We start from the raw sequence: 112,218 nt of genomic DNA, 5'->3' as shown, positions 1-112,218 counted from the left end.
GCGAGTTGCGGGGAAAGTGCGGCACGGTACGGTCCACGTGGTGCCAGGACGGGGCCGACTCGGTCCAGAGGGTGGCGCGGGCGCGGAAGGCTTCCGGATCGTCCAGCGAACCGGCCCGCACGATGTCATAGCCCATGCCCGCCGAATTGCCGAACAGCGGAGTGCCGCAGTCCGCACAGAAGCTACGCATCACGGTATGGCCGGATTCGCCGCGGTAGCGGTGCTCTTTGGGGCTGCCGCGCAACAGCGTGATGGAGCCGGTCGGGAAGATCAGGGCATGGGCGGGGGCGCCGCCGCTGGAGTATTGGCAGTCCCGGCAATGACAGGTTGCCGCCATGATCGGTTCATCGGTGATGGCGTAGCGGACAGCGCCGCATTGGCAACCGCCGGTCAGGTGCACCTGCGCGTCGGCGTGGGCGCTGCGTTTTAGGGAAGCATCCTGCATACGGCTTTGTCTCCGGCTTGGGGTCAGCGCCGTGACGCGAGAGGCGGCCGGCGCGCATCATAGGGGAGGCAAGAGCCTAACCCGGCCGCCGGGCGGCGTCGAGGGGAGGGCCGGCAAAACCTGCCCATTTGCAGTAACCTATGCGCTTCGCAGGACCCGCGCGCGCCGCGCCGGCCTTGCCCGCAGTTCCCGGATTCCGTTCTACTTCCCGCCCTGGCGCTTGCCCGAGGCGGGAATCTTCATTATTGCCATAGGCCATTCCCGTGACTTCTGCTTTGCATCAATCCAGCATCAAGTCCTTGCCGCTGCTGGGCCGCGGTAAGGTGCGCGACATGTACGCGGTGGGCGACGACAAGTTGCTGATCGTCGCATCGGATCGCATCTCCGCGTTTGACGTGATTCTTGACGACCCCATCCCCGGCAAGGGACAGGTGCTGACCGAACTGACCGAGTTCTGGCTGCAGAAGCTGGCCCACATCCTGCCGAACCACTCCACCGGCATCAAGCCCGAAGACGTGGTCGCGCCGGACGAAGTCGACCAGGTGCGCGGCCGCGCCGTGGTGGTCAAGCGCTTGAAGCCCATCCTGGTGGAAGCGGTCGCCCGCGGCTACCTGATCGGCTCGGGCTGGAAGGACTACCAGGCCACCGGCGCCGTCTGCGGCATCAAGCTGCCCGCCGGCCTGCAACAGGCAAGCCAGCTGCCCGAACCGATCTTCACGCCCGCCGCCAAGGCCGAGTTCGGCATGCACGACGAGAACGTGGACTTTGCCCACGTGGTCAAGGAAGTCGGCCAGGAAATGGCCGAGCGCATCCGCGACGTGACCCTCAAACTGTATGCCGAAGCCGCCAAGTTCGCGGCCACCAAGGGCATCATCATCGCCGACACCAAGTTCGAATTCGGGCTGGACGACGACGGCACGCTGTATCTGATGGACGAAGTGCTGACGCCGGATTCCTCGCGCTTCTGGCCTGCCGACGGCTACCGCGTGGGCATCAGCCCCCCGTCGTTCGACAAGCAATTCGTGCGTGACTGGCTGGAAACCCAGACCTGGGACAAGACCCCGCCCGCGCCGCGCCTGCCGCAGGACGTGCTGGAAAAGACCGCCGCCAAGTACCGCGAAGCCTTGGACCGCCTGGTCGCCTGAACGCTGCCGGGTAAGGAAAGCCCGCTCCCAAGGCGTCTGGATGAAGAAAATCCGGATCGCACTTCGGTTTTGTGGGGCGGGGTTCTTGAGTCGCCAGCGTCCGGACTGCGGGATTCCGATGCTCGCCCCGGTGGGGCTGCGCTTCGGATCCCTCCGCCCGGCCGCCGGCTCACGGCATCTGCCCCTGAACGGGGTCCAAAACCAACGCATTAGGCGACTGTAGCCGAGGCGGCCCGGAGCCATCCGAAGCGCAGCCCCATTGGGGCGAGCATCGGAATGGCGCAGGGCAGCCTCGGCGGCTAAAGAACTCCGACATCCGCAAGCTCGAGGCCCTGCCGCTTCGGTGTTGTGAGGCGGGGTTCTTGAGTCGCCGGCGTCCGGACTGCGGGATTCCGATGCTCGCCCCGGTGGGGCTGCGCTTCGGATCCCTCCGCCCGGCCGCCGGCTTACAGCATCTACCCATGAACGGGTCTGAAGCCAGCGCATTAGGCGACTGCCAGCCGAGGACCCCGGAGCCATCCGAAGCGCAGCCCCACCGGGGCGAGCATCGGAATGGCGCAGGGCAGCCTCGGCGGCTAAAGAACTCCGACATCCGCAAGCGCGAAGCCCTGCCGCTTCGGTGTTGTGAGGCGGGGTTCTTGAGTCGCCGGCGTCCGGACTGCGGGATTCCGATGCTCGCCCCAGTGGGGCTGCGCTTCGGATCCCTCCGCCCGGACACCGGCTTACAGCATCTACCTATGAACGGGGTCTGAGGCCAACGCATTAGGCGACTGCCAGCCGAGGACCCCGAAGCCATCCGAAGCGCAGCCCCACCGGGGCGAGCATCGGAATGGCGCAGGGCAGCCTCGGCGGCTAAAGAACTCCAACATCCGCAAGCGCGAAGCCCTGCCGCTTCGGTGTTGTGAGGCGGGGTTCTTGAGTCGCCGGCGTCCGGACTGCGGGATTCCGATGCTCGCCCCGGTGGGGCTGCGCTTCGGATCCCTCCACCCGGACACCGGCTTACAGCATCTACCTATGAACGGGGTCTGAGGCCAACGCATTAGGCGATTGCCAGCCGAGGACCCCGAAGCCATCCGAAGCGCAGCCCCACCGGGGCGAGCATCGGAATGGCGCAGGGCAGCCTCGGCGGCTAAAGAACCCTGACGCCCGCAAGCTCGAAGCCCTACCGCTTCGCCCCCAGCAAGTTGGATTTACGTCCAACTTACCGCGGCCGGTCCAGATGGAGCGGTTTTTTTCGACCCGAAAAGCGCTTGCCCTGCAAGTGTTATCAGGGCTTTCGATAGGATTTATTGCGAATTGTGACGTTATAATTCCCGGCTGCTTGCATGGGGACGTTCCCCAGAAAGGAGCTCCCAGCATGGTAATGATGTTGCCTTTCCTGACTGGCCTGATCGCGGTGTGGTTCGGCATGCTAGGCAGGCGCCGCCCCTGCGTGACCTTCTGGCTGCTGACGCTGGCGCTGTTCGCCGCCTGGTGCCAGTACCACATGACCAGCCCTCTGGCCTTGTCGTTCTGAGGGCGGGGCAATGATCTTCTCCCGCAATCCCGCGCGCGGCTCGCGCGTCCTCAATGGCCTGGCGCTGCTGGGCGTCACCAGCGTCCTGGGCATGGCCTTCTTCTGGCAGATCGCCTACGACGAGCTGCCTTGTCCGCTGTGCCTGTTGCAGCGCGTGGCGCTGCTGCTTGCGGGCGTGGGCTTCTTGCTGAACATGCGGTTGGGGCCTTCGCCCATGCACTATGCGATGAGCATCGCGGCCGCATTGGGCGGCATGCTGGCCGCCGGCCGGCAAGTGCTGCTGCACATCGCGCCGGGCGATCCGGGCTACGGCTCGCCCTTCCTGGGCCTGCACTTCTACACCTGGGCGTTCATCGCCTTTGCCGCCATCATCGTGTTCTGCGCCGTGATGCTGGCCGTCGACCGCAAATGGGGCGACAACATGCTGCGCAAGCCGGTGTCGGTGCTGGGCGTGCTGGTCATGGCCCTGTTTTTCCTGGCGGCGCTGGCCAATGTGGGCAGCACCACGCTGGAGTGCGGTTTCGGGCCTTGTCCGGACAACCCCGCCAGCTACCAATGGCTGGATTCCGCCTCCGCGACATAGCCCTTGCCGGCGCCGGGTAAAATACCGGGTTTCGCGGCATCCGTCCGCGGTCCTTTGACTTTCCGCGGCCCTGCGCCGCGGTCTCAACTCTACGACACCGGTTATGACAGCCAAGACTTCCGCAGCGGCAGAGGCCACCCCCGTGGTGGGCGTGATTATGGGTTCTTCCAGCGATTGGGAGGTCATGAAGCACGCGGTCACGATGCTGGAGGATTTTGGCGTTCCCCATGAGGCGCGCGTGATCTCCGCGCACCGCATGCCGCAGGACATGGCCGAGTACGGCGCGGCGGCGCATGCCCGCGGCCTGCGCGGCATCATCGCCGGCGCCGGCGGCGCGGCGCACCTGCCGGGCATGATGGCCGCCCTGACCGAAGTGCCGGTGTTCGGCGTGCCGGTGCCGTCCAAGTACCTGCGCGGCGAGGATTCGCTGCTGTCCATCGTGCAAATGCCCAAGGGCGTGCCGGTGGCCACTTTCGCGATCGGCGAAGCCGGCGCGGCCAATGCCGCGCTGCACCTGATCGCTACCCTGGCCGGCACGGACGCGGGCTTGCACAAGAAGCTGGTGGCGTTCCGCGCCCGCCAGACGCAAGCCGCGCGCGACATGAAGGTTCCGCCCGAGGCCTGATCAGAATGACTCAATCGACTGCTTTCATGATTGCTCCTGGCGGCTGGCTGGGATTGCTGGGCGGCGGCCAACTGGGCCGCATGTTCTGCCACGCGGCCCAGAGCCTGGGCTACAAGGTCGCGGTGCTGGATCCGGCCGCCGAATGCCCGGCGGGCATGGTGGCCGACCTGCACATCCAGGCCGCCTATGACGACGAGGCCGGCCTCGAGCGCCTGGCCCAGACCTGTCAGGCCGTCACCACCGAGTTCGAGAACGTGCCCGCGGACAGCCTGCGCACGCTGGCCACGCGCTGCCGCGTCAGCCCGGCCGGAGACGCCGTGGCCATCGTGCAGGACCGCATCGCCGAAAAGACGTTCATTGCCTCGCAAGGCATTGCTGTCGCGCCGCACGCCGCGATCCGCAGCGATGCCGACCTGCGCGCAGCGCCCCAAGGGCTGTTTCCGGGCATCCTGAAAGTCGCGCGCCTGGGTTACGACGGCAAGGGCCAGGCCCGCATCAACACGCGCGAGGAAGCGCTGGCGGCCTTCGCCGAATTCGGCGGCGTGGCCTGCGTGCTGGAAGCGCTGATGCCGCTGGACTACGAAATTTCCGTGGTGCTGGCGCGCGGCTTCGATGGCGCGAGCGTGGTGTTCCCGGTGGCGCGCAACGTGCACCGCGACGGCATCCTGGCGGTGTCGACCGCGGCGCCGGTGCAGCAGGACGCAGCCCATGCCGAAAGGCAGGCCCGCGCCACGCAGGCCGCGCAAGCCATCGCGCAGGGGTTGGGCTACCACGGCGTGCTGTGCGTGGAATTCTTCGTGCTCAAGGACGGCAGCCTGATCGTCAACGAGATCGCGCCGCGCCCGCACAACAGCGGCCACTACACCATGGATGCCTGCCTCAGCAGCCAGTTCGAGCAGCAGGCGCGCGCCATGGCCGGCCTGCCGCTGGGCGGCTCCGACCTGCTGGCGCCCGCCGTCATGCTGAACATCCTGGGCGACATCTGGTATCCGTCGGCCACCGCCACGGCGCAGCGCGAACCCGATTGGGCCGCCGCGCTGGCCGTGCCAACCGCCAAGCTGCACCTGTACGGCAAGCGCGAAGCGCGCCGTGGCCGCAAGATGGGCCACATCACGATCGTGGCGCCCACCCTGCAGCAGGCTCGCGACGACGCCGCCCGCGTGGCGGCGGCGCTGGGCATGCAGGCTCCCGAGTAAAGCGCGGATTCCATGACTTCCTTGTCCCCGTCAGCGTCCGCCACCGCCGCGGAGATCGCCCACGCCGCCCAGCGCATGCTGGACGGCGAGCTGGCCGCATTTCCCACCGAGACCGTCTACGGCCTGGGCGCGGACGCGGAAAACCCGCAAGCGGTCGCCAAGATCTACGCCGCCAAGGGTCGGCCTTCCAACCATCCCGTCATTGTGCACATCGCGCCGCAAGGCGATCTGTCGTACTGGGCGGCGGAAGTGCCGCAAGAGGCGCGCCTGCTGATCGACGCCTTCTGGCCCGGTCCGCTCACGTTGATTCTCAAGCGCGCGCCGCACATCGTCGACACGGTCAGCGGCGGCCAGGACAGCATCGGCATCCGCTGCCCCTCGCATCCGGTGGCGCAGGCGCTGCTGGCGGCTTTTGCCGCGGGCAAGCCCAACGGGCAGGGCGGCGTCGCGGCGCCATCTGCCAACAAGTTCGGCCAGGTGTCGCCGACGCGCGCCGAGCACGTGCGCAGCGAGTTCCCCGAGGAAGTCGCGGCCGGCATGCCGGTGCTGGAAGGGGGCGCCTCGGAAGTGGGCATCGAGTCCACCATCCTTGACCTGTCGCGTCTGGACCGCGGCGCCGGCCCCGTGCTGCTGCGTCCCGGCCACATCAGCGCCGCGCAGATCGAGGCCGTGCTGGGCGTGCAGGTCTTCGCGCCCGACGCCGCCGCGCCCAGGGCATCGGGCACGCTGAAGGCGCACTACGCGCCGCGCACGGCGCTGGAGCTGGCTTCCGACGCACGCCTGCGGGACGTGGTGCAGGGGCAGGGCCTGCCCGAAGGCAAGGTCGTGGTGGTCGCCTACGGCGATCGCCCCGATGCGCTTGACGGGCGGGTGCAGTGGCAGGGCGTGCCAGCCGATCCGGCGCGCTATGCGCAGGCGCTTTATGGCCTGCTGCGCGACCTGGACAAGCAGGGCTACGCCCGCATCATCGTGCAGGCGCCGCCTGCCACCGATGACTGGCACGCGGTCAACGACCGCATCGGCCGCGCCGCCGCTGCCTTCACGCTGGATACGACGGACCTGTAGGCCTTGCGCCTCAGGCCGCCAGGAACTCCCCGATCCGCTCCACCGCCTGCCGCAACGGCGGCAGGAACTCCTCCGTCAGCCGGTTCAGCGGCACCCGCGCCGCCTTGACACTGACGTTGACCGCGCCGCAGGCCTTGCCGCTGGCCGAGCGCACCGCCACGGAGATGGCGCGCACGTTCAGTTCCAGTTCCTGGTCGACGACGGCGTAGTCCTGCTCGCGGATGCGCGCGAGTTCGGCGCGCAGCTTGTCCTCGGTGACCAGCGTGAATTCCGTGTACGGCTGAAGCTCGGTCGCGGCGAAGTAGCGGGCCAGCGCGGGTTCAGGCAATTGCGCCAGCAGCACCCGGCCGATCGAGGTGCAGTACGCCGGCAGCCTGCTGCCCAGCCCCATCGAGGTCGCCAGCAGGCGGGTCACCTCGGAACGCGCCAGGTACAGCATCTCGTGGCCTTCCATGATGGCCAGCGCGCAGGTCTCGTTGATCGTGGCGCTGAGTTCTTCCAGCACCGGCTGCGCCAGCGACACAAAGGGCGTGGACGAGAAATAGGCGTAGCCCAGGCCCAGGATGCGCGGGGTCAGTACATAGAGCCTGCCGTGCTGTTCGGCGATGCCCAACAGGATCAGCGTGTGCAGGCAGCGCTGTACCACGGCGCGCGGCAAGCCGGCGCGGCGGCTCAGTTCGGCCGCGGTCTGCGGATGGCGGCGGGTGCCGAAGGCGCGGATCACATGCAGCCCGCGCGCCAGCGTCAGCATGTAATCCGGATCGCCGCGCAGCTGGTCGGGATGGTCTTCCGCTGCGAGCGGCGCGGCGTAGCCGGGCGGCGGAAGATTGGGCCGCATCAGGCTGCGCGCAATGGCGCGCCGGTGCGCGCCTGGAGGGCTGAGAGGGTCATGCCGTCGATCATATCCCGAACCAGCAGCCCGTCCGGCGTGACCTCGATGACGGCCAGGTCGGTATAGATGCGGTCCACTACGCCGGCGCCCGTCAGCGGATATGTGCAGCGTTCGACGATCTTGGGCTCGCCGCTTTTGCTGTTGTGTTCCATCATGATGTAGACGCTGCGCGCGCCCACCGCCAGGTCCATCGCGCCGCCCACGGCCGGCGCTTCCCCCGGCTTGGCCAGCGACCAGTTGGCCAGGTCGCCGTTGGCGGCGACCTGCATGCCGCCCATGACGCAGATGTCCAGGTGGCCGCCGCGCATCATCGCGAACGAATCGGCGTGATGGAAATACGCGCCGCCTTCCAGCAGGGTCACGGGCTGCTTGCCGGCGTTGATCAGGTCCAGGTTGATGTCGGCTTCGGCGGGCGGCGGACCCATGCCCAGGATGCCGTTTTCGCTGTGCAGCACGATCTCGCGGCCGGCCGGCAGATGCGCGGCCACCAGCACAGGCATGCCGATGCCCAGATTGACATAGCTGCCGTCGGGTATGTCCTGGGCCAGGCGGCGCGCCATGGCCTCTCGGGTCAAGGGTTGGAACATGCGGACTCCTTGGGATTCGGCCAGCCCTAGCTGGAAAAGGCGGCGTTGGCCACCTGGGTGACGCGCGTGACGAAGATGCCCGGCGTCACCACGGCTTCGGGCGAGAGTTCGCCCAAGGCGACCTTGGCGCGCACCTGCACGATGGCGGTCCTGGCCGCCATGCACATGACGGGACCGAAGTTGCGCGCGCTTTTGTTGTAGGTGAGGTTGCCCCAGCGATCAGCCAGGTCGGCCTTCACCAGCGCGAAGTCGCCATGCAAGGGATGTTCGAAGACGTGGCCGCGGCCGTTGATCATGCGGGTTTCCTTCCCGCGCGCCAGTTCGGTGCCATAGGCCGTGGGCGTGTAGAACCCGCCGAGGCCCGCGCCGGCCGCCCGCAGGCGTTCGGCGATGGTGCCTTGCGGCACGCATTCCAGTTCGATGCGGCCCTGGCGGTAGAACTCGTCGAAGACCCAGGAGTGCGACGCCTTGGGAAACGAGCAGATCACCTTGCGCACGCGCCCGGCCTTGATCAACGCCGCCAGGCCGGTTTCGTGGTTGCCGGCGTTGTTGCTGACCACGGTGAGCTCGCGCGCGCCCTGCGCGATCAGCGCGTGGATCAGCTCGGTGGGCATGCCGGCGCCGCCGAAACCGCTGATCAGCACGGTGGCGCCGTCGTGCACGTCCGCAACGGCGGTCTCGGGAGTGTCGTAGAACTTGTCGATCATGCGGGGCTCCTGCGCTTTCAGTCCACGGTGATACGCGCCTGCTTGATGATCCCGGCGTAGCGCGTCGAGTCCGTCTTCATCAGGTCGGCGAATTGCGCGGTGGTGCCGCTGACCGGCAGGAAGCCCGCGTCCAGGAATTTCTGCCTGACGTCGGGCTCCTTGACGATCTCGCTGATCTCGCGCGCCATGCGGTCGATGACCGGCGTGGGCGTGCCGGCCGGCGCCATCAGGCCCGCCCACGAACCGGTGACGAAGCCGGGCAGGCCGGCTTCTTCCATGGTCGGGATCGAGGGCTCGGTCGGCCAGCGCTGCTTGCCGGTGAACGCCAGCGCCTTCAGCCGGTTCTGCCTGACGTACTGCATGGGCACGAGGATCGGATCGAAGACCATGGACACGCGGCCGCCCAGCAGGTCCGCCAGGATGGGGGCGCTGCCTTTGTAGGCCACGTGCGTCATGGTGATCTTGCTTTGCAGCGCGAAGTCCGCGCCGGTCAGGTGCGCGCTGGAACCGTTGCCGCTGGAGGCATAGGTGAGCTTGTCCGGATTCTTGCGGGCATAGTCGACCAGTTCGGCCACCGTCTTCACGGGAATGTCTTCGGCCACGAACAGGAACAGGGGCAGGTCCGCCATCTGCACCACGGGCGTCAGGTCGGCGGGCTTGTAGCCCAGTTTGTATAGATGGAAATTGATGATGTAGGCGGGCAGGATGGAAAGAAAGGTGTAGCCGTCCGGCTCCGCCTTCGCGGCGATGGCGGCCCCCACGCTGCTGTTGGCGCCGGGGCGGTTCTCGATGATGATGGTCTGCTTCAGGCGCGGGCCGAGCTTGTCCATCACGATGCGCGTGACGATGTCGGTCGAGCCACCCGGCGTGTACGGCACGATGACTTTGATCGGCTTGCTGGGCCAGTCGTCTGCGGCGTGAACGCCAGCGCCGGCGGCCAGGCCGGCGGCCGCCAGGGCCGTGCCCAGCAGGGATTTGAGGGTGCTGCGGCGGGACTGCAAGTGGCTTGCATGGGTCATGGGTTGGGTCTCCTCCATGAATCGGCCGCTCGCGTAGTCGCGGCCGTTATTTTTTGAGAGATCGCGGCGCCGGCAGCGGCGGGCCCGGGACGCGAAAAAAGTATGGCACCAAGGCAAGCGGCCATCGCGGTCTGGCGGGCGGATAAAGTTCGTTCACCGGACAGGTCTGCAACCTTCAGGAATCGCGCCCCGTCCTCCGGGTTTCCACTAGGCGCCTTCGCGTTGTTCACGCCGTGGACATGGCTTAATCTGGCGGCCGGCCCAGTAAGGCAGGGCTCGGTTTCAACCGCAGTCGGCTTACAAGCCGGCGCGGCATCCATACTCAGGAGAAGTGATCATGAAGCGGTCCATCTTGTTTGCAGCCGGCGCCTTGGCCCTGGCTTGCGCATCCCAGGCGGCGGTGGCGGGGCCCACCCTCGATGCCGTGAAGAAAAAAGGATTCGTGCAGTGCGGCCTGACCGACGGCGTATCCGGCTTTTCGGCGACCAACAGCAAGGGCGAATGGGAAGGCATGGACGTGGACATCTGCCGCGCGGTCGCGGCGGCGGTGTTCGGTGATCCGACCAAATTCAAGGGCACGCCGCTGTCCACCCAGCAACGCTTCACGGCGCTGCAATCGGGCGAGGTGGACGTGCTGCTGCGCACCGTCACGCTGACGCAGACCCGCGACACGTCGCTGGGCCTGGCGGCCGTGGCGGCCAGCTTCTACGACGGCCAGGGCATCCTGGTGAGCAAGAAGCTGGGCGTCAAGAGCGCCAAGGAACTCAACGGCGCCACGGTCTGCGTGCAGCCCGGCACCACCACCGAGCTCAACCTGGCCGACTGGTTCCGCACCAACAACATCGAATTCAAGCCGGTGGTGATCGACAAGGTGACCGAGGTCGTGCGCGCCTTCGAATCGGGCCGCTGCGACGCCTTCACCGACGACGCCTCGCAACTGGCCGCGGTGCGCGCCACCCAGGTCGCCAAGCCGGACGACTACGAGATCCTGCCGGAACGCTTCTCCAAGGAGCCGCTGGGTCCCATGGTGCGCCAGGGCGACGAGAACTGGCTGGGCATCGTGCGTTGGACGCTGTTCGCGCTGATGGAGGCCGAGGAATACGGCATCACCCAGAAGAACGTCGACGAAATGTTGAAGAGCAACAACCCCAACATCGCCCGCATCCTGGGCGTGACGCCGGGGGCGGGCAAGAACATGGGGCTGGATGAGAAGTGGGCCTACAACGCCATCAAGGCAGTGGGCAACTACAGCGAAGTGTTCGAGCGCAACGTGGGCAAGGACAGCAAGCTCGGCCTGCAACGCGGCACCAATGCGTTGTGGAACAAGGGCGGCGCCATGTATCCCTGGCCGATCCGCTAAGGTTCGCGCCAGCCAGGACGGCCCGGATTTCCGGGCCTTTTTTTTATGGCATCGCCACGCGATACGTCTGCACCGTATTGCGGTACGCTATGCGCTTTCCACTGGACGGCCCACGCGCCATGACGCAGACCCGAAACGCCGAGGATTCCCCACTGTTCATCGCCGCGCTGGCGCGCGGCGTCTCCGTCCTGCGGGCCTTCAGCGAGGGGCAGCCCGCCATGACCTTGCCCGAGCTGGCCGAAGCGACCGGACTGAGCAAGAGTTCGGTGCAGCGCTTCACCCACACGCTGTGGACGCTGGGCTATCTGCGCAAGGACCCCTTGAGCAAGAAGTTCTCGCTGGGGCCCTGGTCGCTGGAGCTGGGCATGAAGTACGTGCAGACCAGCCCGCTGGTGCTGGGCGGCAATCCTTTCCTGCACACGCTCAACCGCAACAGCCAGGAAACCTGCAGCCTGGCCGAGCCCGACGGTCTGGACATGGTGTACGTGGCGCGCTTTGCCACCCACAAGGAAATGTTCGTGAACATGCCGGTGGGCATGCGCCTGCCGCTGTACTGCACGGCGGCGGGCCGGGCGGTGCTGGCCAGGCTGGATCCCGCGGTCGCGCGTGGTCTCCTGGAACGGTGCGACCGCAAGGCCTACACGGCCGCCACCATCACAAGCATGGACGAGCTCCTGGCCGAGCTGGAGTTTGCCCGCAGGCACGGCTATGCGCGCTCCAACGGCGAGTTCTATCCGGGCGACATCACGGTCAGCGCCGCGGTGCTGGATGCCGGTGGCACGCCGGTAGGCGCGGTCAACGTATCGGTGCCGTCCAGCCGCTGGTCGTTCGAGCAGGCGCAGGCGGTGTTCGGTCCGCAAGTGGTGGAAACGGCGCACGCCATCAGCGCGTCGCGCACGCTGGGGCGGTCGCGCCCCTTCTATGAAATGGAGCCGCCGGGCGGCGCCCTGCGCGACGCGATGCCGTTCGCGGGCGACGAGGCCTGATTCCAGGAGGCCCGGGTCCCGGACGCGCCGACCACGTGCGTTCGTTATTCATACTAATTTAGTCGGATATAAAACTGCTGATTAGGGGAAACTCCCTAATTGGCCGGATGCTTGTACGCACGCTACTCTTATTTCGACACGGTCATATCGCACAGCGATTTGATTGAATCTAAATAGTGATCCCAGCCTTATCCAGGGCAGCGGTCGTCACCCAGGAGCCGAGTTGTGCAGCAGCCAGCCGAAGTCTGTTTTCATCCCGTCGCCGGGTTCATGGGCCTGCCTGCCGTCCGCGCCGCGGGCACGGGCGCGGCGCGCGCCTGCGTGGTCGGCATTCCCTTCGATTGCGGCACGCATCCGTTCCGGGTCGGATCGCGCCAGGGGCCGGACGCGATCCGTGAGCAGTCCAGGCTGCTGCGGCCGGTGGACATCTTCCGGCGCCACGGCATCGACAACCCGCCGGAATTCCTGCGCGCCATCGACGTGGGCAATGTGGCCTGCCATCCGGGCGATCCGGACGCCTCCTATCCGCTGATCGAGGCCGGCATAGGCGCCATCCTGGATTCGGGCGCCATTCCGATTTCCATGGGAGGCGATGGCGCGGTCACCTTGCCGCAGCTGCGCGCCGTGGCGCGCCGCCATCCGGATTTCGTGGTGCTGCATTTCGATTCGCACACCGACACCTATCCCATACCCGGCTACAACACCGCCACCACCTTCACGCGTGCCGCCGAAGAAGGGCTGCTGGACGTGGCCTCCAGCTTTCACGTGGGCACGCGCGGCAGTTCCTTCATGCCGGGCGTGCTGGAATTCGGCCGCGAGGTCGGCTACACGATCCTGCCCTATGACGACTTCGACCAGGACCAGAAGGGCGCGCTGGCCAACATCAAGCAGCGCATCGGCCAGCGGCCCGTGTACCTGTGCTTCGACATGGACATCTTCGATCCTTCCTGCGCGCCGGGCGTGTGCACGCCGGAGTGGGGCGGACTTACGGCCAAGGAAGGGCTGGCGCTGCTGCGCCAGCTCGCGGGCCTGAACTTCGTGGCGTTCGACGTGAACACCGTGTCGCCGCCGCAAGACGTGCAGGGGGCCACGGCCTTCCTGGCAGCCACCGTCATGCAGGAATTCTGCGCGCTGGCGGCGGTAGCGGTGCAGCAGTATCCGCAGGGGCGTCCGGCCTGAGCCGGCAGCGCCACGCCAACCAATTCATCCAAGGGGAAAACGATGAAACTCAAATCCATTCTGCTGGGCCTGGCTGTAGCCGGCCTGCTGGCCCAGGGCGGCGCGCAGGCGCGCACGCTGGACGAGATCCGCGCGGACCAGAGCCTGAACGTCGTCACCACGGCGTCCGCGCCGCCGCACGGCTTCAAGAATCCGAAGTCGAACCAGCTGGAGGGCATCATGGTGGACGTGGCCGCGGCCGTGGCCAAGCACCTGAAGGTGTCGGACAAGCTGTCCGACGTGCCGTTCTCCGGCCTGATTCCCACGCTGACCTCGGGCCGCGCCGACGTGATGTCCGCGCCGCTCTTCATCACCGAGGAACGCGCCCGCGCCATCGATTTCTCGGCGCCGGTCTATGAATGGGGCGAGGGCATCGTGGTCAGCGACAAGGCCGACAAGAAGTACGCCAAGTTCGAAGACATGAAGGGCCAGCGCGTCGGCGTGCTGGTGGACTCGGTGCAGTTCAACATGATCAAGGACATGCCCGGCACCAAGGTTTCGACGTACCAGGACTATTCCACGCTGCTGGCCGACGTGCGCGCCGGCCGCATCGACCTCGGCATCGTGGATCCGCCCAGCATCATCTACCAGATCAAGACCAAGAACATCCCCGGCGTGAAGCTGGACACGGGCTATCAGCCGCAGCGCAAGTGGCAGGTGGGCATGGCGGTGCAGAAAGGCAACGCCGCGCTGCTGGAGGCGGTCAACGGCGCGCTGGCACAGATGAAACAGAACGGCGAGCTCGCCGCCATCGGGCAAAAGTGGGGCGTGGCCGACCTGATGAGCAAGTGACGCCGTACCGGCACGGATAAGGAGTACGACTTGGATCTCGCGACCCTGCGCATGTACCTGACCCCCCTCGCCGAGGGCACGGTCTGGACCCTGGCGCTGTTTTTCTCTTCGGCATTCCTGGCGGTGGCCCTGGGCCTGGTCGTCTGTCTGTGCCGCCTGTCGCCGTCGCGGCTGCTCAGCCGCGGCGCGCGTTTCTACATCGACGTGATACGCGGCACGCCGCTGCTGCTGCAGCTGTTCTACATCTACTACGGCCTGCCTGAGATGGGCGTGGTCATCAACGGCTTCGTTGCCGGCGTGTTGGGCCTGACGCTGAACTTCGGCGCCTATCTGGCCGAACTCTTCCGCAGCGGCATCCAGTCGGTGGACAGCGGCCAGTACGAGGCGGCGCGCGCGCTGGGCCTGGGCAAGGTGCAGCGGCTGCGCCGCATCGTGCTGCCGCAGGCCTTGCGCACGGTGTTCCCGGCGCTGGGCAACTACGCGCTGGTACTGATCAAGGAAACCTCGCTGGTGGCCGTCATCAGCGTTTACGAATTGATGCGCGCGGGCGAAATGCTGGCGGGCGCCACCTTCCAGGCGCTGACCGTCTACACCATGGTGGGCGTCATCTACTTCGCCATGTGCAGCGTGCTGTCCTACGTGTTCCGCCGTTCCGAAAAGCGCCTGACCGTGCCGGGCTACTGGAGCGGCGCGGGCGAAAACCATGACATTTCCAAGGCCTGATGCGATGGATGGATTGAACTACGCCGCCCCTATCATCACGATGCAGGGCGTATGCAAATGGTATGGCGACTTCAAGGTGCTGGACGAGCTGGCGCTGGAGGTGTTGCCAGGCGAAAAGCTGATCCTGTGCGGGCCGTCCGGCTCCGGCAAGTCCACCACCATCCGGCTCTTGAACCGGCTCGAGGAACACCAGCAAGGCCGCATCGTCGTCGACGGCATCGAGCTGAACGACGACCTGAAGAACATCGAGCGCATCCGCGCCGAGGTCGGCATGGTGTTCCAGCACTTCAACCTGTTTCCGCACCTGACCGTGCTGGACAATTGCACGCTGGCGCCGATGCTGGTGAAGGGCGTGCCGCGCGAGGAAGCCGAGGCCCGCGCCATGGAATACCTGGAGCGCGTCAAGATTCCGCAGCACGCCTCCAAGTACCCGGGCCAGCTGTCCGGCGGCCAGAAGCAGCGCGTGGCGATTGCGCGGGCGCTGTGCATGCGGCCCAAGATCATGCTGTTCGACGAGCCCACATCCGCGCTGGACCCCGAGATGGTCAAGGAAGTGCTGGACACCATGGTGGCGTTGGCGCGCGACGGCATGACCATGGTGTGCGTGACGCATGAAATGGGTTTCGCGCGCGAGGTCGGCGACCGCGTGGTCTTCATGGACCAGGGCGCCATCGTCGAGGCCGACACGCCGGACAATTTCTTCCGCGCGCCGCGCACCGAACGCGCGCAGGCCTTCCTGGGGCAGATACTGGGCTGATCGGGCCTTTCAAATTCCGTTTGGCGGAACCTGTGGAATGGTTCCATGACGGCGGCCTGAAATGGCTCTAGCCGGTTTCGGCTACGCTACCTATCATGCATGTCACGCGGGCGCGCATGCGCCCATGCACCGCCAATGGAAAATGATCAGGGAAAAACGATGAACGGCGCTGATAGTCTTTGCGATACCTTGCTGGCCAACGACGTGGATGTTTGCTTCGCGAACCCCGGCACATCCGAAATGCACTTTGTCGCGGCATTGGATCGCAAGCCGAAGATGCGCTGCGTGCTGGGCCTGTTCGAAGGCGTGGTGACCGGCGCGGCCGACGGCTACGCGCGCATGGCCGACAAGCCTGCCGCGACGCTGCTGCACCTGGGCCCGGGCCTGGGCAACGGCCTGGCCAACCTGCACAACGCCAAGCGCGCCCGCACGCCTATGGTCAACATCGTGGGCGACCACGCCACCTATCACGTCCAGTACGACGCGCCGCTGACCAGCGACGTCGAAGGCGTCGCGCGCCCGATGTCGCATTGGGTCAAGCGCACCACCAAGGCCGCCGACCTGTCCGCCGACGCCGCTGAGGCCGTGGGCGTGGCGCGCCGCTCGCCGGGCAACATCGCCACGCTGATCCTGCCCGCCGACGCGGCCTGGACGGACTTGCCGGAAAACACCGCGCCGGTGCTGGCCAAGAGCGAGGCCTTGGCCCAGACCTCGGCCGACGCGGTGCGCGCGGCGGTTGCCGCGATCCGCTCGGGCGAAGTCACGACGCTGATGCTGGGCGGTTCCGCGCTGCGTGAACGCGCGCTGAACGCCGCCGGCCGTATCGCGCGCGCCACCGGCGTGCGGCTGGTGTCGGAAACCTCCAACCGCCGCATCGAGCGCGGCGGCTCGCGCACGCCGGTGGACCGCCTGCCGTATCCGATCGACCTGGCGGTGGCCAAGCTGAAGGACGTGCGCCATCTGGTGCTGGTGGGCGCGAAAGCGCCGGTCGGCTTCTTTGCCTATCCCGGCAAGCCCAGCCTGCTGGCGCCGCCCGACTGCAAGCAGGTGGTGCTGGGCACGCCCGAGCAGGACCTGGCGCATGCGCTGGAGTGGCTGGCCGATGAGCTAGGCATCGCCCAGGACGCGCCGCGCCTGGCCGCTGCCCCCGCCAACTACGAGGTGCCGCAGTCCGGCAAGTTGACTGGCGCCGCCGTCAACATCCTGGTCGCGCACCATCTGCCGGAGCAGGCCATCGTCTGCGACGAGTCCATCACCCAGGGCCGCGAATTCCCGCTCTACAGCGTCAACAGCGCGCCGCACGATTGGCTCATGCTGACGGGCGGCGCCATCGGCATCGGCCTGCCGCTGGCGACCGGCGCTGCCGTCGCCTGCCCGGACCGCAAGGTCGTCACCCTGCAGGCAGACGGCAGCGGCATGTACACCTTGCAGGCGCTATGGACGCAGGCGCGCGAGAACCTGGATTGCCTGACCGTGATCCTGGCCAACCGTTCCTACGCCACCCTGCACGGCGAGATGAAGAACGTGGGCGTGCAGGAACCCGGGCGCAACGCCCGCCGCATGCTGGATCTGGAAGAACCGTACCTGGACTGGACGCATCTGGCGCGCGGCATGGGCGTGGAAGCGGTCAGCGTGGATACGGTGGAAGGCTTCGCGCGCGCGCTGCAGGAAGGCCTGAAGCGCCGCGGCCCGTTCCTGATTGAAGCGGTGATCTAAACCCCCAGATAGCGCGTCAACTGCTCGGGCTGCCGGGCCAGCGACGCGCTGTCGCCGTCCTGCACGATCTGGCCTTTTTCCATCACCAGGCAGCGGTCGGTGTGTTCCAGCACCGCCCGGTAATTGCGGTCCACGATCAGCGTGGACATGCCGCTGGAGCGGATCTGGCGGATGATTTTCCAGATCTCGGCCACGATCAGCGGGGCCAGGCCCTCGGTGGCTTCGTCCAGGATCAGCAGTTCGGGATTGGTCATCAGGGCCCGGCCGATGGCCAGCATCTGCTGCTCGCCCCCCGATAGCTGCTGGCCGCCATGGCCCAGACGCTCCTGCAGGCGCGGAAACACCTCCAGCACGCGCGCGTAGGTCCAGTCCTGGCGGCCGTCGCGGCCGGCGCGCGCTGCCACCAGCAGGTTCTCGCGCACGTTCAGGTTGGGAAAGATGCCGCGCCCTTCGGGTACATAGGCCACGCCCATGCGGGCGATGGCGTGGGGCTGCGCACGGGTGCAGTCGCGCCCGTCCACGCGCACGCTGCCCTGGGCGCTTCTGACATGGCCCATCAGGCTGCGGATCAGCGTGGTCTTGCCCATGCCGTTGCGCCCCACCAGGCCTACGGATTCTCCGGGCGCGATATGCATGTCGATGCCGCGCAGCACATGGCTGGCGCCGTAGTAAACGTGCAGGCCGCCTGCTTCGATCAAAGCGGTCATACGCTGGCTCCATGGCTGTCTTCGCCCAGGTAGGCGGTGCGCACGTCGGGGTTGGCGCGGATCGCGTCTGGCGTGCCGCTGGCGATGGCGGCGCCGTTGACCATGACGGTAATGGTTTCGGCGACGCGGAAGACCGCGTCCATGTCGTGTTCCACCAGCAGGATTGCGTGGCCGGGCTTGAGCGCTTCCAGCAGCTCCAGAATGCGGTCGGTTTCCTCGGGGCCCATGCCGGCCAGGGGTTCGTCCAACAGCAGCACCTGCGGTTCGCCAGCCAGGCACATGGCGATCTCAAGCTGGCGCTTGCGGCCATGCGGCAGCAGCCCGGCGTCGCGCGCGGCGTCGTCCGCCAGGCCGGTGCGCTCCAGCGCGTGACGCGCAAGCTCCGCGCTGTGGCGGCATTCGGCGGCGGACCGCCACCAGTGCCAGAAGCGCTGGCGGCGAGCCTGGGCGGCCAGCCTGCAGTTTTCGAACACGCTCAGTTCGGGAAAGATGGTGGACCGCTGGTAGCTGCGGCCCAGGCCCGCGCGCGCGCGGTCGGGCTGACGCCAGGCCGTGATGTCGCGGCCGCCCAGCATGACTTGGCCGCTGCTGGGCGCGAGTTCGCCCGACAGGATGTTGATCAGCGTGGACTTGCCTGCGCCGTTGGTGCCGATGACGGCGTGGACCTGGCCGCGCTGCAATTCCAGCGACACGCCGTTCACCGCCGTCAGGCCGCCGAAGCGGCGCGTGACCGCGCTTGCGGCCAGCAGGACATCAGACATGGGGCTCTCCCTGGATGGGCAGGCGGGCGGGGGCCTGCTGACGGCTGGAATGCGCGGCATCCGGTTTGGGCGCGGCGCGGGCGGTGTCGGCGTCCGGGCCGGGGGCGGCAACGTGCGCCGCGCGGCGCTGGCGCAGCTGAGCCGGCAGCCCGGCCAGGCCGTTGGGCAGCAAGGCCACCAGCGCGATGATGGCCACGCCCAGCGGCAGGTGCCAGTGGCGCGCGTATTCGCCAAAAATCTCCTGCGACTGGAACAGTTCCTGCATCAGCACCAGCGCCACAGTGCCCAGCACCGCGCCGCCCAGGCTGCCCATGCCGCCCAGGAGCACCATCAGCAGCACCAGGCCCGATTGTTCCCAGGCCAGCAGCTCGGGCGTGACGAAGCCGTCCTTCAGCGCGAACAGAAAGCCCGCCAGGCTGGCCAGCGTGGCGCCGATGACATAGGCGGCCAGCTTGTAGGGATAGGTCGAGTAGCCGGCCGCGCGCATGCGCTGTTCGTTGATGCGGATGCCGGCGAGCGCGGCGCCGAAAGGCGAGCGCCGCAGCAGCGCCAGGAAGCCCCAGGTCAGCGCCAGGCAGGCGAGCACGAAGAAGTAGAAGGTCCGGGCATCGCCCAGGTCGAACGGCAGCCAGCCGCCCAGGGACAGTTCGGGCCGGAAGTACAGGTAGATGCCGTCGCTGCCGCCGCCGATCTTGGTGTCGTGGAACACGTAGTAGGCCATCTGCGAGAAGGCCAGCGTGACCATGATGAAGTACACGCCGCGGGTGCGCAGCGCCAGCGCGCCGGTCGCCAACGCATAGGCCGCGGCGGCGAGCAGGGCGGCCGGCAGCAGCCACCACAGGCCGGCGGCTTCGGATTCCGGCGACAGCAGCGCCGCGACGTAGGCGCCGATGCCGAAGAAGGCGGCGTGGCCCAGGCTGACCAGTCCCGCGCCGCCCACCAGCAGCTGCAGGCTGAGCGCGAAGATTCCATAGATCATGATCTTGATCGCCAGGCCGGTGTAGTAGTCGCTGCCGCTCCAGGAGAAAACGGCCAGCGCCAGCAGCGCCGCAATGGGCAAGAGTCGGTTCAACATGGTCAGCCCTGCTTGAACAGCCCTTCGGGCTTGCAAAGAAGTATGAAGGCCATCAGCAGGTACACCAGCACGCCCGCCGCGGACGGGAACAGCACCTGGCCGAAGGTTTCCACCACGCCCACCAGCATCGCGGCCAGGAAGGCGCCACGGATCGAGCCGATGCCGCCGATCACCACCACCACGAAGCAGATGATGAGTACGCCGTTGCCCATGCCGGGATAGACCGAGGACACCGGCGCGGCGATGCTGCCTGCCAGCGCCGCCAGCGCCACGCCCGCCGCGAACACCAGGCGGTAGAGCTTGTTGATGTCTATGCCCAGCGATCCGATCATCTCGCGGTTGCTGGCGCCGGCCCTCAGCATCATGCCCAGCCGCGTGCGCGTGATGACCCAGTACAGCAACAGCGCCACCGCGATGCCGACGGCGGAAATGAACAGCCGGTAGACCGGATAGGTCATGACGTCGCCCAGCGCGATGCTGCCCTGCAGCCAGGCTGGCAGGGGCACGCCGTGCACGTCGTTGCCCACCAGGATGCTGCGCAGTTCTTCGAAGACCAGGATCAGGCCGTAGGTCATCAGCACCTGCTGCAAGTGGTTGCGCTTGTACAGGTAGCTGAAAAAAGCGGCCTCCAGCAGATAGCCCAGGGCGCCGGCGGCCAGCACGCAGACCGCCAGCGTGGCCAGGAAGCCGCCGCCCAGCCAGCGGTCGACGGCCGGTCCCAGCGCGAACGCCATGTAGGCGCCGATCATGTAGAAACTGCCGTGGGCAAGATTGATGATGCCCATGATGCCGAAGATCAGCGTGAGTCCGCTGGCCACCAGGAACAGCAGCAAGCCGTACTGGAAAGCGTTCAGGCTCTGGATGAGCAGGATGCTGATGTCCATGGGGCCTCCCTGTGGCGGATTGCGGTCAGAGCTTGCAGCCGCGGGCCGGGTCGGCCAGCTTCTTCACGGCGATATCCACGACCTTGTTCTCCAGCCCGTCGACGCGGCGCAGGTAGATGTCCTGCACCGGGTTGCCCGCGCTGGACAGCGTGAAGGGGCCGCGCGGGCTGTCCACCGTGGCGCCGCGCATGGCCTTGCGGAAGTCTTCCTTCTTGGCGAAGTCGCCCTTCACCGCGGCCAGGCCCGACTGCATCAGCTGCGCCGCGTCATAGCCCTGCACCGCGTAGACGTCGGGCTGCGCCTTGTAGGCTTTGCTGTAGTCGGCGCGGAAGGCGTTGTCGCGAGGCGTGTTCAGGCCGTCGGCATAGTGCAGGGTGGTCAGCAGGCCTTGCGCCGAAGCGCCCTGGGCCTCCAGCGTGCCGTCGGTCAGGAAGCCCGAGCCGTACAGCGGGATGGTCTTGCCCAGGCCTGCGGCGTAATAATCCTGCACGAATTTCACGGCGCCGCCGCCCGCGAAGAACGTGAACACCATGTCGGGCTTGAGCGCCGCGATCTCGGTCAGCAGCGGCTGGAATTCCACGTTGGGAAACGGCAGGCTCAGTTCCTTCACGACCTTGCCGCCGGCCTTCTCGAAGCCTTCCTTGAAGCCGCCAATGGCTTCGTCGCCGGCCGCATACTTCCAGGTGATGGTGACGGCCGTCTTGTGGCCCTTGGCAAAGGCCACCGGACCCATGGCGTACGCCGGCTGCCAATTGGTGAACGAGGTGCGGAAGATGCCCGGGCCGCACAGCGGGCCGGTGATGGCGTTGGCGCCCGCGTTGGTCACGATCAGCGTGGTGTCGGCGTCCTTGGCGGCCTTGGCCAGCGCCATCGCCACGCCCGAGTGCACGGTGCCGATCAACACGTCCACCTGGTCGCGCTTGATCAGGCGGTTGGCGTTTTCGGCGGCCTTGGCGGGGTTGGACTCATCGTCCACCTTGAAGTATTCGATCTCGCGTCCGCCCAGCTTGCCGCCTTGTTCGGCGACGTACAGCTTGAAGCCGTTCTCGATGGCGTTGCCCAGCGCGGCGTAGGTGCCGCTGTAGGGCAGCATGAAGCCGACCTTGATCTTGTCGGCGGCCTGGGCGCCGGTGGCGGCGAGCGTCAGAGCCGCGGCGAGCGCAGCCCGGGTCAGGGCGTGGTTCATGGTTAGTCTCCGTGCTTGTTATGGGCCGACGTGAGGTCAGCGGGGTTGTGCCAGGCCGCCGACGAAAGCGGCGACGGCCTGGATGACTAGCGCCGGCTGATCCTTGTGCGCAGAGTGGCCGCAGTCGGGCAGTTCCAGCAGTTCGGTCTGGGGCGCGAGCCGGCGTATGCCGCGTATCTGCGCCAAGCTGCCGTATTCGTCGTCCGCGCCCTGGATGGCAAGCACGGGGCAGGCGATGCGGGGCAGGTATTCGTCCAGGTTCCAGCGGCGGAAAGCCGGGTCCAGCCAGATGTCGTTCCAGCCCCAGAACGCCGAATCCGGGTCCGCGTGATAGCGCCCCAGCCGGGCGCGCAGGTCCGTGTCCAGATAGGCCTGGCGCGCCTGCGCGATGCTGGCGACCGACATGTCTTCGACCAGGATATGGGGCGCGGCGGCGACCACGCCGGCCACCGCGTCGGGATGCATGGCCGCATAAAGCAGGGCGATGGAGCCGCCGTCGCTGTGGCCGAACAGCACCGGCTTGTCGCGCCGGGCGTCCACGCCCAGCGCGATCAACAGCGCGGGCAGCACCTCGCGCGCCTCGATGTGCATGAAATCCACCGGCCGCTTTTCTGCTGGCGGCCGGGGCGTCGATTGCCCGTAGCCGTAGCGCGAATACACCAGTCCGCGGCACCCGGCTGCTGCACAGACGCGCTCGGGCCAGTCCTTCCACATGGATACGGACCCCAGTCCTTCGTGCAGGAAGACCAGCAACGGGGCGCCGGGGCTGTCGGACCCTATCCACTGGTATTCCAGGCGCAGATCCCGGCCGCCGGCATGAAACTCGGCAAACACGGTCTCGGCCACGGCGCAGGCGCTCATAGCGTGGCCTCTTCCAATTGGCGCAGGCGGAAGCGCTGTATCTTCCCGGTGGCCGTCTTGGGCAGTTCCTCCGTGAAATTGATCTGGCGCGGATACTTGAACGGCGCCAGATGCTGCTTCACGTAATTCTGCAGCGCAGCCCCGGTCTGCGCGTCGGGCTCGAAGCCGGGACGCAGCACCACGTAGGCCTTGGTCTTGACCAGCCCGTCGTGGTCCGGCACGCCGATCACGGCTGCTTCCAGCACAGCCTCGTGCTGCACCAGGATGTTCTCGACCTCCACTGGCGACACGTACTGGCCGCTGACCTTGATCATGTCGTCGCTGCGCCCGGCATAGGTGTAGTAGCCGTCCGCGTCGCAGGTGTACTTGTCGCCGCTCTTGAGCCAGTCGCCCAGGAAGCACTGGCGCGTCTTGTCGCGGTTGTTCCAGTACATCAGGGCTGCGCTGGGGCCTTTGATGTAGAGGTCGCCGATGGCGCCGGGTGGCACCGGGGCGCCGTTCTCGTCGCGCAACTGCACCTCATAGCCCGGCACGGGCTTGCCGGTGGTGCCGTAGCGCAGCTGCCCGGTCTGGTTGGAGATGAAGATGTGCAGCATCTCGGTGGAGCCGATGCCGTCCAGGATCTCGCAGCCGAAGTGGCGCGTGTAGCGTTCGCCGATGTCGCGCGGCAACGCTTCGCCGGCGGACGTGCAGATGCGCATGGCGACCTGTTCGCGCGCCGGCAGGTCGGGCGAGGCCAGCATGCTGGCGTACAGCGTGGGCACGCCGTAGAACACGGTGGGCCGATGCTGCGTCAGGCGTTTGAAGACCGCTTGCGGCGTGGGGCGTTCGCCCATCAGGATGACGGTCGCGCCCACGGACAGGGGGAAGGTCAGGCCATTGCCCAGGCCGTAGGCGAAGAACAGCTTGGCGGCCGAGAACACCACGTCGTCCTCGCGGATGCCGAGCACGGGCTTGGCATAGAGTTCGGCCGTGTGCCACAGGTTGCCATGGGTGTGGACCACGCCCTTGGGTTTGCCGGTGGAGCCGGACGAATACAGCCAGAAAGCGATCTCGTCGGACAGGGTGCGCGCCGCTGGCGCGAGCGGGGCGGCGGCCAGCAGCGATTCGAATTCGCGCCCGCCTTCGGGTAAGGCGCCGGCTGGCTGGGAAACCACCAGGTGTTCGACATCGGCGGCGGCCTGCCCCAGCGCGGTCTGCACCACCGGCAGCAAGGCGCCCGATACGAACACGGCGCGCACGCGGCTGTGGCCAATGATGTAAGCGTAGTCATCGGCGGTAAGCAGGGTGTTCACGGCCACCGGCACCACGCCCGCATGCAGCGCGCCCAGGAATACCACCGGCCAGTCGACAGTGTCCTGCATCAGCAGCAGGATGCGCTCCTCGCGCCGCAGGCCCAGCTGGCGCAGCGCGCCGGCCATGCGCGCCACCCGCTCCGCCAGTTCGCCGTAGCTGATCTGGCGGGTGTCGTCGATGTAGGCCGGCTTGGCGGCGCGCGGCGCATTGAGCGCCGCCAGGTGGCTGGCGAAGTTGAGTTCGTCGGGACAGGCGTTCACGGTTGTCTCCTGATGTCCTGTGGGGGGAGCCGCGCTGTGTGTGTTTTTCTGGCGGCGGGTGGGCGGGGCCTCTCAGGTGCGCGTGAATTCGATGGCGCCGCCCGGCAGCAGATACAGCACCAGCGCGCGGCCGCCGCTCACGGTCGGGCTGTGCGCGCTCCCGGGGCCGTAGACCAGCCAGCCGGCGCCGTGGCCGTCGAAGCGGGCGCCCTCGGTCAGCGGCATGATCATGTCGATCTCGCCATTGGGGTGCGCGTGGTGGGGGCCGGCAAGATCGTTCATGTCCACTACGTCCACCGAGCAGTCCGCCAGGTCTGGCGCGGGCTTGATGACGCGGCCGTAGCGGATGCCGCCGCCTTCCCGGCTGCACATCCAGCCCTCGGCCACGCCCTGCCTACAGGTGGCGTAGATCTCCTGGAACAGAGCGCTTTGCGGGCCGGCCTCGCGGTTCAGGCTTTCCTGCAGCGCCGCGTCCAGCGGCTGGCCTTGCGTCAGGCGCGTGACCTCGCGCATCAGGGCATGGAATTGATCAGGCGTACTCACCGGGCTCCTCCTTTACACTGTCGGCGCTTCAGAATCGACATGAAATCGACTGCTGCTTTTTTGCACATGAGGCGCTTTGGACTGATTGAATGGAAAAATAGTGCTTCCATTGATTATGGTCAAGCACTATAGTGCATAAAACGTGGTAATCAGGGTTTTTGCGGAGTCACGTAAACATGAATCAAGCGCTAGATGCGGCGCCATCCGAACCCAGGCGGGAAGCGTTCCTGGTGGCCTTGGGCGAGCGGGTGCGCCGCCTGCGGGCCATACGCGGCATGACCCGCAAGAGCCTGTCGCAGGTGACTGGCGTATCGGAGCGCCATCTGGCCAATCTGGAACATGGGGTGGGCAATGCCTCCATCCTGGTGTTGCTGCAGATCGCACGCGCCTTCAACTGCGCGCTGGCCGAATTGGTGGGCGACGTCACCACCGAATCGCCCGACTGGCTGCTGATCCGCGAGCTGCTCAGCGGCCGCACGGAATCCGACCTGCAGCGCGCGCGCGAGGCCCTGACCCAGCTGTTCGGCGTAGGGGCGGGGGCGCAGCGCCCCAACCGCACCCAGCGCGTGGCGCTGATCGGCCTGCGCGGCGCGGGCAAGTCCACGCTGGGCCAGATGCTGGCTGATGACCTGGGTTATCCGTTCGTGGAGTTGAACCGCGAGATCGAGCGCGTGGCCGGCTGCAGCATCCTGGAAATCCACAATCTGTACGGCCCCAATGCCTACCGCCGCTACGAACGGCGGGCGCTGGAAGAGGCCGTGCAGATCTACCCGGAAATGGTGCTGGCCACGCCGGGCGGGCTGGTGTCCGAGCCCGCCACCCTCAATCTGCTGCTGGCGCACTGCTACACGGTATGGCTGCGCGCCACGCCCGAGGAGCACATGGGCCGGGTCATGGCGCAGGGGGATTTCCGTCCCATGTCGGGCAACAACGAGGCCATGGCGGACCTCAAGCGCATCCTGGCCGGACGCGAAGCCTTCTACGCCAAGGCCGACCTTACCTGGGTCACCAGCAACCTGGACGTGCAGGAAAGCTTTGCCGGCCTGCGCACCCAGGTGCGCAAGGCTTGCGGCCTGCCGCTATAGCTGGATTCGATGCCGGCAGCGCCGGCAATATGCATTTTTGTGCATGCCCCGCTTGACGGGGCTTTTTTTGTCCTCTAATCTGCACAATAATTCATGTAGTGCAGTATTTTTCCTGTTTTGGCAGGCGTACGAGGAGACACACTATGAGCAGCACCCTCAACCGGGTTGATTTCCGGACCGACCCCGAGCAGTACCGCCACTGGCGCTTGAGCTTCGACGGCCCGGTCGCCACGCTGGCCATGGATGTTGCCGAGGACGGTGGCCTGCGTCCGGGCTACAAGCTCAAGCTGAATTCCTACGACCTGGGGGTGGACATCGAACTGCATGACGCCTTGCAGCGCATCCGCTTCGAACACCCGGAAGTACGCACCGTGGTCGTGACCAGCATGAAGGACCGCATCTTCTGTTCCGGCGCCAATATCTTCATGCTGGGTCTGTCCTCGCACGCCTGGAAGGTGAACTTCTGCAAGTTCACCAACGAAACCCGCAACGGCATTGAAGATTCCAGCCGCCACAGCGGCCTGAAGTTCATCGCCGCGCTCAACGGCGCCTGCGCCGGGGGCGGCTACGAGCTGGCGCTGGCCTGCGACGAGATCATGCTGATCGACGACCGCTCGTCCGCGGTCGCACTGCCCGAGGTGCCGCTGCTGGGCGTGCTGCCCGGCACCGGCGGCCTGACCCGCGTGACCGACAAGCGCCGGGTGCGCCACGACCATGCCGACATTTTCTGCACCCTGGTCGAGGGCGTGCGCGGCCAGCGCGCCAAGGATTGGCGCCTGGTGGACGAAGTGGTCAAGCCGGCCCGCTTCGAGGAGGCCGTGCGTGAGCGCGCGCAGGCGCTGGCGCAGGGCAGCGACCGCCCGGCAGGCGAGCAAGGCATCGCGTTGACGCCGGTGCAGCGCACGGAAAGCGCCGATGGCCTGTCCTACCGCTATGTGGACATCAAGTTGGACCGCGAGAAGCGCCAGGCCACCTGGACGGTGCGCGCGCCCGAGGGCGCGGTGCAAACCGAGCTGCAGGACATCGTCGCGGCCGGCGCGGCCTGGTGGCCGCTGCAGATGGCGCGCGAACTGGACGATGCCATCCTGTCGATGCGCACCAACGAACTGGACATCGGCACCTGGATCATCAAGACCGAAGGCGACGCCGCGCTGGTGTTGGCCGCGGATGCCGCGCTCCAACAGCATGCGGACCACTGGTTCGTGCGCGAAACCGCCGGCATGCTGCGCCGCACCTTGGCGCGCCTGGACGTGACCTCGCGCAGCCTGTTCGCGCTGATCGAACCCGGCTCCTGCTTTGCAGGCACCTTGCTCGAACTGGCGCTGGCTGCCGACCGCAGCTACATGCTGGACAACGAAGACGAATCCGCGCCCGCGCAGATCGTGGTGGGCGAGCGCAATTTCGGCGCCTATCCGCTGGTCAACGGCCAGAGCCGCCTGCAGCGCCGCTTCTATGAAGAGGAAGCGCCCCTGGAAGCGGTGCGCGCGCGCGCCGGCCAGCCGCTGTCGGCCACCGACGCGCTGGAGCTGGGCCTGGTCACCTATGCGCCCGACAACATCGATTGGGACGACGAGGTGCGCATGATGCTGGAAGAGCGCCGCGCGCTGTCGCCCGACGCCCTGACCGGACTGGAAGCCAACCTGCGCTTCGGCGGCCAGGAAACGATGGAGACCCGCATCTTCGGCCGCCTCACGGCCTGGCAGAACTGGATCTTCAACCGCCCCAACGCTGCCGGCGACAAGGGCGCGCTCAAGCTCTACGGCAAGGGCGAGCAAGCCGCATTCGACTGGAACCGGGTCTGACGGCCCCGCGTCACCGCGCCGCGTGAACGCGGCCACCCCAAAGGAACAGGAGCGAGACATGTCTGGAATCAACTACACCGATAAGATCCCCAACAACGTCAATCTGTCCGGCGACCGCACCTTGCAGCGCGCGCTGGAACATTGGCAGCCCAACTACCTGCAGTGGTGGCAGGACATGGGGCCTGACGGCTCCCACGGCTTCGACGTCTACCTGCGCACGGCGGTCAGCGTGCAGCCGGACGGCTGGGCGCACTTCGACCACGTCAAGATGCCGGACTACCGCTGGGGCATCTTCCTGGCGCCGCAGGACGGGCAGCGCAAGATCCATTTCGGAGAGAACATGGGCCGCGACGTCTGGCAGGATGTGCCCGGCGAGCACCGCGCCAACCTGCGCCGCATCATCGTCACGCAGGGCGACACCGAACCGGCCTCGATCGAGCAGCAGCGCCACCTGGGCCTGACCGCGCCCTCGCAGTACGACTTGCGCAACCTGTTCCAGATCAACGTCGAGGAAGGCCGCCACCTGTGGGCCATGGTCTACCTGCTGCACCGCTACTTCGGCCGCGATGGCCGCGAAGAGGCGGACGCGCTCCTGCAGCGCAGCTCGGGGGATTCCGACAATCCGCGCATCCTGGGCGCGTTCAACGAGAAGACGCCCGATTGGCTGGCCTTCTACATGTTCACCTATTTCACCGACCGCGACGGCAAGTTCCAGCTGTGCGCGCTGGCGGAGTCCAGCTTCGATCCGCTGGCGCGCACCACGAAGTTCATGCTGACCGAGGAAGCGCACCACATGTTCGTGGGCGAATCCGGCATCTCGCGCGTCATCCAGCGCACCTGCGAGGTCATGAACCAGCTCAAGACCGATGACCCGCAAGCGGTGCGCGCGGCCGGCGTGATCGACCTGCCCACCATCCAGCGCTACCTCAACTTCCACTACAGCGTCACCATCGACCTGTTCGGCGCGGATCAGTCCTCCAATGCGGCCATTTTCTACGGCTCGGGCCTGAAGGGCCGCTACGAGGAAAGCAAGCGCACCGACGACCACCAGCTGAAGAACGACACCTACCGCGTGCTGACCGTGGAAAACGGCAGGCTGCGCGAGATCGAGGTGCCGATGCTGAACGCCCTGAACGAAGTGCTGCGCGACGACTTCATCCGCGATTCGGTCGCTGGCATCGGGCGCTGGAACAAGGTCATCGAAAAGAGCGGCCTGCCGTTCCGGCTGCAAGTGCCGCACAAGGCCTTCAACCGCCAGATCGGCACGCTGGCAGGCATCCGCATGTCGCCCGAAGGCGAGATCCTGTCCGAATCGCAATGGCAGGCCAACAGTCACAAATGGCTGCCGACGCCCGAGGACCGCGCCTTCGTTGCATCGCTGATGGGCCGCGTCACCGAGCCGGGCAAGTTCGCCAACTGGATCGCGCCGCCCGTCATGGGCGTCAACCGCCAGCCGGTGAATTTCGAGTACGTCCGTTTCAACTAAAGCGGGGCGGCGGCTGTTTCCACGGCCGCCTACCGGAGCATGGGGAAGACCGAGATGAACGCTCCCTTACCAGCAGAAGTCCTGAAGCAGCACCTGATCGATCCCGAGATCTGCATCCGCTGCAATACCTGCGAAGAAACCTGTCCGATCAAGGCGATCACCCACGACTCGAACAACTACGTGGTGGATCCCGAGATCTGCAACGGCTGCATGGCCTGCGTGCCGCCTTGCCCCACGGGGGCGATCGACAACTGGCGGCTGATGGTACGCGCCGAAGCCTATGGCGTGCAGGAACAACTGGGCTGGGAAGAACTGCCGGGCGAGAAGGCGCTGCCGGAAACGGCTGCCGCCGCGCCGGCCTGCGATGAGCCGGATACGCCGCAGCCTGCCGCGCCCGCGACTTCCACCGCGCCCGGCGCAACGGTCCCGCCCTGGTCCGCCGCCCACCCATACGTCAACCTGTACACGCACAAGACGCCGATGACGGCCACCGTGGTCGGCAACTACCGCGTGACCGGCGCCGACACGGAAAGCGACATCCACCATATCGTGCTCGACTTCGGCGAGCTGCCGTTTCCCGTGCTGGAAGGGCAGTCCATCGGCATCCTGCCGCCCGGCGTGGACGCGCAGGGCCGGGCGCACCACGCGCGCCAGTACTCGCTGGCCAGTCCGCGCGACGGCGAGCGGGCCGGCTACAACAATCTTTCGCTGACCGTAAAGCGCGTCACCGAGGACCATGCGGGCGCGGCCGCGCATGGCGTGTGCTCGAACTACCTGTGCGACCTGGCCAAGAACGACAAGGTGCAGGTGATCGGGCCGTTCGGCCACACCTTCCTGATGCCCAATCACCCCCGCGCCAATCTCATCATGATCTGCACCGGCACGGGTTCGGCGCCCATGCGCGCGATGACGGAGCGCTACCGCCGCCGCATCGAGACCGGCGAAAACGGCAAGCTGCTGCTGTTCTTCGGCGCGCGCACCGAGCGTGAACTGCCGTACTTCGGGCCGCTGATGAAGCTGCCGCGAGATTTCATCGACATCAACCTGGCGCTGTCGCGCGAAGCCGGGCAACCCAAGCGCTACGTGCAGGACCTGATCCGCGACCGCGCAGGCGCGGTGCGGGAACTGCTGGCGGACCGCAATACCTGCATCTACGTGTGCGGGCTGAAGGGCATGGAAGTAGGCGTGCTGGACGCCCTGCGCGATGTGACGGTGCAAGCGGGCCAGGATTGGTCTATCCTGCATGATGCATTGCGCCGCGAAGGGCGCCTGCATTTCGAAACGTACTGAATCCACAAACATGCGTGGCAATCGGCGCGCGCTGGCGCGCCGATTGCATTTGCGGGGGGAATCCACAAAATGAAGTTCGCCGAGTTCAAGGACGGCATGGTCATTAAGGGCGGTCCGGTCACCCTGACGGAAGCCGAGATCCTGGAGTTCGCACGCAAGTTCGATCCCCAGTGGTTCCACACCGATCCCAAGCGTGCCTCGGAAGGGCGCTGGGGCGGCCTGATTGCCAGCGGCTGGCATACCTGCGCGCTGGCGATGCGCATGGCCGTGGACGCGGCGCTGCACGATTCCGAATCCTTCGGCTCGCCCGGCCTGGGCGAGGTGCGCTGGCGCACGCCGGTGCGTCCGGGCGACACCCTGCGCCTCGAAGCGCGCGTGCAGGGCGTGCGCACCTCGTCGTCGCGTCCCGACCTGGGCATCATTACCTGGGCCTGGACGGTCCTGAACCAGCACGACGAAGGCGTGCTGGAGCTGGACGCGACCAGCCTGTTCGATCTGTCCGGCGAAAACTGAGGCTGGCCGTCTAGCGCTTGCCTGTCTGCTTCAGGATGGCGGCGGCTTCAGGACCGGCCGCTGCCTTCCAGTTCTTGACCGAGTCCGCCGCGGCATCCTTCAGCGCGCGCTGCACGGGCAGCGGCACCGACGTATTGATCGCCACGCCGTTCTTGCGCATGTTGGCGTAGTTCTGCTGCAGGCGGCCGTCGATGCGCTTCCATTGTTCGGTTTCGGTCTGCGCCGCCGCCTGGTCGATGGCGCGGCGCGTGCGCGCATCCAGCGCCTGATACGCCTGCAGGTTCATCGTCGCCACCGAGATCGGCATCGCGTAGTTGATTTCCGCGAAGTTGGGCAGGTGCTCCCAGAGCTTGCGGCCCGCGCCGCCGTCGCCTGACGACAGTACCGCGTTCACCTCGCCCGAGGCGATCAGCGGCATCGCATCCGCGAAGGAAATGTTCTGCGCGCGGGCGCCGGCTTTCTGCATGACGTCCTGCGACGTGGCGTCGTAGGTGCGGATGCTCAGCTTCTTCAAGGCGGCGACGCTGTCCAGCTTCTGCTTGGACCAGATGCCGGACGCCGGCCACGGCGTGGTGTACAGCAGCTTCTGCCCATGCGCCGCCAGCAGCTTCTCGTAGGCGGGGCGGGCGGCCTTGTTCAGGTTGCGGGCCTTGGACAACGAGTCCGCCAGGAACGGCAGGGACGACACGCCGAACAAGGGATACTTGGCCGCCAGTGCGCCGGCGAAGGCATCGCCCGCATCCACCTTGCGCGCTTGCACCGCATCGATCATGTCGGCCGACTTGATCCCCTTGGACGCGTCATAGCTGGCGTCGATGACCACGTTGCCCGCGGTCTTGGCGCGGACCAGTTCGGCAAACGTGGATACGCCTTGTCCGGGCATGGAGGTGGCCGGATACTCGGTGGCCATCGTGAGGGTGGTGACGGCGTAGGCGCCATGGGCCATGAACGCCATGGCAATGCCTATCATCAGGCGGAGGGTGGGACAGCCTTGCATGCGCGGCTCCTGGGCTCGGGGGGAAACCTGGTCGGGACACGCGGCAGGGCGCGGGAGCGCCCGGCCCTGTGCCTGGCCGATGCTGCAAAGCGTACGGCGAGTGCAAGGGCTCGCCTATACGGGCTTTCGGCAATGCGCGGGTTGTTGCGGGGACGAGAGCGGCCTGGCGGCAATTACTGGATGGGCAGGCCGTGCATCTTCAAGAAGGACAGCTTGTCCCAGTAACCCCGCTGGAACACGATCCTGCCGCCGCGCACCGTAAAGAATCCGCAGCCGCGCAGCCCGAGGGGATCGCGCCATTCCAGGGCAGCAACCTCGCCGGCTTCATGGATCGTCTCCACGATGCAGGTCATGTCGGCCTGGGCGAACTCCCGTTCAAACATCGCGCGTATGGCCTCGCGTCCGACGATGGGCTCCTGGGTGACCTGATGGTTCACCGCCGCTTCATCGTAAAGCTCCGCCAGACCGGCAGCATCGGCGGCATTGAACCGTAGGACCCATTCTTCGACCAGTTGCCGCGGAGTCATGTGTGCTTCCTTTTTTTGGGGGGACTTACGTTGTAAACGAAATTTGGGTGGCGCGGCCACAGCCGTCTCGGCCTAGCAAAAACTGCGCATTAATGCATGGATATTGCTACGTAATATGCTGTAATTACTAGAAGAATTGCCAGTTATAAAGTACAGTGACCTTATGGAATTCAATGCTCCGTCGGAGGTAAAGTATGAAGCTGGAAGACCGCATGAGTCGCTCGATCAAGCAGCGCGCAGGGGTTGTCGTTTTGCGCTCGGACTTTGCTGATATGGCGAGCGACTCACAGGTCGGGCGAGTTTTGGCCCGCTTCGTCGATGACGGGATGCTTGTACGCATCAGCAAAGGGGCTTTTGCCAAGACCCGCGTCAACCAGTTCACGGGCAAGCCGACCGCTGCAGGAACGCTGGAAATGATTGCTGCGGAGCTTTTTCGCAAGCTCAAGATCTCTGTGAAACCTAGCGCGTTCGTAGCCGAATACAACTGCGGCAAATCGACCCAGATTCCCATGGGGGCGACTGTCAGTACGGGACGCCGGCGCATCACTCGAAAAGTGACTGTAGGGAGCAGCACGCTGACGTATGAAAAGGATCTCAGACGAACAGAAGTCTGATATTGAAGACGCCGCCACGGCAGGCCTGCTGGGCGCCTTGCCGCCTGCCGTCGTTGAGAAAGACCTGCACATCACTGATGTGCTACGAATTCTGGCCCAGATCGAGGTCACGCACATTGCGCATCAGAAAGGCCGCAAGAAGGGGGATCCCAGGCCGGCGTCCATCCCCGTGGCTACGCGCTTGGTCTTCGCCGGCGGGACCTGCCTTTCGAAAGCGCATGGTCTGGTTGAGCGGATGTCCGAGGACATAGACATCAAGGTTGTGCTGGACAATGTGCCGGAAGGCTATGTGCTGCAAGACGGTCACACAGACCGGGCTCGGCTAGGCAATCTGCATCGGCAGGTGGAGCGGCTTCTCACGGATATCGGCTTCCAACTTGTGACCCGTGACGATGAGGATAACCCCGTTGCGCGGGACAGCCGTCGTTACTACTGTCTTTCGATTTCATATGCGGCGCATTTTCAGGACGTATCTGGTGCGCTGCGTCCCGAGCTCAAGCTTGAGCTGATACATCGTTCTACCGCGTTGGCGGCTGAAATGCGCGACATGGGCTACATGTTCGACGGCCTTGTTCCGCGCGTAGCGCCCCTGCGTTTTTCGATGGCATGCATCACGGTCGCGGAGACGCTCGCGGAGAAGGTGTTGTCACTGCTGCGGCGCTGCGCTTGGAATTGGGATGGGCATCAGCGCGGGGAGTACGACGCCGCCTTGGTGCGCCATGTCTATGACGTCTGGCGTATTGCAGAAATCCGGCCCGATGCCTTGGCGGCAGCCCGTCAGATCTTTGCGGAACTGGTCCGAAAAGAGGTAGAGGAATTCCGCGGCCAGCATCCTGGGTTTGATCAAGACGCATACTCGGTGCTGAGGCGCACATTGGCGTCTGCTGCCGTTCATGAAGGATTGAAGACGAACTTCGAGCAACGTCTGAAGCCACTGCTCTACGCTGCGCGGAAGCCGGAATTCGAGACCTGCTATGCGGTCTTTGCGCGTGCTGCAGAACAGTTGCTGAATCCCCCGTCTGACTAACGACTTTTCAACGGCACCGGTATCTGGAAGGCGGGCGCGGCGCTCGCTGTCCAGGGGCAGCAGGCGCCGCCCTGTGTTGAGTCGCGCGAAAAAAAACCGCCCCGTAGGGCGGTTTCGTCGGAACCGAACAAGCGATCAATAGAACGCCTGGATGCCGGTCTGCGCGCGGCCCAGGATCAGGGCGTGCACGTCGTGGGTGCCTTCGTAGGTGTTGACTACTTCCAGGTTCACCAGGTGGCGGGCCACGCCGAACTCGTCGGAGATGCCGTTGCCGCCGAGCATGTCGCGCGCCAGGCGGGCGATGTCCAGTGCCTTGCCGCAGGAGTTGCGCTTCATGATGGAGGTGATTTCGACGGCGGCGGTGCCTTCGTCCTTCATGCGGCCCAGGCGCAGGCAGCCTTGCAGGGCCAGCGTGATTTCGGTCTGCATGTCGGCCAGCTTCTTCTGGATCAGTTGGTTGGCGGCCAGGGGGCGGCCGAATTGCTTGCGGTCCAGCGTGTACTGGCGGGCGGTGTGCCAGCAGGCTTCAGCGGCGCCGACGGCGCCCCAGGCGATGCCGTAGCGGGCGGAGTTCAGGCAGGTGAACGGACCCTTCAGGCCGGACACGCCGGGCATCATCTGGTCGGCGGACACTTCCACTTCGTCCATGACGATTTCGCCGGTGATCGAGGCGCGCAGGCCGACCTTGCCGTGGATGGCCGGGGCCGACAGGCCCTTCATGCCCTTTTCCAGGATGAAGCCGCGGATCTTGCCGTCGAAGTCGCCGCCGACGCACTTGGCCCACACCACGAAGACATCGGCGATGGGGGAGTTGGTGATCCACATCTTGTTGCCGGAAATCTTGTAGCCGTCGGACGTCTTGACGGCGCGGGTTTCCATGCCGCCGGGATCGGAGCCGTGGTTGGGTTCGGTCAGGCCGAAGCAGCCGATCCATTCGCCGCGAGCCAGCTTGGGCAGGTACTTCTGCTTTTGCGCTTCGCTGCCGAATTCGTTGATGGGCACCATCACCAGGGACGACTGCACGCTCATCATGGAGCGGTAGCCGGAGTCGATGCGTTCGACTTCGCGGGCGATCAGGCCGTAGCTGACGTAGTTCAGGCCGGCGCCGCCGTATTCGACGGGGATGGTGGCGCCCAGCAGGCCCAGTTCGCCCATTTCGGAGAAGATGGCCGGGTCGGTCTGTTCGTTGCGGAACGCGTTCAGAACGCGCGGGGCGAGCTTGTCCTGCGCATAGGCGTAGGCTGCGTCACGCACCATGCGTTCTTCTTCGGTCAGTTGCTGGTCCAGCAACAGGGGGTCTTGCCAGTGAAAGGAAGGATTCGAGGACATGCTGGGTCTCCGCTATGGATTTCGGAATGCTAGAAAGTTTAAACCTAAAATAATTCAGGCGGCAAGCGGCGAATGGAACGGCGGGCGCGCGGCGGCGCCGTTCCGTCCCGCCTTCAGTGCTGCGCCTTGAGCGCTGCGTCGCGGATTTTTTCCAGGGTCGTGCCCGGGGTGATGGTTTCCGGATCGATGAAGCAGTGCAGGATGGCCGGCTTGCCGCTGGCCAGGGCGCGTTCGAAGGCCGGGCCGAACTGCTCGGTGGTTTCGACGCGTTCGCCGTGGCCGCCAAAGGCGCGCGCGTAGTCGGCGAAATCCGGATTCTTCAGCTCGGTCGCGGAAATGCGGCCGGGGTAGTGCTTTTCCTGGTGCATGCGGATCGTGCCGTACATGCCGTTGTCCACCAGCACCACGACGATGGGCAGGTCGTACTGCACCGCGGTCGCGAATTCCTGGCCGTGCATCAGGAAGCAGCCGTCGCCGGCGAAGCAGACCACGGTCTTGTCCGGCGACACGCGCTTGGCGCCCACGGCCGCGGGCAGGCCGTAGCCCATGGAGCCCGACGTCGGCGCCAGCTGCGTGCCGTAGCGGGTGAAACGATGGAAGCGGTGCAGCCAGGTGGCGTAGTTGCCGGCGCCGTTGGTCATGATGGCGTCTGCCGGCAACGTCTTTTCCAGGTAGGCCATGACCTGGCCCATCTGCAGCGCGCCAGGCGTCGTGATGGCGCTGGGGTCGCTCCATTTCAGGTACGACTCGCGCATGGCCTGCGTGCCGGCGGCCCAGGCGGGCTGAGCCGGCGCCTTCAGGCCGGCCAGCGCCTGCGCGAAGGCGGCGGGCGAGGTATTGATGGCCAGGGTGGGGCGGTAGACGCGGCCCAGCTCGGCGGTATCGGGATGCACGTGCACCAGCTTCTGCTTGGGTACCGGTATGTCCAGCAGCGTGTAGGCCTGGCTGGGGTTTTCCGACATGCGGCCGCCCACCAGCAGGATCAGGTCCGCGTCGGCGACGCGCTTGAGCAGCGCGGGATTGATGCCCAGGCCCACGTCGCCGATGAAGCTGGGGTGGTCGGCCGGGAACAGCATCTGGCGGCGGAAAGACACGGCCGTGGGCAGCGCATGGCGCTGCGCAAAATCGGCGAACTGCTGCACCGCGCGGGCGTCCCAGCGCGTGCCGCCCAGGATGGCGACCGGATTCTTGGCTTCGGCCAGCAGCTTTTCCAGGTCGGCCAGTTGGCCGACCGTGGGGGCGGAATCAATGATTTCGTAACGCGGCGCGTCGGCGACCTTGGCGGCTTCGACCAGCATGTCCTCGGGCAGCGCGATCACGACCGGGCCGGGACGGCCCGAGGTGGCAATGTGGAAGGCGCGCGACACCAGTTCGGGAATGCGTTCGACCTGGTCGATCTCGGTGACCCACTTGGCTTGCGTGCCGAACACGGCGCGGTAATCCATTTCCTGGAAGGCTTCACGTTCGCGCATGCCGCGCTCGATCTGGCCGACGAACAGGATCAGGGGGGTGGAGTCCTGCTTGGCGATGTGCACGCCGGCCAGCGCGTTGGACGCGCCCGGGCCACGGGTCACCATGCAGATGCCGGGTTCGCCGGTCAGCTTGCCGTGGGCGTCGGCCATCATGGCCGCGCCGCCTTCCTGGCGGCACACCGTGACCTTGATGTCCGCATCGTGCAGGCCGTCCAGCACTGCCAGATAGCTTTCGCCGGGGACGCAGAAAACATGTTTGACGCCCTGCGCAACCAGCTGGTCGACCAGGATGTGACCGCCAAGGCGGGATTCTTGCTGGGACATGGGGGTGGTAGTCATGATGAGCCGAGGTTAGGACATCCGAGCATAATGTTCCTTGATCGCACAATGCAATTGATAAAATTGCACAATCTATTGACCCACCGGCACGACCTGCCATGCTGCGCCGCGGCAAGATCCGCGCGGCCGAGCGGCGGGGACGCCCGCCGGCACCTGGCGGTTCCCTCGATATGAGAAACGGCATTCCCAACCTGAGCGCCCTGCAGGCGTTTGAAGCGTCAGCCCGTCTGGGCAGCTTTTCCCGCGCGGCCGAGGAACTGTCCCTGACGCACAGCGCCGTCTATCGCCAGGTGGCCAGCCTGGAGGCGCGCCTGGGCGTGCAGCTGTTCACCCGGGTACGCCGGCGCATCGTGCTGACCGACCATGGGGCCGAGTACGCCGGCCGCATCCGCCACCATCTGGATCAGATCGAAAAAGACACCTTCGGCCTGGTCAGCCGCACCGGCATGGGCCGCAGCATCCATATCGCCGTGGTGCCCACCCTGGCGACGACCTGGCTGATCCCGCGCCTGGCGGATTTCCAGCGCGAGCATGGCGACATCACGGTCAGCCTGTCCGTGCGCACGTTGCCATTCCAGTTCAAGGACCAGCCCTTCGACGGAGCGCTGTATCACGGGGACGGATTGTGGCCAGGCACCCAGGGCGTGCTGCTGTTCCCCGAGCGCGAACTCGTGCCCGTGTGCGCGCCGGAGCTGGCGGCGCGCACGCCGGAGCCGGGCGTCAGCGCCTTGTCCGGCATGACCCATTTGCACCTGGCGTCACGGCCCGACGCCTGGCGCCAGTGGTACGCGGCCAATAGCCATCTTTATGGTCCGCACGCCGCCGGCGGCCCGCGCTACGAACTCTTCACCATGGTGATGGCGGCGGTGCAGGCCGGCCTGGGCGTCGGGCTGATGCCGCGCTTCCTGGCCCAGCCCGCGCTGGACCAGGGCACGCTGGCGATGCCCGTGCCGCAATCGCTGTCGGTCAGCCAGGGCTACTACTTCGGCTATCCGCAGCGCAGCGAACGCTCCGAGGCGCTCAAGCTCTTCGAGAGCTGGCTGAAGTCCGCCGCCGCGGGCGTGGGCGGACGCTGAGCCGTAGAATCCTGGCATGCCCGCGACCCGCCCCCCGCTTGAATCCCAGGCCGATATCGACGCCTTCATCGACGCCGTCTGGCTGGAAGACGGCCTGTCGGCCAACACCCTGGCTGCCTACCGGCGCGACCTGACGGGCTTTGCCCGTTGGCTGGAAGACCCCGAAGCCTATGCGCGCGAAATGGCCGACCGCCATGGCGATGCGGCACAGGCCCACGCGCTGCCTGCTGGACCCGCCAAGCCCTTGCGCGATGCCGGCAAGGCTGACATCGAAGCCTGGTTCGCCTTCCGCCACGAGGAAACCCGCGCCACCACCGCCAACCGCAGGCTGGCCGCGCTGCGCCGCTTCTACGCCTGGGCCTTGCGCGAGCACCGCGCCGAACGCGATCCCTGCCTGACGCTGATCGCGGCCAAGCAGCCGCCGCGCATGCCCAAGACGCTGTCCGAGCAGCAGGTGGATGCCTTGCTGCGCGCGCCCGACCTGGAGCAGGCCCGTGGCCTGCGCGACCGCGCGATGCTGGAAACGCTGTATGCCACGGGCTTGCGCGTGTCCGAGCTGGTGGGCATGCGCACGCTGGACGTGAGCCTGAACGAAGGCGTGGTGCGGGTGGTGCTGGGCAAGGGCGGCAAGGACCGACTGGTGCCGTTGGGCGCCGAGGCTGCGCATTGGATCGACCGCTACCTGAAGTCCGCGCGGCCAGAGCTGGCGGCCGGGCGCGTGAGCGATGCGCTCTTCATCACCGGCCGGGCCGAAGCGATGTCGCGCCAGGCGTTCTGGCAACTGGTGAAGAAGTACGCCTTGCTGGCGGACGTGCGCGCGCCGCTGTCGCCCCACGTGCTGCGGCACGCCTTCGCCACGCACCTGCTGAACCACGGCGCCGACCTGCGCGTGGTGCAGATGCTGCTGGGGCATGCCGACATTTCCACTACGCAGATCTACACGCACGTCGCGCGCGAACGCCTGAAGGCGCTGCACGCGACCCACCATCCCCGCGGCTAGCCGGCGCGCGCCGCTTCGAAATTCTTCTTTCACGCATAACCATGAGCAAAGCCCGCCACGTTTCCGAAACGCCCGCCACCCAGTTCCTCAAGCAGAACAAGGTGACGTACACGGAACATACCTATGACTACATCGACCATGGCGGCGCGGGCGAAGCCGCGCGCCAGTTGGGCCTGGATCCGCATGCGGTGGTGAAGACCCTGGTGATGGAGGACGAATCCGCCAAACCCCTCATCGTGGTCATGCACGGCGACCGCGAAGTTTCCACCAAGAACCTGGCGCGCCAGGCCGGGCTCAAGCGCGTCGAGCCCTGCAAACCCGAGGTCGCGCAGCGCCATTCGGGCTATCAGGTGGGTGGCACCTCGCCCTTCGGCACGCGCAAGAAGATGCCGGTGTGGGTCGAGGCCGAAGTGCTGGACTACCCGGTGGTCTACATCAACGGCGGGCGGCGCGGGTATCTGATCGGCATAGACCCCAAGGTACTGGTCACGCTGCTGGGCGCCAAGGGCGTAACCGTCGCGCTGGAATAGGGCGGGCTGGCGTGGGCGTGGTATTCCCATACCACCACCCAAGCCGATGGCGGCGTCACAATAGGGGCGTAGATCAAGAACCGGAGCCCGGCCACGGGCGCTGAACCGGCTTTCCGCCATCCCTAGGAGACAAACATGAGCAAGCGACTGTTGATGCTGGTCGGCGACTACGCCGAGGACTACGAGACCATGGTGCCGTACCAGACCCTGCTGACGGTGGGGCACACGGTGCATGCGGTATGCCCGGACAAGAAGGCGGGCGACACCATCGCGACTGCGATCCATGACTTCGAAGGCGCACAGACCTACACCGAAAAGCGCGGCCACAATTTCGCGCTGAACTATGACTTCGATCGCGTCGAGCCGTCGTCCTACGACGGCCTGGTGATTCCGGGCGGCCGCGCGCCGGAGTATCTGCGCCTGAACGAAAAGGTGCTGGACATCGTGCGCGCCTTCGACAAGGCGGGCAAGCCCATCGCGGCGGTCTGCCACGGCGCGCAACTGCTGGCCGCGGCCGGCATCCTGAAGGGCCGCACCTGCTCCGCCTATCCGGCGTGCGCACCGGAAGTGCGCCTGGCAGGCGGCACCTATGCCGAGATCGGCATCGACCAGGCCTACACCGACGGCAATCTGGTGACGGCGCCGGCCTGGCCCGCGCATCCGGCCTGGATGTCGCAATTCCTGGCGGTGTTGGGCACGAAGATCACGCCCTGATCTTCAACGCCACAAAGCGCCAGGGCCGCACACATGCGGCCCTGGCGCTTTTCCTTTACGGCTTGGAAATCAGGCGAAATCGAGCACGATGCGGCCTTCGATCTGGCCGCGCCGCATGCGGTCGAACACGTCGTTGATGTTCTCCAGGCTTTCGGTGGCGACAGTGGCGTGCACCTTCCCCTCTTCGGCGAACTGCAGCGATTCCTGCAGGTCCAGGCGCGAACCCACGATGGAGCCGCGCACGGTGACGCCGTTGAGCACCATGTCGAAGATCGACAGCGGGAAGTCGCCCGGCGGCAGGCCGTTGAGCGCCACGGTCCCGCCGCGGCGCACCATGCCCAGCGCCTGCTCGAAGGCCTTGGGCGATACCGCCGTGATCAGCGCGCCGTGCGCGCCGCCGATCTCGCGCTTGAGGTAGGCGGCCGGGTCGGTAGTCTTGGCGTTGACCGTGACCTCGGCGCCCAGGCGGCGGGCGAAGTCCAGCTTGGCGTCGTCGATGTCCACCGCGGCCACGTTCAGGCCCATGGCCTTGGCGTACTGCACCGCCATGTGGCCCAATCCGCCAATGCCCGAGATCACCACCCAGTTGCCCGGACGGGTGTCCGTCATCTTCAGGCCCTTGTAGACGGTCACGCCGGCGCACAGCACGGGCGCGACCTCGACGAAACCGACGTTCTTGGGCAGCAGGCCCACGTAGTTGGCGTCAGCCAGCGCGTATTCGGCGAAGCCGCCGTTCACGGAGTAACCGGCGTTCTTCTGTGTTTCGCACAGCGTTTCCCAGCCGCCCAGGCAATGCTCGCAATGCCCGCAGGCGGAATACAGCCAGGGTATGCCGACGCGGTCGCCTTCCTTCACATGGGTCACGCCCGCGCCCACCGCGACCACATGGCCGACGCCCTCGTGACCGGGAATGAAGGGCGGGTTGGGCTTGACGGGCCAGTCGCCTTCGACCGCGTGCAGGTCGGTGTGGCAGACCCCGCAGGCTTCAATCTTTACCAGCAATTCGCCCGGACCCGGGCGCGGCACCGCGACTTCTTCGATTGCCAGGGGCTTGCCGAATGCTCGTGCAACCGCTGCTTTCATGGTTTTATCCATCACTGCCTCCGAAGTCTGATCAAGATTCCTTATGCTCGAACGTGGACGCTTTCCCGACCATGATTTATATCAACCGAGCGGGCTGCCCGCCGATGCCGGAAACGTGTGGTTGCAGAAAGAGGCCGGCCGCCGCACCCTTGCCCGGGCCGCGGCAAACGGCGTACAGTCAGCCGTAGGCCTCCCGGCCCAGGCCTCGCGCCCAGTCCCGAGTTCCAGGAGCTCCCATGTGTGAAATCTTCATCCGCGCCAGCGAACAGTCCTACGCGCCCGAAACCCGTTCGCTGCGGCTGCATGGCGTGGCTACCAGCCTGAGGCTGGAACAGTTGTTCTGGCAGGTATTGGAAGAAATCGCCGGCCGGGACGGCATGCGCGTGACGCAGCTGATCGAACGTTTGTACGACGAACTGATCGAGTATCGCGGCGAGGCCGCCAATTTCACGTCGTTCCTGCGCGTATGCTGCCTGCGCTACCAACTGTTGCAGGCGGAGGGCCGCATTCCGTTGGATGCGGCCGTGCCGATCCGTTCGCTCAACCCGCAGGCCGTGCTGGAAGGCTTGCCGCCCACGCTGTACGACGCCCAGCCTCTGCGCCCGAAACGCAAGGCCGCTTAATCCGCCAACACTGGCGCCGCCGCCACGGCAAAAAGCGAAGGGCCCGAATTTTCGGGCCCTTTGTTCATGTGGCGGTAGCGCAGCAGGCGGTCAGCCGCCAGACTGGATCGACGCCATCGCCACTTCATTCTGCACGATGCGGCGGATGCGCACCGCATCGCCGATGCGGGAGAGTTTGCCTTGTGAATCCAGCAGCACGATGGCCAGATCGCGGCCGTTGATGCGGGCCAGCATGACCAGGCATTCGCCGGCTTCGTTGATGTAGCCGGTCTTGGACACCTTGATGTCCCAGTCGGGCTTGCGCACCAGCAGGTTGGTGTTGCGGAAGGTCTGCGTGCGGTTGTTGACCTCGACGTCGTACTCGGTATCGGTGGAGTAGCGGTGGATCAGCGGGCGCTGGGAGGCCGCGCGCAGCAGTCGGGCCAGATCGTGCGGCGACGAGACGTTGTCGCTGGACAGGCCGGTGGGTTCGATGAAGCGGGTGCTGGTCATGCCCAGCGCCTGCGCCTTGGCGTTCATGGCGGCCACGAAAGCCGGCAGGCCGCCCGGATAGTGGCGGCCCAGCGCGTTGGCGGCGCGGTTCTCGGACGACATCAGAGCCAGGTGCAGCATGTCGCCGCGCGACAGCTTGGTGCCCACGCGCAGACGGGAGGTGGTGTGCTTGAGGCCGTCGACGTCTTCGTCGGTGATCTCCAGCATTTCGTCCATGGGCAGGTTGGCGTCGACCACGACGACGGCCGTCATCAGCTTCGAGATCGAAGCGATGGGGCGCACTACGTTTTCGTTCTTGGCGAAGATGACCGTGGACGTTTCCAGATCCTGCACGTAGGCGGTGCTGGAACGCAGGGCGGCGGCTTCGGCGCGCACCGAGGAGGCGGGCGGCGGCATGGCGGCCGAACCGACTGCGGCGGCAGCGGCGGCCCGTTGCGCGCGCGACGGCTTGTTTGGCTTGCCGTTCTTGCCGGCGGCCGCGCCCTTCTTGGGCGGCGTGCCCTTGGCTGCGACCTGCTTGCCGCCTTTGGGGGCGGCGGCTTTCTTGCCGGAGGAGGATTTGGGGGGAGCTTTCTTGGCGGAGGAGGCGGCTTGTTTGCCGGAGGCGCTCTTGCCGGAGCTGGCTTTGGGGGCCGGAGCCTTCTTTGCTTGTTGCGCCTTGCAGGCCGACGACTTGGCGTTGGTCTTGCAAGGGTCCGTATTCTTCGCGGCTTGGGCGGCGGGGGGCAGGAGCGCGCACACCGCCAGCGCCACAGGCGCTATCGCGTTCGCAATCGCACGTTTCCAGGGAAATGCCATGGTTTGAGCTGGCTTGTCAGTCTGTCAGTAAATGTTTCTTAAGCCGGCGTTTCGTCGGGCCAGAAAAAGTCCAGATGAATTAGAGGCTTACGCGTCGAATTTAAACAGCAATTTCAAGTTGCGCGCAAGGCGATTCGCTATCATCGTCCAAAAAAATAATAGTGACGTATTGACGCAGCTTCAATTCGTCACAAGACAAGTGCGAGAAGCTAACGGCAGGCCGCGCGTGAGCGTAGCCCGGATTAACCCTCATCCGGCTGAACGCGCGAGGTTTTTGTCCATGCCGGAGCAGGCAAACCGCGCTCACAAAAGCGCAGGGCTTCGGGCGCGTAGGGGGATGCAGGGAAGGGGGGCGTCGGAACCGACGCCAGAGATGGCCTCGCCGGGTGGAATCGAACCACCAATTGACCCTTAGGAGGGGCCGGTTATATCCATTTAACTACGGCGAGACTATTGCTGATCAGGCGGCAGCGTCGGTCGAGTGATCGCGCTTGCTTGCTAAGGCCTTGATATCGCTACGATTCTGTCGGCCCTGAGTTTATCACTGGGGGCACGGGTTTCGGCGCAGGACGCAAGTCTATCAGCAGGCGGCGCAAGCCCCAAATCCGTTGCCCTGCAACCCGGCTCGCTGGACCCGACGCCCAACGTGGCTATTGCCGGAGCGCGGAGGCTATTTGTATATGATGACCGGGTCCCGCGCTGCGCGCCGGACCGTCCCGTGGAGGGGGCGACGAACAAAACAACGAAAAACGGGTTTCATGTCTAACCAAACCGATACGAATTTCATCCGTACCCTGATCGTGGGTACGCTGGTGGTGCTGCTCGCGATGGGGGTGCGCGCCACCTTCGGGCTCTTCATGCAGCCGATGGGGCTGGCGCAAGGCTGGGGACGCGAAGTGTTCTCCATGGCCTTCGCTTTGCAGAACCTGGTGTGGGGCGTGGCCTGTATCTTCATGGGCATCATGGCCGACCGCTACGGTTCGGGCCGCACCATCGCGCTGGGCGCGCTGCTGTACATGCTGGGCATGATAGGCACGCGCTTCGCCACGGATGAAGCCACGCTCTATCTGACGGCCGGCGTGCTGGTCGGATTGGGCCAGGCCGGCACGACCTTTCCGGTGATCCTGCCCGTGGTGGCCCGCGCGGTTCCGCCCGCCTACCGCAGCACGGCGATGGGCATCGCCAGCGCTGGCGGCTCGCTCGGTCAGTTTGCCGTGGTGCCCACGGGACAGGTGCTGATCAGCGGCCTGGACTGGACGGGCGCATTGTGGGTGCTGTCGCTGTTCGTCGCTTGCGGCGCCCCCCTGGCGTATTTCCTGCGCGGACGTCCGCAGGCCCACACCGGGCCGCAGCAATCGCTGGCCTCGGCGGTCAAGCAGGCGGTACGCCACCCCTCGTTCCATTTCCTGTTCTGGAGCTACTTCGTCTGCGGCTTCCACACCGCCTTCATCACGCTGCACTTGCCCGCCTATGTCACGGACGGCGGCCTGAGCGCGGGGCAGGGCGCGACCGCCATTGCGCTGATCGGCCTGTTCAACGTGCTGGGCTCGTTCTATGCCGGCAAGCTGGGCGGCAAGTACAGCAAGAAACGGCTCCTCGCCGTGGTGTACGGCATGCGCGCCTTCGGCATTCTGCTGTTGCTCTGGATGCCGTTGTCGCCATGGGTGCTGTACGCCTTCGCCGCGTGGATGGGTTTGTTCTGGCTGGGGACCGTGCCGCTCACGCAAGGCCTGATCGGCCAGATCTACGGCCTGCGCTATGCGGCCACGCTGTCGGGCATCGTCTTCCTGGGGCACCAGCTGGGCAGTTTCATCGGCGTGTGGCTGGGCGGATATGCCTATGCCAAGACCGGCAATTACGACGCCGTCTGGTGGCTGGGCGTGGCCCTGGCCGTCATCGCGGCGCTGTTGTGCCTGCCGGTGCGCGAACAGCCGGTTGCCCAGCCGGCCGCGGCCTGAGACGTTCATGAACCCTGCCAATCGTTCCGCGCCCGCCGCCCGCCGCCATCGCGGCTGGCGCGCGATTGGCGCGCTGGCCCTGGTTGCCGTCCTGGGCCTGGCTTTCTGGGGCTACACCACGCCGGAAATGCAGATCCACTGGGAAAACCTGGCCGCGCTCTGCGGCTTCTAGGCGCTTTTTCCGCTCGGCCTCGCGGTATCCTACGGCGGTATTTCTCCCCTCATCGCGCGCCGCCTGCGGGCGGGCGCTACGGATGCCCATGCAGGACTCATCGCCCTCCTATCCCGATCTATCGCTGCCGGACATCGGCGGCATGCCTGCCGCCGACACGCTGGTGCTGACGGTGAACAACCGCCTGTCGCGCCGGCTTACGCTGGAGCTGGCGGGCCTGCTGCGCCAGGAGCGCCAGGTCAGCGAGTTGCCGCGCATATTGCCGCTGTCCGCCTGGCTGGCCGATGCCGCCAATGAACTCGCGTTCGAGACGGATGGCGATGTGCCTGCCTATCGGCTGGACAGTTTCGCCACGCAACTGGTGTGGACCGAGGCGATCCGCGCTGAAGAAGCCGAGCGCGTGCTGTTGGATGCGAGCCAGGCCGCGCGCTTGTCGATGGATGCAGACCTGCTGATGGACGAATGGCAACTGCACGTGCCTTCGGGCGCGGATACCGACGAATACCGCGGCTTCGCGAAATGGCGGGTTCGCTACCGCCAGGCGCTGGCCGGCATCGATGCCGAGGATGCCAACCAGGGCTATGCGCGCGTACTGCGGGCGCTGGAGGACGGACGCCTGCCCGTGCCGCGCCAACTTGTGCTGGCCGGATTCACGGACATGTCGCCGCGCTTTCGCCGGCTGCTGCAGGCGTTTGAAGAGCAGGGCGCGGCCGTTGCGCAGTGGCGCGACGCGCAGCGCATTGAAACGCCGGCGCGCAGGTTCGAGGCCGCCGATCAAGGCGCGGAATGGCGCGCTGCCGCGGCCTGGGCGGCCGAGCGCTTGAAAATGCATCCCCATGGCCGCTACGCCATCGTCTCGCCCCAACTGGAGGCGGAATCGCCGTTCGCGCGGCGGGTGCTGAGCCAGGCCCTGGCCGGGCGTGGCGGCGAAGCCGCGTACGCCTTCAACGTGGCGGTGGGGCGGCCGTTGAACGAATGGCCGATGGCGCGCGCCGCGCTCGCTTGGTTGCGCGCCCTGGCCGAATGCGCGCCGGGCAAGGGCTGTGGCGTGGAGGTGCTGGGCGCGGCCCTGTTGGGCGGGCATTGCGCGGGCGACGTGCGCGACCGCGCGCGGCTGGCCTCGATCGACGCGCGCTGGCGGCGCCAGGCGCAACTGCATGTCGGCCCGCAGGATTGGCGCAAGCTGCTGGAGGACTTGCCAGTGTTGGCGCAGGCCTGGAATCAGGCCATGGAAATCTGGACGCAGGGCGGCCGCCAGGCCACTTGCGACGTGTGGATGTTGCGCATGAAGGCCGCGCTGATGGCGCTGGGCTTTCCCGGCGAAGGCGTGCTGGACAGCGTCGGCTATCAGGTGATGGGCGCCTTGGGCGATGCGCTGGGCAGTTTTTCGGCGCTGGCGCCGGCCGCCGGGCGCCTGGGCGGCGTGGCCGCCGTGAACCTGCTGGAAAGCGTGGCGCGTTCCGCCTCGTTCCAGCCGCAACGCGATCCGCAGGCGCGCCTGGACGTGCTGGGTTTGCTGGAAGCCGAGGGCGGCTATTGGGACGGCGTCTGGGTGTTGGGCCTGACCGATGACGTGTTGCCGGCCTCGCCCAAGCCCAATCCGCTGTTGCCGCTGGCAGTGTTGCGCCAGGCCAAGGCGCCGCGCGCCACGCCCGAGCGCGAACGCGAATGGGCCGAAGGCATGTACGCGGCATTGTGTCGCTGCGCGCCCGAGATCATCGTCAGCCACGCGCACATGGACGGCGAACGCGAGCTGCGTCCGTCGCCGCTGATCGCGGCGGCAGCGCTGACGGACTGGACGCCCGCGGCGGCGCAAGCGTTGCCGGTCTTGCCGCAGGAATCGCTGGACGACGCGCAAGGACCCGCTCTGGCGGCCGGCAATCGTGGCGGCGGCGGCCTGGACGTGCTGGACACGCAGGCGCGCAATCCGCTGTGGGCCTTCGTGCGGCATCGCCTGGGCGGCCGCGAAATGGCGCCCTATGCGGATGCGGCCACGGTCAACGTGCGCGGCCAGTTTTTGCACAAGGCGCTGGAACTGGTGTGGGGCATGATGCCCGACCAGGACGCGCTACACGAAGTCATGGCCACGGGCCGCCTGCCTGCCTTGCTGGAGCAGGCGGTGGCGCAAGCCGCGGACGAGGAACTGAAAGACTACGCGCCCGCCTTGCGCACGCTGGAATGCCAGCGCGCCCAGGCCGTGCTGGCGTCCTGGCTGGATATGGAAGCGCAGCGCCTGCCCTTCGCGGTGGCGCAGGTGGAAAAGAACCATCAATGGCAGCGCGGCGCGCTCAACCTGAAGCTGCGGCTGGACCGCATCGATACCCTCGGCGATGGCCGCAATGTCATCGTCGATTACAAGACCGGCGTGGCGGCGGCCAAGCCCGAACCCGACTGGTCGCGCAGTCGCCCCGTGAACGTGCAGTTGCCGTTCTATGCCTCGGTGCTGGCGGACGCCGCGGGCGGCGAAGTGGCGGGCCTGGTGCTGGCGCAGATCCATGCGCGGCAGGTCGCCGCACAAGGCCTGGCCGACGAGGACCTGGGCGTGCCCGGCGTTACGCTGGCCAGCGACAGCAAGTACTTCGACGGGCTGTCCTGGCCGGAGATCCGGCAGCGCTGGCGCAGTGCCATCGAAGCGCTGGCCGACGAGTACGCCGCGGGCTACGCGGCCAACGTCGCGTATCGCCGCGACGACCTGAAATACTGCGATGCATTGCCGTTCCTGCGTTTGCATCTAGACGACGAGGACGCATGAGCCATGGCTGAACAAGAACGCTTGCCGCATGACCATATGGCGCGCGCCGACGCGCTGGATCCGACCCGTTCGTTTCTGGTGCAGGCGCCCGCCGGCTCGGGCAAGACCGAGCTGCTGACGGATCGCATCCTGGCGCTGCTGGCCACTGTGAACCGTCCGGAAGAAATCGTCGCCATCACCTTCACGCGCAAGGCCGCGTCGGAGATGCACGCGCGCGTGCTGAGCAAGCTGCGCCGCGGACTGGATGCGCCGCCCGAAGCCATGCACGAGCGCCGCAGCTGGGAACTCGCGCGCGCCGCATTGGCGCGCAACGACGAGCAGGGCTGGCATCTGCTGGACCATCCCGCGCGCCTGGCCATCCGCACCATCGACTCCTTCTGCGCGGGCCTGGTGCGCAGCATGCCTTGGTTGTCGGAGCTGGGCGGCATGCCCGAGATCACGGATGATGCGCGCACCCACTACGAGGCGGCGGCGCGCGCCACCCTGGACCTTGCCGACGACTACGAGGCCGTGCGCATCCTCCTCAAGCATCTGGACGTGGACGTGCAGGCCGCCAAGGAGGCCATCGCCGACATGCTGGGTCAACGTGACCAGTGGCTGCCACTGCTGCGCCACGGCTCCGACCGCGAGGGCATGGAAGCCATGCTGGCCGAGGCCATCGGCGAAGACCTGGACGCGCTCAGCGAGGCCATGCCCTATGGCTGGGCCGAAGCGCTATGCGGCCCGGCGCGGCTGGCTGCCGCCAATCTGCAGGATGGAGAGACCGAAAACAAGCTGCTGGCCTTGCTGGACTGGACAGAAGAGCCTCCGCCTGACGCCGAAGCGCTGGAGCTCTGGCAAGCCGTGGCGCATCTGCTGCTGACGGGCACCGGCACCTTGCGCAAGACCGTCAACAAGAACCTGGGCTTTCCTGCCAAGTGCGCGCACAAGGACCCGTTCGTGGCGTGGCTGGAAGCCGCCGACCCGGACGCAGTCTGGGTGCGCCGCCTGCATGCGGTGCGCGACGTGCCCGCGCCACATTTCACCGATGCGCAATGGGAAGTGCTGGGCGCGCAGCTGATGACGCTGGCGCTGGCGGTGGCGCAGTTGCGGCTGCGCTTCGCCGACACGGGCGAGGTGGATTTCATCGAAATCTCGCAGCGCGCCGCGGCCGCGCTGGGCAGCGCCGACGATCCGGGCGAACTGCTGCTGAAGCTGGACGCCTCGATCCGCCATCTGCTCATCGACGAATTCCAGGACACCAGCCAGACCCAGCTGGACCTGCTGCGCACGCTGACCTCGGGCTGGCAGCAGGGCGACGGCCGCAGTCTGTTCCTGGTGGGCGACCCGATGCAGTCCATCTACCGTTTCCGCAAGGCGGAAGTGGGCCTGTTCCTGGAAGTCGCCGACATCGGCGTAGGCGAACTGCAGCCGGATTTCCTCAACCTTACCGACAACTTCCGCTCGCAGGCGGGCATCGTCGAATGGGTCAACCAGTCGTTTGCGCAGTTGCTGCCCCGGCGCAGCGATGCGGCGGCGGGAGCCATCGCCTACAGCCCGTCCACCGCTTTCCATGAAGCGCTGCCGGAACCCGCTGTGCGCTTTCACCCGGCCTGGTCGCGCGAGGGCGCGGCCCCCGCGGAAGCGCAGGCTGAAGACATTGCGGTGGACCTGGTACGCCAGGCGCTGATCGACCACAAGGGGGCCAAGCATCCCGTCGCCGTGCTGGTGCGGGCACGCAGCCATCTGGGCAACCTGACCCGCCGCCTGGCGCAGGAAGGCATACGCTGCCGCGCGGTGGACCTGGTGCCGCTGGCGCTGCGGCCGGTGGTGGCAGACCTGGTGCAACTGGTGCGGGCCTTGTCGCATGCAGGCGACCGTCTGGCCTGGCTGTCGGTGCTGCGCGCGCCGTACTGCGGCTTGACGCTGACATCCCTGCAGCGCTTATTCGGCGACGACCACATCACGCCGGTGCCGGTGCTGCTGGAGCGCGCCCTGCGCATCGCGCCGCAGACCGTACCTTCATCCGCCACCAGCGCGCCTCAGGGGTCATTGTTCGACGCGGCGCCCGCAGCGCCGGACACGCCATCGGCGCAAAGCGTGCTCGGCGCCGACGAGTTCGAGCGCTTGCGTCAGGTGGCGGGCATCCTGCTCGACAAGCGCAACGCCTCGGGCGCCATGCCTTTCGCGGCGTGGGTGGAGTCGCTGTGGCGCCGCCTGGGCGGTCCTGCGCTGTATGCCGGACTGTCTGTCGCCAACGACGCGGAAAGCCTGTTCCAGCTGGTCGAGCGCCTGGCGCCGCACGGCGCCATCGACGTCGCGGCCCTGGACGCCGGCATCGCGCGCTTGTTCGCCGCGCCGGACGCGGCGGACGAAGACACGGGCGCGGTCGAAATCATGACCATGCACAAGTCCAAGGGACTGCAGTTCGAAACCGTCATCCTGTACGGCCTGCACCGCGCGCCGCGCGGCGATCAGGCGCCGCTCGTGCGCTTTGAGCAGAGCGGCGGCCGCGTGCTGTTCGGTCCGGTAAAGCCGCGCGCCGAAACCGAGGCCGACCCCCTGTCGCGCTACCTGGGCGCGCGCGAGGCGCGCCGCGCATCCTACGAAATCGATCGCCTGCTGTATGTGGCAGCGACGCGGGCGCGCAAGCGCCTGCACCTCGTGGGCCACGTGTCGGTGGACGAAGCCAGCGGCCAGGTCAAGACGCCGTCCTCCGCCAGCCTGCTGGGCCGCTTGTGGCCCTGCCTGGCCATACCGACACCGCCGTCGCTGGATGGCGAAACAGTGGTGCAGGAAGCCGACGGCCCCGAGTGGCAGGGCGAACCCTTGCGGCGCGTGGACCGCGCGGGCCTGGCGCAATTGGCGCGCGTGGCGGACGTGGCGGTCAGCCCCGGCTTTGGCGCCGCAGCGCGCGGCGCCTGGGGCGATGGCGGCGAACATCCCGCCTGGCAACTGGAGGCCGGCTACGACGCCGCCATCGGCACCTTGTCGCATGCCTGGCTGGCGCGCATCGGCCAGGACGGCGTTCACGCCTGGTCCGCCGACGCGCTGGCCGAACGCCTGCCCGCCATGCGCCGTCAACTCACGCGCGCCGGCATCCCCGCCAGCCAGGCCGACGCCGCCTCCGAGGCCGTGCTCGAAACCCTGCAAGCCACCCTGGCCGACGAACGTGGCCTGTGGCTTTTGTCCCAATCCGGCGCCCGCCGCGAATGGCCCCTGATCGACGCCGCCGGCAAGGTGTCCGTCATCGACCTGGCCCTCAGCACCGAAGACGGCTGGCTCATCGTCGACTACAAAACCGGCCGCCCGCACCCCGGCGAAACCCCCACCGCCTTCGCTGCTCGCATGCGCCAACGCCACGGCGACCAACTCCTGCGCTACTGCGCCCAAGTCACCGCCCTCGACGGCCGCACCGCCCGCGCCGCCCTCTACTTCCCAAGAGCACGCGCCTGGATCGACCTGAAGGAATAGCGCAGAGACAAAAGGAGTAGAGAGGGTGTAGAGAGGCAAAGCGAAGCGAGCCGAAAGGACCAGCGAAGCGACGTCCCAACCCCCTCCCCCTCGGGGGGAGGGCTGGGGAGGGGGCGCACATTCAGCCCCCCGGGGCCCGCCAGCCGAGAGGCTAGCAAGCAAGCGAAGCGCAGCTCTGCTAGAATCTCGGCTGGCGGGCCCCTCCGCATGGTTCGGCGGTGAACCTGGTCAGGTCGGGAACGAAGCAGCCATAGTCGTTTAGGGTCAGTGCCGGAGTAAGGCTCGCCAACCGGATTCTTCAAAGCAGCGCGTCATGACTATCCATGATGTCGCCGCTTTCAAGGGGGACGGGGTTATTTTCCAAGGATACGTTCCACGGGAATAAGCCCGTCCCCTTTGCGTTTCAGGCCGCGCTGAGCATGGGTTGCCATGCTTCGCGCCGAACCCCGGCAGCTGGACCGGCCATTTCGGGCCAGCTTGCGAAACAGGCTCTACAATCCACCCATGACTTATCTGGTACTGGCCCGCAAGTGGCGGCCGAGATCGTTCGATACCCTCGTGGGACAGGATCACGTGGTGCGCGCGCTGACGCATGCGCTCGATACCCAACGCCTGCATCACGCCTGGCTGTTCACGGGAACCCGCGGCGTCGGCAAGACCACGCTCTCGCGCATCCTGGCGAAGTCCCTCAACTGCGAAACAGGCATCACGTCCAAGCCTTGCGGCGTCTGTCGCGCCTGCACGGAGATCGATGCCGGGCGTTTCGTCGACTACCTTGAGCTGGACGCGGCCTCGAACCGCGGCGTCGAGGAAATGACGCAGTTGCTGGAGCAGGCGGTGTACGCGCCGGGCGCAGGGCGCTTCAAGGTCTACATGATCGACGAAGTCCACATGCTGACCGGGCATGCGTTCAACGCCATGCTCAAGACACTGGAAGAGCCGCCGCCGCACGTCAAATTCATCCTCGCGACCACCGACCCGCAGAAGATTCCGGTGACGGTGCTGTCGCGCTGCCTGCAGTTCAACCTGAAGCAGATGCCGGCCGATTCCATCGTCGGCCATCTGCAGGCCGTGCTCGGCCAGGAAGCGGTGGGCTTCGACGTGCCGGCCTTGCGGCTGATCGGGCAGGCGGCCGCGGGCTCCATGCGCGACGCGCTGTCGCTGACCGACCAGGCCATTGCCTATAGCGCTGGCAACCTGACCGAGGACGCCGTGCGCGGCATGCTCGGCACCATCGACCAGCGGCATCTGGTGCGCCTGCTGGATGCGCTGTCCGCTGGCGACGCCAAGAGCGTGCTGGCGGTGGCGGATGAACTGGCCATCCGCGGCCTGTCCTATGCTGGCGCCTTGGCCGACCTGGCCGTGCTGCTGTCGCGCGTCGCCATCGAGCAGCGCGTGCGCGGCGTGACCCCCGCCGAGGATCCGCTGGCCGGCGACATTGCCCGGCTGGCGCTGGCTCTGCACCCGGACGCGGTGCAGCTGTTCTATTCCGTGGCGGTGCACAGCCGCAGCGAACTGACCCTGGCGCCCGACGAGTACGCGGGCTTCATCATGGCCTGCCTGCGCATGCTGGCGCTCAATGGCGACGCCGGCCCGCAGACCGCGCTCGAAGCGCCCGCCGCGCCGGCCCGTCAGACTGCCGATGCGGCCGCAGCGCCGGCGGCAGTTGCCGCGCCTGCGTCCGCCGCGGCGCAGCCCCAGCCCGCGCCGGCAGCCGTTCAGCCCGCAGCCGCACCAGCGGTTGCGGAGCCTGCACCGGTCGCCGCGATTCCGGCGCCGCCCGTGGCCGCGCAGGCTCCTGCTCCGGCTGAGTCCGCGGCTCCCGCAGCCGTCGCGCAGAAGGCTGAACCGGCGCCTGCCGCGGCGGAACCCGAACCTGCCGCGTTGGAACAAACTTCGCAAGCCACCCGGCCCGGCAGCGTGCCGCCCTGGGAAGAACTGCCTGCCGATGCGCCGGCCATGTCCGAGTCCGAAGCTGGCAAGACCGCTGGTTCGGCCGCGCTGGCGATCACGCCCGCGACCGCCGCAGCCATCGCGCCCGCGCCCGCGCCCCAAACCGATGATGGCGAAGGCCCGCCCGCCTGGGTCGACGAAGAAATCCCGTTCGAAGCCGAAGGCGGCTTTGCGCCGGACAACGGCTTTACGTCGGATCCCGACGACGATGATTTCGAAACCCTGGCCAGCGCGCCCTCGGCCGCGCCGCCGCCAGCGGCCCGCCGCGAAGGTCCGGCGCCCGCGCGCAAGCGGCAGTCGTCGCGCGCCCGCCTGACGGACATGACGTCGGAAACCTGGCCCGAGCTGGCTGCGCGCCTGCCGGTCACCGGCTTGGCGGCGGAACTGGCGCGCCAGAGCGCATGGGCCGGCGTGCAGGGCGATGCCGTCATCCTGCGCGTGGCCGTCAAGACGCTGGCCGAAAGCGAAAGCCGCGTCCGTCTGCAGACGGTGTTGTGCGAACATTTCGGCCAAGGCATACGGCTGGACGTCGAGGTCGGCGTGACGGGCGAGGCGACGGCGCATGCCGTGGCCCAGGCCGAACGCGCCGCCCGCCAGCAGGCCGCCGAAGAGGCGGTCGCGGTCGACCCGTTCGTACAGGCGCTCGTCGCCGATTTCGGCGGCCAGGTCGTCGCCGGCTCGATCCGCCACGTAGATTCCCCCGCCGCCGCTGCCTGAAGCGGCGGCCATCTCTCATTCCCCTCGTTCAAGGAAGCATCGATCATGATGAAAGGACAACTGGCCGGCCTGATGCGCCAGGCGCAGCAAATGCAGGAAAACATGAAGAAGGCGCAGGACGCGCTGGCCGAGATCCAGGTCGAAGGCGCCTCCGGCGGCGGCCTGGTCAAGGTCACCATGACCTGCCGCCACGACGTCAAGCGCGTGGCCATCGATCCGTCGCTGCTGGGCGACGACAAGGACATGCTGGAAGACCTGGTCGCCGCCGCGTTCAACGACGCGCTGCGCAAGGCCGAAGCCACCTCGCAGGAAAAGATGGCCTCGGTCACCGCCGGCATGCCGCTGCCCCCGGGCATGAAGCTGCCGTTCTGAACGCAGCCCCAAAGCCGCAATGGACCCGCTACTGCCTGAACCCGAGCCGCTCGTCTCGCTGATCGAGGCGCTGCGGCGCCTGCCCGGCGTGGGCGTGCGTTCTGCCCGGCGCATGGCCTATCACCTGCTGCAGCATGACCCGCAAGGCGCGGACATGCTGGGGCAGGCGTTGGCGGGCGCGGTGCGGGACCTGAAGCATTGCGCCCGCTGCAACAGTTTCTCGGAAGAGGAAGTCTGCGGCACCTGCATCAATCCCAAGCGCGATCCCTCGCTGCTGTGCATCGTCGAGACGCCGGCCGATCAGAACATGATCGAGTCCAGCCACGGCTATCGCGGCCTGTATTACGTGCTGATGGGCCGCGTCGCGCCGCTCGAAGGGATCGGTCCGCGCGAGCTGGATTTCGAGCGGGTGATCAAGCGCGCGACCGACGGCGTGGTGCAGGAGGTCATCCTGGCCACCAACTTCACCGCCGAAGGCGAAACCACCGCCCACTTCCTGGGCGAAGCGCTGGGCGAGCGCGGCCTGCGGGTCACGCGGCTGGCGCGCGGCGTGCCTGCCGGCAGCGAGCTGGAATACGTCGACGCCGGGACCATCGCCTGGGCCCTGATGGAGCGCAAGACCACCTGATTCCGCAGTACCAGAACGCCTTGCCGGCAACGTATCGGCAACGGCAAAAACCGTGAGGAAGACAAGCCATGTCAGCGCTGACCGGACTGAAGGTCCTGGAACTCGGCACGCTCATTGCCGGCCCGTTCGCCGCGCGCATCTTCGGCGAATTCGGCGCCGATGTCATCAAGGTGGAAACGCCCCACGGGCCTGACGGCACGGGCGGCGGCGACCCCATCCGCAGCTGGCGCCATCTGCACGAGGGCAATTCCCTTTGGTGGACGGTGCAGGCCCGCAACAAGCAATCCATCGCACTCAACCTGAAAGATCCACGCGCGCGGGAGATCGCCCGCAAGCTGGCGCTGGACGCCGACGTGGTGGTCGAGAACTACCGGCCGGGCGTGCTGGAGAAGTGGGGGCTGGGCTACGAGCAGCTGCGCGCCATCAACCCCGCGCTCATCATGGTGCGCCTGTCCGGCTATGGGCAGACGGGGCCCATGAAGGACCAGCCGGGCTTTGGCGCCATCGGCGAATCCATGGGCGGGCTGCGCTACGTGTCGGGCCATCCCGACCGGCCGCCCCTGCGAGTGGGCATCTCCATCGGCGATTCCATCGCCGCCTTGCACGGCGTGATCGGCGCGATGATGGCGCTGCGGCACCGCGACGCCACCGGCGGGCGCTGGAACGGCAAGCAGGGCGCGGAGTGCCAGGCGGGGCAGGGCCAGATGGTGGACGTGGCGCTGTACGAGGCCGTATTCAACATGATGGAAAGCCTGGTGCCAGAGTACGACGTGGCCGGCGTGGTGCGCGAGCGTACTGGCGGCGCGCTGCCCGGCATCGTGCCTTCGAATACCTACACCACCCGTGATGGCCAGAACATCGTCATCGCCGGCAACGGCGACGCGATCTTCCACCGGCTGATGCGCGCCATCGGCCGTGACGATCTGGCCACGGATCCGGGGCTGGTGCGCAACGACGGCCGCGCCAAGCGCGTGGACGAGATCGACGGCGCCATCCAGCAGTGGTGCGGCGCGCGCGGCATCGAAGAGGCGCTGGGCGCGCTGAAGGGCGCCGACGTGCCGGTGGGCAAGATCTACAGCGTGGCCGACATGTTCAGCGATCCGCAGTTCCTGGCGCGCCGCATGATAGAGCAGCACCGCTTCCCTGACGGCACGCCGGTCAAGCTGCCGGCCGTCGTGCCCAAGCTGTCCGAGACGCCCGGCGAGACGCGCTGGGTGGGGCCCGTATTAGGGGAACATACCGAGGAAGTCCTGAAATCGCTGGGGTATGATTCAGCGGCTATAGAAGAGCTGGCAAAGACCGGCGCTATCGGTCTGCCCGACAACTAGGAGACAAGCACATGTCAGTCACTCGCCGTGATCTGCTCAAGATGGCCGGCGCCGCCGGCGTCATGGGCATGGCGCCCGCCATCGTGCGCGCGCAGAAGCTGGAGAAGACCAAGGTCCAGATCGCAGTCGGCGGCAAGCCGCTGATCTACTATCTCCCCCTGTCCATCGCGGAAGCCCGCGGCTACTTCAAGGACGAAGGGCTGGACGTCAGCATCGCCGACTTCGCGGGTGGCTCCAAGGCCTTGCAGGCCGTGGTGGGAGGCAGCGCCGACATCGTGTCGGGCGCGTTCGAACACACTTTGTCCATGCAATCCAAGGGCCAGGCCTACCGCGCCTTCGTGCTGCAGGGCCGCGCGCCGATGATAGGCGTGGGCGTGTCCAAGAAGAACCTGCCCAACTACAAGAGCGCCGCCGACCTGAAGGGCAAGAAGATCGGCGTGACCGCGCCGGGCTCGTCCACCAACATGGTGGTCAGCTTCTTCCTCGCCAAGCACGGCCTGAAGGCCTCGGATGTGTCCATCATCGGCGTGGGCGCCGGCGCCGGCGCAGTGACCGCGCTGCGCAGCGGCCAGATCGACGCCATCTCCAACACCGACCCCGTGGTGTCGATGCTGGAAATGCCGGGCGACATCCAGATCATCGTCGATACGCGCACGCTCAAGGACACCAAGGAAATCTTCGGCGGCAACATGCCGGCGGGCTGCCTGTACGCCCCGCAGGCCTTCCTTGACGCCAATCCCAACACCACCCAGGCCCTGGCCAACGCGCTGGTGCGCGCCGACAAGTGGATCCAGAAGGCCGGCGCCGACGAAATCGCCAAGGTCGTGCCGGAAACCTATCTGCTGGGCGATCCGGCCGTCTACAAGGCCGCCATCGCCAAGAGCCTGGAAGGCCTGTCGCCGGACGGCCTGATCCCCGAGGATGGCGCCGCCACTGCGCTCAAGGCGCTGGCTGCCTACCAGGCGGATTTCGACGGCTCCAAGATCGACCCGTCCAAGGTCTGGACCAACGACTACGCGCGCCGCGCCAACGAGAAGTACCCCAATGGCTGAAGCCGCGCTGTCGCTGGAAAACATCAGCTGCACCTTTGTCTCCCGCGACGACCGCTCGCAGCGCTACACCGCCGTCAGCGACACGACCCTGGCCATCGCGCCAGGGGAGTTCGTGTCGGTGGTGGGTCCGACCGGATGCGGCAAGTCCACCCTGCTCAACGTCAGCGCCGGCTTGCTGGCGCCGTCCTCGGGCAGCGTGAAGGTGTTCGGGCAGCCCCTGTCCGGCATCAATGAGCGGGCCGGCTACATGTTCCAGGGCGAGGCCCTGCTGCCCTGGCGCAGCGCGCTGGACAACGTGGTGGCGGGCCTGGACTTTGCCGGCGTGCCTCGGCAACAGGCGCTGGAGCGCGGCCGCGAATGGATGCGCCGCGTGGGCCTGGGCGGCTTCGAGGGCCGTTATCCGCATCAGATGTCGGGCGGCATGCGCAAGCGCACGATGCTGGCGCAGACGCTGATCCGCGATCCCGACATCATCCTGATGGACGAGCCGTTCTCGGCGCTGGACATCCAGACGCGCCAGCTCATGGAGAACGAGGTCCTGGACCTGTGGATGGCCAAGCGCAAGGCCGTGCTCTTCATCACGCACGACCTGGACGAGGCCATCGCCATGAGCGATCGCGTGGTGGTGCTGTCGGCAGGGCCCGGCACGCACCCCATCGGCGAATTCGCCATCGACCTGCCGCGTCCGCGCGACGTGGCCGAAGTGCGCACGCATCCGCGCTTCGTGGAGCTGCACTCCGCCATCTGGGGCGTGCTGCGCGAAGAAGTTCTTAAGGGCTACGCCCAACAGAAGCGAGCCTAGGCCATGTCCAAGCTGATCAAACCCGGTTCGGCCAGCCTGCGCTTCTGGCAGTTGCTGCTGCTCGTCATCATTCTTCTCGTCTGGCATTTCGCGTCGCGCGATCCCAAGGTGGCCTTCTTTTTCGGCGAACCGCTGAAAGTGTGGGGCCGCATCTGGGCCTGGTTCGTGACCAACGCGGACATCTACACCCACCTGGGCGTGACGCTGACCGAAACCGTGCTGGCGTTTTTCATCGGCACCATCGCCGGCCTGGCCTTTGGCCTGTGGCTGGGTCTGTCGCCCGGCGCAAGCGCGATCCTCGATCCCTACATCAAGGCCGCCAACTCGATGCCGCGCGTCATCCTGGCGCCCATCTTCGGCATGTGGTTCGGCCTGGGCATCTGGTCCAAGGTGGCGCTGGCCGTGACGCTGGTGTTCTTCATCGTGTTCTTCAACGTCTACCAGGGCGTGCGCGAAGTCAGCCCCACCTTGCTGGACAACGCCAGGATGCTGGGCGCGCGCCGCCGCCAGCTGTTGCGGCACGTGTACCTGCCGTCTGCCACCAGCTGGGTGTTTTCCAGCCTGCATACCTCCGTGGGCCTGGCCTTCGTGGGCGCGGTGGTGGGCGAGTATCTGGGCTCGGCCAGCGGCGTGGGCTACCTGATCCTGCAGGCCGAAGGCACCTTCGACGTCAACACCGTGTTCGCGGGCATCATCGTGCTCACGGCTTTTGCGCTGGTGCTGGACGCCATCGTCGGCATGGGCGAAAAGCGGCTGATGAAATGGCAGCCCAGGTCCGGCGAAACCGAAAAGATCTGACCGGAGTTTCCCATGGCCCGTCTACCCTACGCCGACCTGACCCATCCCGAAGCCAAGCCTCTGGTCGACCGCATCGTCGCCGAACGCGGCAGCGTCCTGCACCTGTACCAGATGCTGCTGCACAGCCCCGCGGTGGCCGGCGGCTGGCTCAATTACCTGACCTCGATCCGCCAGCTCAGCACCTTGCCTGGCGATCTGCGCGAGCTGGTCATCATGCGCGTGGCGGCCATCAACGGCGCGCCCTACGAGGCCGACCAGCATGCGCCGATCGCGCTGAAGGAAGGCGTTTCGCAAGCGCAGCTGGACGCGCTCAATGATTGGGAAGCGTCAGATCTGTTCGATGAACGCGAAAGGGCGGTGCTGGCCTACACCGATGCCATGACGCGACAGGTGCAGGTGCCGGAACCGGTGTTCCAGGCGGCGAAGGCGGCGATGGGCTCCGAAAAGCTCATCGTGGAGCTGACCGCGACGGTGGCGGCCTACAACATGGTGTCGCGCTTCCTGGAAGCGCTGCAGGTGCATTCACACGATCACCGCTGACGCACGCGCGCGGCCGCAAGGGCCGCGCGCGTGCTTGCCGATGTGGCAGCGGAAAGTCGCGCTCAGGCGCGCTGCGCCTCGATCAACGCATCCAGCTTGACCGCGTCCGCCACGAACAGGCGGATGCCTTCCGACAGCTTTTCGCTGGCCATCGCATCCTCGTTGAGCAGGGTGCGGAAGGTGACCTCGTCCGCGCCGATGCGGGCGATGTTGGCGGGCACGTCGTCGGCGCGCAATTGCGCGGGCGCGTCGCCCTCGGTGCCGGCCAGCTTGGTCAGCAGCTCGGGGCTGATGGTCAGCAGGTCGCAGCCCGACAGCGCCAGGATCTGGCCCACGTTGCGGAAGCTCGCACCCATGATTTCCGTGGGGATGTCGAAGTGCTTGTAGTACTGGTAGATCCGCGTGACGGACAGCACGCCGGGATCGCGCGCCCCGGCATTGTCGGCCTCGACCCAGTTGGCGCCGGCGGACTTCTTGTGCCAGTCGTAGATGCGGCCGACGAAGGGCGAGATCAGCTGCACGCGGGCATCGGCGCAGGCCACGGCCTGCGGCAGCGAGAACAGCAGGGTCAGGTTGCAGCGCACGCCTTCCGATTGCAGGGCGCGGGCCGCCTGGATGCCTTCCCAGGTCGAGGCGATCTTGATCAGCACGCGCTCGCGCGGCACGCCAGCGGCTTCGTACAGGGCGATCAGGCTGCGGGCGCGTTCGATGGTGGCGCGGGTGTCGAAGGACAGGCGGGCGTCGACTTCAGTCGACACGCGGCCGGGCACGATGTCCAGGATGGCGCGGCCAAAGGCCACCAGCAGGCGATCCATGAGTTCGGCAGTGGGCGCGCCGCGGTGTTCGCGCGCGGTCTTTTCCAGCAGGGGACGGTAGGCGTCCTGCTGGACGGCCTTAAGAATTAGGGACGGGTTTGTGGTGGCGTCGGTGGGACGCAACGCCTTCATCGCTTCGAAATCCCCCGTGTCGGCGACGACGGTGGTGTGGTTGCGCAGGGCGTCAAGTTGGCTGGGCATGGACGGTACGGCTCGCTGCAGGCTAGGGTTGAAGGTGTCCTAGCGTATCACCGAGGCCGCAGGCGCGCTGCCGGCCGGACGGCGGAGGGGGACGGCTGGACGCGGAAAAACAGGCGAAAACCCCGTTTCCGGCCTTATTTGGCGCGGTTCCCCGAGAAAAACGGCCGCTCAAGGTATAATCCGAAGGTTTGATTATCGATTCTAAAACCGGGGTTTACTGTGCTGCCGCAACTCTTTCCCGAGGGGATCAACCGCTTCCCTCCTGCAATTCTGGCTCTGGCGGACGGTACCATTTTTCGAGGCGTGTCGATCGGTGCGCCTGGGCATACCGTTGCCGAAGTGGTGTTCAACACCGCGATGACCGGGTACCAGGAAATTCTCACCGATCCCAGCTATAGCGGCCAGATCGTCACGCTGACCTATCCGCACATCGGCAATACCGGCGTCAACGCCGAAGACGTGGAAGCCAAGCGCGTCTTTGCCGCCGGCCTGGTGGTCCGCGACTGTCCCGCCCGCGTGTCGAACTTCCGTTCCACGCAATCGTTGCCTGAGTACCTCTCCGAGCAAGGCGTCGTCGCCATTTCCGGCATCGACACCCGCAAGCTCACCCGCATCCTGCGTGAAAAGGGCGCCCAGGGCGCCTGCATCTTCGTCGGCACCGACGCCGAGCGCGCCGTCGAGCTGGCCCGCGGTTTTGCCGGCATGGCCGGCCAGGACCTGGCCAAGGTGGTGTCGCTCAAGGATCGCGCCGAATGGACCGAAGGCACCTGGCAACTGGGCGAGGGCTTCTCCAAGCCCGACCAGTCCAAGTTCCACGTCGTGGCCTACGACTTCGGCATCAAGACCAACATCCTGCGCCTGCTGGCCGACCGCGGCTGCCGCCTGACGGTGGTGCCGGCCCAGACCAGCGCCGAGGAAGTCTTGAAGCTCAATCCCGACGGCGTGTTCCTGTCCAACGGCCCTGGCGACCCCGAGCCCTGCGACTACGCGATCGAAGCCACGCGCGCCTTCCTGGACAAGAAGCTGCCGGTGTTCGGCATCTGCCTGGGCCACCAGATCATGGGCCTGGCGCTGGGCGGCAAGACGCTCAAGATGAAGACCGGCCACCACGGCGCCAACCACCCCGTGCAGGACCTCCAGTCCAAGCGCGTGTTCATCACCAGCCAGAACCACGGTTTCGCTGTCGACGCGGCAAGCCTGCCGGCCAACGCGCGCGTGACGCACGTCTCGCTGTTCGACGGCACGCTGCAGGGCTTCGAGCTCACCGACCGCCCGGCCTTCTGCTTCCAGGGTCACCCCGAAGCCAGCCCGGGTCCGCACGACATCCTTGAACTGTTCGACAAGTTCATCGCCCTGATGTCCGGCCAAAAGTAAAGATTGCATCATGCCCAAGCGTACAGACCTAAAAAGCATACTCATCATCGGCGCCGGCCCCATCATCATCGGGCAGGCCTGCGAATTCGACTATTCCGGCGCACAGGCGTGCAAGGCGCTCAAGGCAGAGGGCTACCGCACCATCCTGGTGAACAGCAACCCGGCCACGATCATGACGGACCCGGAAACGGCCGACGTCACCTACATCGAGCCCATCACCTGGCAAGCCGTCGAAAAGATCATCGAGCGTGAAAAGCCCGATGCGTTGCTGCCCACCATGGGCGGCCAGACCGCGCTGAACTGCGCCCTGGACCTGGCCCACCACGGCGTGCTGAAGAAGCACAACGTCGAGCTGATCGGCGCCAACGAGCACGCCATCGAAAAGGCCGAAGACCGCCAGAAGTTCAAGCAGGCCATGACCGACATCGGCCTGGAATCGGCCAAGTCGGGCGTCGCCCACAGCATGGACGAAGCCTGGGAAGTGCAGCGCCGCATCGCGGCCGAAGTCGGCACCTCCGGTTTCCCCGCCGTGATCCGCCCCAGCTTCACCATGGGCGGTTCGGGCGGCGGCATCGCCTACAACGCCGAAGAATTCGAAACCATCTGCCGCCGCGGCCTGGAAGCTTCGCCCACCAGCGAACTGCTGATCGAAGAGTCGTTGCTGGGCTGGAAGGAATTCGAGATGGAAGTGGTCCGCGACAAGGCGGACAACTGCATCATCGTCTGCTCCATCGAAAACCTGGACCCGATGGGCGTGCACACGGGCGACTCCATCACCGTGGCGCCGGCTCAGACGCTGACCGACAAGGAATACCAGATCATGCGTAACGCATCGATCGCGGTGTTGCGCGAGATCGGCGTGGATACGGGCGGCTCGAACGTGCAGTTCGCCGTCAATCCCAAGAACGGCCGCATGATCGTCATCGAGATGAACCCGCGCGTGTCGCGTTCGTCGGCGCTGGCGTCCAAGGCTACCGGCTTCCCCATCGCCAAGGTCGCCGCGCGCCTGGCCGTGGGCTACACGCTGGACGAGCTCAAGAACGAAATCACCGGCGGCGCCACGCCCGCCTCGTTCGAGCCCTCGATCGACTACGTGGTCACCAAGGTGCCGCGTTTCGCCTTCGAAAAATTCCCCACCGCCGACGCGCGCCTGACCACCCAGATGAAGTCCGTGGGTGAAGTCATGGCCATTGGCCGCACCTTCCAGGAATCCTTCCAGAAGGCGCTGCGCGGCCTGGAAGTGGGCGTGGACGGCCTGAACCAGAAGACCACCGACCGCGAAAAGCTGCAGGTCGAACTGGGCGAACCCGGTCCGGAACGCATCTGGTACGTGGGCGATGCCTTCGCGCAGGGTTTCACGCTGGACGAAGTGCACAACATCACGCACATCGATCCGTGGTTCCTGTCGCAGATCAAGGAAATCGTCGACATCGAGCTGGCGCTGGAACAGAAGACGCTGGCTGACCTGGACTACGCCACGCTGTGGGAACTCAAGCGCCGCGGTTTCTCCGACCGCCGCCTGGCCTTCCTGCTGGATTCCTCGGAATCCGAAGTGCGCAAGCTGCGCCACCAGCTGAACGTGCGTCCGGTCTACAAGCGCGTCGACACCTGCGCCGCCGAATTCGCCACCCGCACGGCCTACATGTACTCGACCTACGAGGAAGAGTGCGAAGCCGCGCCCACCGACCGCAAGAAGATCGTGGTGCTGGGCGGCGGTCCGAACCGCATCGGCCAGGGCATTGAGTTCGATTATTGCTGCGTGCACGCCGCGCTGGCGCTGCGCGATGACGGGTACGAGACCATCATGGTCAACTGCAACCCGGAAACCGTGTCCACCGACTACGACACCTCGGATCGCCTGTACTTCGAGCCGCTGACGCTCGAAGACGTGCTCGAAATCGTCCACAAGGAAAACCCGGTCGGCATGATCGTCCAGTACGGCGGCCAGACCCCGCTGAAGCTGGCGCGCGCCCTGGAAGCCAACGGCGTGCCCATCATCGGCACCAGCCCTGAATCCATCGACGTGGCCGAAGACCGCGAGCGCTTCCAGAAGCTGCTCAACAAGCTCGGCCTGCGCCAGCCGCCCAACCGCACTGCGCGCACCGAAGGCGAGGCCCTGGCCCACGCCGCCGAAATCGGCTATCCCCTGGTCGTGCGTCCCAGCTATGTGCTGGGTGGCCGCGCCATGGAAATCGTGCACGAGCAGCAGGACCTCGAGCGCTACATGCGCGAGGCCGTGAAGGTCAGCAATGACTCGCCGGTGCTGCTGGACCGCTTCCTGAACAACGCCACCGAAGTGGACGTGGACTGCCTGGCCGACGGCGAAACCGTCTTCATCGGCGGCGTCATGGAACACATCGAGCAGGCCGGCGTGCACTCGGGCGACTCGGCTTGCAGCCTGCCCCCGTACTCGCTGTCGGCGGAAGTCATCGCCGAGATCAAGCGCCAGACCACGATGATGGCCAAGGCATTGAACGTCAGCGGCCTGATGAACGTGCAGTTCGCGATCCAGGGCGGCGACGTCTACGTGCTGGAAGTGAACCCGCGCGCTTCGCGCACGGTGCCCTACGTTTCCAAGGCCACCGGCCTGCAACTGGCCAAGATCGCCGCGCGCGCCATGGCCGGCCAGACCCTGGCTGCGCAAGGCATCACCAAGGAAGTCGTGCCGCCTTACTTCTCGGTCAAGGAAGCCGTGTTCCCGTTCGTGAAGTTCCCGGGCGTGGACACCATCCTGGGTCCGGAAATGAAGTCGACCGGCGAGGTGATGGGCGTGGGCACGAGCTTCGGCGAAGCCTTCGTCAAGTCGCAGCTGGCCGCGGGTGTGCGCCTGCCGGAATCCGGCACGGTGTTCATCAGCGTCAAGAACCAGGACAAGCCCCTGGCGGTGGAAGTGGCGCGCGGCCTGCACGCGCTCGGCTTCAAGCTGGTCGCCACGCGTGGCACGGCTGCCGAGATCGAAGCCGCCGGCATTCCGGTTCAACTGGTGAACAAGGTCACCGAAGGCCGTCCGCACATCGTCGACATGGTGAAGAACGGCGAGATCTCGCTGGTCATCAACACCGTCGAAGAGCGCCGTAACGCCATCGCTGATTCGCGCACCATCCGCACCCAGGCGCTGGCCGCCCGCGTGACCTTCTTCACGACCATCGCCGGCGCCCGCGCCGCGGTCGAAGGCATGCAATACCTGCGCCAAGGCCTGGGCCTGCAGGTGTATCCGCTGCAGGAGCTGCACGCTTCCTTGCAAGGCTAAGCTGGCAAGCGACACAATAGGGCACGCGAAAGCGTGCCCTATTTTTTTGCAACGCGATTCCGCAACGCTACGACAGGCATCAGGCACACATGGAAAGAGTCTTCATCACCGGCGCCAGCAGCGGCCTGGGACGCGCCTTGGCGCAGCAATACGCGTCCACGGGCGCCACGCTGGGCCTGCTGGGCCGGCGCGAGGACGCGCTGCGCGAACTGGCCGACAGCCTGCCCGGCGAGCACCGCTGCTATGCAGTGGACGTGCGCGACCGCCAGGCGCTGCATGCCGCGGCACAGGATTTCATTGCCTTTTGCCAGGGTCGCGTGGACGTGGTCATCGCCAGCGCCGGCATCAGCGCCGGCACCCTGACCGAGCATGGCGAAGACTACGACGTCTTCAAGGCCATCGTCGACACCAATCTGCTGGCCACCGTGGCAACCTTCGAACCCTTCATCGCGTCCATGCGCCAGGCCGGGTCGGGCAGGCTGGTGGGCATCGCCAGCGTGGCAGGGGTGCGGGGGCTGCCGGGCGCGGGCGCCTACAGCGCGTCCAAGTCGGCGGTGGTGACCTATTGCGAAAGCCTGCGGCTGGAGCTGGCCGCCGAAGGCATAGACGTGGTGACGATCGCGCCCGGCTACATCAAGACGGCGATGACGGCCCACAACCCGTATTCCATGCCTTTCCTGATGGAAGCAGACGCCTTCGCCCGCCGCGCGCGCAGCGCGATCGGGCGGGGCGCGTCCTATGTGGTGATTCCGTGGCAGATGGGCATCGTGGCCAAGCTGATGCGCTTGTTGCCCAATGCCGTCTACGACAGGCTGGCGCGCAACGCGCCGCGCAAGCCGCGCCGCGCGCGCTAAGCGTTCACGGCACCACGTCGTTGCCGACTTCGTCGGTCACGTGGCCCACGTCGCCCCAGTCCAGCACCTGCCATTTACGGCCCTGCACGCCGACGCGGTTGATGCTGACGTTCAGCAGCGAGGCGTCGCGCGGCCCGTTCAACGGCACGCCCGAGGCATGGCGCCAGATGATGTCCAGCACGCCGCCGTGCGTGAACATCAGGATGCGTTCGTCGTCGTGGCGGCTGGCGATGTCGTCCACGGTGGAAATGACGCGGGACTGGAATTGGCCCAGCGTTTCGCCGCCGTCCAGCGGGCGCAGCGGGTCGCGGCTCTTCCAGGCGGCAGCGGCTTCGGGGGCCAGCACATCGATGCGTTCGTGGTCCAGGCCTTCCAGCACGCCGAAGCCGCGCTCGCGGATGCCCGGCTCCACGCGCACGCGCAGGCCCAGCTGTTCGGACACTGGCACGGCGGTGGCGTGGGCGCGCTGCAGGTCGCTGCTGTAAATGGCGTGGATGGGCGTGTGGCGGGCCTCTTCGCGCATGCGCGCGGCCAGCAGGCTGGCCTGGTTGACGCCGAATTCGTTGAGGGGGATGTCTTGCCAGCCTTGCAGGCGGCGCTGGCGGTTCCAGTCGGTTTCGCCGTGGCGGATGAACCAGATTTCAGTCATTACGGTCTTGATGCGGATTTAGAGCTGGCCGGACGCGAGGGGCGCGCGCGGTTTCCAGATGGTTTGAATGATCGAGCTTAACGCGACCAGCGCGGGCTCGCTAGCGCGCTCATAGGGCAGGATGAATCCCAGCATGGCGTCCACGCGCGCCTGGCCCCAGACGATGAAGTCGTTCGAGGCCGCGCCGGCCAGCGCGGCTTCCTCGCGCAGCAGGGCGCAGCCGGCGCCCGCGCGCACCAGCGCGTCCAGGTTGGCCTGGTCGTCATTCTGCATCACGATGCGCGGCGACAGGCCATGGCGTTCGAACATGTCGCGCAACAGCAGGTGCGTATGGCTGCCGGCGGGGCCGTCCAGCCAGGGCAATTGCGCCACCTCGCGCCAGCCGCCGCGCTTGAGCACGGCGGCGTGCTCCTTGGGCATGGCGATGCGGTAGCGCACGCTGCGCAGGGGCTGCCAAAGCACGCCGCGCGGCGGATTGGCGGCGATGATCAGCGCCGCCGGCAGGCGGCCGGTGCTGACCTGTTCCGCCAACGCGGCGGCAGGCAGGGTCTGGGTCTTCAGCTCGACCAGCGGCAGGCGCTGGGTGACGGCCGAGGCCAGTTCGCCCAGGCGCAGGAAATCCGGCTTTTCGCTGGGCACGCCCAGCTCGACCGCGCCATGCAGGCTGCCTTGCAGCTGCTGGGCTTCGGATTTGAACTGCGCGCCCAGCACCAGCAGCGATTCGGCGGTGGGCAGCAGCACCTCGCCGGCCTTGGCCAAGGCCAGCCTGCCGCCGCTGCGGTCGAACAAGGCCACGCCCAGGCTTTGTTCCAGCGCCTTGATCTGCGCGGTCACGGCGGGTTGGGTCAGCGACAGCGCCTCGGCCGCCTTCGTCAGGTTGCCCAGCCGGGCGACGGTGACGAAGGCGCGGATCTGATAGATTTCCATGGCCCCGAGTTTAGGCCGCCAGGAGCCGCACTTGGGTAGGTTCGAGACCGATGGAAACCGGAGCGCCGATGGGGAAGGGCGACAGCCCGGCCAGATGCGATTGGTCCGCCGTCAGCCGCTGCTCGCCGATCTGCACCTGATAGCGGGTGAACTCGCCCAGGAACTCGCTGCTTTCCACGATGCCCGGCAGCCACACATAGCGCGCGTCGCCCAGCCCGTCCGCCATTTCGATCTGTACCGTGTGCGGGCGGAAGCTGGCCGCCAGCCGGGTAGCGGCGGGCGCTTCGCCCGTGAGCGGCAGGTGCAGGTCGCCCACGCCTTCCACCGCCAGCACCACGCTGCCGCTGGTGCGTTCGCGCACGTCGCCTTCCAGCACGTTCATCGTGCCCACGAAGTTGGCGACGAAACGGTTCACCGGATAGTCGAACAAGGTGCTGGGCGCGCCGATCTGCTGGACCACGCCATGGTCCAGCACCGCCATGCGGTCGGCGGTGGTCATGGCCTCTTCCTGGTCGTGGGTGACGAAGATGGTGGTGATGCCAAGCCGGCGCTGCAGGCTGAGCAGGTCCTGGCGCATCTGCACACGCAGCTTCTTGTCCAGGTTGGACAGAGGCTCGTCCAGCAGCAGCACCTGCGGCTCGATCACGATGGTGCGCGCCAGGGCCACGCGCTGCTGCTGCCCGCCGGAAAGCTGGTTGGGGCGGCGCTTGCCATACTGGGACAGGCCGACGAGGTCCAGCGCGGCCTCCACCTTGGCATGGATCTCGGCGCGCGGCAGCTTGCGTTCGACCAGGCCGAAGGCCACGTTGTCCCAGACCGTCATGTGCGGCCACAGCGCATAGTTCTGGAACACCATGCCGATGTTGCGGTTCCAGGGGGGCGTGCCGCTGATGTCCTTGCCGTCCACCAGCAACTGCCCGGCGCTGTGCCGGTTGAAGCCGGCGATCAGCCGCAGCAGCGTGGACTTGCCCGAGCCCGAGGGGCCCAGCAGCGCGAAGAACTCGCCGGGTTCGATGCTGATGTTGACGTCCTTGAGCACTTCCGTCTTGCCATAGGACAGCCGGATGTTGCGGCATTCGACGCTGACTTTCTTCATGCGGATTCCCCTTCATTGCGAGCCGGCCGCTGGCGCGACTGGGCGCGCTCCACCAGCAGGTGCGAGACATACGTGCCGATGGCCACCGCGGCCACCGCCAGGACGCCGAGCGCGGCGCCGGGACCCCGCCCCGCTGCGCTCTGCATGTACAGATAGATGCCGTAGCTCATGGGCGCCTGGCTGTCCTTGGTCACCAGCATGATGGTGGCCGACAGTTCCACGGCCGCCGTCACGAAGCTGGTCACGAAGCCCGCCAGCATGCCGCCCGCCATGAGCGGCACCACCACGCGCCGTATGGTGCTCATGCGCGTCGCGCCCAGCGATTGCGCCGCCTCTTCCAGCGAGATGTTGATCTGCTGCAGCGAGGCCACGCAGGAACGCAGGGCGTAGGGCAGCCGGCGCACCGAGTACGCGATCATGATGATGATCCACGACGAGGTCAGCAGCGTGCCCGTGCCGGGCAGCTCTATGCCGCGGAAGGTGCGCAGAAAGCCGATGGCCAGCACGATGCCTGGAATCGCCAGCGCCGCGGAAGCCAGGAAGTCCAGCCACTGGCGCGCCGGCAAGCGGGTGCGCAGCATCAGGTAGGCAATGGCAGTCCCCAGGATCACGTCCACGCCGGCGGCCAGGCCGCAATAGAGCAGGGTGTTGGCGATCATGCCTTGCGACTCGGAGAACACCGCGGCGTAATGCGCCAGCGTGTAGCCGTCAGGTAGCGGCGCAAAGCTCCAGACGCTGGCCAGCGACAGCAGCAATACGCCCATGTGCGGCGACAGCACCAGCAGCAGCACCAGGATGATCCAGCCATAGGCCAGCACGCTCTCCATCGGGCGCAGTTTGCGCTTCTGGATGGAGCCGCCGCCCTTCTGCAGGGTGGAGTAATCGCGGCCCTTGAGGACCCGTGCCGACAGCCACAACGCCAGGATCGAGAAGCCCACCATGATCACGCTGATCACATAGCCCAACGGGTCCTCCAGGCCCACCTGCGTGATGCGCAGATAGGCTTGCGGCGCCAGCATGTTGGTGGTGCCCAGCACCAGCGGCGTGCCCAGGTCGTCGAACACCTTGACGAACACCAGCGAGGCGCCAGCCACGTAGCCGGGCAGGGCCAGCGGGAAGATCACGCGGCGGAACAGGCGAAAGCCCCGCGAACCCAGGTTGAAGGCCGCTTCTTCCATGGCGCCGTCGATGTTGCGCAGCGCCACCACCAGGTTCATCAGGATGAAGGGAAAGTAGTGCAGCGCTTCCACGAAGATGACGCCGTTCAGGCCTTCCATGAACGGAATGGTGAAGCCGAACCAGTCATTGAGCAGCAGGTTCACGCTGCCCGAGCGGCCGAAGATCAGCTGCATCGCGACCGCGCCCACGAAGGGCGGCATGATCAGCGGCAGCACGCCCAGCGTCTGGATCAGCAGCGCGCCGCGGAAATCGAAGCGCACCGTGAAGTACGCCAGCGGCACGGCGATCAGGGACGCCAGCAGCGCCGACCAGCCCGCCACGTACAGGCTGTTGAAGAAGGCTTCCTTCATCAGCGGCTGGTTGAAGAAGGCGCCGAAGTGGCCCATGGTGAAGCTGCCGTCGGCGTTCACGAAGGCGCTGTAGAACACCGTGCCCACCGGCACGGCCAGGAACAGCAGCAGAAAACCGAACACCAGTAGCGCCGTCAGCAGGGGGCCGACGGGCAGGCGCGAGTGGCCCGAAGAATTCATCGAGATTCCCGAAATCGTTGCCAGGGGAAAACCGCGGCAGTGGACGGGACCGGCCCGTCCACTGCGCGTCCTGCGGGTGTGGCGGCCTAGAGCGCGGCGGCCTGCTTGGCGAGCTTCACGGCTTCTTCGTAGTTCGCCTTGGAACGGCCGTTCCATTCGCCTTCCAGCTGAGTGATCTGCTGGTTTACGGCGGCGTCCTTCTTGTTGCCGGCGAAGATCGCCAGGAAGGCCGGGTCGGCGGCCTTCTTTCCGTCGATCAGCGGCGCCCAGGTCAGCTTGCGGGCCTGCGCCAGCAGTTCGGCAGCCTTGCCGCTCTTGGCCTTGTCGCCCAGCTTGGCTTCGGCGTCGTAGATGGCCTTGGTGGCGGCCTGCAGTTCCTTCAGGCGGAACGTGACCGTCTGGTCATACAGCGACTGCACCACGTAATAGCGCGACTGCGACAGGTCGGCGTTGAATTGCACCTTGCTGCGCTTGGCGATTTCGGCGGGGTCGGGGTAGCCCTGGGGAATCTTGCCGGCCAGCGCCGTGTAGGGCAGCACTGGCAGGCGCGAGATCTTGGGCTCCAGCAGCAGTTCCTGCCCGGCCTGGCTGAGGGTGAAGGCGATGAACTTCTTGCCTTCCTCAGAGTTCTTCGCGCCGGCGATCAGCGCGATGTTGGCCGGCACGATGGCGGTTTCGGAGGGGTAGACGAATTCGACCGGGAACTTGGAATACTTGCTGGACAGGCCGAAGAAGTCGATCACCGGGCCGGCGCCGAACTGGCCGTTGTTCACGCCGTCGGGTACGCCGAACGAACGCTCGGTCACGGCGCTGCTGTTGCCCGACATGCGCAGCAAGGTGCTCCAACCTTCGTCCCAGCCTTCGCCCTGCAGGATGGTTTCCACCGTCAGGTGCATGGTGCCCGAGCGCGACGGCGAGGTGATCCCGACATGGCCGAACCACTGCGGCGACAGCAGGTCCTTCCATTCCACCGGCGCAGGGATCTTGTGCGCCGCGATGTAGCGGGTGTTGTAGATGATGCCGTAGCCGGCCAGGGCCTGGCCCAAATACATGCCGCCCGGATCGTTGATGGGATAGTTGCCGATCTTGTCAGGCACCTGCTTGTTGGCGACGTCGGTGGAACTTGCCAGCAGTTTGTCGCGGCCCAGCACTTCGAAGGCGTCGGGCGCGCTGGCCCAGAACACCTCGGGGCGCTGGCCGGCGGGCGTTTCGCGCACATAGGCGATGCCCGATACCGTGTTCTTGTTCAGGACTTCCAGCGTGATGCCCGGATTGGCCTTTTCGAAGGCCGTTTTGTAGGCCTGGGTGAGATCTTTGGGGAACGACGTGATCACCGTGACGGTGCCTGCCAGGGCAGGGGCCGCGCAAACGGCCAGCACCGCACCTGCAAGGGCTGTGCGCATTGCATGCATGGTTTGTCTCCGTAGTTTTAGATTTGTCCGGAGACAGTACTGGCCGGCCTGGGCAGCGTCCAATCACAAATTTTGATGCGCGCCATCAATGCGGGCGCCCCGGCCGGGCGGGGCGCCGAGCCTTGCCCGCTAGGCCGTGGCGGATATGCCGCCTTGCATGGCCCGGGCCTGCTTGTCCATCACTGCGGTGATCTGCTGCTGGATCTGCATCGCCTGGGCGTTGAGCGCCATCAGTTGCTGGGCCTTCATTTCGGCCGGCATGCTGCTGGCCTTGACCTTGGCGATCTGGTCCATCACGCGCTTGAGCTGCTTCTGCAGTTCCTTGATCTGGCGTGTGTAGGCGTCGTCGTTGCTGGAGTCTTCGGTTTCCTTGGCTTCCTGCACGTTGCCCATTTTCAGGCCGCCTGGGTTGTTGACGCGGATCTTGCCGTCCGCGGACACCGTGCTCGCTTCCGCGTCCGAGGCGCTCTTGGCTTCCTTGTTGGCCTGGATCTTCTGGGCCCAGAGGTCGGCCAGGCTGTTGATTCGGGAACTGCCGCTGATGGGATCGATCGCCATGATTGCTCCTGCCGCCTATGAGGATTTCGGGGTTTTCACTAGTACGGCATTCTGACGGTGAACTTAAGCATTGCCCCCTGTTTGCGGCCCCCTTTACACTGGCGCCCGCTCACACCCAACACCTACTTTGGGATATCCATGTCCAATTCCTACTTTCCGCGCTGGCGCCTGGCGGACGACGCCGAGCCCGGCGTCATCATCGCGCCCGACGAAAGGCTGTCCTGGCCCAAGAACGTGGCCATGGGCGCCCAGCACGTGGTTGCCATGTTCGGCTCCACCGTGCTGGCGCCGCTGCTCATGGGCTTTGACCCGAACGTTGCCATCCTGATGTCAGGCATCGGCACGCTGATCTTCTTCCTGTTCGTGGGCGGACGCGTTCCCAGCTACCTGGGTTCCAGCTTCGCCTTCATCGGCGGCGTGATCGCGGTGACCGGCTATGCCGGCGGCGGGGCGAACGCCAATATCGGCGTCGCGCTGGGCGCCATCATCGCCTGCGGCCTGGCCTACACGCTGATCGGCCTGATCGTCTGGTTCGTCAACGCGCGCGCCGGCGGCGGCGCGAACTGGATCGACACCCTGATGCCGCCCGTCGTCACGGGCGCGGTGGTTGCGGTCATTGGCCTGAACCTGGCCCCGATCGCCGCCAAGGGCGCGATGGGCGCATCCGGTTTCGACAGCGTGATGTCCATGGTCACCATCCTCTGCGTGGGCGGCATCGCCGTGTTCACCAGGGGCATGGTGCAGCGCCTGCTGATCCTGGTCGGCATGATCCTGGCCTGCGTGGTGTACGGCATCCTGGCCAACGGCATGGGGCTGGGCAAGCCCATCGACTTTTCGGGCGTGGCCGCCGCGGCCTGGTTCGGCTTGCCGCATTTCGCCGCGCCGGTGTTCAAGGCCGAGGCCATGGGCCTGATCGTGCCTGTCGCCATCATTTTGGTGGCCGAGAACCTGGGCCACGTGAAGGCCGTCAGCGCCATGACCGGACAGGACCTGGACCGCTATCTGGGCCGCGCCTTCGTCGGCGACGGGGTCGCCACCATGGTGTCCGGCGCCGTGGGCGGCACGGGCGTCACCACCTACGCCGAGAACATCGGGGTGATGGCGGTCACGCGCATCTATTCCACCCTGGTGTTCGTGGTCGCCGCCCTGATCGCCATCGTGCTGGGCTTCTCGCCCAAGTTCGGCGCGCTGATCCAGATGATCCCGGGGCCCGTGCTGGGCGGCATGTCGGTGGTGGTGTTCGGCCTGATCGCCATTGCCGGCGCCCGTATCTGGGTGGTCAACCAAGTGGACTTCAGCGACAACCGCAACCTCATCGTGGCTGCGGTCACGCTGGTGCTGGGCGCGGGCGACTTCACGGTCAAGTTGGGTAACTTCACGCTGGGTGGCATCGGCACCGCCACCTTCGGCGCCATCATCCTGTACGCCTTGCTGCGCCGCAGGAAGTAAGCGGCGCGACCACGCGCGGACCCGGCGTCGCGCGCGTGGCCGGCCAGCGCGCCTAGGTGCCCGACAGCCTCGTGGCAGAGGCCGTGGCGGTCACGGCCACCGGCACCGCCTCGATCACCTGTCCGGATTGCGTCTTGAATACCGCGGTGGCTTCCGCCAGGCGCCGCGCCTGTTCCTCCATCGCGGCTGCCGCCGCTGACGCTTCCTCGACCAGCGCGGCGTTCTGCTGGGTCACCTCGTCCATTTGCGAAATTGCCAGGCTGACCTGGTCTATGCCGCCGGCTTGCTGCGTCGAAGCGGCCGAGATCTCGGCCATGATCGCCGCCACCCGCTGCACGGAATCCACAATTTCCTGCATGGTCTGCCCGGCTGCGGCGACCTGGGCCGAACCGGCGGCGACAGTGTCCACCGAAGCTTCGATCAGCGTCTTGATCTCCTTGGCGGCCTGCGCCGCGCGCTGGGCCAGGGTGCGGACTTCGCCCGCGACCACGGCAAAGCCCTTGCCCTGCTCGCCGGCGCGCGCGGCTTCCACCGCGGCATTCAGCGCCAGGATGTTGGTCTGGAAGGCGATGCCATCGATAACGGACACGATGTCCGCGATCCGCCGCGAACTGTCCGAGATGCCGTGCATGGTGGCCACCACCTGCTCCACGTTCTGGCCGCCGCGCTGCGCCACGTCCATGCTGACCGCGGCCAACTGATTGGCCTGGGCGGCGTTTTCCGCATTCTGCTTGACGGTCACCGCCAGCTCTTCCATGGTGGATGCGGTTTCTTCGAGCGCCGCGGCCTGTTCTTCGGTACGCACTGACAGGTTGGAGTTGCCGGCAGCGATTTCCGCCGCGCCCACATTGATCTCATCCACCCCCTGGCGCACGGACGTCACCGTGCGGGTGAGGCCCTCCTGCATGCGTTTGAGCGAAGCGAACAGGACGCCGATCTCATTGTTGGAGCGGGTTTCCACGCGGTTCGTCAGGTCGCCGGCCGCGATGCGGTCAAAATGCCTGCCAGCCTCCTGCAGCGGACGCAGCACGGCGCGCCGGATGAAGGTCCAGCACAATGCCGTCAGCAGCAGGGCGGCGGATATCAGCGCGACCGCCGAGATCCGGGCGGTGGAGTAGGTTTGCTCCGAGCTTGCCAGCACGCCGTCGCTGCGCTCCTGGACCCGGGCCAGGAAGGCTTGCATGTCTTTCATGAAGTAGGCGTCTGCCTGGGGCAGCCGTCCCTCGTCCTGGCGGTACTTGGCAGGCGAGCGTGCCTTGAGGTCGGATTCCAGTGTGTCCAGGATGGCGGCGTACTCGGTGAAGCGTCCCTGCAGCGTCTGGGCCAGCTCCTGACCGCGAGGACTCTTGGGGACGGCCATGTAGCGGGCGAAGCGCTCGCGCGCCTGCTTCAGATGGCTGGCGGCTTCGTCCCCGGCCAGCCCGGCCTGGTCCATGCCGCCGGCCTGCATGGCAGCCATGCCCGCGCCGAGCGCCAGTCGCGCGCGCAGCAGGGCGGCGTTGGCTTCGTAGAGCGGGTCGACCTGATGGACCGCGACATTGTTCAGGTCCTTGATCTCGGTCACGCTTTTTTCGGCGTTCATCCAGCTCAAGCCGCAAGCCAGCGCCAGGGCGACGACGAAGCAGCCCAGCACCAACAGCATTCCAGTACGGACTTTCAATTTTTCCAGCATGAGAGCTCCTCGTTCTTGAACGCGATCCGCCGTGCGAAGGAACGGCCCAGGCCGCCCGCCGAGTGGCGGAATGGCGAACGTCGCGCCGGGTGGCTGCGATGCGTCCGCCTCCACTGCAACTACCCGCAAAAACAAGACTCCTGCGCCTGGCACGTGCTTGCGATCAGCAGCCCGGCCAATCGGCAGTGATTTCAATGTATTAAATTGTTATGAATGACACAATTTGTTGTTTTATACTGATTCAGTCCGTTTTTGCTGGCGTTTTTGAGAGGTAAGCCTCGGCTGTTGCAAAAAACTATCGAAGAGTAGTTTTTACGCCACACCTGCGCTGCGGAGCGCGATTGCGGCCTGCCCCATCCGGCTTTCGGGCGGATCAGGAAAAACTGAAAAAAATGACGGGTTTTAGCGGGTTACAGCGGCGAAATGCGGCGAAAACAGCGGTTTCTCCGGCGGCTTGCAATTCCCGTGGACTTTGACCACAATATGACCTTGATTGCCCCGGTTCCGACCCGAGCCGGGGTTTTGTTTTGGTCGTCCGCGCCGCTCGCCAGTTTTTGCTTTTACCCGGCTGCCTGCGCGCGCCAGGATTCCGACCTTCACCGAGAACGCTCCGTCCGGGGCGTTTTCTACTTTTGTTTGGGAAACGACATGTCTGCCATTCCTTTGACCGTGCGCGGGGCCGAGCGCTTGCAAGAAGAGCTCCAGCGGCTGAAAACCGTGGAACGTCCTGCCGTTATCAACGCGATCGCTGAAGCGCGTGCGCAGGGTGATCTGTCGGAAAATGCCGAGTACGACGCTGCTCGCGAGCGCCAAGGCTTTATCGAGGGCCGGATTGCCGAGCTTGAAGGCACGCTTTCCAACGCCCACCTGATCGATCCTACCGCCCTGGATGCCGAAGGCCGCGCCGTGTTTGGCGCCACCGTCGACATCGAGGACCTGGACTCGGGCGATCGTGTGACGTACCAAATCGTCGGCGACGTTGAAGCCGACATCAAGTCGAACCTGATTTCCGTGTCCAGCCCGGTGGCGCGCGCGTTGATCGGCAAAAGCGAAGGCGATGTGGTCGAGGTCAAGGCCCCGGCTGGCGTTCGCGAGTATGAAGTCCTGGGCGTGCGCTACATCTGACGCCAACGTAGTAAGCTGGAAGTTGTCAAAACACCATAGTCCGAACCGTGCGTTCGACTGAATTCCGCGGTTTAATGCGGATCGCTATGGTGGACCGGGCGCGTAAAGCGCCCGTTTTTGTGCCTGCACTTACCTTTTCGTCGACTTGCGGCTGGTGCCGCTGCGTGCTCCGGCCCGCAGGCTGAGCGCGCTGCCGGCGCGGCGGGGAATGCCGTGACCGCTGGCGGTGGTCTTCCTGGTGCCAGGGCGCATGGGCTTGCCGTTCTTGTTGAGCTGGTCCTGGGGCACGAAGCGCGTCTTCGGCTTGGGCTCTTCGGATTCGCTGCGGCGCGGACGCTTGGCCAGGGTCTTGCCTTCGGCGGCCAGCTTCTTGGGCGTGTGCGGCTCAGAGGCGCGGCGCTTGGCAGGGCGTTCGGGTTCCATGGCGGCCAGCGCGGCGGGCTTGATGTTGCCGGCCAGCGGGCGGAACAGGATCAGCGTCTTGCCCAGGTGGTGCACCGGGGCGCAGGAAAGCGTGTCGCAGATGGTCGACAGCATTGCGTCGCGGGCCTCGCGGTCGTCGCCGCCGGCGCGCACCTTGATGAGGCCATGCGAAGTCAGCGCCAGGTCGATTTCCTTGAGCACGGCTTCGGTCAGGCCATTGTCGCCAATCAGGACGACGGGGCGCAAAGGGTGAGCGGCGGACCGAAGGTCGCTGCGCTCACGAGAGGTAAGTTCTAATATAGGCATGCGTGGAATTGTACGGTAATGGCCAAGAATAAATTCTCTAAAGACTGGATTCACCAGCACATCAACGATCCCTATGTGAAGCTGGCGCAACAGAAGGGCTACAGGGCCCGCGCCGCCTTCAAGCTGATCGAGATCCTGGATACCGAGAAGCTGATGCGCCGGGGCGACCTCGTGGTCGACCTGGGGTCGGCGCCCGGCAGCTGGTCCCAAGTGGCGCGCGAGCGCCTGGCGGGGCCGGGCGGGGTCGTGGACGGACGCATCATCGCGCTCGATATCCTGCCCATGGAACCCGTGGCGGGCGTTGAATTCATCCAGGGCGACTTCCGCGAAGATGAAGTTTTGAAACAATTGGAAGACATGGTCGGATCGCGCGCGGTGGACCTTGTTATTTCCGACATGGCCCCCAACTTGTCAGGGGTGGGTATTGCCGACTCCGCGCGCATCCAGCATGTGTGCGAGTTGGCGATGGAATTCTCCTGCGCCCACCTCAAGCCCAACGGGGCGCTGATCGTCAAGGCTTTCCACGGCAGCGGCTTTTCGCAGATCGTGGAATCCTTCAAGCAGCGCTTCAAGCGGGTGGTCGAACGCAAGCCGAAGGCATCGCGGGACAAATCCTCCGAAACCTTTCTGGTTGCGCGCGATCTGAAGTAGCCCGGGTCCGGGGCGCGCCGCCTCGGATTCGAAAAACCTACAGCCTGCCGGGACAACGACCAGAAAATTCGCGAATAAGACAAAACTCAGAGGGGCTCAGGCATCCCGGGACGCAATCTGGTCTGACAGGGTAGAATGAGCTATTGACATACTTGTGACTGTGCCATATGCGGGTGCGCGGTCGCCGGTCGGAATCGAAAGCAGGAGATCGACCTTGAATAATTCATTTTCGAAAGTCGCTGTCTGGATGGTGATAGCCCTCGTGCTGTTCACTGTCTTCAAACAGTTCGACGGACGCGCTCAGACCCAGGACGGCGTGACCTACACGCAGTTCATGGACGACGCCAAGGCGGGACGTATCCGCAAGGTCGACGTCCAGGGCGACGTGCTGTACGTCACCCCTGACGCGGGCCGCGCCTACACGCTGACTTCGCCGGGCGACCTCTGGATGGTCTCCGATCTGCTGAAGTATGGCGTCCAGGTGTCGGGCAAGCCGCGCGAAGAGCAGTCGTTGCTGATGAGCATCTTCGTGTCGTGGTTCCCCATGCTGTTGCTGATCGGCGTCTGGGTGTTCTTCATGCGCCAGATGCAGGGCGGCGGCAGGGGCGGGGCGTTCAGCTTCGGCAAATCGCGCGCCCGCATGCTCGACGAGAACACCAACCAGATCACCTTCGCCGACGTTGCCGGCTGCGACGAAGCCAAGGAAGACGTCCAGGAACTGGTCGATTTCCTGCGCGACCCCAGCAAGTTCCAGAAGCTGGGCGGCCGCATTCCGCGCGGCGTGCTGATGGTCGGCTCGCCGGGTACCGGCAAGACGCTGCTGGCCAAGGCCATCGCGGGCGAAGCCAAGGTGCCGTTCTTCAGCATCTCGGGTTCCGACTTCGTTGAAATGTTCGTCGGCGTGGGCGCGGCCCGCGTGCGCGACATGTTCGAAAACGCCAAGAAGCACGCTCCCTGCATCATCTTCATCGACGAAATCGATGCGGTCGGCCGCCAGCGTGGCGCCGGCCTGGGCGGCGGCAACGACGAACGCGAACAGACGCTGAACCAGATGCTGGTGGAAATGGACGGCTTCGAGTCCGGCCAGGGCGTCATCGTCATCGCCGCGACCAACCGTCCCGACGTGCTGGATCCCGCGCTGCTGCGCCCGGGCCGCTTCGACCGCCAGGTCGTGGTGCCGCTGCCCGATATCCGCGGCCGCGAGCAGATCCTGAAGGTCCATATGCGCAAGGTTCCGCTGTCGCCCAACGTCGATGCGACCGTGCTGGCGCGCGGCACCCCGGGCTTCTCGGGCGCCGATCTGGCCAACCTGGTCAACGAAGCCGCGCTGTTCGCCGCCCGCCGCAATGGCCGCACGGTCGACATGTCCGACTTCGAAAAGGCCAAGGACAAGATCATCATGGGAGCGGAACGCCGCTCCATCGTGATGCCCGAAGAGGAACGCAAGAACACCGCGTACCACGAGTCCGGCCACGCGATCGTCGCCCGCCTGCTGCCCAAGACCGATCCGGTCCACAAGGTCACCATCATCCCGCGCGGCCGTGCGCTGGGCGTGACCATGCAGCTGCCTGAGACCGACCGCTACAGCATGGACAAGGGTCGTCTGCTGTCCACCATTGCCGTGCTGTTCGGCGGCCGCATCGCCGAAGAAATCTTCATGGACCAGATGACGACGGGCGCCTCGAACGACTTCGAACGCGCCACCGCCATCGCCCGCGACATCGTCACGCGCTACGGCATGACCGACGAGCTGGGCCCGATGGTCTATGCCGAGAACGAAGGCGAAGTGTTCCTGGGCCGCAGCGTCACCAAGACCACGCACATGTCGGAAGCCACCATGCAGAAGGTGGACACCGAGATCCGCCGCATCATCGACGAGCAGTACAGCGTTGCGCGCAAGATCCTGGAAGACAACCGCGACAAGGTCGAAGTCATGACCTCCGCGCTGCTCGAATGGGAAACCATCGACGCCGACCAGATCAACGACATCATCGAGGGCCGTCCTCCGCGTCCCCCGAAGACGCCTCAGGGCCCGTCGGATACGTCCGATACGCCGCCCACGGGCCTGGCGGCAGGTGGCAATACGGCTGCCGCTGTCTGAGGCTGCTCATCCTGAGTTATGGCAAATAACTTCCTTTGCGGGCGCTTCGAGTTTGATCTCGAGCGCCCGCTTGTCATGGGTATCGTCAACGTCACGCCGGACTCCTTTTCCGACGGCGGCCAGCATGACGATACGGATTCCGCAGTGGCGCATGCGCGCCAATTGATCGCCGAAGGCGCCCAGATCCTGGACCTGGGCGGCGAATCCACGCGCCCCGGGGCCGATCCGGTGTCCGTGGCCGACGAACTGGCTCGGCTGCTGCCGGTGGTGGAGGCGCTGCGCGATTGCGGCGTGCCCCTGTCCATCGACACCTTCAAGCCGGAAGTCATGCGCGCCGTGCTGGATGCCGGCGCGGACATGATCAACGACATCTACGGCTTCAGGCAGCCCGGCGCCGTCGAGGCGGTGGCGCATTCGCGCTGCGGGCTTTGCGTGATGCACATGAAGGGCGAACCTCGCACCATGCAGGCCGCCCCGCCCGAGTACACCGACCTGATCGGTGAAATCGGACTCTTCCTGGGGGCTCGCGCGCACAAGCTGCGCGCGGCCTGGATCGATCCTCGCCGCATCGTGCTGGACCCGGGCTTCGGCTTCGGCAAGACGGGCGACCAGAATTTCCAACTGTTGCGCCGGCTGTCCAGCCTGCGCAGCGCCGGTTATCCATTGCTGATCGGCCTCTCGCGCAAAACCATGATCGGCCAGGCTACCGGCCGGCCCGTGGGCGACAGGTTGCCCGGCAGCATCGCCGCGGCGCTTGCCTGCGTGGCGCGTGGCGCTTCCATCGTGCGGGTGCACGATGTGGCGGCCACGGTCGACGCGCTCAAGGTATGGCACGCGGCAGAACAAGGAGCACTCAGTTCATGATTCGACGCAAATATTTCGGTACCGACGGTGTCCGCGGCGAAGTCGGCGGTCCGGTGATCAACGCCGAATTCGCGCTGCGTCTGGGTTACGCGGCCGGCCGCGTCCTGGCGCGTGAGCACGCCGTGCGCGGCGGCAGCCGTCCGCAGGTCGTGATCGGCAAGGACACGCGGATCTCCGGCTACATGCTGGAATCCGCGTTGGAAGCCGGCCTGTCGGCGGCAGGCATCGACGTGCTGCTGGCCGGTCCGATTCCGACCCCCGCGGTGGCCTACCTGACCCGGGCGCTGCGACTGGTGGCGGGGATTGTCATCAGCGCTTCGCACAATCCGTACCAGGACAACGGCATCAAGTTCTTCTCGGCGCAGGGCATGAAGCTGCCCGACGAGATCGAGGCCGACATCGAAACCGCCCTGGACGAGCCGCTGGGCTGCGTCGCCTCGGAAGCGCTGGGTCGCGCGCGCCGCATGGGCGACGCGCAGGGTCGCTACATCGAGTTCTGCAAGAGCACCTTCCCCAACGATCTGGACCTGAACGGCATGACGATCGTGGTGGACGCCGCCCATGGCGCCGCCTACAACATCGCGCCGCACGTGTTCCGCGAACTGGGCGCCGAAGTGCACGCCATCGGCGTCAATCCGGATGGCTTCAACATCAATAAGGGTGTGGGCGCGCTGCATCCCGAGCTGCTGGCCAAGGAAGTGCACGCCCGCGGCGCTCAGTTGGGCATCGCGCTGGACGGCGACGCCGACCGCCTGCAGATGGTGGATGGCGAAGGCCGCATCTACAACGGCGACGAACTCATGTACGCCATCGTCCGCGAACGCATGCAGCGCGGCAAGGTGGACGGCGTGGTCGGCACGCTGATGACCAACTTCGGCTTCGAACGCGAAATGCAGCGGCTGGGCGTGGGCTTCGAGCGCGCCAATGTCGGCGACCGCTACGTGCTGGAGCAGATGCAGGCGCGCGGCTGGCTGTATGGCGGCGAAAGCTCCGGCCATCTGCTGTGCCTGGACTGCCATTCGACGGGCGACGGCATCGTCGCCGCGCTGCAGGTCCTGACTGCGCTGCGCCGCAACTCGGTCGGGCTGGCGGAGTGGGTGAGCGATCTGCGCATGTATCCGCAGAAGATGATCAATGTGCCGCTGACCCCGGGCCAGGACTGGAAGACGCATGCCGGCCTGAGCGCGGCGCGCAAGGCCGTCGAAGCCGAGCTGGACGGCCGCGGCCGCATCCTGATCCGCGCTTCGGGCACCGAGCCGAAGCTGCGCCTCATGGTCGAGGCCGAGGATGAAGCCCTGGCCGTGTCCTGCGCCGAGAAGCTTGCGGCCAGCCTGGGATAAACGCTGCCTTACGATTTCGAGCAAGGCCACCCGGCGCGTGACGGGTGGCCTTTGTTTGTTCAAGGGTTGTATAGATTTGTAAAGTTTTGTCGATTTGGGCGGAGGATTGATTTATTCGCTCCAGACTAAACTTCATAGTCACGTAACATATTGGTCAAGTCTTTGACATACAGGGCGTCCACACTGGCTGGACTCTCTAGGAGCTTCGCGCAATGCTGGAATTAGCACGCATCAATCCGAGCCGTAATGCCGCGGAACCTTGGACCGGCGCCGCCGCCAAGGTGCTGGTGGTGGGCTTGGCGCGCACCGCTGAAGAAATCGAGCAGATTCAACGCCTGCGCTACGACGTCTTCACCGAGGACATGGGCGCGGTGTTCCCCGACGCCCAGGACGGCATCGAGCATGATCGCTTCGATCCGTTCTGCGAACATCTGATGGTCCGCGAGCTGGATACGGGCCGCGTAGTCGGCACCTACCGGATCCTGACGCCGGAAAAGGCGCGAGAGGCTGGCGGGTATTACTCGCAGTCCGAGTTCGACCTGTCCGGGCTGGGCTCCATCCAGGACGAGCTGGTCGAAGTCGGCCGCTCTTGCACCCATCCCGACTACCGCAGCGGCGGCGTGATCATGCTGTTGTGGTCTGGCCTGGCCGAATACCTGCGCCGGGGCGGCTACCAGTACGTACTGGGCTGCGCCAGCGTCAGCCTGCGCGACGACGGCGTCACCGCCGCCGAAGTGTGGCGCACCATTTCCAAGCAGCTGCCGCAGGGCGATGAGCCGCGCGTGACGCCGCTGCACCGCTATCCGGTGGAAAAGCTCAACAGCACCTTGCCGGCGCGCGTGCCGCCGCTGATCAAGGGTTACCTGAAGCTGGGTGCCAAGGTCTGTGGCGAGCCCGCCTGGGACCCCGATTTCAACGCCGCGGATTTCCCGGTCCTGCTGAAGATGGACCGCATGGACGAGCGCTACCGCCGCCATTTCGGGCTGGATCAGCCCGCAACCGCCACTGCCCAGCGCTGAGGCCTCCATGCGCCGCCTGTTCCGCCGCATGAAGATCAGGTTGATACGGCGGGCCACCAGGCCCTTGCGCATGGAGCTCAAGCGGCTGGATCGCGAAACCGATCTGTCGCCGTTCTAGCGCACCGGCCCCGCAGCGCGGGGCCGGAACAGGGCGGCGCGAGCGCGCCGCCCGGCTGGTTCCTCAGAACTCCAGCAGTTCGAACGAAAAGCCCACCTTGTTCCACTCGGCTTCTTCCGCGCGCAGCGTGAAGTCGCTCAGGGGGTGCTGCGCCAGCCATTCGCGGTTGACCCGCACCACGATCGAGTTGTCGCGCACCGACGCGGTCAGCGGCAGCGGTTCGATTTCATTGCGGCGGCGGAACAGCAGCACTGCCAGGCGCAGGCTGAGGATGGCTTTCCATTGCGGGCGCGAGCGCACCAGCGGTTCCAGCTTGGTCAGCTTGCCCTGATGGCCGAGCGCAAGCAGCGCCAGCAACTGCTGGTCGGCGCGCGAGAACCCGGGCATGTCGGCGTTTTCCAGCACGTAGGCGGTGTGCTTGTGGTACGCGTTGTGGGCGATGGACAGGCCCACTTCGTGCAGATCGGCCGCCCAGCCCAGCGCGGGGCGCAGCTCCGCGCGTTCCGGACCGTCCGGGAACATGGCGTCGAACAGCGTCAGCGCAGCGTGGTGCACGCGACGCGCCTGGTTGACGTCGACGTGGTAGCGCTTCATGAACTGGCGCACCGATTCATCGCGCTTGTCATGCTCGTCATCGCGGCCTAGCAGGTCGTACAGCACGCCCAGGCGCAGCGCGCCGTCGCCGGTGTGCATGACATCGATGCCCAGCTCGTCGAACAGGGCGCTCATGATGGCCAGGCCGCCGGGCAGCACGTCCGAGCGTTCGATCTTGATGCCGGGCAGTTCGGACGGGATGACGCGGCCCGAGCGGATGATGCGGTCCTTCAGCTTGTTCAGGCCGGCGCGCGTGATGCCTCGGTCCGAGAAGCGGCATTCGGTCAGGATGGCGAACAGCGCCTTGGCCGTGCCGGAGGAGCCGTAGGCTTCCTTCCAGCCCATCTTGCGGTACTGCTTGGCGATGACTTCGATCTCGCGGCGCGCGGCCAGCTCGGCCTGCTTCATCTGATGCGCGTCCACCACGCCGTCCGAGAAGAACTGGCGGCTGTAGCTGACGCAACCCATGTAGAGCGAGGACATCAGGCCGGGCTCGTGGCCTTTGCCGATGATGACCTCTGTCGAGCCGCCGCCGATGTCGATGACCAGGCGCTTGTTGGGCGAGGGGGGCAGGGTGTGGACCACGCCGGAGAAGATCAGGCGGGCCTCTTCGCGGCCGGCGATGACTTCGATGGGAAAGCCCAGCGCGGCTTCGGCGCGCGGCAGGAAATCCCGGGTGTTGCGGGCAACGCGGAACGTATTGGTGGCGACGGCGCGGACCCGGTTGGGATGGAAGCTGCGCAGGCGGTCGCCGAAGCGCTCCAGCACGGCGATGGCTCTGTCGATGGCCTCGTCGCCCAGCCTCTTTTCGGAGTCCAGGCCGGCCGCAAGCCGGACGGTTTCCTTGAGGCGGTCGATCTGATAGATCTGGGGCGTACCGTCCTGTTGAACGATGCGTCCGATGGAGAGGCGGAAGCTGTTGGACCCGAGGTCCACCGCGGCCAGAAGTTGATCCATGCGGCTCGTAAATATTGTCTGAGAGGTGGCCCGATTATAGAGATCCCATGTGACAGCGCCCCCGCCCACGTTTTTTTTCTTATGGAACAGGGGTTTGCGGCATCTGATCCGCCTGCTATGCGTCCCGGTTTTGGCGTACGCTACGTATTTGCTGCTGTGTCATGGAACCGTCACTTTTTTGCAGTAAAACTCCACGCTCTCCCTACGTATGGAATCCGGTATGCCCTCACGCCCTCCTGCCGAGCCTTTGCTTCTGAACCGCGAGTTGTCGCTGCTGAAATTCAACGAACGCGTGCTGGCGATGGCGGAGAATCCCAAGACTCCCTTGCTGGAACGCCTGCGCTACGTCTGCATCGTCAGTTCCAACCTGGATGAGTTCTTCGAGATCCGGATTTCCAGCCTGAAGGAGCAGCAGCGCCAGTCGCCGAATCTGGTGGGGCCCGACGGCATGACGCCCGACCAGGCGTTCGACAATGTGCAGCAGGCGGTGCACGAACTGGTCAACCGCCAGTACAACCTGCTCAACGACGAGATCCTGCCGGCCATGCACGCCGAGGGCATTTCGTTGCACCACGCGTCCGAATGGAATCCGCAACAGCAGGAATGGGCGCGCGATGTCTTCAATCGCGACGTGATGCCGCTGCTGACCCCGATCGGACTGGATCCGGCGCATCCGTTTCCGCGGGTCTACAACAAGAGCCTGAATTTCATCGTGTCGCTGTCGGGCGCCGACGCCTTTGGCCGGCAGGCCTCGATCGCCGTGGTGCAGGCGCCGCGCGCCTTGCCGCGGCTGATCAAGATGCCGCAGGAGCTGTCGGGCCAGCCCGAGGGCTACATCCTGCTGACCTCGCTGCTGCGCGCCTTTGTCGGCGAGCTCTTCCCGGGCCTGGAAATGCTGGGCTGCTATCAGTGGCGGGTCACGCGCAACAGCGACCTGTTCGTGGACGAGGAAGAAGTCACCAACCTGCGCCACGCCTTGCAGGGTGAATTGTCGCAGCGCAACTTCGGCGCCGCCGTGCGCCTGGAGATCGACAAGCTGACGCCGGTCGAACTGGAACACTTCCTGCAGCGCGAGTTCTCGCTCAAGGCCGAGGACACGTACCGCGTGCCGGGGCCGGTGAACCTGTCGCGCCTGATGCAGCTGTGCAACTCGGATTCGCGCCCGGATCTGTTGTTCCCGGATTACCGCGCGCCCGTGCCGGCGCCGTTCGACCGCGTGGGCGACAAGCCGGCCGAACTGTTCGAGGCCGTGGCCGAGCAGGACCGCCTGCTGCACCATCCCTACCAGTCGTTCCAACCCGTCATCGACTTCCTGACCGCCGCCGCGCTGGATCCGGACGTCATGGCGATCAAGCAGACCATCTACCGCACCGGCGAGGACTCCGAGCTGATGAAGATCCTGCTGGCCGCCGCGCGCGCCGGCAAGGAAGTGACGGTGGTGGTGGAGCTGATGGCCCGCTTCGACGAGCAGACCAACATCAACTGGGCTTCCAAGCTGGAAGAGGTGGGGGCGCACGTCGTGTACGGCGTGGTGGCGCACAAGACGCACGCCAAGATGGCCGTGGTGTTGCGCCGCGAAAAAGGGCGGCTGCGCCGCTATGCTCACCTGGGCACCGGCAACTATCATCCGCGCACGGCGCGCCTGTACACCGACTTCGGCCTGCTGACCGCGGATCCGAAGCTGTGCGAGGACATGGACAAGGTGTTCGCGCAGCTGACCGGGCTGGGCGCGCGCCGTTCGCTCAAGGCGCTGATGCAGTCGCCCTTCACCATGCACGACGGCATGGTGGCGCTGATCCGCGCCGAGGCCCGCGCGGCCAAGGCCGGCAAGCGTTCGCGCATCATGGCCAAGATGAACTCGCTCTTGGAAGAACAGATCATCGAAGAGCTTTACAAGGCCGGTCAGGCCGGCGTGAAGATCGACCTGATCGTGCGCGGCGTATGCGCATTGCGCGCCGGCGTGCCGGGGCTGTCGGAGAACATCCGGGTGCGTTCCATCGTCGGCCGCTTCCTGGAGCATTCGCGGGTCTTCTACTTCTACGCCGAGGGCGAAGAAACCGTGTACCTGTCGTCGGCCGACTGGATGGACCGCAACTTCTTCCGCCGGGTAGAGATCGCTTTCCCGATATACGACAAGACCCTGAAGAAGCGCGTCATCGACGAAGCCTTCACCTACGCCCTGCGCGACAACCAGCTGGCCTGGCAGCAACTGCCCGACGGCGACTACACCCGCGTCAAGAGCCGTCGCGAGCCCTTCAACGTGCACCAGTACCTGATGCAGAAGCTGGGCGTGTAACGCCCGCCGCCCCGACCGGGGCGGTTTTCGAAGAAGACCTCCCATCTGTTCCGCCCCCCTTTTTAGGATGGCGGCGTTCGAGGCAAATCCTCCCCAGATCCAGGCCGCGCGGATCCGGCTCCGCCGGTCCGCCACCGGCGCCCCCTGGGGGGAGGCGCGCAGCGCCTCGGGGGGATCATGACTGTCACTATCCTGTCATGTGGGACTTCTATTATTCGAGGGTCGCTGAAAGACAGGCAGTTTTCCAAGCCTGCCAGACTCCTCCAACGAGCACAGAAGGAACCCTGATGTTCAAACGTGTCTTCAAACAAGTTTCCCTGGGCGTCGCGCTGAGCGCCGCCGTATTTGCCGTCCAGGCCGCCGACGTGACCGGTGCCGGCGCTTCGTTCCCGTACCCGATCTACGCCAAGTGGGCCTCCGACTACAAGGCCGCCACCAATAGCGCCGTCAACTACCAGTCCATCGGTTCGGGCGGCGGTCAGCAACAAATCATCGCCAAGACCGTCGATTTCGGCGCTTCGGACGATCCCATGAAGGCTGCCGATCTGGAAAAGAACGGCCTGCTGCAATTCCCGGCCGTCATCGGCGGCACGGTTGCCGTGGTGAACATCGACGGCGTCGAACCCGGCAAGCTGAAGCTGTCGGGCAAGGTCCTGGCCGATATCTTCCTGGGCAAGATCAAGAAGTGGGACGACGCTGCCATCAAGGCGCTGAACCCCGACCTGAAGCTGCCGGCCGCCGACATCATCGTCGTGCACCGCTCGGACGGCTCGGGCACCACCTTCGGCTGGACCAACTACCTGTCCAAGGTGTCGCCGGACTGGAAGTCGACCGTGGGCGAAGGCAAGGCCGTCAAATGGCCCGTGGGTCAGGGCGGCAAGGGCAACGAAGGCGTCGCCGCCTACGTCGGCCAGCTGAAGAACTCGATCGGCTACGTGGAATACGCCTACGCCAAGCAGAACAAGCTGGCCTGGACGCAACTGCAGAACAAGGACGGCAAGTTCGTCCAGCCGGAACAGAAGGCGTTCGCAGCCGCGGCCGCCAACGCCGACTGGAAGAGCGCGCCGGGCATGGGCGTGGTCCTGACCGACGAGCCGGGCGCCGATTCCTGGCCCGTCACCGCCGCCACCTTCATCCTGGTCCACAAGTCGCAAGACAAGCCGGCGCAGGGCAAGGCCGTGCTGGAATTCTTCGACTGGGCCTTCAAGAACGGCGCCAAGTCGGCTGAAGCCATGGACTACGTGCCGCTGCCGGAAGCCGTGACCAAGGAAATCCGCGCCGCCTGGGGCGAAGTCAAGGCCGCCGACGGCAAGGCCGTCTGGCAATAAAGGCTTGAGCGCGAGGGAGGCCGGCTGACAATGCCAATCTCCATCGCGCGCAATCCACAGCGGCCGCCGCTGGCGTTCCGGATACGGGATGCTGGCGGCGGTCCGCCGCAAGACCTTCGAAGTTTCTCCCCTGGTTTCCTAAGGAAAGTCCATCCATGAGCGCGGTAATGGATAATAGTGTGCCGCTTTCGCCCAGCGTGGCGGACTCCGTGACTACCGGCACGCCTTCGCCTATGAAGCAAAACAAAAACGCGCTGATGGATGCGCTATTCAAGAACCTGACCCGCCTGTTCGCCTTCCTGGTGTTCATCCTGCTGGCGGCGATTCTTGTTTCCCTGATCTACGGCAGCCGCGAATCGCTGGCCAAGTACGGCCTGTCGTTCCTCTGGCTCAACGACTGGGATCCGGTCAATTCGAACTACGGCGCCGTGGTGCCCATCATCGGTACGCTGCTGACCTCGGCCATCGCCCTGATCATCGCCGTGCCCGTGTCCTTCGGCATCGCCATCTTCCTGACCGAACTGTCGCCCACCTGGCTGCGCCGCCCCCTGGGCACAGCGGTCGAAATGCTGGCGGCGATTCCGTCCATCATCTACGGCATGTGGGGCCTGTTCGTCTTCGTCCCCGTGTTCCAGCAGTATGTGCAGCCCTTCATGATCGCCACATTGGGCAGCCTGCCCGTGATCGGCGGCATCTTCGCGGGGCCGCCCTTCGGCATCGGCATCTTCACGGCCGGCCTGATCCTCTCGATCATGATCATCCCGTTCATCGCCGCGGTGATGCGCGACGTGTTCGAACTGGTGCCGGCGATGCTCAAGGAATCCGCCTACGGCCTGGGCAGCACGACCTGGGAAGTGATGTGGCGCGTGGTGCTGCCCTACACCAAGTCGGGCGTCATCGGCGGCATCATGCTGGGCCTGGGCCGCGCGCTTGGCGAAACCATGGCGGTGACCTTCGTCATCGGCAACGCCTTCAAGTGGTCCGGTTCGCTGTTCTCGCCGGGCAACTCGATCGCTTCCGCGCTGGCCAACGAATTCAATGAAGCGGGCGGCATACAGAAGTCGGCGCTGCTGGAACTGGGCCTGATCCTGTTCCTGATCACGACCATCGTGCTCGCCCTGGCCAAGATGCTGCTGGTCCGCTTGTCCGCCAGTGAAGGCAAGAAAACCTGACGCGCCGCGAGCACAAGGAAAAGATCATGGCTGTATCCGTACTCAATATGCAGAACGGCACCTATCGCCGGCGCCGCGTAGTCAACCGCATCATGCTGACCGTGTCGCTGGGCACCCTGGTGTTCGGGCTGTTCTGGCTGTTCTGGATCATTCTGACGCTGTTGATGAAGGGCGCGCCCGCGCTGTCGTACACGCTCTTCACCGAGATCACGCCGCCGCCCGGGCAGACCGGCGGTCTCATCAACGCCATCTTCGGCAGCGTGATGATGGCTGGCGTGGGCACGCTCATCGGCACGCCCGTCGGCATCCTGGCCGGTACCTACCTGGCCGAATACGGCCAGCGCGGCTGGCTGGCGCCGGCCACGCGCTTCCTGAACGACGTGCTGTTGTCGGCCCCGTCCATCATCATCGGCCTGTTCATCTACGCCGTGTACGTGGCCCAGGTGGGGCACTACTCGGGCTGGGCCGGTGCCATCGCGCTGTCCATCCTGGTGATTCCGGTGGTGGTGCGCACCACCGACAACATGCTGCTGCTGGTGCCCAACAGCCTGCGCGAAGCCGCTGCCGCGCTGGGCTGCCCCAAGTGGCGCATGATCACCATGGTGTGCTATCGCGCCGCCAAGACCGGCATCATCACCGGCGTGCTGCTGGCCATCGCCCGCATCTCGGGTGAAACCGCGCCGCTGCTGTTCACCGCGCTGTCGAACCAGTTCATGTCCTTGAACATGAACGGCCCGATGGCCAACCTGCCGGTCGTGATTTACCAGTACGCCGCCAGCCCCTTCAAGGACTGGAACAACCTGGCCTGGGCCGGCGCCACCCTGATTACGCTGCTGGTGCTGGGCATCAACATCATCGCCCGCAACATGTTCCGCAAGTAAAGATCGCTATGCCGGCGCGCCGGGCGCGCCGGAGCCAAGGGAAACCAAATGGAAAACACCGCTACCGCCGTCAAGAACAAGATCGAGGTCAAGAACCTGAACTTCTACTACGGCAAGTTCCATGCGATCCGCAATGTGAACATGTCGATCCAGGAGAAGAAGGTCACGGCCTTCATCGGCCCGTCCGGCTGCGGCAAGTCCACGCTGCTGCGCACCTTCAACCGCATGTTCGAGCTCTACCCCGGCCAGCGCGCCGAGGGCGAAATCATCCTGGACGGCGAAAACCTGCTGACGGCCAAGACCGACATCTCGCTGATCCGCGCCAAGGTCGGCATGGTGTTCCAGAAGCCCACGCCGTTCCCCATGAGCATCTACGACAACATCGCCTTCGGCGTGCGCCTGTTCGAGCGCCTGTCCAAGGGGGAAATGGACGAGCGCGTGGAATGGGCCCTGAGCAAGGCCGCGCTGTGGAACGAAGTGAAGGACAAGCTGCACCAGAGCGGCAACAGCCTGTCGGGCGGCCAGCAACAGCGCCTGTGCATCGCGCGCGGCGTGGCCATCAAGCCGGAAGTGCTGCTGCTGGACGAGCCGTGCTCGGCGCTGGACCCGATCTCGACTGCCAAGATCGAAGAGCTGATCGCCGAACTGAAGAACGACTACACCGTCGTCATCGTGACGCACAACATGCAGCAGGCCGCGCGCTGCTCGGACTACACCGCCTACATGTACCTGGGCGAGCTGATGGAATTCGGCCAGACCGACCAGATCTTCGTGAAGCCTTCGCGCAAGGAAACGGAAGACTACATCACGGGCCGCTTCGGCTGACCGTTGCGTTTCGGCTCTGCAAATGGCGGCGCGCTGTTCGGACAGCGCGCCGTTTTTCATTTGCTGTTACAGCAGCACCTGCTCGGAGCCCGCCGGGGCTGCTCCTGGACGTTGCCCGCATGGCGGCCGGGAATCAGCACCATGAACATCCCCGCCAGCGCGTAACAGCCCCGCAGGCCCAGCCGCATAGGCCAACCGGGCCGGGATCTGGTATAGTTGCCACCCTTCGGGGCGTAGCGCAGCCTGGTAGCGCATCTGCTTTGGGAGCAGAGGGTCGTGAGTTCGAATCCCACCGCCCCGACCAATATCCATGCGGGTCTTCAGATTTCCGCAGTGCAAGAAAAAGCAAAAGGTGGACCGAAAAGTGGACCACCTGCAAAAAAGGCCCCAATCTCATCGAGGTTGGGGCCTTTGTGTTGGTCCACCGGAATCCTGCCTAGGTTTCAGGTGCGTCGGCGGTGGTTGGCCGCTCATCAATCCAGCGTTGGAGATCAGTGGCGCGCCACCCAACGCGGCCCGCGCTCAACTGGACTGGACGGGGAAACTGGCCTTTTTTGATGAGGTCATAGACCGTCCATTTGGCCAAACCGATAACGTCTTTCAGCTCGCCCACGCTGTACACGAGCTTGGTCATGCGTGCGTCTCCAAGGCGGGTGCGCGCCCCGCAGTGTTCAGTAGGGCGCGCGCCGCGGCGGCGCTGGCTTTCAATTGAGGATCAGCCGAGGCCTCCAGGATGCTGGCGGTGATATCCAACGCGCTGGCCAGGGTGGCGCAGCGCTCGCGCAGAGCCGCAGCCTGCCCTTTGATCTCGGACAGTTCTGCCGTAGCCTTGTCGTAGAGCCGGATGTACTGGTTGCGGGCGCGCTTCGCCGCTTCCAGTTGTGCTGTGAGGGGGCGGAAGTGGCTCATTGTGCTCCCTCCGCCCTGACGCGCAGCCCCAGCGCTTCTTTCAGGCTGTACCAGTGCTTATGGTCTTCGGCAATGTGCTGGGCGAGCGCCAGCAACGTCGTTGCGTTGGGCGTCATCTCTTGAACTTCGCCCATGTCGTTCAGGACGGACAGCAACGCGCGCAGCCGTTCCTTTTGCTCTTCCATGCACTCGATGGCCAGACTGGCCCCGGTCATGTCAAAGGATGGCGTACTTGGAGCTTTGCTCATCGCGCCACCTCATCGGCTTTGGCGGTAAGGGGGCGGAAAAGGTCCGCCCATTCTTGCGTCTGCTCCGCCACTTCCCCGGAAATGTGGATACCGATCTCGGCCATGTCGAGCGTGTTCAACATGTCGTCAAGGCCGGACTGCCGGGCATGAGCGATGACGCGGAATAGGGAACCTGTGCGGCGCAGCGCTTCGGCAGCACGGTCAAGGGCCTCGCAGGCCTCTTTGATGGTCAAGGGACGTGAGGTCATGCCATACCTCCGTCGACAAGAGCTGTTTCGCACTCGAGGTCCACGGGGGCGGCGCGTAGTGGCCTAAGAGTCGCGTCCGCGCAGGCCAGGAGTTGAGTAACGACCGGCTGACCATCCCGGTATGTGACGTCTGGCACGCCGTGGAAATCCACTACCCAGTCACGCCTGCGGACCTCAGCAAGATCATCAGGATGTGAGAGAGCTGCAGCCGCCGCGCTTGAGGTGCTGCAAACAATCACGCCAATGCGGCCGAGGTGCGAGGGGTTCTTGCTTCGAACGAGCATGACCAGGTCGCCTACCTGGCAACGCCGGGTATTAGAGGAGCGGATCATGCAACACCTCCGGCTTTCAGCCCGTCGAGGGCTTCATCGACCTCTTCCAAATGATAGCCAAGCAGATCCCGCGCAGCATCGACGAGAATGTCGAGGTCTGCGATGTCATTGATGGGGAGCTTGTCAGCCGCATCCAGGACCGCCAGAGTATGGAGCAGCCCCTTTCGTGCCTGGTTCAGCGCCGTAAGTTCTTTGGGAGTAGTCATGCCGCACCTCCCTTACCCAGCAGGCGGCCTGTCACGATGCCGTGCAATTCGGCAAAGCGGCTCGTGTACCAATGCGGCTGCGTCTCCCGCGGCGATGCCGGGTTCGTCAGGTTCTTGCCGTACGCTAGGCCTCTGTCGGTGATCGCCCAGAAGTGCTTCGTCTTGGTGGGCGTTGCGCGGCTAGCGCGAGTACGCTCTTCGATCATGCCTGCGTCACGGAGCAGGGCGTTGTACACGGCGACGTTCGTCGTGATGCCGTGCTCCTTGAGGAGAGCCGTCAGGGATGCGGTCGGCATAGCGCTTCCGGCCGGCGCGTCGGGCGCCGCATCCACAACGTAGGCCGGCAGGAACGACGTATCCAGGCGGTGGTTCTTGGCGATGTGCTGAAGCATCGCCACTTGCGACGACGGAGCCGGACGCAAAAGACGCGTGAAGCACTCCATAATCGCCAACTCGCCGACCAGCTTGGGGGCGGCTTCAGGCGTGTGAGCAGGGCCGGTTTGATCGTGCAAGCGACGTTCGCATTCAATGAAGTACTGCCGTGCCTGCTTGCCCTTTGCGTTGCGCTCGACCATGGACAGTTCTTTGGCCATGTCGAGGGTCAGGACATATTCCTTGATCGGACGGCCACCTCGGAGGTTTTCCCCGATTTCGGTGAAAACCTCGAAGTCCTGATGCTCAACAAACGCATACTGGTCGATGCGGTCTTTGATCCAAGTCGAGAAGTCTTTGCCGACTTCCAGGAAGGAGTGCAGGTCGCGTGCATTGGCAGCCGGGACGGCCTGGCCACCGATTTGGCAGGTGCCGACGGGGATGAGGTGGTTCATTGGCCACCTGCCTGAAAAGTGGCCATGAGCGAAGGAATGTGCTGGTCGCGTCCGCGCTCGTGATAGCAGCCGCACGAGTTTGCTGCGTCACTCGCGACACACGCTGCCAGATCCGCGAGCTGGCGGAGACGCGCCTGATCGACGCGGCTAAAGTCATCTTTGCCAAGTTCAATGGAGAATTGGCGGAACAGAGCCTCTAATTGGTCGAGTGTCTTGGCGCTGGTCCCTATCGGGAGCAAAAATTCGTTCTCAAGAACAGCTACCAGTTCATGCGAAGCGAAGGGCGAAACGCCCTCTTTGTTTGCAGAATTGCGGTTTTCTGCTATACCATTAAGCGTAGTAATCCCTACCCGCTCGACGGCGGGGATCTTCTTGGACATGGTTGACTCCCGTGGTCCAGGTTAGATGGCAGCGACTGCGAATCGCTGTTTGTCATCAGGAGCCCTGCAGACTGCGAATCTGCGGGGCTTCTTTCTTGCTGCAGGAATGATAGCGTAACGCTAATAATTTAATCAACTCAAAGTTGGGCGTAACGCTCTTTCTTCGTCGATTGGTGGCAGTATCGCTCTCGATTGTGTGCCGTTGTCCCAACGTGCGAGCCGAAACCCGAATTCGGATGGTCAGTGAGCATTCTTGCGGCTTTCCTGAGGGGAGAGTGCGCGGGTGAGCTTATTTTTAGTCTGGTTTTGCCTGCTTTTGCTTCACTTCGCTCACTAAACATCATTTTTCAGCTCAATTTCCGCCTGTTATGGGCAAGTGCTAGGCGTATACAGGCGTATACAGGCGTGTTCGGGTGCCCGTGGGCACTTGTTGAGACGTGTCGGGACAGCCAGAGACAACCTGAGACAACGCACGATTTACTTTGCCTGCTTCCAGAGGGACCGAGCCTCGTCCAAGTATTTTTTAATTGTCCCGTCGTCCAGGCCCCACCCAATTTTTTCTAGATCTTCGCGCATGGCCTTTGCATGAGGATTGCGTGTGGCTTCGGGCTGCAGGCCATACCCCCCAGCCGCCAAGCCCAAAATGAGCTTCAACATGGTCACTCGTTCTTTCGTAGCGGCCGATATGTTGGACTGGGTCTCGGTATTAGCCTCACGTTCGGCAGATGAATCTTCGCTATCAGCGTTTTGAGTAGCGGGCTCGAGGGCATCTTGATCAATGCGCTTTTGAAGTTCGGCCTTCAGCCCCTCAGGAATGTCCCAACCACTTTTCATCAATGCGACAGTGAGATAGACCGGGTGTGAGCCGATCTCGTACTTGCTTCGTCCGAATCTTTCGTTCCAATCGATGCGAGAGATCGCCCTGGAGATATTGACCGTGCTTTCGAAGCCCTCAGGCGGCTTCGACATCGTGAGGCGAAGTTCGGGATATAGGGAAGGGTCTTTGCCATCAAAGAGCAGGGCGGCCTCTTTAACCGTCCATTTGTCTAGACGTGCCCAATAGCTGTAGTCGATTTTTGTTGTTGTACGTCCCAAAACTCTTTCCCGGAAGTGTGAGTAACCCGTTTATCTATGCGGCTGTGGTCTTGCGCGACTTCGCTGTATCGGCTTCCCACTCGTCGATCATCGCCGCAACGCGTCCTTCAATCATCCCCTTGACCCTTTCCGGCAAGAGGTCATATCGCCTAGGGTCGATGGAGACGAAGGGCCAAGTAGGCGAAGGTGCTTCCGCTGAGTGCTGCGCATCCAGCCATCCTTCCGGTAGTCCTCGTGCGTGTTCAATCGCCCTGCAGGTGGCAGATCGAATTCCCCGAGGTTTGCCAGTCTTGGAGTCGGGCGATGCATTGAGCCATTGGCTTAACTGGCTTGGATCCTTACCGATCTGCTCTGCTAAACGTCCCACGCCTCCGGCCTGTTTCACCAGGCTTTGGAGGTTTGTTCTGCGGATGTCATCAATCGTGTTCATGTGGTCAATTCCATGGCATTACGCTAAGAAAAGCAATTAGCATAACGCTATTGACCGACTATTAGCGAATCGCTAATATTTATGTATGAATCTCCGTACATATCTTTCAGCGAGGCGTGGCCATCAAGCCGATCTGGCCCGCTCTATTGGGGCTCATGAGTCCGATATCTCAAGGTGGGCGAATGGTTCTAGACCCGTGCCGCCTGTCCGATGCATCGCAATTGAGCGCGCGACAGCTGGTGCCGTTACCAGGCGAGATCTTCGGCCGCATGACTGGCAAAGCATCTGGCCGGATCTAACGCCAGCTCGGATAGAGGCGGCGAATGCCTAACGCTGACACCACGATCATCGACCGCGCCAAGGAGGCCGGTATGTCGCTAGCGACGCTCATTGCGACGCGCGGCCATCTGCTGCGCGGCGTTCCATCCGCACCGGCTGATGAGCACATCCCCGGCGACACCACCACGCCGCCGGCGCCTGGTGTCATCTGGATCGGATCGGGGGACGCGTGATGGACAGCTTTGACCAATCAGCCCTGACGCTCGGCACGCATTTCCCGTGCAGCAGCCACCTGCGTCGGCAGGGTGTAGACGTACGTAAGGATGAACCGGGTCAATTCATGACCTTGGATAGCCTCTGCCTCGGGAATTCCATCCTCCTCGTGGACCGCGTTGTTACCCAGAAAGCGCAGGCTGTGCGCCCACTCCTTGAGGTCTGGTGTCAGTTTTCCCATATCCGCAAGTGCGTTAATGCGTGCAGCCAAATTCTTGCTCGCATGCTCCGGCGCCAAGTTCTTGGTTGTGAGTTCGAGCGCGCGCCTGTCCATCGCACCGGCCGAATCCCATTCCTCCCTATTGATGGCGTTTGCCGCTTGCAAAAACGCGCGAGCAACATTTTCTGGGCAGTGCTGCGGCACATCGGGTGCCCGTCCTTCAGGAATGATGCGAGGCACGCTCACAGCTATAGCGCGAGCCTGCTCAAGGATGTTTCCATGCAATCGACTAGGGGGATGGCCAAGCGAGGATTCGACCAATGCCACCACCGGGAGATGGCAGTTGTTGCACATGAAATTGGCATGAAAGCGTGTTGTCGAGTTCGGAATACGTACCTCGCCCGTAAACGTGAACCCCTGAGGTTTATCGCAATGGGGGCAATGGTGTACCAGGGTAACGGCCATGAATGACTCCGGAAATATTGTGGTTCAGGATCAGGCGATTGCGCAGATTCTAACTGCGGCGCGCGGTGCTGCTGCTCCGCTGCTGCTCGAGCGCTACCGAATCGCCGGGCAGAACCAGGACGCGTTTGTTGCTGCGCTAATCATGCGGCTTTGCGTTGCTGAGATGCATCTTCGATTGAAGCCAAGCGCTGGAGGCGGGGAATGAGTGCTTTCGACCTGCTTATCCTCGCCCTAGTGCTGGCCGTGCTGGCGCTGGGCAGCTGGCCGCCGACGATATGAATACCGCCGTCTCGATCTTGATCTTGGTGGCCGCGTTTACGTGGTTGTTGATGCTGACCGCCGGCTGCTGTTTCGGCATATGGCTGCTTTGGCGCCGCCGCGGGCTGCGCAAATGGATCTCAGATTTCGACCGCGGTCTGGAGCGCGAGGAGCGCATACGGGCTTACCGGAAACGCCGCTACGGCGTTTAGCCGGGGCGGTTATCGGTGTGCACGCGGCTAGGGTAGCTCCCGAAGAGATGGACTCCTCCACCCATCCTGCCGTAGTGCCTTTTTTGTGGAGAGATGGAGGTTCTATGACCCCTCGAATGATTGTGCCCCTCCTGCGCTACGTCGATGCGCAGGGCAAGGAGCGCGAAGTCACTCTGGTTCAGCATCAACACGATCAACCGCCCCGAATTGTGATGAGTGGCGGCATGGCGGGGATTGATACCCCCTTGTCTGCGCTATTTGGGGTGGCAGTCAATCAGGGGCCAATCCGTCAGTTGATCGGCGACGGCCCGGAATTCGCTGAGATTTCGGCCGAGCGAGTCCGAGAGGCTGCCGAGCTGGCGCTACGGGCGCTTCCTCCGTCTGCTGGCCGCTTCCGCGTGGTGTGGGTGCCCGATGACGGATTGCCGTTCTGAGGGCCGAGCATTGACACACGACAACACGTCGCCGCAGGTCGAGGATGGCCACACACGCCTCGCGAACGAATTGCTGGAGGCCATGTGCCTTGCCGGCTTCTCGGCGCGCCAGTGGGCCATCGTCATGGCCGTGGTGCGCAAAACCTACGGCTACGGGAAAAAGTCCGATGACATTAGCCTGGGGCAACTCTCATCTATGACGGGCATTGCAAAGCCGCACGCTAGCCGTGCCGTGAACTCCCTTGTGGCCGCTGGCGTCCTGCGCCGGTCGGCTGGGACCTTCGGAAATTCGCTTTCTCTCAATAAGCGGTACAAGCAATGGTCGCTTGTGGGTCCGGCTGCTGGGGTTACCGATTCGGTCACGCTGGGGTTACCGAAAGAGCAACGGTGGTTACCGATTCAGCAACCCCAAGATGGGGTTACCGATCCGGCAACCGCCGTTACCGATCTGGCAACCTGCGATAGGGTTACCGAATCAGTCACGGGGGTTACCAATTTGGCAACGGGGGTTGCTGATTCGGCAGCGGTTACCGAATCGGTCACGCTGGGGTTACCGATTCGGCAACCACAAAAGGAAACTCTACAAAAGAAAGAAAAACACCCCCCTATTCCCCCCAAGGGGGAGGAGGGCGATCCGGAAGGCTTTGCGGAAGCCTGGGCGGCGTATCCGAAACGTCAAGGCGGTAATCCTCGCGGCACCGCTGTGAAGGCATGGAAGGCACGTTTGCGCAGCAGCGTGATGGCAACCGAGATGATCGCTGGGGTACGGGGGTATGCCGCGCACTGCCGCGCGGAAGGCAAGGTCGGAACGTCGTTCGTGATGATGGCGGCAACCTTCTTCGGCCCCGACCTGCGATTCCGGGATTTTGCGGAATCTCCTGCCGGCCCGGGTCCGCAAGGCGCGAGTCGATCGGCAGGCGTTATTCCTGGTTCGCCGTTGGACATCGACACGAATCCGGTCTGGCTGGCTCAGACGGGCTACGCGAGCGTTTGGGAGGCGATCAGCGACGGGTGCACGGAACACACTTACCGGCAGTTCCGTGACGGCAAGCGCGTCCCGAAGGAGGCTGCATGAACGCCGGCGAACTCGCGCGGGCCATGGCGGCTTCCGCGTCGACGCTTGTGCCGTACCTGCTGCCCCAGGGTAAGAAGGCAGGTCCGGAGTGGAAGGTCGGTAGCGTCGGAGGCGAAGCGGGCTCATCGCTGTCGGTGCGTCTGACGGGCAACAAGGCGGGCGTTTGGTCGGATTTCAGCACTGGCGAGTCAGGCGACCTGCTGGACCTGTGGGTCGCCGTGCGTTGCTGCAGCGTGGCTGATGCCATGTGCGATGCAAAAACTCACCTGGGCATTCGAGACGAAATGCCCCCGCGGCCGGCGCCGACGTACAAGCGTCCGGCTAAGCCGCAATGTCACACTCCCAAGTCCCGCGTCCGTGAGTGGTTGCTTGGACGCGGCTTGACCGAGGAGACCATCGCCGCTTTCAAGATCGGCGAGCAAGAACGGGGCGGGAAGAGCTACGCAGTGTTCCCGTACCTGAGAGATGGCGAGTTGGTGAACGCGAAGCGGCGCAACCCTGACGACAAGAAAGACATGCTGCAGGAGGGGGGCGCGGAGCCCTGCCTGTTCGGCTGGCATTTGATCGACCTGAAGGCGCGACGGGTGGCGATCTTCGAAGGTGAAATTGACGCCATGACCGGCCACCAAATGGGAATTCCTTCCCTGTCGGTGAATGCGGGGGCGGGAAACCATCAGTGGATCGAGAACGATTGGGAGCGTCTGCAGCAGTTCAGCGACATTGTCTTGTGCTACGACAACGACGAGGTGGGTCAGAAGGGGGCGCGTGAGGTTGCGCAGCGCTTGGGCGTGGAGCGCTGCCGCATCGCCATCTTCGGCCAGGCCAAGGACGCCAACGAGTACCTGACCGAGTACAAGGCCGGGGGCGAGGACTTCGACCACGCCATTCGTACGGCGCGCCACCTGGACCCAGACGAACTTCGGCCCATGTCCGACTACATGGCGGACGTCGTTGGGATGTTCTATCCAACGCACGATGCGCCACGGCTGGCTCCGCTGGCCTTCTGTGGGCGGGCCTATGACTGGTGGGAGTGGCGTCCGGCTGAGGTTTCCGTCTGGACGGGGATCAACGGCCACGGTAAGAGCCTGATGCTGATGCAGGCGCTAATCCCCGTCATGCAGGCCGGAGAGAGGATCTGCGTGTTCTCTGGCGAACTGCCGGCGCGCGTGCAGTTGAAGCGGCTTTCTAAGCAGATCACGGGCCTAGATCGCCCGTCGCAGCCATTCCTACGACACGTCGCCGAGTGGTTGCAGGACCGGGCATGGGTGTTCGACACGGTGGGTACAGCGTCGGTGGACAGGCTACTAGAAGTTTTCCGTTACGGCGCGCGTCGCTACGGCATCAAGCATTTCGTGATCGACAGCCTGATGACGACAGATGTCCCGGAAGACGGCCCGGGGGCGATGACCGCTCAGAAAGCTGCCATGCGCAAGATCGTTGCGTTCTGCCATGAGACCAACTCGCACGTGCATCTCGTTGCGCACCCTCGAAAGGGGCAAACCGAGGACAAGGCGCCTGGCAAGCTGGACGTGGCTGGCAGTGGTCACATTACCAATGGCGCTGACAACGTTTTCGTTGTCTGGTCTGCCCGTAAGGAGGTCGGCCACGAGGACGAAAAGCCCGACGCCAGCCTGGAACTTGCCAAGGACCGAAACGGAGAAGCCGGGCATCGCAAGATTTACTTGTTCTTTTGCCGTGAGGCTCAGCAGTTCACGCCGGACAACAACCGGCGTGGACGCCCCTACATCGAGTTCAGCACTCAGGCTGAGCCGGCGTAGGCGCTCTATGAGGTACATCGCCCCGCGTCTATGTTGCGGTCGGCGTTGCGCTTTACCGAGAAGTCCGTCCGAGACGGTTCTGCGGTTGAGCTGGTCGCGCAATTCCTGCGCGTCCCTCCCTACAACCCTGGAATTGTTTGAAGGATGATCATGCTCGATCACAACAACCCCGAAACTTGGCTGGAGATCCCGTTTGAAAGGGCAGCCGGCGCCATCATCGCGCGAGCCCATCAAATCGCAGATCCGGCCTATGACACCGGCATGACCTATGCGCCATGCCGCTGCTGGCGTTGCCGAGGGGGCGTGGCGCTTGCCGACCGCGCCACCCTGGATAGACTGCTGGCCAAGCACCTGATGACGCTGAGCGCGACCGAGCGCGGTCAATGGATGCTGCTATGGGCGGGGCACCCGCGTCATAACGCCGACGCGCGGGAGCAGCTGAACACCTGGTTGCGCATTGCAGGCGGTAGCATTGAGCCTCCGCCCGTGTATCCCGTCTACGCGATGCCGGAGGAAGCATGAGCGAGCGTACTACGCCGTTTCCGCGGCTCGCCGTGGCCCTTGCCTATGCCTTCAGCGACGAGCGGCACACCACCAACCGTCCAGCCATGGCCCGCGCCGCCGACGCTCGGCTGGGCGAGCCTGGGCCGCTGGCCGGCATAGACGGCGCGGCCGAGATTGCCAAGCTCAGGCAGTTCTTGGAGCGCGAGCTGGAACCGTTGCACTTGGCGGTGCTGTATGCCCGCTACGGGCAGCGCAAGACCCATTGCAAGTGCTGCGGCAGCGAGGGTGACCATCCGGACTGGCCGGGGGCGCTGCATCGGATTGCGGGAGCGCTGGGGGCATACCTTTCAATGCGGACAGCCCATAGCGCGCTGCTGTATGCCTTGGTGCGCCGTCACTACGACACTGGCAGTATGCGGACGCTCCAGTCCCTGGCTGATGAATACGGGTGCAAGGTTCGCAGCGTCGAGCGCGCCAGCGCCAGGGCGGGTGACTGGCTGCGCGGCACTCGGGAGAAGAAGGGCGCAGAGCCCATCTACGGCGTCGAGCAGGCAGCTCATGCGGCCGCCGAAAAGCTGCTGCGCGAGGCCGGGTTTATCCCGTGATCGTTGACTTGTGCGGAAACGGCCGCCATAATCACCGATAACGGATTTCCTCAGAAGTCCGCCCCAAGAATCCCGCCACGCGAAAGCAGGCGGGTTTTGTACTTCTTGGCCTGTTAAATGATAGTCACTGACGATTGGCTGCTACGATGGCAAACCCCCAATGGGGGCTACAACAAGAGGCAGCTGACGTTGCTGGGCGTCCCCTGGCCGCCAAAGCGCGGCTGGAAACGCGATGTGCTGGGCACGGAGATCTCCGACGAGGTGGAGCGAGCGTTCGAACTGGCCTCCGATCGTGCACTTCCCTGACTTCTAATTCGCGGACATGCTCATAGTGAGTCGCCGGCGTTCCAAGCCGCCTACGCATGTTCGACCCCAGCAGCCCGCTCCAAACAAACGAAAGCCCCGATACGGATACTACGATCGGGGCTTTCTGCATTTCGGTGGACTTGTTCATGGTGAGCGGCCGCCTTACTCGCTGCGCAGCGAGGCCTCCCTGGTATTTGTAGGCTAGGAGACGCGTTCTATTCCGGGAGGTTGCCATGTCCCTTCACCTACCGGCAGGATCGACGGTGGTGTTGTCTTTGGCCAGTAAAGCCGCATCACCAAGTAAATTGGCCCGTTCGGAGCGGGCAGCCAGTTAGCTTCCTTGCCTACGCCCGGGGACTTGTTCTGGATATAGAGCGTTCTCGACCCGTCCGCATTCGTGGCCATGGCGGATAACATGGGTGAGTTAATTAGATAGCGGTTGATCGGATTCTCGATAAGAAGTTGGGACTTGCCGTCATACATCGTGAGCGACCAGAACGAATTCACAGGTGGCAGCTGTCCAGCCGGGAAGGTTAGCGTGTAACTATGCTTGCTGCCGTCTAAGGTTTGCCCATCTTTGTCAACGCGTGTGAAAGGATAGGTAGCCTCTGCCGGATCATTGCCATAAATGCCGGCCTGAGCGGCGACGGCTCGCTTTAACCAGTCGCCATTGTAGTGAGCGCTATCGCCAGGAAGACCACTAACCCGCCAGCCGTTTATCGTCTTACCAACATTGGCGACCGCCTCGTCGACCTTTCGCTGGCCCTCTTTCATGCCGAGGCCAAGTTCCAGCTTTTGCTCGCGAGGAAGATCCTTAAAGTTCAAGGTCTTGCCTGGGCCTATGCCAATACGTGCGAGCTGAGAGCGGATCTCCATCTCGTTGGATTCCGGCGGTGCGAACTGCAGCGCAAAGTCGAGAAACTCGAAGAAGTTGGTCTTCACAAGTTCCTTATCGATCTTGGGGAAGTCGATGGATGGCGCGGCCGGCGGCGGAGTTTGCTTCAGATAGGCCGAGAGCATCTGCACCTTGTAGCCGGCCTGTACGTTCTTAACGTTGTCGAGATCATCCGGGCCGAAAAGTTGGGTGCGATAGCCCGCAAGGGAGAACTGTGTGCTCGAACGGAACACCCCCTTGATGCCAGCCGGGGTATCGCCCTTCCAGTCGGGGCCGACCACCATATAGTCGCCCGCCTCGGTCCCTGTGGCACGGGTGCCGATGTAGCCGTAGTTGTAGGTATTGCCGTCGCAGAGCATGACCGAGTAATAGCGCTCCGGCTCGATAGCCGGAACGGAGAGCACCACCGGCTCCGCTCGCAAATCCATCCAAACAAAAGAATAGGGTGTGTCACTATTTGGCGTGACGATCGCCGTATCTTTATAGGTGAAGACGTTCGGTTCGTTCTTGATGTGATTGAACGGGGCCTTGAACTGTCCCGAATTGCGATCTACGGCGTACTCATACATCACCGCATAGTTCATCACGATAGGCAAGCCGTAGATGAACCCTGCTTCCGCAATGTCCTTGGCGCCGAAGAATCCAGGGCGATCAGCGCTTGTCTGGGAGCTAGCGGGGCCGGACACCATTGTGGTACCAGTGAGTGCGACGAGCGCACTGGAGCCTAGGAACTCTCGCCTTGTTGTCATTGAACGCCTCATCTAAGTAGAACAAGCTGCGGAATGCTTGAATAGAACGCAGGCAGTACGGGGTCGGTCATAGAGATAACACTCTATGTGGAAAGCGAACAAGCGGAAATTCGGTTGAGATCGTGCCATCCGAGCCAGGCTATCCGTGGCGAAAGTTCAATTCCCGCAGCCCGCTCCAGACAAGCCGCAGCCCCGATACGGATGATCCGGTCGGGGCTATAAAAACCGTGAAGGACTAGGTGTGACGGCGCAAAAAAGCCAGCCCCATAACGTCAATGGTTAGTTCGAGGTACGTCGGAACCGAGTCCCCGCAGCGCAGTTGCCAGCTGTCGCTCTAGATCTGCCGCTTGGTCCCTATCTAGGACGAAAACGGAAATTATGGGTGTATCTTCTGGCGCATCGACTGCTAGGTTTGTATGCTGGATGCGCATAAGGATAGCGGTGAGTGCCCCGTGCAATATTGCGACTTCAAGGCTGACTGCGCGGGCTAGGATGGCGTCCGGTTTTTTCTTCATAAGTAATCTCCGGAGAGGCCCCCGCGAACACCCACACTAGCACTCTGGACCTGGACAAGGAATAGTGCGCCCGCACCGGCACACCTAGCCCAGCTAAAGTTGGACCTGCGAATCTCCCATCTTTTTTCGCGTCTAGGATTCCGGTGGTTTCAGCTCAGCCGCTACTTCTGAGGCAGACGGCATTCGATCGCGAGTAGTGCAGTTCCGTCGGGCAATTGGTAGTGTTCTGCACCAAGCCATGTCACAGGCCTGCCATCCCGCAAGCAGAGGTAGTAGTTGGCCCAGGCCCCGTCGTGCCAGGGGGTAGACCTGTAACGGCGCTCAATGATGTACGTGACCCCGCTTGCGTCCACCGCAACAAGCTCAGAAGTCTGATTTGTATAGTTTTGTGGCATGAGCTAGCTCCAATGGATGGGCGTAGTCCACCTCAGCGCTCATTCCCGCACTATCCATTCCTACAGTCAATACGTACTTAGCCCACATCCGCACAGCAAAGAGCGGCAGATGGCGGGTTCTAGCAACGCAGCCGCAAACTTTAGGCGAGCCCCCGGCCTTCCAGGCCGCCTACGCGGGTTCGAGCCCCGCAGCCCGCTCGAGTCTCCATCGGGTCAGCCCCAACCGAGGCTCAGCCGACGATTTGTGTCGTTGGCACGGTGACCGAACAAGTGTCGATTTCGACAGAAAACAGATTCTTGAGCTGATCCGCCAACTGATGTTGGGCTCTCAACTTCTCATCGGCCGGGGGCGGCTGGTCGCCGTCAAGCTCGACCAGGGTCAGTCGTTGTCGCGCATCATTGGCACTCGCCAGTAGAACAATCTTGATATGCCGAGTAGGCCATTTAAACAAAGCGAGTCGACCATCTCGGAGTTTTTCCCAAGACTCGAAGCGGCGCTCGCTGGCCGCATAGCAGATGCTATGCCACAGCTTATTTGGGTCTTTAGTTCCTATGACAATCACGGTTAATGCCTAAAAACTGGTCGGCGACATTATAGGTATAAATAATAAGTATGTTAATTAAACCCAAGCCCCGATACGGAAATCCGTTCTGGGCTTTTCGCTTTCGCGGCGTAGCGCAGTGGTAGCGCGCCGGGTTCATACCCCGGAGGTCGCAGGTTCGATTCCTGCCGCCGCAACCATTCTCCTACCTTCCCGCTACCGAGGGCCGCGCGCTGGGCATGGCGCGCGGGGGTTGGGTCATCGCCGCCGGGCGGTGTGCAGTAGGTAGCACCCGGCACCAATTCAAGAGGTCAGCCATGGCAGCAGTCCCCGAAAGCACTCCACCCGCGCCGCCTCCAGCTGCGCACCAGAAGCCGCGATTCGTCATTTCCCGTGATGGGCTCCATACGAAGGTAGAGGTAGATGGCGTACCCGTTCGCTGGCTGGTCGGAGTGAACGTGGCATTCGAGCCGGACTTCCTGCCTAAGCTGGACCTGACATTGGGCCCGCTCAGTGGAGTCATCACCCTTGATGATGCCCAGCTAACCGTCGATACCGCGAACATGCCGGAGCGGGTGGCGCGGGCGCTGTATGAGCATCTACGGGCCAAGTATCAGCGGACGGACGCTGAGGCGGCACAGCTGCGCCCCAGTGAGACGAAGTAGGAGCGCTCCAGATGTACGGGAAAGCAGGACGAATCAGGCAGCGAGGCGGTAGTGCCTTTGCTCACCTGTACGGTACGGCACGCTGGCAGCGGACCCGTAAGGCCCAACTGGATCGCGAGCCGCTGTGCAAGTTCTGCGAGCGGCGCGGCCTGGTAGTGCTGGCCACCGTGTGCAACCACGTGAACGGCCACCCGACCGGCGAGACCGAACAGCAGTTCTGGGATGGCCCGTTCAACAGCCTATGCGCTGACTGCCACAACTCCGATCAGGCGCGGCTTGAGCGAGGAGCGAAGCAGATACGGGGATGCGACGAGGGCGGATGGCCCGTGCCGTGATCAGGGGTAGAGCCGCCTTTCCCCGGTTCTACTGTGCGCCCCGAGCTGCTGAAACGCGGCCGCAGAGGCATCGGCCACCCCCCCCGGGGGGGCCAAAAACATAGGAGCGGCGTCGACCTAGACCGACCGTTCCCGAAAACACGCGCATCCACAATTCGCCGGACGACCCTAAACGCCCCGGCTTTGATCAAGAAATGAGCAGATAAATGGCCCGTTCCCGACTTCCTGTCGACAAGGCCGCGGTGTCCGGCGCAGCAGTGAAAAATCCTGGCCGGCACGCCGGTCGGACCAAGCCGAAGGGCACTCGCCCGCTTGGCGTTCCCTACAAACAGATGACCGCCACGCAGAAGAAAGCGTGGAAGGATTTCGCTGCGGAGATGCCGTGGCTGAACTCTTCGCACCGAGTGCTACTGCGACTCGCCTGCATATGGGTGGCTCGCATGGATGATCCCGATGCTGAATTCGGCGTGTCGGCAACCCAAGCCCTGAGTTCGATTCTTTCCAAGTTGGGGGCGACCCCGGTAGACGAATCCAAGGTAGCGCATGACCCAGGCGGAGACGAAGACCCGGACGAGGCGTTCTTCAAGCGAAATTGATCGAACCAAGGCATACGCCGAGGCGGTCGTGGCCGGAGAGATAGTGGCCGGGCCGCACGTGCGTAATGCGTGCAGGCGCCACCTTCTTGACCTGGAAAGAGGGCACGAACGCGGGCTGTATTTTGACCAGGACGCCGCGGAGTACGCATTCCGTTTTTTTGAAGGCGTTCTGCGGTTGTCCGAAGGTCAGTTCGATGGCCGAAAGTTCGAGCTGCAGCCGTCGCAGGCGTTCATAGTCGGTTCGCTCTTCGGCTGGATGCAGGAGGATGGCACACGCCGATTCCGGCGGGCCTATGTCGAGCAGGGCAAGGGCAACGGCAAGAGCCCGCTGGCCGGCGGTCTTGGGCTGCTCGGCATGACTGCTGACGACGAGGCCGGCGCGCAGATCTATTCCGCCGCGGCGAAGAAGGACCAGGCGGGCATTCTGTTCGCCGATGCCGTCAAAATGGTCAAGCAGTCGCCGGCGCTAGCTAAGCGCGTGGCGTTCTCGGGAGGCGAGGGCCGCGAATTCAACATGGCGCACCACGCCAGCGGCAGCTTCTTCCGGCCGGTGTCGCGTGACACGGGTCGCACCGGATCTGGGCCGCGTCCGTACTTCGTTCTGGTGGACGAGGTGCACGAGCTGCCCGACCGCAAGATTATCGAAATGCTGGAGCGTGGCTTCAAGTTTCGCCGCGCGCCGTTGCTGTTCATGATCACCAACTCTGGCAGCGACCGCACGTCGGTGTGCTGGGAAGAGCATGAACATGCGGTGAAGGTGGCTGCTGGCCATACCGAAGCGGTGAACGATCCTACCTTTATCGGCGCCGTCATTGATGACCGTACGTTTAGCTACGTGTGCGCGTTGGATGAAGGTGACGATCCGCTGGAGGATCCATCCTGCTGGATCAAGGCCAATCCGCTGTTGGGGGTGACTATCTCCGAATCGTATCTGGCTGACGTAGTGGCGCAGGCAAAGGCGCTGCCCGGAGCGCTGAACGGAATTTTGCGTCTGCACTTCTGTGTGTGGACTGATGCGGAGACGGCCTGGATGACGCGCAGCACTCTTGAGCCGGCCCTGGCGGACTTCGATCCGGAAGAGCATCACGGCGCCAACATTTTCCTCGGCCTGGATCTGTCGCAGACCCGAGATATCACGGCGCTTGGCGCAGTCGTGAAAACGGGTTCCGTCGACGTCGAAGTGGAAGTAGACGGCGAACGCATGGTCATCGGCAAGCCAACCTACGACGCTTGGGTTGAAGCTTGGACGCCAGGCGATACCGTGGCCGCCCGCGAACTGCGCGACAAGCTTCCATACGCGGTATGGATCCGCCAGGGTCACCTGCACGCACCAACGGGCCAGACGGTCAGCTATCGCCATGTGGCACAGACGCTTGCCGAGTACGACCGGGATTTCGTGGTTCGTCTGGTGGCCTACGACCGCTACGCCTTCAAGAAATTCGAAGAAGACGTGGCGGCGCTGGGCCTGTCGATTCCCTTCGCGGAGCATCCGCAGGGCGGCTTGAAGAAGGGTAAGCCGCTGGAGGCGGCGGTGAAGGCCGCCGAGCAAGCCGGACGGGAGCCGCCAGAGGGCATGTGGATGCCAGGTTCGGTGCGGATCCTGGAAGAGGCGCTGCTGGAAGGGCGCATACGCATCCGCAACAACCCGGTTCTGGTGTCCGCCATGATGTCGGCGGTAGCCGAGCAGGATAAATGGGGAAACCACTGGCTATCCAAGTTGCGTTCGGTCAACAAGATCGATGCGGCGGTGGCTCTCGCGATGGCCTTGGGCGCCGCGAACGCACTTGTGGAGGATACCGCCGGACTGGATGACTACCTTGAAAACGGATTTTTTGGGCTGATCGGGTAATGACTACATTTCGTTGGTACCACCCGCTGACCTGGCGCATGTTCGGCTACACGGACCCGAAAACGGGCGATCACGTGGAAGTGGATATGTCTGTCGGAGGGAAGCGGACGCAATCCGGCGAGCGGATCACGCCCAAGAAGGCGATGACGGTTCCAATCATCTGGACTTGCGCCAAGATCTTGAGCGAGTCGGTGGGCGGTCTTCCAGCGCCGCTGTATGTCGAGGGGACGGGATTGAAGGCCGCGGGCGAGACTGCGGCAGTGCGGCGCGCGCTACGCCTGCTGCGCAAGCCCAACCCCTACATGACGCGGCTGACATTCCTAAAGACAGCCGTCGTCAACATGGCGCTGGTCGGGAATTCATACAACCTCATCGAGCGCAATGCCCAAGGGGATTGGCTGGGACTGACCCCCTTGCCCTGGGATGGGGTCGAAATCGACACCGAGACAGCCGACCTTCTGTACTGGGTCACGCTCAAGGGGCAGCGATTCCCGGTTTCACCCGAGAACATGCTGCATTTCAAGCTGTTCAGCGCGGACGGCATCTGTGGCCTGTCGCCGGTAGAGTTCCAGGCGGAGTCTATGGGCCTGGCCAAAGCGGGACAAAACTGGTCAGCGCGCTTCATGCGCAAGGGCGGCTTTACCGGTGGGTATGTGATCTACGAGCAGTTCCTCACGAAGGAACAGCAGGCGCAGGTGATGGCACGTTTCCCGGACGTACGCCAGGGCGATGCGGCCGACATCGGCAAGATGGCGGTCCTGCAAGGGAATCCAAAGATTGTGCCGGCAGGGCTGAGCCAGAAGGACAGCCAGTTCATCGAGTCGCAGCAGTTCCAAGAGGAAGCCCTGGCGGGCATTTGGGGCGTGCCGCTGTGGCTTGCCAACCGCGCCAGCAAGACTTCGATCATGGGGTCGAACCTGGAGCAGCAGAAAAGCGCATTCGTCACTTTCGGCCTCAAGCCCTACATCGACGCCATTGAGGACGAGATCAACGAAAAGCTGCTTTCGAAACTGGGGCTTTTCCTGGAGTTCGTGGTGGAGGGGCTGCTGCGGGCCGACAGCTCGGGGCGTGCCCAGTACTACCAGGCAGCGCTGGGCGGCTCGAATGGCTCCGGCTGGATGTCCGTCAATGAGGTCCGGCGCAAAGAAAACTTGGAGCCTCTCGTCGGCGATGAATACGACCGGGTCACCCGGTGGGAGATGAGTACAAATGCTCAGCAAAGTTGAATGCCCGTTTGAAGTCAAGGCGGTGGATGACCAGGGCAACTTCGAGGGATACGCTTCCGTCTTTAACAACGTGGACTTGGGCGACGACATCATTCTCCCCGGGGCCTTCGTCAAAGTGAAGACCACCCGTTCGGGCCAGCTCAAGCTGGCCCTTTTTCATGACCTGCGCAAACTCGTCGGCACGGCGGCGTACACGCAAGATTCGCATGGGCTCCACCTGAAAGGCCGCGTAAATCTGAACGTCAGCTACGCCAAGGACGCCTATGAACTGATGCGCGATGGCGGACCTCTTGACTCCATGTCGATCGGTTTCAACACCATCACCGCTGCCTACGAAGAGCGCTCGGGCCGAACCGTCCGCGTGATCAAGGAAGCGGAACTGTGGGAAGCATCGCTGGTGCCCTTCGGCATGAATCCCGAAGCGCAGATCACAAGCGTGAAGTCGGATATCCGCCTTTTCGAATCCGCCCTGCGTGATCGCATGGGCCTTTCCCAAAAGGAGGCGGCTGCGGTCGCCTCCCTCGGCTTTCCCGCCATCCGCCGTGACGGCGCGCCGGCGGCCACGGAGATCGTGGACGAGCTGAAGTCTCTCTCTCAATCCTTTCAAGACATATTTGGAGCGTCGAAATGACCGATGTGAAAGAACTGCGTGATTCGCTGGAAAAGCAGCTGAAGGACGGCTTTGCCGGGCTGCAACAAAAGTATGACAAGGCGTCGGAAGCCATCCAGAAGGGCGAAAGCGTCACGGCCGAAATGAAATCCGCCATCGAGAACCAGAAGGGCGAACTGCAAAAGCTCGTCGACAAGGTTCTGGAAATGGAAGAGAAGGGCGTGCAGTTGCGCGGCCGCCAGACCGAGAAGAAGGGCTTCATCGACTTCGTGAAGGACCACGGCGAGTACAAGGCCCTGCGCGAGAACGGCAAGGCAGCTGCCGAGATCGAAGTTTCCAAGGGCGACATGGCCGCCATGCAGGAAACCAAGGTCACCAGCGCCGGCCTGGTCGTGCCCCAGTTCGATCCGACCATCCAGGCGAATCCGCGCCAGGAACTGCGCATCCGCGACCTGATTCCCTCGGTGCCAGTGACGGGCCAGAGCTACACGTACTTCAAGGAACTGCTCCACACCCGCGGTGCGGCGCCGGTGGCCGAGGGCGCGGCCAAGCCGCAGAGCAATGTCACCTTCGAACAGAAGACGGACCTGGTCAAGAAGATCGCGGTCTGGATCCCAGTTTCTG

At 65.0% G+C, this 112,218-nt stretch carries 109 protein-coding genes, 3 tRNA genes and 1 other RNA gene (2 of these 113 only partly in view); 71 read left to right on the top strand and 42 right to left on the bottom strand.

Translation table 11 applies throughout. The features are described from left to right. Window positions 1-445, bottom strand: the 5' portion of a protein-coding gene (locus IB259_RS11760) for a GFA family protein (RefSeq protein WP_054451472.1). 11 nt of this gene lie to the left of the window's left edge; only the first 445 of its 456 coding nucleotides appear in the window; its start codon is at window positions 443-445; its stop codon lies beyond the left edge, outside the window. A 263-nt stretch (window positions 446-708) separates the two neighbouring features. Between IB259_RS11760 and IB259_RS11755 the strand changes: the two genes are divergently transcribed. From IB259_RS11755 to IB259_RS11730, 6 genes are all read left to right on the top strand, one after another. Then, a complete protein-coding gene (locus tag IB259_RS11755; protein ID WP_049075485.1) occupies window positions 709-1,590 on the top strand; it encodes a phosphoribosylaminoimidazolesuccinocarboxamide synthase in 882 nt (293 codons plus the stop codon). A 1,357-nt stretch (window positions 1,591-2,947) separates the two neighbouring features. Next, window positions 2,948-3,106: a DUF5993 family protein gene (locus IB259_RS11750; protein WP_013395673.1), complete on the top strand. Its 159-nt coding sequence runs from the start codon at window positions 2,948-2,950 to the stop codon at window positions 3,104-3,106. A 10-nt stretch (window positions 3,107-3,116) separates the two neighbouring features. Beyond that, window positions 3,117-3,689, top strand: coding sequence for a disulfide bond formation protein B (locus IB259_RS11745; RefSeq protein WP_054451470.1), 573 nt, complete (start codon window positions 3,117-3,119; stop codon window positions 3,687-3,689). A 103-nt stretch (window positions 3,690-3,792) separates the two neighbouring features. Further along, a complete protein-coding gene (purE, locus tag IB259_RS11740) occupies window positions 3,793-4,314 on the top strand; it encodes a 5-(carboxyamino)imidazole ribonucleotide mutase (protein WP_054451468.1) in 522 nt (173 codons plus the stop codon). Between the two features lie 5 nt (window positions 4,315-4,319). Beyond that, entirely contained in the window at window positions 4,320-5,510 is a 1,191-nt protein-coding gene (locus IB259_RS11735) for a 5-(carboxyamino)imidazole ribonucleotide synthase (RefSeq protein ID WP_192329101.1), read from the top strand. Window positions 5,511-5,522: 12 nt separating this feature from the next. Further along, complete coding sequence (locus IB259_RS11730; RefSeq protein WP_054451464.1) at window positions 5,523-6,575, top strand: L-threonylcarbamoyladenylate synthase; 1,053 nt, start codon at window positions 5,523-5,525, stop codon at window positions 6,573-6,575. Window positions 6,576-6,585: 10 nt separating this feature from the next. Here the strand turns inward: IB259_RS11730 and IB259_RS11725 are convergent, their stop codons facing one another. The 4 genes from IB259_RS11725 to IB259_RS11710 are packed head-to-tail and all read right to left on the bottom strand — an operon-like array spanning window position 6,586 to window position 9,780. After that, on the bottom strand, window positions 6,586-7,413 hold the full coding sequence (locus IB259_RS11725) for an IclR family transcriptional regulator C-terminal domain-containing protein (RefSeq protein WP_054451462.1): 828 nt from the start codon (window positions 7,411-7,413) through the stop codon (window positions 6,586-6,588). Next, window positions 7,413-8,054: a 3-oxoacid CoA-transferase subunit B gene (locus IB259_RS11720; protein WP_119450584.1), complete on the bottom strand. Its 642-nt coding sequence runs from the start codon at window positions 8,052-8,054 to the stop codon at window positions 7,413-7,415. Before IB259_RS11720 ends, IB259_RS11725 begins: the two co-directional genes overlap by 1 nt. A gap of 26 nt (window positions 8,055-8,080) precedes the next feature. Next, on the bottom strand, window positions 8,081-8,761 hold the full coding sequence (locus IB259_RS11715) for a 3-oxoacid CoA-transferase subunit A (RefSeq protein ID WP_054451457.1): 681 nt from the start codon (window positions 8,759-8,761) through the stop codon (window positions 8,081-8,083). 17 nt (window positions 8,762-8,778) lie between these two features. Further along, on the bottom strand, window positions 8,779-9,780 hold the full coding sequence (locus IB259_RS11710; RefSeq protein ID WP_192329100.1) for a tripartite tricarboxylate transporter substrate binding protein: 1,002 nt from the start codon (window positions 9,778-9,780) through the stop codon (window positions 8,779-8,781). Window positions 9,781-10,117: 337 nt separating this feature from the next. On the opposite strand from IB259_RS11710, the gene IB259_RS11705 reads away from it, so the two are divergent. From IB259_RS11705 to IB259_RS11675, 7 genes are all read left to right on the top strand, one after another. Further along, window positions 10,118-11,140 (top strand): amino acid ABC transporter substrate-binding protein, encoded by a 1,023-nt coding sequence (locus tag IB259_RS11705; RefSeq protein ID WP_054451454.1) that lies wholly within the window; start codon window positions 10,118-10,120, stop codon window positions 11,138-11,140. Window positions 11,141-11,259: 119 nt separating this feature from the next. Then, on the top strand, window positions 11,260-12,126 hold the full coding sequence (locus tag IB259_RS11700; protein WP_119450585.1) for an IclR family transcriptional regulator: 867 nt from the start codon (window positions 11,260-11,262) through the stop codon (window positions 12,124-12,126). Between the two features lie 270 nt (window positions 12,127-12,396). Then, on the top strand, window positions 12,397-13,305 hold the full coding sequence (locus IB259_RS11695) for an arginase family protein (RefSeq protein ID WP_192329620.1): 909 nt from the start codon (window positions 12,397-12,399) through the stop codon (window positions 13,303-13,305). Window positions 13,306-13,347: 42 nt separating this feature from the next. Next, window positions 13,348-14,136, top strand: coding sequence for an ABC transporter substrate-binding protein (locus IB259_RS11690; RefSeq protein WP_054451452.1), 789 nt, complete (start codon window positions 13,348-13,350; stop codon window positions 14,134-14,136). A gap of 30 nt (window positions 14,137-14,166) precedes the next feature. Beyond that, window positions 14,167-14,859: an amino acid ABC transporter permease gene (locus IB259_RS11685; RefSeq protein ID WP_054451450.1), complete on the top strand. Its 693-nt coding sequence runs from the start codon at window positions 14,167-14,169 to the stop codon at window positions 14,857-14,859. Between the two features lie 4 nt (window positions 14,860-14,863). Then, window positions 14,864-15,616, top strand: coding sequence for an amino acid ABC transporter ATP-binding protein (locus tag IB259_RS11680; protein WP_054451448.1), 753 nt, complete (start codon window positions 14,864-14,866; stop codon window positions 15,614-15,616). A gap of 159 nt (window positions 15,617-15,775) precedes the next feature. Continuing rightward, complete coding sequence (locus IB259_RS11675; protein WP_054451445.1) at window positions 15,776-17,332, top strand: acetolactate synthase large subunit; 1,557 nt, start codon at window positions 15,776-15,778, stop codon at window positions 17,330-17,332. On the opposite strand, the gene IB259_RS11670 is transcribed toward IB259_RS11675, so the two are convergent. From IB259_RS11670 to IB259_RS11635, 8 genes are all read right to left on the bottom strand, one after another. Next, on the bottom strand, window positions 17,329-18,039 hold the full coding sequence (locus tag IB259_RS11670; RefSeq protein ID WP_192329099.1) for an ABC transporter ATP-binding protein: 711 nt from the start codon (window positions 18,037-18,039) through the stop codon (window positions 17,329-17,331). The two genes, IB259_RS11675 and IB259_RS11670, sit on opposite strands and share 4 nt — an antisense overlap. After that, entirely contained in the window at window positions 18,036-18,800 is a 765-nt protein-coding gene (locus IB259_RS11665; protein ID WP_175214357.1) for an ABC transporter ATP-binding protein, read from the bottom strand. Before IB259_RS11665 ends, IB259_RS11670 begins: the two co-directional genes overlap by 4 nt. Next, complete coding sequence (locus tag IB259_RS11660; protein ID WP_192329097.1) at window positions 18,793-19,875, bottom strand: branched-chain amino acid ABC transporter permease; 1,083 nt, start codon at window positions 19,873-19,875, stop codon at window positions 18,793-18,795. Before IB259_RS11660 ends, IB259_RS11665 begins: the two co-directional genes overlap by 8 nt. Window positions 19,876-19,877: 2 nt before the next feature. Further along, window positions 19,878-20,759 (bottom strand): branched-chain amino acid ABC transporter permease, encoded by an 882-nt coding sequence (locus tag IB259_RS11655; protein ID WP_042794742.1) that lies wholly within the window; start codon window positions 20,757-20,759, stop codon window positions 19,878-19,880. A gap of 25 nt (window positions 20,760-20,784) precedes the next feature. After that, window positions 20,785-21,945, bottom strand: coding sequence for an ABC transporter substrate-binding protein (locus IB259_RS11650; RefSeq protein WP_054451436.1), 1,161 nt, complete (start codon window positions 21,943-21,945; stop codon window positions 20,785-20,787). A gap of 36 nt (window positions 21,946-21,981) precedes the next feature. Further along, window positions 21,982-22,806: an alpha/beta fold hydrolase gene (locus IB259_RS11645; RefSeq protein WP_192329095.1), complete on the bottom strand. Its 825-nt coding sequence runs from the start codon at window positions 22,804-22,806 to the stop codon at window positions 21,982-21,984. After that, window positions 22,803-24,362 (bottom strand): benzoate-CoA ligase family protein, encoded by a 1,560-nt coding sequence (locus IB259_RS11640; RefSeq protein ID WP_192329093.1) that lies wholly within the window; start codon window positions 24,360-24,362, stop codon window positions 22,803-22,805. The genes IB259_RS11645 and IB259_RS11640 overlap by 4 nt, the downstream gene beginning before the upstream one ends. A 72-nt stretch (window positions 24,363-24,434) precedes the next feature. Then, a complete protein-coding gene (locus IB259_RS11635; protein ID WP_054451429.1) occupies window positions 24,435-24,905 on the bottom strand; it encodes a DUF4863 family protein in 471 nt (156 codons plus the stop codon). Window positions 24,906-25,081: 176 nt separating this feature from the next. On the opposite strand from IB259_RS11635, the gene IB259_RS11630 reads away from it, so the two are divergent. The 5 genes from IB259_RS11630 (at window position 25,082) to IB259_RS11610 (ending at window position 31,081) form a co-directional block, all read left to right on the top strand. Beyond that, entirely contained in the window at window positions 25,082-25,990 is a 909-nt protein-coding gene (locus IB259_RS11630) for a helix-turn-helix transcriptional regulator (RefSeq protein WP_042794737.1), read from the top strand. Window positions 25,991-26,133: 143 nt separating this feature from the next. Then, window positions 26,134-27,792, top strand: coding sequence for a 2,3-epoxybenzoyl-CoA dihydrolase (gene boxC / locus IB259_RS11625; protein ID WP_192329091.1), 1,659 nt, complete (start codon window positions 26,134-26,136; stop codon window positions 27,790-27,792). 58 nt (window positions 27,793-27,850) lie between these two features. Beyond that, window positions 27,851-29,278 (top strand): benzoyl-CoA 2,3-epoxidase subunit BoxB, encoded by a 1,428-nt coding sequence (boxB, locus tag IB259_RS11620; protein ID WP_054451425.1) that lies wholly within the window; start codon window positions 27,851-27,853, stop codon window positions 29,276-29,278. Between the two features lie 54 nt (window positions 29,279-29,332). Beyond that, window positions 29,333-30,568, top strand: coding sequence for a benzoyl-CoA 2,3-epoxidase subunit BoxA (gene boxA / locus IB259_RS11615; RefSeq protein WP_119450593.1), 1,236 nt, complete (start codon window positions 29,333-29,335; stop codon window positions 30,566-30,568). Window positions 30,569-30,637: 69 nt separating this feature from the next. Beyond that, a complete protein-coding gene (locus tag IB259_RS11610; protein WP_054451423.1) occupies window positions 30,638-31,081 on the top strand; it encodes a MaoC family dehydratase in 444 nt (147 codons plus the stop codon). 10 nt (window positions 31,082-31,091) lie between these two features. On the opposite strand, the gene IB259_RS11605 is transcribed toward IB259_RS11610, so the two are convergent. Next, window positions 31,092-32,078 carry a TRAP transporter substrate-binding protein gene (locus IB259_RS11605; protein ID WP_192329089.1) on the bottom strand — a complete coding sequence of 329 codons (987 nt, stop codon included), beginning with the start codon at window positions 32,076-32,078 and terminating at the stop codon, window positions 31,092-31,094. Between the two features lie 173 nt (window positions 32,079-32,251). Next, window positions 32,252-32,605, bottom strand: a complete 354-nt coding sequence (locus IB259_RS11600; RefSeq protein WP_054451417.1) for a nuclear transport factor 2 family protein — start codon at window positions 32,603-32,605, stop codon at window positions 32,252-32,254. A gap of 194 nt (window positions 32,606-32,799) precedes the next feature. On the opposite strand from IB259_RS11600, the gene IB259_RS11595 reads away from it, so the two are divergent. Together IB259_RS11595 and IB259_RS11590 are read left to right on the top strand one after the other, a co-directional pair. Further along, window positions 32,800-33,219 carry a DUF6088 family protein gene (locus tag IB259_RS11595; protein WP_054451416.1) on the top strand — a complete coding sequence of 140 codons (420 nt, stop codon included), beginning with the start codon at window positions 32,800-32,802 and terminating at the stop codon, window positions 33,217-33,219. After that, window positions 33,188-34,246, top strand: coding sequence for a nucleotidyl transferase AbiEii/AbiGii toxin family protein (locus IB259_RS11590; RefSeq protein WP_192329087.1), 1,059 nt, complete (start codon window positions 33,188-33,190; stop codon window positions 34,244-34,246). Before IB259_RS11595 ends, IB259_RS11590 begins: the two co-directional genes overlap by 32 nt. Window positions 34,247-34,381: 135 nt before the next feature. Here IB259_RS11590 and IB259_RS11585 read toward each other — a convergent pair whose 3' ends face one another. Next, window positions 34,382-35,575, bottom strand: coding sequence for an acyl-CoA dehydrogenase (locus IB259_RS11585; RefSeq protein ID WP_054451413.1), 1,194 nt, complete (start codon window positions 35,573-35,575; stop codon window positions 34,382-34,384). A gap of 113 nt (window positions 35,576-35,688) precedes the next feature. Further along, the gene (locus IB259_RS11580) at window positions 35,689-37,371 is read right to left on the bottom strand and encodes a thiamine pyrophosphate-binding protein (protein ID WP_192329085.1); all 1,683 of its coding nucleotides are present in this window, start codon (window positions 37,369-37,371) and stop codon (window positions 35,689-35,691) included. A gap of 185 nt (window positions 37,372-37,556) precedes the next feature. On the opposite strand from IB259_RS11580, the gene IB259_RS11575 reads away from it, so the two are divergent. From IB259_RS11575 to IB259_RS11560, 4 genes are all read left to right on the top strand, one after another. Further along, a complete protein-coding gene (locus tag IB259_RS11575; protein WP_192329083.1) occupies window positions 37,557-38,462 on the top strand; it encodes a LysR substrate-binding domain-containing protein in 906 nt (301 codons plus the stop codon). Between the two features lie 16 nt (window positions 38,463-38,478). Next, on the top strand, window positions 38,479-39,462 hold the full coding sequence (gene xerD, locus IB259_RS11570; RefSeq protein ID WP_119450596.1) for a site-specific tyrosine recombinase XerD: 984 nt from the start codon (window positions 38,479-38,481) through the stop codon (window positions 39,460-39,462). A 41-nt stretch (window positions 39,463-39,503) separates the two neighbouring features. After that, window positions 39,504-39,992 (top strand): Cys-tRNA(Pro) deacylase, encoded by a 489-nt coding sequence (gene ybaK, locus IB259_RS11565; protein WP_054451406.1) that lies wholly within the window; start codon window positions 39,504-39,506, stop codon window positions 39,990-39,992. Between the two features lie 135 nt (window positions 39,993-40,127). Beyond that, on the top strand, window positions 40,128-40,706 hold the full coding sequence (locus IB259_RS11560; protein ID WP_054451405.1) for a DJ-1/PfpI family protein: 579 nt from the start codon (window positions 40,128-40,130) through the stop codon (window positions 40,704-40,706). Between the two features lie 69 nt (window positions 40,707-40,775). Here the strand turns inward: IB259_RS11560 and adhP are convergent, their stop codons facing one another. Further along, window positions 40,776-41,801 carry an alcohol dehydrogenase AdhP gene (adhP, locus tag IB259_RS11555; RefSeq protein ID WP_054451403.1) on the bottom strand — a complete coding sequence of 342 codons (1,026 nt, stop codon included), beginning with the start codon at window positions 41,799-41,801 and terminating at the stop codon, window positions 40,776-40,778. 224 nt (window positions 41,802-42,025) lie between these two features. Between adhP and IB259_RS11550 the strand changes: the two genes are divergently transcribed. Next, on the top strand, window positions 42,026-42,412 hold the full coding sequence (locus tag IB259_RS11550) for a ribbon-helix-helix domain-containing protein (RefSeq protein ID WP_054451398.1): 387 nt from the start codon (window positions 42,026-42,028) through the stop codon (window positions 42,410-42,412). A 90-nt stretch (window positions 42,413-42,502) separates the two neighbouring features. Here the strand turns inward: IB259_RS11550 and pbpG are convergent, their stop codons facing one another. Together pbpG and IB259_RS11540 are read right to left on the bottom strand one after the other, a co-directional pair. Next, complete coding sequence (pbpG, locus tag IB259_RS11545) at window positions 42,503-43,702, bottom strand: D-alanyl-D-alanine endopeptidase (protein ID WP_225588909.1); 1,200 nt, start codon at window positions 43,700-43,702, stop codon at window positions 42,503-42,505. Window positions 43,703-44,076: 374 nt separating this feature from the next. Then, a tRNA-Arg gene (locus IB259_RS11540) sits at window positions 44,077-44,151 on the bottom strand. Window positions 44,152-44,460: 309 nt separating this feature from the next. Here IB259_RS11540 and IB259_RS11535 point away from each other — a divergent pair. The 13 genes from IB259_RS11535 (at window position 44,461) to IB259_RS11475 (ending at window position 60,227) form a co-directional block, all read left to right on the top strand. Continuing rightward, on the top strand, window positions 44,461-45,660 hold the full coding sequence (locus IB259_RS11535) for an MFS transporter (protein ID WP_119450599.1): 1,200 nt from the start codon (window positions 44,461-44,463) through the stop codon (window positions 45,658-45,660). A 7-nt stretch (window positions 45,661-45,667) separates the two neighbouring features. Next, window positions 45,668-45,832, top strand: a complete 165-nt coding sequence (locus IB259_RS11530) for a hypothetical protein (RefSeq protein WP_166738338.1) — start codon at window positions 45,668-45,670, stop codon at window positions 45,830-45,832. 88 nt (window positions 45,833-45,920) lie between these two features. Continuing rightward, window positions 45,921-48,584 (top strand): PD-(D/E)XK nuclease family protein, encoded by a 2,664-nt coding sequence (locus tag IB259_RS11525; protein ID WP_192329081.1) that lies wholly within the window; start codon window positions 45,921-45,923, stop codon window positions 48,582-48,584. A gap of 3 nt (window positions 48,585-48,587) precedes the next feature. Then, a complete protein-coding gene (locus tag IB259_RS11520; RefSeq protein WP_192329079.1) occupies window positions 48,588-52,037 on the top strand; it encodes an exodeoxyribonuclease V subunit beta in 3,450 nt (1,149 codons plus the stop codon). Window positions 52,038-52,229: 192 nt separating this feature from the next. Continuing rightward, an RNA gene (gene ffs, locus IB259_RS11515) (signal recognition particle sRNA small type) lies at window positions 52,230-52,327 on the top strand. A 214-nt stretch (window positions 52,328-52,541) separates the two neighbouring features. Continuing rightward, window positions 52,542-54,707 carry a DNA polymerase III subunit gamma/tau gene (locus IB259_RS11510; protein ID WP_192329077.1) on the top strand — a complete coding sequence of 722 codons (2,166 nt, stop codon included), beginning with the start codon at window positions 52,542-52,544 and terminating at the stop codon, window positions 54,705-54,707. A 45-nt stretch (window positions 54,708-54,752) separates the two neighbouring features. Continuing rightward, window positions 54,753-55,079 carry a YbaB/EbfC family nucleoid-associated protein gene (locus tag IB259_RS11505; RefSeq protein ID WP_042794716.1) on the top strand — a complete coding sequence of 109 codons (327 nt, stop codon included), beginning with the start codon at window positions 54,753-54,755 and terminating at the stop codon, window positions 55,077-55,079. Between the two features lie 19 nt (window positions 55,080-55,098). Then, entirely contained in the window at window positions 55,099-55,707 is a 609-nt protein-coding gene (gene recR, locus IB259_RS11500; RefSeq protein ID WP_054451387.1) for a recombination mediator RecR, read from the top strand. A 68-nt stretch (window positions 55,708-55,775) separates the two neighbouring features. After that, window positions 55,776-57,035: a CaiB/BaiF CoA-transferase family protein gene (locus IB259_RS11495; RefSeq protein ID WP_054451385.1), complete on the top strand. Its 1,260-nt coding sequence runs from the start codon at window positions 55,776-55,778 to the stop codon at window positions 57,033-57,035. An 11-nt stretch (window positions 57,036-57,046) separates the two neighbouring features. Further along, a complete protein-coding gene (locus IB259_RS11490) occupies window positions 57,047-58,087 on the top strand; it encodes an ABC transporter substrate-binding protein (RefSeq protein ID WP_054451384.1) in 1,041 nt (346 codons plus the stop codon). After that, window positions 58,080-58,889: an ABC transporter ATP-binding protein gene (locus IB259_RS11485; RefSeq protein ID WP_054451383.1), complete on the top strand. Its 810-nt coding sequence runs from the start codon at window positions 58,080-58,082 to the stop codon at window positions 58,887-58,889. Before IB259_RS11490 ends, IB259_RS11485 begins: the two co-directional genes overlap by 8 nt. Window positions 58,890-58,892: 3 nt before the next feature. Beyond that, window positions 58,893-59,687 carry an ABC transporter permease gene (locus IB259_RS11480; RefSeq protein WP_054451381.1) on the top strand — a complete coding sequence of 265 codons (795 nt, stop codon included), beginning with the start codon at window positions 58,893-58,895 and terminating at the stop codon, window positions 59,685-59,687. A gap of 12 nt (window positions 59,688-59,699) precedes the next feature. Next, window positions 59,700-60,227 carry a carboxymuconolactone decarboxylase family protein gene (locus IB259_RS11475; protein WP_054451379.1) on the top strand — a complete coding sequence of 176 codons (528 nt, stop codon included), beginning with the start codon at window positions 59,700-59,702 and terminating at the stop codon, window positions 60,225-60,227. Between the two features lie 62 nt (window positions 60,228-60,289). Here IB259_RS11475 and tal read toward each other — a convergent pair whose 3' ends face one another. Then, the gene (tal, locus tag IB259_RS11470) at window positions 60,290-61,243 is read right to left on the bottom strand and encodes a transaldolase (RefSeq protein WP_054451378.1); all 954 of its coding nucleotides are present in this window, start codon (window positions 61,241-61,243) and stop codon (window positions 60,290-60,292) included. A gap of 219 nt (window positions 61,244-61,462) precedes the next feature. On the opposite strand from tal, the gene carA reads away from it, so the two are divergent. The 3 genes from carA to IB259_RS11455 all read left to right on the top strand — a co-directional run bounded on the left by carA (window position 61,463) and on the right by IB259_RS11455 (window position 66,721). Further along, window positions 61,463-62,617 carry a glutamine-hydrolyzing carbamoyl-phosphate synthase small subunit gene (carA, locus tag IB259_RS11465; RefSeq protein WP_059380170.1) on the top strand — a complete coding sequence of 385 codons (1,155 nt, stop codon included), beginning with the start codon at window positions 61,463-61,465 and terminating at the stop codon, window positions 62,615-62,617. A gap of 10 nt (window positions 62,618-62,627) precedes the next feature. After that, complete coding sequence (carB, locus tag IB259_RS11460; RefSeq protein WP_054451376.1) at window positions 62,628-65,867, top strand: carbamoyl-phosphate synthase large subunit; 3,240 nt, start codon at window positions 62,628-62,630, stop codon at window positions 65,865-65,867. 89 nt (window positions 65,868-65,956) lie between these two features. Continuing rightward, the gene (locus tag IB259_RS11455; RefSeq protein ID WP_054451375.1) at window positions 65,957-66,721 is read left to right on the top strand and encodes an SDR family oxidoreductase; all 765 of its coding nucleotides are present in this window, start codon (window positions 65,957-65,959) and stop codon (window positions 66,719-66,721) included. 4 nt (window positions 66,722-66,725) lie between these two features. Here the strand turns inward: IB259_RS11455 and IB259_RS11450 are convergent, their stop codons facing one another. The 6 genes from IB259_RS11450 to IB259_RS11425 form a co-directional block, all read right to left on the bottom strand. Further along, entirely contained in the window at window positions 66,726-67,370 is a 645-nt protein-coding gene (locus IB259_RS11450; RefSeq protein ID WP_013395601.1) for a histidine phosphatase family protein, read from the bottom strand. A gap of 18 nt (window positions 67,371-67,388) precedes the next feature. Next, window positions 67,389-68,297 (bottom strand): LysR family transcriptional regulator, encoded by a 909-nt coding sequence (locus tag IB259_RS11445; RefSeq protein WP_175214343.1) that lies wholly within the window; start codon window positions 68,295-68,297, stop codon window positions 67,389-67,391. A gap of 10 nt (window positions 68,298-68,307) precedes the next feature. Beyond that, window positions 68,308-69,393, bottom strand: a complete 1,086-nt coding sequence (locus IB259_RS11440; RefSeq protein ID WP_054451372.1) for an ABC transporter ATP-binding protein — start codon at window positions 69,391-69,393, stop codon at window positions 68,308-68,310. Next, window positions 69,390-71,102 (bottom strand): iron ABC transporter permease, encoded by a 1,713-nt coding sequence (locus IB259_RS11435; protein ID WP_054451371.1) that lies wholly within the window; start codon window positions 71,100-71,102, stop codon window positions 69,390-69,392. The genes IB259_RS11440 and IB259_RS11435 overlap by 4 nt, the downstream gene beginning before the upstream one ends. A gap of 86 nt (window positions 71,103-71,188) precedes the next feature. After that, window positions 71,189-72,514, bottom strand: coding sequence for an ABC transporter substrate-binding protein (locus tag IB259_RS11430; protein ID WP_054451370.1), 1,326 nt, complete (start codon window positions 72,512-72,514; stop codon window positions 71,189-71,191). 129 nt (window positions 72,515-72,643) lie between these two features. After that, window positions 72,644-73,072 (bottom strand): hypothetical protein, encoded by a 429-nt coding sequence (locus IB259_RS11425; RefSeq protein ID WP_054451369.1) that lies wholly within the window; start codon window positions 73,070-73,072, stop codon window positions 72,644-72,646. A 138-nt stretch (window positions 73,073-73,210) separates the two neighbouring features. Between IB259_RS11425 and IB259_RS11420 the strand changes: the two genes are divergently transcribed. Then, entirely contained in the window at window positions 73,211-74,521 is a 1,311-nt protein-coding gene (locus IB259_RS11420) for a solute carrier family 23 protein (RefSeq protein WP_054451368.1), read from the top strand. A gap of 52 nt (window positions 74,522-74,573) precedes the next feature. Here IB259_RS11420 and IB259_RS11415 read toward each other — a convergent pair whose 3' ends face one another. Beyond that, a complete protein-coding gene (locus IB259_RS11415; RefSeq protein WP_054451367.1) occupies window positions 74,574-76,193 on the bottom strand; it encodes a methyl-accepting chemotaxis protein in 1,620 nt (539 codons plus the stop codon). A gap of 648 nt (window positions 76,194-76,841) precedes the next feature. Here IB259_RS11415 and greA point away from each other — a divergent pair. Beyond that, a complete protein-coding gene (gene greA / locus IB259_RS11410) occupies window positions 76,842-77,318 on the top strand; it encodes a transcription elongation factor GreA (protein ID WP_054451366.1) in 477 nt (158 codons plus the stop codon). 129 nt (window positions 77,319-77,447) lie between these two features. On the opposite strand, the gene IB259_RS11405 is transcribed toward greA, so the two are convergent. Next, a complete protein-coding gene (locus IB259_RS11405; protein WP_054451365.1) occupies window positions 77,448-78,047 on the bottom strand; it encodes a YhbY family RNA-binding protein in 600 nt (199 codons plus the stop codon). 18 nt (window positions 78,048-78,065) lie between these two features. Here IB259_RS11405 and IB259_RS11400 point away from each other — a divergent pair, with 18 nt between their 5' ends. From IB259_RS11400 to IB259_RS11380, 5 genes are all read left to right on the top strand, one after another. After that, window positions 78,066-78,698: an RlmE family RNA methyltransferase gene (locus IB259_RS11400; protein ID WP_054451364.1), complete on the top strand. Its 633-nt coding sequence runs from the start codon at window positions 78,066-78,068 to the stop codon at window positions 78,696-78,698. A 214-nt stretch (window positions 78,699-78,912) separates the two neighbouring features. Continuing rightward, on the top strand, window positions 78,913-80,799 hold the full coding sequence (ftsH, locus tag IB259_RS11395; protein WP_054451363.1) for an ATP-dependent zinc metalloprotease FtsH: 1,887 nt from the start codon (window positions 78,913-78,915) through the stop codon (window positions 80,797-80,799). Between the two features lie 18 nt (window positions 80,800-80,817). Next, the gene (gene folP / locus IB259_RS11390; RefSeq protein ID WP_054451362.1) at window positions 80,818-81,663 is read left to right on the top strand and encodes a dihydropteroate synthase; all 846 of its coding nucleotides are present in this window, start codon (window positions 80,818-80,820) and stop codon (window positions 81,661-81,663) included. After that, window positions 81,660-83,003: a phosphoglucosamine mutase gene (gene glmM, locus IB259_RS11385; protein ID WP_119450615.1), complete on the top strand. Its 1,344-nt coding sequence runs from the start codon at window positions 81,660-81,662 to the stop codon at window positions 83,001-83,003. The genes folP and glmM overlap by 4 nt, the downstream gene beginning before the upstream one ends. 212 nt (window positions 83,004-83,215) lie before the next feature. Continuing rightward, complete coding sequence (locus IB259_RS11380) at window positions 83,216-84,022, top strand: GNAT family N-acetyltransferase (protein WP_125471471.1); 807 nt, start codon at window positions 83,216-83,218, stop codon at window positions 84,020-84,022. Window positions 84,023-84,203: 181 nt separating this feature from the next. On the opposite strand, the gene ppx is transcribed toward IB259_RS11380, so the two are convergent. Continuing rightward, entirely contained in the window at window positions 84,204-85,691 is a 1,488-nt protein-coding gene (gene ppx / locus IB259_RS11375) for an exopolyphosphatase (protein ID WP_054451359.1), read from the bottom strand. 220 nt (window positions 85,692-85,911) lie between these two features. Between ppx and ppk1 the strand changes: the two genes are divergently transcribed. The 6 genes from ppk1 (at window position 85,912) to IB259_RS11345 (ending at window position 92,497) form a co-directional block, all read left to right on the top strand. After that, the gene (gene ppk1 / locus IB259_RS11370) at window positions 85,912-87,987 is read left to right on the top strand and encodes a polyphosphate kinase 1 (protein ID WP_054451358.1); all 2,076 of its coding nucleotides are present in this window, start codon (window positions 85,912-85,914) and stop codon (window positions 87,985-87,987) included. Between the two features lie 287 nt (window positions 87,988-88,274). Beyond that, window positions 88,275-89,315: a phosphate ABC transporter substrate-binding protein PstS gene (pstS, locus tag IB259_RS11365; protein ID WP_054451357.1), complete on the top strand. Its 1,041-nt coding sequence runs from the start codon at window positions 88,275-88,277 to the stop codon at window positions 89,313-89,315. A gap of 155 nt (window positions 89,316-89,470) precedes the next feature. Beyond that, the gene (gene pstC, locus IB259_RS11360) at window positions 89,471-90,487 is read left to right on the top strand and encodes a phosphate ABC transporter permease subunit PstC (RefSeq protein WP_054451356.1); all 1,017 of its coding nucleotides are present in this window, start codon (window positions 89,471-89,473) and stop codon (window positions 90,485-90,487) included. Window positions 90,488-90,513: 26 nt separating this feature from the next. Beyond that, window positions 90,514-91,368 carry a phosphate ABC transporter permease PstA gene (pstA, locus tag IB259_RS11355; protein WP_082400756.1) on the top strand — a complete coding sequence of 285 codons (855 nt, stop codon included), beginning with the start codon at window positions 90,514-90,516 and terminating at the stop codon, window positions 91,366-91,368. A 48-nt stretch (window positions 91,369-91,416) separates the two neighbouring features. Continuing rightward, window positions 91,417-92,193 carry a phosphate ABC transporter ATP-binding protein PstB gene (pstB, locus tag IB259_RS11350; RefSeq protein ID WP_006221056.1) on the top strand — a complete coding sequence of 259 codons (777 nt, stop codon included), beginning with the start codon at window positions 91,417-91,419 and terminating at the stop codon, window positions 92,191-92,193. Window positions 92,194-92,420: 227 nt separating this feature from the next. After that, window positions 92,421-92,497, top strand: a tRNA-Pro gene (locus IB259_RS11345). Between the two features lie 132 nt (window positions 92,498-92,629). Here the strand turns inward: IB259_RS11345 and IB259_RS11340 are convergent. From IB259_RS11340 to IB259_RS11300, 9 genes are all read right to left on the bottom strand, one after another. Then, window positions 92,630-92,827, bottom strand: coding sequence for an AlpA family transcriptional regulator (locus IB259_RS11340; RefSeq protein WP_192329075.1), 198 nt, complete (start codon window positions 92,825-92,827; stop codon window positions 92,630-92,632). After that, entirely contained in the window at window positions 92,824-93,102 is a 279-nt protein-coding gene (locus IB259_RS11335; protein ID WP_192329073.1) for a hypothetical protein, read from the bottom strand. The genes IB259_RS11340 and IB259_RS11335 overlap by 4 nt, the downstream gene beginning before the upstream one ends. Continuing rightward, window positions 93,099-93,350 carry a hypothetical protein gene (locus tag IB259_RS11330; RefSeq protein WP_192329071.1) on the bottom strand — a complete coding sequence of 84 codons (252 nt, stop codon included), beginning with the start codon at window positions 93,348-93,350 and terminating at the stop codon, window positions 93,099-93,101. Before IB259_RS11330 ends, IB259_RS11335 begins: the two co-directional genes overlap by 4 nt. Further along, window positions 93,347-93,598 (bottom strand): hypothetical protein, encoded by a 252-nt coding sequence (locus IB259_RS11325; protein WP_192329070.1) that lies wholly within the window; start codon window positions 93,596-93,598, stop codon window positions 93,347-93,349. The genes IB259_RS11330 and IB259_RS11325 overlap by 4 nt, the downstream gene beginning before the upstream one ends. A 328-nt stretch (window positions 93,599-93,926) precedes the next feature. Further along, the gene (locus IB259_RS11320; protein WP_192329068.1) at window positions 93,927-94,136 is read right to left on the bottom strand and encodes a hypothetical protein; all 210 of its coding nucleotides are present in this window, start codon (window positions 94,134-94,136) and stop codon (window positions 93,927-93,929) included. Continuing rightward, window positions 94,133-94,963 carry an antA/AntB antirepressor family protein gene (locus tag IB259_RS11315; protein ID WP_192329066.1) on the bottom strand — a complete coding sequence of 277 codons (831 nt, stop codon included), beginning with the start codon at window positions 94,961-94,963 and terminating at the stop codon, window positions 94,133-94,135. Before IB259_RS11315 ends, IB259_RS11320 begins: the two co-directional genes overlap by 4 nt. Next, the gene (locus IB259_RS11310; RefSeq protein ID WP_192329064.1) at window positions 94,960-95,343 is read right to left on the bottom strand and encodes a hypothetical protein; all 384 of its coding nucleotides are present in this window, start codon (window positions 95,341-95,343) and stop codon (window positions 94,960-94,962) included. Before IB259_RS11310 ends, IB259_RS11315 begins: the two co-directional genes overlap by 4 nt. Before the next feature lie 477 nt (window positions 95,344-95,820). Further along, window positions 95,821-96,438 carry a hypothetical protein gene (locus tag IB259_RS11305; RefSeq protein ID WP_192329062.1) on the bottom strand — a complete coding sequence of 206 codons (618 nt, stop codon included), beginning with the start codon at window positions 96,436-96,438 and terminating at the stop codon, window positions 95,821-95,823. 34 nt (window positions 96,439-96,472) lie between these two features. Next, window positions 96,473-96,868: a hypothetical protein gene (locus IB259_RS11300; protein WP_192329060.1), complete on the bottom strand. Its 396-nt coding sequence runs from the start codon at window positions 96,866-96,868 to the stop codon at window positions 96,473-96,475. An 85-nt stretch (window positions 96,869-96,953) separates the two neighbouring features. Here IB259_RS11300 and IB259_RS11295 point away from each other — a divergent pair, with 85 nt between their 5' ends. After that, window positions 96,954-97,199, top strand: coding sequence for a YdaS family helix-turn-helix protein (locus IB259_RS11295; protein WP_192329058.1), 246 nt, complete (start codon window positions 96,954-96,956; stop codon window positions 97,197-97,199). Continuing rightward, window positions 97,192-97,380, top strand: a complete 189-nt coding sequence (locus IB259_RS11290) for a hypothetical protein (RefSeq protein WP_192329056.1) — start codon at window positions 97,192-97,194, stop codon at window positions 97,378-97,380. Before IB259_RS11295 ends, IB259_RS11290 begins: the two co-directional genes overlap by 8 nt. A gap of 17 nt (window positions 97,381-97,397) precedes the next feature. Here the strand turns inward: IB259_RS11290 and IB259_RS11285 are convergent, their stop codons facing one another. Continuing rightward, window positions 97,398-98,045 carry a DUF4145 domain-containing protein gene (locus tag IB259_RS11285; protein ID WP_192329054.1) on the bottom strand — a complete coding sequence of 216 codons (648 nt, stop codon included), beginning with the start codon at window positions 98,043-98,045 and terminating at the stop codon, window positions 97,398-97,400. Here IB259_RS11285 and IB259_RS11280 point away from each other — a divergent pair. The 7 genes from IB259_RS11280 to IB259_RS11250 all read left to right on the top strand — a co-directional run bounded on the left by IB259_RS11280 (window position 98,044) and on the right by IB259_RS11250 (window position 102,911). Next, window positions 98,044-98,250, top strand: a complete 207-nt coding sequence (locus IB259_RS11280) for a hypothetical protein (RefSeq protein WP_192329052.1) — start codon at window positions 98,044-98,046, stop codon at window positions 98,248-98,250. The genes IB259_RS11285 and IB259_RS11280 overlap by 2 nt on opposite strands. Before the next feature lie 70 nt (window positions 98,251-98,320). Next, window positions 98,321-98,515: a hypothetical protein gene (locus IB259_RS11275; protein WP_192329050.1), complete on the top strand. Its 195-nt coding sequence runs from the start codon at window positions 98,321-98,323 to the stop codon at window positions 98,513-98,515. Window positions 98,516-98,631: 116 nt separating this feature from the next. Further along, window positions 98,632-98,949: a hypothetical protein gene (locus tag IB259_RS11270; protein ID WP_192329048.1), complete on the top strand. Its 318-nt coding sequence runs from the start codon at window positions 98,632-98,634 to the stop codon at window positions 98,947-98,949. A 10-nt stretch (window positions 98,950-98,959) separates the two neighbouring features. After that, window positions 98,960-100,024, top strand: a complete 1,065-nt coding sequence (locus IB259_RS11265; RefSeq protein WP_192329046.1) for a replication protein — start codon at window positions 98,960-98,962, stop codon at window positions 100,022-100,024. Beyond that, on the top strand, window positions 100,021-101,802 hold the full coding sequence (locus IB259_RS11260; protein WP_192329045.1) for a toprim domain-containing protein: 1,782 nt from the start codon (window positions 100,021-100,023) through the stop codon (window positions 101,800-101,802). The genes IB259_RS11265 and IB259_RS11260 overlap by 4 nt, the downstream gene beginning before the upstream one ends. 150 nt (window positions 101,803-101,952) lie before the next feature. Further along, the gene (locus IB259_RS11255; protein WP_192329042.1) at window positions 101,953-102,324 is read left to right on the top strand and encodes a hypothetical protein; all 372 of its coding nucleotides are present in this window, start codon (window positions 101,953-101,955) and stop codon (window positions 102,322-102,324) included. Continuing rightward, window positions 102,321-102,911 (top strand): hypothetical protein, encoded by a 591-nt coding sequence (locus tag IB259_RS11250; protein WP_192329040.1) that lies wholly within the window; start codon window positions 102,321-102,323, stop codon window positions 102,909-102,911. Before IB259_RS11255 ends, IB259_RS11250 begins: the two co-directional genes overlap by 4 nt. A gap of 507 nt (window positions 102,912-103,418) precedes the next feature. Here IB259_RS11250 and IB259_RS11245 read toward each other — a convergent pair. After that, a complete protein-coding gene (locus IB259_RS11245) occupies window positions 103,419-104,801 on the bottom strand; it encodes a DUF1254 domain-containing protein (protein ID WP_225596845.1) in 1,383 nt (460 codons plus the stop codon). Between the two features lie 1,200 nt (window positions 104,802-106,001). Continuing rightward, window positions 106,002-106,334, bottom strand: a complete 333-nt coding sequence (locus tag IB259_RS11240) for a hypothetical protein (RefSeq protein ID WP_192329036.1) — start codon at window positions 106,332-106,334, stop codon at window positions 106,002-106,004. Between the two features lie 104 nt (window positions 106,335-106,438). On the opposite strand from IB259_RS11240, the gene IB259_RS11235 reads away from it, so the two are divergent. The 8 genes from IB259_RS11235 to IB259_RS11200 form a co-directional block, all read left to right on the top strand. Beyond that, window positions 106,439-106,513 (top strand) — tRNA-Met (locus IB259_RS11235). A gap of 258 nt (window positions 106,514-106,771) precedes the next feature. Next, window positions 106,772-106,978 carry a hypothetical protein gene (locus IB259_RS11230; protein ID WP_192329035.1) on the top strand — a complete coding sequence of 69 codons (207 nt, stop codon included), beginning with the start codon at window positions 106,772-106,774 and terminating at the stop codon, window positions 106,976-106,978. 11 nt (window positions 106,979-106,989) lie between these two features. Then, entirely contained in the window at window positions 106,990-107,313 is a 324-nt protein-coding gene (locus tag IB259_RS11225; RefSeq protein ID WP_192329034.1) for a hypothetical protein, read from the top strand. Window positions 107,314-107,519: 206 nt separating this feature from the next. Continuing rightward, window positions 107,520-107,909, top strand: a complete 390-nt coding sequence (locus IB259_RS11220) for a hypothetical protein (RefSeq protein ID WP_192329033.1) — start codon at window positions 107,520-107,522, stop codon at window positions 107,907-107,909. Then, complete coding sequence (locus tag IB259_RS11215; protein ID WP_192329032.1) at window positions 107,857-109,758, top strand: terminase large subunit; 1,902 nt, start codon at window positions 107,857-107,859, stop codon at window positions 109,756-109,758. Before IB259_RS11220 ends, IB259_RS11215 begins: the two co-directional genes overlap by 53 nt. Beyond that, entirely contained in the window at window positions 109,758-110,984 is a 1,227-nt protein-coding gene (locus IB259_RS11210; RefSeq protein WP_192329031.1) for a phage portal protein, read from the top strand. Before IB259_RS11215 ends, IB259_RS11210 begins: the two co-directional genes overlap by 1 nt. Continuing rightward, the gene (locus tag IB259_RS11205) at window positions 110,968-111,615 is read left to right on the top strand and encodes an HK97 family phage prohead protease (RefSeq protein WP_192329030.1); all 648 of its coding nucleotides are present in this window, start codon (window positions 110,968-110,970) and stop codon (window positions 111,613-111,615) included. The genes IB259_RS11210 and IB259_RS11205 overlap by 17 nt, the downstream gene beginning before the upstream one ends. Then, on the top strand, window positions 111,612-112,218 hold the 5' portion of the coding sequence (locus tag IB259_RS11200) for a phage major capsid protein (RefSeq protein ID WP_192329028.1). 593 nt of this gene lie beyond the right edge of the window; 607 of the gene's 1,200 nt are visible here — the first part of the coding sequence; it begins with the start codon at window positions 111,612-111,614; the stop codon falls past the right edge of the window. The genes IB259_RS11205 and IB259_RS11200 overlap by 4 nt, the downstream gene beginning before the upstream one ends.

The organism is Achromobacter sp. ACM04 (assembly GCF_014851465.1).
GTDB lineage: Bacteria > Pseudomonadota > Gammaproteobacteria > Burkholderiales > Burkholderiaceae_B > Achromobacter > Achromobacter aegrifaciens.
This window is presented reverse-complemented; position numbering and strand designations above follow the sequence as displayed.

Coding starts and splice junctions, on each gene's coding strand:
- IB259_RS11750 (WP_013395673.1), top strand. CDS start 2,948: ATGGTAATGATGTTGCCTTTCCTGACTGGCCTGATCGCGGTGTGGTTC.
- IB259_RS11745 (WP_054451470.1), top strand. CDS start 3,117: ATGATCTTCTCCCGCAATCCCGCGCGCGGCTCGCGCGTCCTCAATGGC.
- purE (WP_054451468.1), top strand. CDS start 3,793: ATGACAGCCAAGACTTCCGCAGCGGCAGAGGCCACCCCCGTGGTGGGC.
- IB259_RS11735 (WP_192329101.1), top strand. CDS start 4,320: ATGACTCAATCGACTGCTTTCATGATTGCTCCTGGCGGCTGGCTGGGA.
- IB259_RS11730 (WP_054451464.1), top strand. CDS start 5,523: ATGACTTCCTTGTCCCCGTCAGCGTCCGCCACCGCCGCGGAGATCGCC.
- IB259_RS11725 (WP_054451462.1), bottom strand. CDS start 7,413: ATGCGGCCCAATCTTCCGCCGCCCGGCTACGCCGCGCCGCTCGCAGCG.
- IB259_RS11720 (WP_119450584.1), bottom strand. CDS start 8,054: ATGTTCCAACCCTTGACCCGAGAGGCCATGGCGCGCCGCCTGGCCCAG.
- IB259_RS11715 (WP_054451457.1), bottom strand. CDS start 8,761: ATGATCGACAAGTTCTACGACACTCCCGAGACCGCCGTTGCGGACGTG.
- IB259_RS11710 (WP_192329100.1), bottom strand. CDS start 9,780: ATGACCCATGCAAGCCACTTGCAGTCCCGCCGCAGCACCCTCAAATCC.
- IB259_RS11705 (WP_054451454.1), top strand. CDS start 10,118: ATGAAGCGGTCCATCTTGTTTGCAGCCGGCGCCTTGGCCCTGGCTTGC.
- IB259_RS11700 (WP_119450585.1), top strand. CDS start 11,260: ATGACGCAGACCCGAAACGCCGAGGATTCCCCACTGTTCATCGCCGCG.
- IB259_RS11695 (WP_192329620.1), top strand. CDS start 12,397: ATGGGCCTGCCTGCCGTCCGCGCCGCGGGCACGGGCGCGGCGCGCGCC.
- IB259_RS11690 (WP_054451452.1), top strand. CDS start 13,348: ATGAAACTCAAATCCATTCTGCTGGGCCTGGCTGTAGCCGGCCTGCTG.
- IB259_RS11680 (WP_054451448.1), top strand. CDS start 14,864: ATGGATGGATTGAACTACGCCGCCCCTATCATCACGATGCAGGGCGTA.
- IB259_RS11675 (WP_054451445.1), top strand. CDS start 15,776: ATGAACGGCGCTGATAGTCTTTGCGATACCTTGCTGGCCAACGACGTG.
- IB259_RS11670 (WP_192329099.1), bottom strand. CDS start 18,039: ATGACCGCTTTGATCGAAGCAGGCGGCCTGCACGTTTACTACGGCGCC.
- IB259_RS11665 (WP_175214357.1), bottom strand. CDS start 18,800: ATGTCTGATGTCCTGCTGGCCGCAAGCGCGGTCACGCGCCGCTTCGGC.
- IB259_RS11660 (WP_192329097.1), bottom strand. CDS start 19,875: ATGTTGAACCGACTCTTGCCCATTGCGGCGCTGCTGGCGCTGGCCGTT.
- IB259_RS11655 (WP_042794742.1), bottom strand. CDS start 20,759: ATGGACATCAGCATCCTGCTCATCCAGAGCCTGAACGCTTTCCAGTAC.
- IB259_RS11650 (WP_054451436.1), bottom strand. CDS start 21,945: ATGAACCACGCCCTGACCCGGGCTGCGCTCGCCGCGGCTCTGACGCTC.
- IB259_RS11645 (WP_192329095.1), bottom strand. CDS start 22,806: ATGAGCGCCTGCGCCGTGGCCGAGACCGTGTTTGCCGAGTTTCATGCC.
- IB259_RS11630 (WP_042794737.1), top strand. CDS start 25,082: ATGAATCAAGCGCTAGATGCGGCGCCATCCGAACCCAGGCGGGAAGCG.
- boxC (WP_192329091.1), top strand. CDS start 26,134: ATGAGCAGCACCCTCAACCGGGTTGATTTCCGGACCGACCCCGAGCAG.
- boxB (WP_054451425.1), top strand. CDS start 27,851: ATGTCTGGAATCAACTACACCGATAAGATCCCCAACAACGTCAATCTG.
- boxA (WP_119450593.1), top strand. CDS start 29,333: ATGAACGCTCCCTTACCAGCAGAAGTCCTGAAGCAGCACCTGATCGAT.
- IB259_RS11610 (WP_054451423.1), top strand. CDS start 30,638: ATGAAGTTCGCCGAGTTCAAGGACGGCATGGTCATTAAGGGCGGTCCG.
- IB259_RS11605 (WP_192329089.1), bottom strand. CDS start 32,078: ATGCAAGGCTGTCCCACCCTCCGCCTGATGATAGGCATTGCCATGGCG.
- IB259_RS11600 (WP_054451417.1), bottom strand. CDS start 32,605: ATGACTCCGCGGCAACTGGTCGAAGAATGGGTCCTACGGTTCAATGCC.
- IB259_RS11595 (WP_054451416.1), top strand. CDS start 32,800: ATGAAGCTGGAAGACCGCATGAGTCGCTCGATCAAGCAGCGCGCAGGG.
- IB259_RS11590 (WP_192329087.1), top strand. CDS start 33,188: ATGAAAAGGATCTCAGACGAACAGAAGTCTGATATTGAAGACGCCGCC.
- IB259_RS11585 (WP_054451413.1), bottom strand. CDS start 35,575: ATGTCCTCGAATCCTTCCTTTCACTGGCAAGACCCCCTGTTGCTGGAC.
- IB259_RS11580 (WP_192329085.1), bottom strand. CDS start 37,371: ATGTCCCAGCAAGAATCCCGCCTTGGCGGTCACATCCTGGTCGACCAG.
- IB259_RS11575 (WP_192329083.1), top strand. CDS start 37,557: ATGAGAAACGGCATTCCCAACCTGAGCGCCCTGCAGGCGTTTGAAGCG.
- xerD (WP_119450596.1), top strand. CDS start 38,479: ATGCCCGCGACCCGCCCCCCGCTTGAATCCCAGGCCGATATCGACGCC.
- ybaK (WP_054451406.1), top strand. CDS start 39,504: ATGAGCAAAGCCCGCCACGTTTCCGAAACGCCCGCCACCCAGTTCCTC.
- IB259_RS11560 (WP_054451405.1), top strand. CDS start 40,128: ATGAGCAAGCGACTGTTGATGCTGGTCGGCGACTACGCCGAGGACTAC.
- adhP (WP_054451403.1), bottom strand. CDS start 41,801: ATGGATAAAACCATGAAAGCAGCGGTTGCACGAGCATTCGGCAAGCCC.
- IB259_RS11550 (WP_054451398.1), top strand. CDS start 42,026: ATGTGTGAAATCTTCATCCGCGCCAGCGAACAGTCCTACGCGCCCGAA.
- pbpG (WP_225588909.1), bottom strand. CDS start 43,702: ATGGCATTTCCCTGGAAACGTGCGATTGCGAACGCGATAGCGCCTGTG.
- IB259_RS11535 (WP_119450599.1), top strand. CDS start 44,461: ATGTCTAACCAAACCGATACGAATTTCATCCGTACCCTGATCGTGGGT.
- IB259_RS11530 (WP_166738338.1), top strand. CDS start 45,668: ATGAACCCTGCCAATCGTTCCGCGCCCGCCGCCCGCCGCCATCGCGGC.
- IB259_RS11525 (WP_192329081.1), top strand. CDS start 45,921: ATGCAGGACTCATCGCCCTCCTATCCCGATCTATCGCTGCCGGACATC.
- IB259_RS11520 (WP_192329079.1), top strand. CDS start 48,588: ATGGCTGAACAAGAACGCTTGCCGCATGACCATATGGCGCGCGCCGAC.
- IB259_RS11510 (WP_192329077.1), top strand. CDS start 52,542: ATGACTTATCTGGTACTGGCCCGCAAGTGGCGGCCGAGATCGTTCGAT.
- IB259_RS11505 (WP_042794716.1), top strand. CDS start 54,753: ATGATGAAAGGACAACTGGCCGGCCTGATGCGCCAGGCGCAGCAAATG.
- recR (WP_054451387.1), top strand. CDS start 55,099: ATGGACCCGCTACTGCCTGAACCCGAGCCGCTCGTCTCGCTGATCGAG.
- IB259_RS11495 (WP_054451385.1), top strand. CDS start 55,776: ATGTCAGCGCTGACCGGACTGAAGGTCCTGGAACTCGGCACGCTCATT.
- IB259_RS11490 (WP_054451384.1), top strand. CDS start 57,047: ATGTCAGTCACTCGCCGTGATCTGCTCAAGATGGCCGGCGCCGCCGGC.
- IB259_RS11485 (WP_054451383.1), top strand. CDS start 58,080: ATGGCTGAAGCCGCGCTGTCGCTGGAAAACATCAGCTGCACCTTTGTC.
- IB259_RS11480 (WP_054451381.1), top strand. CDS start 58,893: ATGTCCAAGCTGATCAAACCCGGTTCGGCCAGCCTGCGCTTCTGGCAG.
- IB259_RS11475 (WP_054451379.1), top strand. CDS start 59,700: ATGGCCCGTCTACCCTACGCCGACCTGACCCATCCCGAAGCCAAGCCT.
- tal (WP_054451378.1), bottom strand. CDS start 61,243: ATGCCCAGCCAACTTGACGCCCTGCGCAACCACACCACCGTCGTCGCC.
- carB (WP_054451376.1), top strand. CDS start 62,628: ATGCCCAAGCGTACAGACCTAAAAAGCATACTCATCATCGGCGCCGGC.
- IB259_RS11455 (WP_054451375.1), top strand. CDS start 65,957: ATGGAAAGAGTCTTCATCACCGGCGCCAGCAGCGGCCTGGGACGCGCC.
- IB259_RS11450 (WP_013395601.1), bottom strand. CDS start 67,370: ATGACTGAAATCTGGTTCATCCGCCACGGCGAAACCGACTGGAACCGC.
- IB259_RS11445 (WP_175214343.1), bottom strand. CDS start 68,297: ATGGAAATCTATCAGATCCGCGCCTTCGTCACCGTCGCCCGGCTGGGC.
- IB259_RS11440 (WP_054451372.1), bottom strand. CDS start 69,393: ATGAAGAAAGTCAGCGTCGAATGCCGCAACATCCGGCTGTCCTATGGC.
- IB259_RS11435 (WP_054451371.1), bottom strand. CDS start 71,102: ATGAATTCTTCGGGCCACTCGCGCCTGCCCGTCGGCCCCCTGCTGACG.
- IB259_RS11430 (WP_054451370.1), bottom strand. CDS start 72,514: ATGCATGCAATGCGCACAGCCCTTGCAGGTGCGGTGCTGGCCGTTTGC.
- IB259_RS11425 (WP_054451369.1), bottom strand. CDS start 73,072: ATGGCGATCGATCCCATCAGCGGCAGTTCCCGAATCAACAGCCTGGCC.
- IB259_RS11420 (WP_054451368.1), top strand. CDS start 73,211: ATGTCCAATTCCTACTTTCCGCGCTGGCGCCTGGCGGACGACGCCGAG.
- IB259_RS11415 (WP_054451367.1), bottom strand. CDS start 76,193: ATGCTGGAAAAATTGAAAGTCCGTACTGGAATGCTGTTGGTGCTGGGC.
- greA (WP_054451366.1), top strand. CDS start 76,842: ATGTCTGCCATTCCTTTGACCGTGCGCGGGGCCGAGCGCTTGCAAGAA.
- IB259_RS11405 (WP_054451365.1), bottom strand. CDS start 78,047: ATGCCTATATTAGAACTTACCTCTCGTGAGCGCAGCGACCTTCGGTCC.
- IB259_RS11400 (WP_054451364.1), top strand. CDS start 78,066: ATGGCCAAGAATAAATTCTCTAAAGACTGGATTCACCAGCACATCAAC.
- folP (WP_054451362.1), top strand. CDS start 80,818: ATGGCAAATAACTTCCTTTGCGGGCGCTTCGAGTTTGATCTCGAGCGC.
- glmM (WP_119450615.1), top strand. CDS start 81,660: ATGATTCGACGCAAATATTTCGGTACCGACGGTGTCCGCGGCGAAGTC.
- IB259_RS11380 (WP_125471471.1), top strand. CDS start 83,216: ATGCTGGAATTAGCACGCATCAATCCGAGCCGTAATGCCGCGGAACCT.
- ppx (WP_054451359.1), bottom strand. CDS start 85,691: ATGGATCAACTTCTGGCCGCGGTGGACCTCGGGTCCAACAGCTTCCGC.
- ppk1 (WP_054451358.1), top strand. CDS start 85,912: ATGCCCTCACGCCCTCCTGCCGAGCCTTTGCTTCTGAACCGCGAGTTG.
- pstS (WP_054451357.1), top strand. CDS start 88,275: ATGTTCAAACGTGTCTTCAAACAAGTTTCCCTGGGCGTCGCGCTGAGC.
- pstC (WP_054451356.1), top strand. CDS start 89,471: ATGAGCGCGGTAATGGATAATAGTGTGCCGCTTTCGCCCAGCGTGGCG.
- pstA (WP_082400756.1), top strand. CDS start 90,514: ATGGCTGTATCCGTACTCAATATGCAGAACGGCACCTATCGCCGGCGC.
- pstB (WP_006221056.1), top strand. CDS start 91,417: ATGGAAAACACCGCTACCGCCGTCAAGAACAAGATCGAGGTCAAGAAC.
- IB259_RS11340 (WP_192329075.1), bottom strand. CDS start 92,827: ATGACCAAGCTCGTGTACAGCGTGGGCGAGCTGAAAGACGTTATCGGT.
- IB259_RS11335 (WP_192329073.1), bottom strand. CDS start 93,102: ATGAGCCACTTCCGCCCCCTCACAGCACAACTGGAAGCGGCGAAGCGC.
- IB259_RS11330 (WP_192329071.1), bottom strand. CDS start 93,350: ATGAGCAAAGCTCCAAGTACGCCATCCTTTGACATGACCGGGGCCAGT.
- IB259_RS11325 (WP_192329070.1), bottom strand. CDS start 93,598: ATGACCTCACGTCCCTTGACCATCAAAGAGGCCTGCGAGGCCCTTGAC.
- IB259_RS11320 (WP_192329068.1), bottom strand. CDS start 94,136: ATGACTACTCCCAAAGAACTTACGGCGCTGAACCAGGCACGAAAGGGG.
- IB259_RS11315 (WP_192329066.1), bottom strand. CDS start 94,963: ATGAACCACCTCATCCCCGTCGGCACCTGCCAAATCGGTGGCCAGGCC.
- IB259_RS11310 (WP_192329064.1), bottom strand. CDS start 95,343: ATGTCCAAGAAGATCCCCGCCGTCGAGCGGGTAGGGATTACTACGCTT.
- IB259_RS11300 (WP_192329060.1), bottom strand. CDS start 96,868: ATGAACACGATTGATGACATCCGCAGAACAAACCTCCAAAGCCTGGTG.
- IB259_RS11295 (WP_192329058.1), top strand. CDS start 96,954: ATGAATCTCCGTACATATCTTTCAGCGAGGCGTGGCCATCAAGCCGAT.
- IB259_RS11290 (WP_192329056.1), top strand. CDS start 97,192: ATGCCTAACGCTGACACCACGATCATCGACCGCGCCAAGGAGGCCGGT.
- IB259_RS11280 (WP_192329052.1), top strand. CDS start 98,044: ATGAATGACTCCGGAAATATTGTGGTTCAGGATCAGGCGATTGCGCAG.
- IB259_RS11285 (WP_192329054.1), bottom strand. CDS start 98,045: ATGGCCGTTACCCTGGTACACCATTGCCCCCATTGCGATAAACCTCAG.
- IB259_RS11275 (WP_192329050.1), top strand. CDS start 98,321: ATGAATACCGCCGTCTCGATCTTGATCTTGGTGGCCGCGTTTACGTGG.
- IB259_RS11270 (WP_192329048.1), top strand. CDS start 98,632: ATGATTGTGCCCCTCCTGCGCTACGTCGATGCGCAGGGCAAGGAGCGC.
- IB259_RS11260 (WP_192329045.1), top strand. CDS start 100,021: ATGAACGCCGGCGAACTCGCGCGGGCCATGGCGGCTTCCGCGTCGACG.
- IB259_RS11255 (WP_192329042.1), top strand. CDS start 101,953: ATGCTCGATCACAACAACCCCGAAACTTGGCTGGAGATCCCGTTTGAA.
- IB259_RS11250 (WP_192329040.1), top strand. CDS start 102,321: ATGAGCGAGCGTACTACGCCGTTTCCGCGGCTCGCCGTGGCCCTTGCC.
- IB259_RS11245 (WP_225596845.1), bottom strand. CDS start 104,801: ATGGTGTCCGGCCCCGCTAGCTCCCAGACAAGCGCTGATCGCCCTGGA.
- IB259_RS11225 (WP_192329034.1), top strand. CDS start 106,990: ATGTACGGGAAAGCAGGACGAATCAGGCAGCGAGGCGGTAGTGCCTTT.
- IB259_RS11220 (WP_192329033.1), top strand. CDS start 107,520: ATGGCCCGTTCCCGACTTCCTGTCGACAAGGCCGCGGTGTCCGGCGCA.
- IB259_RS11215 (WP_192329032.1), top strand. CDS start 107,857: ATGACCCAGGCGGAGACGAAGACCCGGACGAGGCGTTCTTCAAGCGAA.
- IB259_RS11210 (WP_192329031.1), top strand. CDS start 109,758: ATGACTACATTTCGTTGGTACCACCCGCTGACCTGGCGCATGTTCGGC.
- IB259_RS11205 (WP_192329030.1), top strand. CDS start 110,968: ATGCTCAGCAAAGTTGAATGCCCGTTTGAAGTCAAGGCGGTGGATGAC.